The organism is Chryseobacterium sp. NFX27, assembly GCF_049887855.1.
In the GTDB taxonomy this organism is placed as follows: domain Bacteria; phylum Bacteroidota; class Bacteroidia; order Flavobacteriales; family Weeksellaceae; genus Chryseobacterium.
Window position 1 is genome coordinate 173,015 of sequence record NZ_JAGEKK010000005.1, and the last position, 90,592, is coordinate 263,606.

General features: G+C 36.1%; 99 protein-coding genes and 5 tRNA genes (1 of these 104 only partly in view). 20 read left to right on the top strand and 84 right to left on the bottom strand.

Going from position 1 to position 90,592, the window contains the following annotated elements; all coding sequences use genetic code 11:
* The 10 genes from J4Q03_RS07685 to J4Q03_RS07730 all read right to left on the bottom strand — a co-directional run.
* On the bottom strand, nucleotides 1-1,700 hold the 5' portion of the coding sequence (locus tag J4Q03_RS07685) for a hypothetical protein (protein WP_426047602.1). Its footprint begins 154 nt before the window's first position; only the first 1,700 of its 1,854 coding nucleotides appear in the window; its start codon is at nucleotides 1,698-1,700; its stop codon lies off the left edge, out of view.
* Nucleotides 1,690-3,747 carry a hypothetical protein gene (locus J4Q03_RS07690; RefSeq protein WP_426047603.1) on the bottom strand — a complete coding sequence of 686 codons (2,058 nt, stop codon included), beginning with the start codon at nucleotides 3,745-3,747 and terminating at the stop codon, nucleotides 1,690-1,692. Before J4Q03_RS07690 ends, J4Q03_RS07685 begins: the two co-directional genes overlap by 11 nt.
* A complete protein-coding gene (locus tag J4Q03_RS07695; protein WP_426047604.1) occupies nucleotides 3,737-4,123 on the bottom strand; it encodes a hypothetical protein in 387 nt (128 codons plus the stop codon). The genes J4Q03_RS07690 and J4Q03_RS07695 overlap by 11 nt, the downstream gene beginning before the upstream one ends.
* Entirely contained in the window at nucleotides 4,110-8,243 is a 4,134-nt protein-coding gene (locus J4Q03_RS07700; RefSeq protein ID WP_426047605.1) for a phage tail tape measure protein, read from the bottom strand. Before J4Q03_RS07700 ends, J4Q03_RS07695 begins: the two co-directional genes overlap by 14 nt.
* Before the next feature lie 64 nt (nucleotides 8,244-8,307).
* Nucleotides 8,308-8,775 (bottom strand): hypothetical protein, encoded by a 468-nt coding sequence (locus tag J4Q03_RS07705; RefSeq protein ID WP_426047606.1) that lies wholly within the window; start codon nucleotides 8,773-8,775, stop codon nucleotides 8,308-8,310.
* Nucleotides 8,776-8,836: 61 nt separating this feature from the next.
* On the bottom strand, nucleotides 8,837-9,151 hold the full coding sequence (locus J4Q03_RS07710) for a hypothetical protein (protein ID WP_426047607.1): 315 nt from the start codon (nucleotides 9,149-9,151) through the stop codon (nucleotides 8,837-8,839).
* Between the two features lie 6 nt (nucleotides 9,152-9,157).
* A complete protein-coding gene (locus J4Q03_RS07715; protein ID WP_426047608.1) occupies nucleotides 9,158-9,412 on the bottom strand; it encodes a hypothetical protein in 255 nt (84 codons plus the stop codon).
* A 198-nt stretch (nucleotides 9,413-9,610) separates the two neighbouring features.
* Entirely contained in the window at nucleotides 9,611-9,922 is a 312-nt protein-coding gene (locus J4Q03_RS07720; protein ID WP_426047609.1) for a hypothetical protein, read from the bottom strand.
* Between the two features lie 9 nt (nucleotides 9,923-9,931).
* Nucleotides 9,932-10,435 (bottom strand): hypothetical protein, encoded by a 504-nt coding sequence (locus J4Q03_RS07725; protein WP_426047610.1) that lies wholly within the window; start codon nucleotides 10,433-10,435, stop codon nucleotides 9,932-9,934.
* Nucleotides 10,422-11,201: a hypothetical protein gene (locus J4Q03_RS07730; protein ID WP_426047611.1), complete on the bottom strand. Its 780-nt coding sequence runs from the start codon at nucleotides 11,199-11,201 to the stop codon at nucleotides 10,422-10,424. The genes J4Q03_RS07725 and J4Q03_RS07730 overlap by 14 nt, the downstream gene beginning before the upstream one ends.
* Before the next feature lie 39 nt (nucleotides 11,202-11,240).
* On the opposite strand from J4Q03_RS07730, the gene J4Q03_RS07735 reads away from it, so the two are divergent.
* Entirely contained in the window at nucleotides 11,241-11,456 is a 216-nt protein-coding gene (locus J4Q03_RS07735; protein ID WP_426047612.1) for a hypothetical protein, read from the top strand.
* A gap of 60 nt (nucleotides 11,457-11,516) precedes the next feature.
* Nucleotides 11,517-12,284, top strand: a complete 768-nt coding sequence (locus J4Q03_RS07740; protein ID WP_426047613.1) for a hypothetical protein — start codon at nucleotides 11,517-11,519, stop codon at nucleotides 12,282-12,284.
* A 142-nt stretch (nucleotides 12,285-12,426) separates the two neighbouring features.
* On the opposite strand, the gene J4Q03_RS07745 is transcribed toward J4Q03_RS07740, so the two are convergent.
* The 13 genes from J4Q03_RS07745 to J4Q03_RS07805 all read right to left on the bottom strand — a co-directional run bounded on the left by J4Q03_RS07745 (nucleotide 12,427) and on the right by J4Q03_RS07805 (nucleotide 25,063).
* Nucleotides 12,427-13,023, bottom strand: a complete 597-nt coding sequence (locus tag J4Q03_RS07745; RefSeq protein ID WP_426047614.1) for a glycoside hydrolase family 19 protein — start codon at nucleotides 13,021-13,023, stop codon at nucleotides 12,427-12,429.
* Nucleotides 13,020-13,568, bottom strand: coding sequence for a hypothetical protein (locus tag J4Q03_RS07750; protein ID WP_426047615.1), 549 nt, complete (start codon nucleotides 13,566-13,568; stop codon nucleotides 13,020-13,022). The genes J4Q03_RS07745 and J4Q03_RS07750 overlap by 4 nt, the downstream gene beginning before the upstream one ends.
* Nucleotides 13,540-14,100, bottom strand: coding sequence for a phage holin family protein (locus J4Q03_RS07755; protein ID WP_426047616.1), 561 nt, complete (start codon nucleotides 14,098-14,100; stop codon nucleotides 13,540-13,542). The genes J4Q03_RS07750 and J4Q03_RS07755 overlap by 29 nt, the downstream gene beginning before the upstream one ends.
* A 1-nt stretch (nucleotide 14,101) precedes the next feature.
* Complete coding sequence (locus tag J4Q03_RS07760) at nucleotides 14,102-16,204, bottom strand: SGNH/GDSL hydrolase family protein (RefSeq protein WP_426047617.1); 2,103 nt, start codon at nucleotides 16,202-16,204, stop codon at nucleotides 14,102-14,104.
* On the bottom strand, nucleotides 16,197-16,790 hold the full coding sequence (locus J4Q03_RS07765) for a hypothetical protein (protein WP_426047618.1): 594 nt from the start codon (nucleotides 16,788-16,790) through the stop codon (nucleotides 16,197-16,199). The genes J4Q03_RS07760 and J4Q03_RS07765 overlap by 8 nt, the downstream gene beginning before the upstream one ends.
* A 44-nt stretch (nucleotides 16,791-16,834) precedes the next feature.
* Nucleotides 16,835-17,725, bottom strand: a complete 891-nt coding sequence (locus J4Q03_RS07770; protein WP_426047619.1) for a hypothetical protein — start codon at nucleotides 17,723-17,725, stop codon at nucleotides 16,835-16,837.
* A gap of 25 nt (nucleotides 17,726-17,750) precedes the next feature.
* A complete protein-coding gene (locus J4Q03_RS07775; protein ID WP_426047620.1) occupies nucleotides 17,751-19,082 on the bottom strand; it encodes a hypothetical protein in 1,332 nt (443 codons plus the stop codon).
* On the bottom strand, nucleotides 19,082-19,297 hold the full coding sequence (locus tag J4Q03_RS07780) for a hypothetical protein (protein WP_426047621.1): 216 nt from the start codon (nucleotides 19,295-19,297) through the stop codon (nucleotides 19,082-19,084). Before J4Q03_RS07780 ends, J4Q03_RS07775 begins: the two co-directional genes overlap by 1 nt.
* Nucleotides 19,298-19,301: 4 nt before the next feature.
* On the bottom strand, nucleotides 19,302-19,601 hold the full coding sequence (locus J4Q03_RS07785) for a hypothetical protein (protein WP_426047622.1): 300 nt from the start codon (nucleotides 19,599-19,601) through the stop codon (nucleotides 19,302-19,304).
* A 318-nt stretch (nucleotides 19,602-19,919) separates the two neighbouring features.
* The gene (locus tag J4Q03_RS07790; RefSeq protein ID WP_426047623.1) at nucleotides 19,920-21,455 is read right to left on the bottom strand and encodes a hypothetical protein; all 1,536 of its coding nucleotides are present in this window, start codon (nucleotides 21,453-21,455) and stop codon (nucleotides 19,920-19,922) included.
* The gene (locus J4Q03_RS07795) at nucleotides 21,448-22,035 is read right to left on the bottom strand and encodes a hypothetical protein (protein ID WP_426047624.1); all 588 of its coding nucleotides are present in this window, start codon (nucleotides 22,033-22,035) and stop codon (nucleotides 21,448-21,450) included. Before J4Q03_RS07795 ends, J4Q03_RS07790 begins: the two co-directional genes overlap by 8 nt.
* 624 nt (nucleotides 22,036-22,659) lie before the next feature.
* Nucleotides 22,660-23,586: an amidoligase family protein gene (locus J4Q03_RS07800; RefSeq protein ID WP_426047625.1), complete on the bottom strand. Its 927-nt coding sequence runs from the start codon at nucleotides 23,584-23,586 to the stop codon at nucleotides 22,660-22,662.
* Between the two features lie 175 nt (nucleotides 23,587-23,761).
* Nucleotides 23,762-25,063 carry a DNA methyltransferase gene (locus J4Q03_RS07805; RefSeq protein WP_426047626.1) on the bottom strand — a complete coding sequence of 434 codons (1,302 nt, stop codon included), beginning with the start codon at nucleotides 25,061-25,063 and terminating at the stop codon, nucleotides 23,762-23,764.
* Between the two features lie 344 nt (nucleotides 25,064-25,407).
* On the opposite strand from J4Q03_RS07805, the gene J4Q03_RS07810 reads away from it, so the two are divergent.
* Together J4Q03_RS07810 and J4Q03_RS07815 are read left to right on the top strand one after the other, a co-directional pair.
* Nucleotides 25,408-25,584, top strand: coding sequence for a type II toxin-antitoxin system HicA family toxin (locus tag J4Q03_RS07810; RefSeq protein ID WP_426047627.1), 177 nt, complete (start codon nucleotides 25,408-25,410; stop codon nucleotides 25,582-25,584).
* A 58-nt stretch (nucleotides 25,585-25,642) separates the two neighbouring features.
* On the top strand, nucleotides 25,643-26,041 hold the full coding sequence (locus tag J4Q03_RS07815; protein WP_426047628.1) for a type II toxin-antitoxin system HicB family antitoxin: 399 nt from the start codon (nucleotides 25,643-25,645) through the stop codon (nucleotides 26,039-26,041).
* Nucleotides 26,042-26,086: 45 nt separating this feature from the next.
* Here the strand turns inward: J4Q03_RS07815 and J4Q03_RS07820 are convergent, their stop codons facing one another.
* The 29 genes from J4Q03_RS07820 to J4Q03_RS07960 form a co-directional block, all read right to left on the bottom strand.
* The gene (locus tag J4Q03_RS07820) at nucleotides 26,087-26,500 is read right to left on the bottom strand and encodes a hypothetical protein (protein WP_426047629.1); all 414 of its coding nucleotides are present in this window, start codon (nucleotides 26,498-26,500) and stop codon (nucleotides 26,087-26,089) included.
* Nucleotides 26,490-27,137: a hypothetical protein gene (locus J4Q03_RS07825; protein ID WP_426047630.1), complete on the bottom strand. Its 648-nt coding sequence runs from the start codon at nucleotides 27,135-27,137 to the stop codon at nucleotides 26,490-26,492. Before J4Q03_RS07825 ends, J4Q03_RS07820 begins: the two co-directional genes overlap by 11 nt.
* A gap of 310 nt (nucleotides 27,138-27,447) precedes the next feature.
* The gene (locus tag J4Q03_RS07830; protein ID WP_426047631.1) at nucleotides 27,448-27,651 is read right to left on the bottom strand and encodes a hypothetical protein; all 204 of its coding nucleotides are present in this window, start codon (nucleotides 27,649-27,651) and stop codon (nucleotides 27,448-27,450) included.
* Nucleotides 27,652-27,683: 32 nt separating this feature from the next.
* Nucleotides 27,684-28,373 (bottom strand): hypothetical protein, encoded by a 690-nt coding sequence (locus J4Q03_RS07835; RefSeq protein WP_426047632.1) that lies wholly within the window; start codon nucleotides 28,371-28,373, stop codon nucleotides 27,684-27,686.
* Nucleotides 28,374-28,448: 75 nt separating this feature from the next.
* Nucleotides 28,449-28,760, bottom strand: coding sequence for a hypothetical protein (locus J4Q03_RS07840; protein WP_426047633.1), 312 nt, complete (start codon nucleotides 28,758-28,760; stop codon nucleotides 28,449-28,451).
* Nucleotides 28,761-28,762: 2 nt separating this feature from the next.
* Complete coding sequence (locus tag J4Q03_RS07845) at nucleotides 28,763-29,326, bottom strand: hypothetical protein (RefSeq protein WP_426047634.1); 564 nt, start codon at nucleotides 29,324-29,326, stop codon at nucleotides 28,763-28,765.
* A gap of 1 nt (nucleotide 29,327) precedes the next feature.
* Nucleotides 29,328-29,699 carry a hypothetical protein gene (locus tag J4Q03_RS07850; protein WP_426047635.1) on the bottom strand — a complete coding sequence of 124 codons (372 nt, stop codon included), beginning with the start codon at nucleotides 29,697-29,699 and terminating at the stop codon, nucleotides 29,328-29,330.
* 14 nt (nucleotides 29,700-29,713) lie between these two features.
* Entirely contained in the window at nucleotides 29,714-30,727 is a 1,014-nt protein-coding gene (locus J4Q03_RS07855; protein WP_426047636.1) for a hypothetical protein, read from the bottom strand.
* 2 nt (nucleotides 30,728-30,729) lie between these two features.
* Entirely contained in the window at nucleotides 30,730-31,170 is a 441-nt protein-coding gene (locus tag J4Q03_RS07860) for a hypothetical protein (protein WP_426047637.1), read from the bottom strand.
* Nucleotides 31,171-31,181: 11 nt separating this feature from the next.
* Nucleotides 31,182-31,997 carry a S49 family peptidase gene (locus J4Q03_RS07865; protein WP_426047638.1) on the bottom strand — a complete coding sequence of 272 codons (816 nt, stop codon included), beginning with the start codon at nucleotides 31,995-31,997 and terminating at the stop codon, nucleotides 31,182-31,184.
* Nucleotides 31,998-32,025: 28 nt separating this feature from the next.
* Nucleotides 32,026-32,277 carry a hypothetical protein gene (locus J4Q03_RS07870; protein ID WP_426047639.1) on the bottom strand — a complete coding sequence of 84 codons (252 nt, stop codon included), beginning with the start codon at nucleotides 32,275-32,277 and terminating at the stop codon, nucleotides 32,026-32,028.
* Complete coding sequence (locus tag J4Q03_RS07875) at nucleotides 32,274-32,729, bottom strand: hypothetical protein (protein WP_426047640.1); 456 nt, start codon at nucleotides 32,727-32,729, stop codon at nucleotides 32,274-32,276. Before J4Q03_RS07875 ends, J4Q03_RS07870 begins: the two co-directional genes overlap by 4 nt.
* 28 nt (nucleotides 32,730-32,757) lie before the next feature.
* Entirely contained in the window at nucleotides 32,758-33,216 is a 459-nt protein-coding gene (locus J4Q03_RS07880; RefSeq protein ID WP_426047641.1) for a hypothetical protein, read from the bottom strand.
* Between the two features lie 426 nt (nucleotides 33,217-33,642).
* Nucleotides 33,643-33,909, bottom strand: a complete 267-nt coding sequence (locus J4Q03_RS07885; protein WP_426047642.1) for a hypothetical protein — start codon at nucleotides 33,907-33,909, stop codon at nucleotides 33,643-33,645.
* Nucleotides 33,910-33,927: 18 nt separating this feature from the next.
* Nucleotides 33,928-34,425, bottom strand: a complete 498-nt coding sequence (locus tag J4Q03_RS07890) for a hypothetical protein (protein ID WP_426047643.1) — start codon at nucleotides 34,423-34,425, stop codon at nucleotides 33,928-33,930.
* Nucleotides 34,426-34,428: 3 nt separating this feature from the next.
* Nucleotides 34,429-34,827, bottom strand: coding sequence for a hypothetical protein (locus J4Q03_RS07895; RefSeq protein WP_426047644.1), 399 nt, complete (start codon nucleotides 34,825-34,827; stop codon nucleotides 34,429-34,431).
* A gap of 15 nt (nucleotides 34,828-34,842) precedes the next feature.
* A complete protein-coding gene (locus tag J4Q03_RS07900; protein WP_426047645.1) occupies nucleotides 34,843-35,046 on the bottom strand; it encodes a hypothetical protein in 204 nt (67 codons plus the stop codon).
* A gap of 3 nt (nucleotides 35,047-35,049) precedes the next feature.
* Nucleotides 35,050-35,445: a hypothetical protein gene (locus J4Q03_RS07905; RefSeq protein ID WP_426047646.1), complete on the bottom strand. Its 396-nt coding sequence runs from the start codon at nucleotides 35,443-35,445 to the stop codon at nucleotides 35,050-35,052.
* Nucleotides 35,363-38,332 carry a primase-helicase family protein gene (locus tag J4Q03_RS07910; RefSeq protein WP_426047647.1) on the bottom strand — a complete coding sequence of 990 codons (2,970 nt, stop codon included), beginning with the start codon at nucleotides 38,330-38,332 and terminating at the stop codon, nucleotides 35,363-35,365. The genes J4Q03_RS07905 and J4Q03_RS07910 overlap by 83 nt, the downstream gene beginning before the upstream one ends.
* 12 nt (nucleotides 38,333-38,344) lie before the next feature.
* Nucleotides 38,345-38,707 carry a hypothetical protein gene (locus J4Q03_RS07915; protein WP_426047648.1) on the bottom strand — a complete coding sequence of 121 codons (363 nt, stop codon included), beginning with the start codon at nucleotides 38,705-38,707 and terminating at the stop codon, nucleotides 38,345-38,347.
* 5 nt (nucleotides 38,708-38,712) lie between these two features.
* A complete protein-coding gene (locus J4Q03_RS07920) occupies nucleotides 38,713-38,976 on the bottom strand; it encodes a hypothetical protein (RefSeq protein ID WP_426047649.1) in 264 nt (87 codons plus the stop codon).
* A 57-nt stretch (nucleotides 38,977-39,033) separates the two neighbouring features.
* Nucleotides 39,034-39,279: a hypothetical protein gene (locus tag J4Q03_RS07925; RefSeq protein ID WP_426047650.1), complete on the bottom strand. Its 246-nt coding sequence runs from the start codon at nucleotides 39,277-39,279 to the stop codon at nucleotides 39,034-39,036.
* Nucleotides 39,280-39,573: 294 nt separating this feature from the next.
* On the bottom strand, nucleotides 39,574-39,849 hold the full coding sequence (locus J4Q03_RS07930) for a hypothetical protein (RefSeq protein ID WP_426047651.1): 276 nt from the start codon (nucleotides 39,847-39,849) through the stop codon (nucleotides 39,574-39,576).
* A gap of 86 nt (nucleotides 39,850-39,935) precedes the next feature.
* Nucleotides 39,936-40,008, bottom strand: a tRNA-Cys gene (locus J4Q03_RS07935).
* Nucleotides 40,009-40,116: 108 nt separating this feature from the next.
* A tRNA-Phe gene (locus tag J4Q03_RS07940) sits at nucleotides 40,117-40,190 on the bottom strand.
* A gap of 113 nt (nucleotides 40,191-40,303) precedes the next feature.
* Nucleotides 40,304-40,675 carry a hypothetical protein gene (locus J4Q03_RS07945; protein WP_426047652.1) on the bottom strand — a complete coding sequence of 124 codons (372 nt, stop codon included), beginning with the start codon at nucleotides 40,673-40,675 and terminating at the stop codon, nucleotides 40,304-40,306.
* A gap of 11 nt (nucleotides 40,676-40,686) precedes the next feature.
* On the bottom strand, nucleotides 40,687-40,992 hold the full coding sequence (locus J4Q03_RS07950) for a hypothetical protein (protein WP_426047653.1): 306 nt from the start codon (nucleotides 40,990-40,992) through the stop codon (nucleotides 40,687-40,689).
* Between the two features lie 6 nt (nucleotides 40,993-40,998).
* Nucleotides 40,999-41,277 (bottom strand): hypothetical protein, encoded by a 279-nt coding sequence (locus J4Q03_RS07955; protein WP_426047654.1) that lies wholly within the window; start codon nucleotides 41,275-41,277, stop codon nucleotides 40,999-41,001.
* Nucleotides 41,278-41,502, bottom strand: a complete 225-nt coding sequence (locus J4Q03_RS07960) for a hypothetical protein (RefSeq protein WP_426047655.1) — start codon at nucleotides 41,500-41,502, stop codon at nucleotides 41,278-41,280. It lies immediately after the preceding gene.
* Between the two features lie 150 nt (nucleotides 41,503-41,652).
* Between J4Q03_RS07960 and J4Q03_RS07965 the strand changes: the two genes are divergently transcribed.
* Entirely contained in the window at nucleotides 41,653-42,087 is a 435-nt protein-coding gene (locus tag J4Q03_RS07965) for a helix-turn-helix transcriptional regulator (RefSeq protein WP_426047656.1), read from the top strand.
* Nucleotides 42,088-42,295: 208 nt separating this feature from the next.
* Here the strand turns inward: J4Q03_RS07965 and J4Q03_RS07970 are convergent, their stop codons facing one another.
* Both J4Q03_RS07970 and J4Q03_RS07975 read right to left on the bottom strand, forming a co-directional pair.
* A complete protein-coding gene (locus J4Q03_RS07970; RefSeq protein WP_426047657.1) occupies nucleotides 42,296-42,814 on the bottom strand; it encodes a hypothetical protein in 519 nt (172 codons plus the stop codon).
* Nucleotides 42,792-43,055, bottom strand: a complete 264-nt coding sequence (locus tag J4Q03_RS07975; protein WP_426047658.1) for a hypothetical protein — start codon at nucleotides 43,053-43,055, stop codon at nucleotides 42,792-42,794. Before J4Q03_RS07975 ends, J4Q03_RS07970 begins: the two co-directional genes overlap by 23 nt.
* Nucleotides 43,056-43,364: 309 nt before the next feature.
* Here J4Q03_RS07975 and J4Q03_RS07980 point away from each other — a divergent pair.
* Nucleotides 43,365-43,432 (top strand) — tRNA-Arg (locus J4Q03_RS07980).
* Between the two features lie 368 nt (nucleotides 43,433-43,800).
* Here J4Q03_RS07980 and J4Q03_RS07985 read toward each other — a convergent pair.
* From J4Q03_RS07985 to J4Q03_RS08025, 9 genes are all read right to left on the bottom strand, one after another.
* Nucleotides 43,801-44,787, bottom strand: coding sequence for an alpha/beta hydrolase (locus tag J4Q03_RS07985; RefSeq protein WP_426047659.1), 987 nt, complete (start codon nucleotides 44,785-44,787; stop codon nucleotides 43,801-43,803).
* 61 nt (nucleotides 44,788-44,848) lie between these two features.
* Nucleotides 44,849-45,544 (bottom strand): type 1 glutamine amidotransferase domain-containing protein, encoded by a 696-nt coding sequence (locus J4Q03_RS07990; RefSeq protein WP_426047660.1) that lies wholly within the window; start codon nucleotides 45,542-45,544, stop codon nucleotides 44,849-44,851.
* A 109-nt stretch (nucleotides 45,545-45,653) separates the two neighbouring features.
* Complete coding sequence (locus J4Q03_RS07995; protein WP_426047661.1) at nucleotides 45,654-46,565, bottom strand: helix-turn-helix domain-containing protein; 912 nt, start codon at nucleotides 46,563-46,565, stop codon at nucleotides 45,654-45,656.
* 31 nt (nucleotides 46,566-46,596) lie between these two features.
* Entirely contained in the window at nucleotides 46,597-47,544 is a 948-nt protein-coding gene (locus J4Q03_RS08000) for an NAD-dependent epimerase/dehydratase family protein (RefSeq protein ID WP_426047662.1), read from the bottom strand.
* A 231-nt stretch (nucleotides 47,545-47,775) separates the two neighbouring features.
* Nucleotides 47,776-47,991, bottom strand: a complete 216-nt coding sequence (locus J4Q03_RS08005) for an aldehyde dehydrogenase family protein (RefSeq protein ID WP_426047663.1) — start codon at nucleotides 47,989-47,991, stop codon at nucleotides 47,776-47,778.
* Between the two features lie 440 nt (nucleotides 47,992-48,431).
* Complete coding sequence (locus tag J4Q03_RS08010; RefSeq protein ID WP_426047664.1) at nucleotides 48,432-48,920, bottom strand: hypothetical protein; 489 nt, start codon at nucleotides 48,918-48,920, stop codon at nucleotides 48,432-48,434.
* Nucleotides 48,921-48,984: 64 nt separating this feature from the next.
* On the bottom strand, nucleotides 48,985-49,806 hold the full coding sequence (locus J4Q03_RS08015) for a helix-turn-helix domain-containing protein (protein WP_426047665.1): 822 nt from the start codon (nucleotides 49,804-49,806) through the stop codon (nucleotides 48,985-48,987).
* 11 nt (nucleotides 49,807-49,817) lie between these two features.
* Nucleotides 49,818-50,225 (bottom strand): GlcG/HbpS family heme-binding protein, encoded by a 408-nt coding sequence (locus J4Q03_RS08020; protein WP_426047666.1) that lies wholly within the window; start codon nucleotides 50,223-50,225, stop codon nucleotides 49,818-49,820.
* A gap of 76 nt (nucleotides 50,226-50,301) precedes the next feature.
* On the bottom strand, nucleotides 50,302-51,093 hold the full coding sequence (locus J4Q03_RS08025; RefSeq protein WP_426047667.1) for an SDR family oxidoreductase: 792 nt from the start codon (nucleotides 51,091-51,093) through the stop codon (nucleotides 50,302-50,304).
* A 506-nt stretch (nucleotides 51,094-51,599) separates the two neighbouring features.
* Between J4Q03_RS08025 and J4Q03_RS08030 the strand changes: the two genes are divergently transcribed.
* The 6 genes from J4Q03_RS08030 to J4Q03_RS08055 all read left to right on the top strand — a co-directional run bounded on the left by J4Q03_RS08030 (nucleotide 51,600) and on the right by J4Q03_RS08055 (nucleotide 55,754).
* Entirely contained in the window at nucleotides 51,600-52,454 is an 855-nt protein-coding gene (locus J4Q03_RS08030; protein ID WP_426047668.1) for a helix-turn-helix domain-containing protein, read from the top strand.
* Nucleotides 52,455-52,638: 184 nt separating this feature from the next.
* Nucleotides 52,639-53,214, top strand: coding sequence for a hypothetical protein (locus J4Q03_RS08035; protein WP_426047669.1), 576 nt, complete (start codon nucleotides 52,639-52,641; stop codon nucleotides 53,212-53,214).
* 357 nt (nucleotides 53,215-53,571) lie between these two features.
* Nucleotides 53,572-53,889 carry a hypothetical protein gene (locus J4Q03_RS08040; protein WP_426047670.1) on the top strand — a complete coding sequence of 106 codons (318 nt, stop codon included), beginning with the start codon at nucleotides 53,572-53,574 and terminating at the stop codon, nucleotides 53,887-53,889.
* 36 nt (nucleotides 53,890-53,925) lie between these two features.
* Nucleotides 53,926-54,657 (top strand): hypothetical protein, encoded by a 732-nt coding sequence (locus J4Q03_RS08045; protein WP_426047671.1) that lies wholly within the window; start codon nucleotides 53,926-53,928, stop codon nucleotides 54,655-54,657.
* Nucleotides 54,658-54,690: 33 nt separating this feature from the next.
* Nucleotides 54,691-55,119 (top strand): hypothetical protein, encoded by a 429-nt coding sequence (locus tag J4Q03_RS08050; protein ID WP_426047672.1) that lies wholly within the window; start codon nucleotides 54,691-54,693, stop codon nucleotides 55,117-55,119.
* 23 nt (nucleotides 55,120-55,142) lie between these two features.
* Entirely contained in the window at nucleotides 55,143-55,754 is a 612-nt protein-coding gene (locus J4Q03_RS08055; RefSeq protein ID WP_426047673.1) for a hypothetical protein, read from the top strand.
* 94 nt (nucleotides 55,755-55,848) lie between these two features.
* Here J4Q03_RS08055 and J4Q03_RS08060 read toward each other — a convergent pair whose 3' ends face one another.
* Both J4Q03_RS08060 and J4Q03_RS08065 read right to left on the bottom strand, forming a co-directional pair.
* Nucleotides 55,849-57,426, bottom strand: a complete 1,578-nt coding sequence (locus J4Q03_RS08060) for a tetratricopeptide repeat protein (RefSeq protein WP_426047674.1) — start codon at nucleotides 57,424-57,426, stop codon at nucleotides 55,849-55,851.
* 460 nt (nucleotides 57,427-57,886) lie between these two features.
* Nucleotides 57,887-58,882 (bottom strand): hypothetical protein, encoded by a 996-nt coding sequence (locus J4Q03_RS08065; RefSeq protein WP_426047675.1) that lies wholly within the window; start codon nucleotides 58,880-58,882, stop codon nucleotides 57,887-57,889.
* Nucleotides 58,883-59,848: 966 nt separating this feature from the next.
* On the opposite strand from J4Q03_RS08065, the gene J4Q03_RS08070 reads away from it, so the two are divergent.
* The 4 genes from J4Q03_RS08070 (at nucleotide 59,849) to J4Q03_RS08085 (ending at nucleotide 61,760) form a co-directional block, all read left to right on the top strand.
* A tRNA-Pro gene (locus J4Q03_RS08070) sits at nucleotides 59,849-59,923 on the top strand.
* A gap of 32 nt (nucleotides 59,924-59,955) precedes the next feature.
* Nucleotides 59,956-60,029, top strand: a tRNA-Arg gene (locus tag J4Q03_RS08075).
* A 519-nt stretch (nucleotides 60,030-60,548) separates the two neighbouring features.
* Nucleotides 60,549-60,803: a hypothetical protein gene (locus tag J4Q03_RS08080; RefSeq protein ID WP_426047676.1), complete on the top strand. Its 255-nt coding sequence runs from the start codon at nucleotides 60,549-60,551 to the stop codon at nucleotides 60,801-60,803.
* Between the two features lie 132 nt (nucleotides 60,804-60,935).
* Nucleotides 60,936-61,760: a GLPGLI family protein gene (locus tag J4Q03_RS08085; RefSeq protein ID WP_426047677.1), complete on the top strand. Its 825-nt coding sequence runs from the start codon at nucleotides 60,936-60,938 to the stop codon at nucleotides 61,758-61,760.
* Nucleotides 61,761-62,535: 775 nt separating this feature from the next.
* Here the strand turns inward: J4Q03_RS08085 and J4Q03_RS08090 are convergent.
* The 4 genes from J4Q03_RS08090 to J4Q03_RS08105 form a co-directional block, all read right to left on the bottom strand.
* On the bottom strand, nucleotides 62,536-62,952 hold the full coding sequence (locus tag J4Q03_RS08090) for a transposase (RefSeq protein ID WP_426047678.1): 417 nt from the start codon (nucleotides 62,950-62,952) through the stop codon (nucleotides 62,536-62,538).
* 281 nt (nucleotides 62,953-63,233) lie between these two features.
* Nucleotides 63,234-63,920: a hypothetical protein gene (locus J4Q03_RS08095; RefSeq protein ID WP_426047679.1), complete on the bottom strand. Its 687-nt coding sequence runs from the start codon at nucleotides 63,918-63,920 to the stop codon at nucleotides 63,234-63,236.
* Nucleotides 63,921-63,935: 15 nt separating this feature from the next.
* Nucleotides 63,936-64,628, bottom strand: coding sequence for a hypothetical protein (locus J4Q03_RS08100; protein ID WP_426047680.1), 693 nt, complete (start codon nucleotides 64,626-64,628; stop codon nucleotides 63,936-63,938).
* Between the two features lie 14 nt (nucleotides 64,629-64,642).
* The gene (locus tag J4Q03_RS08105; RefSeq protein WP_426047681.1) at nucleotides 64,643-65,290 is read right to left on the bottom strand and encodes a hypothetical protein; all 648 of its coding nucleotides are present in this window, start codon (nucleotides 65,288-65,290) and stop codon (nucleotides 64,643-64,645) included.
* A 745-nt stretch (nucleotides 65,291-66,035) separates the two neighbouring features.
* Between J4Q03_RS08105 and J4Q03_RS08110 the strand changes: the two genes are divergently transcribed.
* A complete protein-coding gene (locus J4Q03_RS08110; RefSeq protein WP_426047682.1) occupies nucleotides 66,036-67,283 on the top strand; it encodes a tetratricopeptide repeat protein in 1,248 nt (415 codons plus the stop codon).
* The gene (locus J4Q03_RS08115) at nucleotides 67,244-67,633 is read left to right on the top strand and encodes a helix-turn-helix domain-containing protein (protein ID WP_426047683.1); all 390 of its coding nucleotides are present in this window, start codon (nucleotides 67,244-67,246) and stop codon (nucleotides 67,631-67,633) included. Before J4Q03_RS08110 ends, J4Q03_RS08115 begins: the two co-directional genes overlap by 40 nt.
* Nucleotides 67,634-67,753: 120 nt before the next feature.
* Here J4Q03_RS08115 and J4Q03_RS08120 read toward each other — a convergent pair whose 3' ends face one another.
* From J4Q03_RS08120 to J4Q03_RS08130, 3 genes are all read right to left on the bottom strand, one after another.
* Nucleotides 67,754-68,437 carry an MBL fold metallo-hydrolase gene (locus J4Q03_RS08120; protein WP_426047684.1) on the bottom strand — a complete coding sequence of 228 codons (684 nt, stop codon included), beginning with the start codon at nucleotides 68,435-68,437 and terminating at the stop codon, nucleotides 67,754-67,756.
* Nucleotides 68,438-68,490: 53 nt separating this feature from the next.
* Entirely contained in the window at nucleotides 68,491-69,078 is a 588-nt protein-coding gene (locus J4Q03_RS08125) for a Crp/Fnr family transcriptional regulator (protein WP_426047685.1), read from the bottom strand.
* Nucleotides 69,079-69,219: 141 nt separating this feature from the next.
* On the bottom strand, nucleotides 69,220-69,816 hold the full coding sequence (locus J4Q03_RS08130) for a hypothetical protein (RefSeq protein ID WP_426047686.1): 597 nt from the start codon (nucleotides 69,814-69,816) through the stop codon (nucleotides 69,220-69,222).
* 682 nt (nucleotides 69,817-70,498) lie between these two features.
* On the opposite strand from J4Q03_RS08130, the gene J4Q03_RS08135 reads away from it, so the two are divergent.
* Nucleotides 70,499-70,879: a helix-turn-helix domain-containing protein gene (locus J4Q03_RS08135; protein WP_426047687.1), complete on the top strand. Its 381-nt coding sequence runs from the start codon at nucleotides 70,499-70,501 to the stop codon at nucleotides 70,877-70,879.
* Between the two features lie 13 nt (nucleotides 70,880-70,892).
* On the opposite strand, the gene J4Q03_RS08140 is transcribed toward J4Q03_RS08135, so the two are convergent.
* The 12 genes from J4Q03_RS08140 to J4Q03_RS08195 all read right to left on the bottom strand — a co-directional run bounded on the left by J4Q03_RS08140 (nucleotide 70,893) and on the right by J4Q03_RS08195 (nucleotide 88,198).
* The gene (locus tag J4Q03_RS08140) at nucleotides 70,893-71,225 is read right to left on the bottom strand and encodes a helix-turn-helix domain-containing protein (protein ID WP_426047688.1); all 333 of its coding nucleotides are present in this window, start codon (nucleotides 71,223-71,225) and stop codon (nucleotides 70,893-70,895) included.
* Between the two features lie 19 nt (nucleotides 71,226-71,244).
* Nucleotides 71,245-71,685, bottom strand: coding sequence for a transposase (locus J4Q03_RS08145; protein ID WP_426047689.1), 441 nt, complete (start codon nucleotides 71,683-71,685; stop codon nucleotides 71,245-71,247).
* A 49-nt stretch (nucleotides 71,686-71,734) separates the two neighbouring features.
* A complete protein-coding gene (locus J4Q03_RS08150; protein ID WP_426047690.1) occupies nucleotides 71,735-72,547 on the bottom strand; it encodes a hypothetical protein in 813 nt (270 codons plus the stop codon).
* Nucleotides 72,548-73,161: 614 nt separating this feature from the next.
* Nucleotides 73,162-74,037 carry a helix-turn-helix transcriptional regulator gene (locus tag J4Q03_RS08155; protein WP_426047691.1) on the bottom strand — a complete coding sequence of 292 codons (876 nt, stop codon included), beginning with the start codon at nucleotides 74,035-74,037 and terminating at the stop codon, nucleotides 73,162-73,164.
* 454 nt (nucleotides 74,038-74,491) lie between these two features.
* Nucleotides 74,492-75,334 carry an SH3 domain-containing protein gene (locus tag J4Q03_RS08160; protein WP_426047692.1) on the bottom strand — a complete coding sequence of 281 codons (843 nt, stop codon included), beginning with the start codon at nucleotides 75,332-75,334 and terminating at the stop codon, nucleotides 74,492-74,494.
* Between the two features lie 17 nt (nucleotides 75,335-75,351).
* On the bottom strand, nucleotides 75,352-76,179 hold the full coding sequence (prmA, locus tag J4Q03_RS08165) for a 50S ribosomal protein L11 methyltransferase (RefSeq protein ID WP_426047693.1): 828 nt from the start codon (nucleotides 76,177-76,179) through the stop codon (nucleotides 75,352-75,354).
* A 256-nt stretch (nucleotides 76,180-76,435) separates the two neighbouring features.
* Nucleotides 76,436-77,149, bottom strand: coding sequence for a 3-ketoacyl-ACP reductase (locus J4Q03_RS08170; protein WP_426047694.1), 714 nt, complete (start codon nucleotides 77,147-77,149; stop codon nucleotides 76,436-76,438).
* Nucleotides 77,150-77,736: 587 nt separating this feature from the next.
* Nucleotides 77,737-79,302 carry a calcineurin-like phosphoesterase C-terminal domain-containing protein gene (locus tag J4Q03_RS08175; protein ID WP_426047704.1) on the bottom strand — a complete coding sequence of 522 codons (1,566 nt, stop codon included), beginning with the start codon at nucleotides 79,300-79,302 and terminating at the stop codon, nucleotides 77,737-77,739.
* A 109-nt stretch (nucleotides 79,303-79,411) separates the two neighbouring features.
* Nucleotides 79,412-80,857, bottom strand: a complete 1,446-nt coding sequence (locus tag J4Q03_RS08180; protein ID WP_426047695.1) for a SusD/RagB family nutrient-binding outer membrane lipoprotein — start codon at nucleotides 80,855-80,857, stop codon at nucleotides 79,412-79,414.
* A 12-nt stretch (nucleotides 80,858-80,869) separates the two neighbouring features.
* On the bottom strand, nucleotides 80,870-83,842 hold the full coding sequence (locus tag J4Q03_RS08185; RefSeq protein WP_426047696.1) for a SusC/RagA family TonB-linked outer membrane protein: 2,973 nt from the start codon (nucleotides 83,840-83,842) through the stop codon (nucleotides 80,870-80,872).
* Nucleotides 83,843-84,294: 452 nt separating this feature from the next.
* Nucleotides 84,295-85,041, bottom strand: coding sequence for a glycerophosphodiester phosphodiesterase family protein (locus tag J4Q03_RS08190; protein WP_426047697.1), 747 nt, complete (start codon nucleotides 85,039-85,041; stop codon nucleotides 84,295-84,297).
* 61 nt (nucleotides 85,042-85,102) lie between these two features.
* Complete coding sequence (locus tag J4Q03_RS08195) at nucleotides 85,103-88,198, bottom strand: carboxypeptidase regulatory-like domain-containing protein (protein ID WP_426047698.1); 3,096 nt, start codon at nucleotides 88,196-88,198, stop codon at nucleotides 85,103-85,105.
* A gap of 238 nt (nucleotides 88,199-88,436) precedes the next feature.
* On the opposite strand from J4Q03_RS08195, the gene ligA reads away from it, so the two are divergent.
* Nucleotides 88,437-90,443: an NAD-dependent DNA ligase LigA gene (ligA, locus tag J4Q03_RS08200; RefSeq protein WP_426047699.1), complete on the top strand. Its 2,007-nt coding sequence runs from the start codon at nucleotides 88,437-88,439 to the stop codon at nucleotides 90,441-90,443.
* The last annotated feature ends 149 nt before the right edge of the window (nucleotides 90,444-90,592 follow it).

Sequence of the window (90,592 nt, forward strand, 5' to 3'; positions counted from 1 at the left end):
TTATAAGTGAAATTCGTCAACCTATTTAAAAACCAATCCTTAACAGAATCCGCAAAGTAAGCTCCATGCAACCCAGTTGGATTTTTAGCATGATTATCTCCATTCTGATCAAGTCCCTCATAATGTACAAGCATGAGAGCTCCACTTTCATCATAAGTTCTTGCTGTTGTTACGGCTCTAAAAACTTCCAATGGTAGGCAGAAACCATTGATCACAATTTCAGTTGTATCTTTCGGTAAAACAGATTTGTTAAGCTGATATCCATTCTCATCAAAAAATACAGAGTCCAGGTTCAATCCTTCTACATCTGGAAATTTGATATTGAAATACCTCTTATCATTCCGGCTTCTAATTGGATCATCAACTTCAAATTCTCTGAAGTCTTCCGGTTCTTTCAGCTTATCAACTACAATCCGATTCATAGTTGCAACATTACCATCAAATGACAGATCATAATTCCTCCAGTTTTTAATAGTGTTCACAAGGTCTCCAAAAGTCATATCCGGAAGGGCTCTTCTAAGATCAACCCGGTCAAAATTGAATACAAACGGAATAGGATCTCCAGACGTCGTATTCTGCCTCATTGGGTTGATCTTAATTTCAGCAACTCCAATATTTACGCCTTCAGCATTAAAACGGTCACTATAAACCCTGCCAAAATATTCGAAACTATATTCAGGAGCAGCTTCTGCTTCATCAACATCAATTTCCACAACCTGATCAAAATTTATGAATTGAGAAACAGTTCCACTACCGTAAGATGTTAATAAAACACCATTTTTTTTAATTGCAAGATTACAATTTGGATCTCCATTTGTAAAACAGCTCCCAATAAATCTGTATTTTCCGGGTGCATCAATCTTAAATTTCTTTACCCAATGTCCAAAAATATTTCCTGTAACAATTTCATTATCGAAAAATTCAGCTGAAAACACAAAGGTTTTCTGATATTTCTGCTCACCTGTTGTATAATACTGCTCCGGAGAAAATATTCCTTTTTGCTTTAGCTGTGGATCCTCCAAAATATCTCCCTGCAGAACAAAGCCGGCATCCAGAAACCCAGCTTTTAAAACGTGCAGAAGATAAGGGATTGGCTGAATAATATTTCTGTTGACAACATCCCAACCGTTGGCATTTTCCTGAATTTCATTCCTAGGAAACTCTTTAATATTCGTTCCAGTGGTTAAAATTCTATCATTAATAAAACAGTTAAAATTTTTCCACCCGTCCTGATCTGTGTCATATTCTGTTGTATATAATTTCGGGAAATTATAATTTGTCTCTGGATATTTTTTGGAAACGATCTCATTCGCATGATTGTAGATATCATTTACCAATTTAAATTCGACCGGTAGCTCTTTTAATTTTTTTTCAAAATTCGGAAGTTCTTCAAACCCTGAATCAATCTGAATACTAGCCCACTTCTTCCTAATTTCTAAAAACTCAAGAACACCCTTTCTTACCTTTCCTTCAAATATGTGATATCCTTCATGTTTCTGTTTCAGATTCATATTATTAAATGACGAATACTGACCATTTTCACTTAAAAAATTCCTCTTATAATAATACTTGAATGGTAAAGTATATTTCGTCCAGATTGAATCCTTAAACCGAGGGTTTTCTTCTGTAAAATTTGTTTCTACTCCAGTCAGTGGAATTACAGAATTTTCTGTTATAAATTGATCAGCTCTAGTTCTCATTATCCAGAATTTTAAAGTCAATATCCATTGAAAAAGTATTCTTTCCGGAATCCTTCAGCTCATTTTTATTCGTAATCGGAAACACTTTATATCTTACACCTTCTGCGTAAATAAAGCATAAACGAGACTTTAGCAGATCAGTTATCAGATCAATCTCTTCCTTCAAAATCCAGCCGGTATTCACTGTCAAAGTTCTCCTATCAACACTATCAAACTTTTCTTCCAGATATTCATTAGATTCACCAATAACATTATCGATATCTACCGGAATTTTGATATCTCCGGACGCCGAAAACCAGTCAAAAACAAGATTATCATTTTCCCATTCTATATGGATGATCTTCTCCGGCTCCGGAAGCGGAACAAACTGCATAATATTTGAAGAAATAATCTTTCTTTTAAGAGCAGGACTGAAGCTTGACCTTAAAAAAGTAAACTGATCAACGTTAAATTTAGAAACATGAGCAGGCTTTGGAAGAGTGTACTGAGTGAATAATTTATTTAATTCGTCTTTCTCAGAAAGTCTATCTACACTTAATTTAATAACACTTTCATTGTAAGTGCTTCTTATTGGATAGTTTGTAAAAACCGGAAAACATTTAGGCTTTTTTCCAGGAGCGAAATAGATGTTGTCCAGGACAAACGTAGATTGAACTTCATCTAATTCGTTCATTTCTTCGAAAGTCATTTCTACTAAAGCCAGGCTATATTGATAAACAGGATCCAAAGCTGTTGTGATATCTTTTGCCATAATAAAGAAGTCCTGAACTTCATCACCAGGATAAATTTCAACGGATCCTTTAAAATATGGGAAAGTGTATTCCTCCTCTTCCTGGTACTGTTGGCCAAATCCATTAAAGAACATTTTCAAAGTCATTTTCACATAAGTTGAAGACGATGAAGTCTTGTTTAAAACTACTTTATTGGCATCTTTTGCAAAATAATAGTTTGATCCGGAAAAGTCATGAGTTATTGCCTGGACCACGCTAATATTGATTGTTACCTTTTTTGTAACAGTTCCCGCTCTCAGAATAATTTCTCCGGAATAATTTCCCACGGAAAGCGTAGAAGAGTTTACAGTCGTAAAACTTAAAACTCCATTATTGAGAACAGCTGTATCTATAAATGAGGGCTTACTATCAACAATAATCGTTAAATTGTTCGGGTTAGAGATATTTGACGAAAACTGCTTTGTTTCAGAAAGATTTTTCTGAAGAGAAGTATTAAATGCAGATGGACTCACATAAAAAACGGTTGTATCGTTGATTACTTCTAAATTTACAGTTACGTTTTTTACTGCAGTGCCTATTTGGATTGTTACAGTTCCAGAGTAAGTTCCAACAGCTTTATTTTGAATTACCGTATTATTCTGAAACTTCAAATGTCTTTGAGAATTTACAGACTCCTGGGTCAGATTAATGAATGGTTCGGTTGCTGTAACGGTAACCGGATCCGTGACAAAGACGATAATTTTATCATCCCCGGACAAAAGTCCATCGGCCTTGTTATAGGTTAAATTATAAACGTTTTTATCAGTTGAAATTCCGGTACCGGCTTGAACGGTAACTGAGATTTCAGTATAGTAAGATTCGACAAAATGTTCCTGGTTATTTGAGTCAATTCCGTAAGCTTCGATAGTAATTGGCTGCACATGATTTCCCACTGAAAGGTTGTCCAGATTTTGAAAATCACAGTAGACCCTCTCAGTATTAAGATTTGTTTGATTAAATGTATCTCCTACAAGCTTTACAGAGGTTAGATTTACAAAATCAACGGCCCCTGAAGCAATGTTTTTTTTAACTTTAAATCTAAAGTTTGTATAATTATAATAAACAAATTCTAATTCCGGAAAAGTGAAATCCTGGAATAATTGTCCAGGAGCAGCTGTTCCCATTTGCCAGACTTTATTTAATTGCGGCGGATTAATTTTCCAGTCTCTAATAGGAACATCCACAATTGTAGAAATTGTAGAACACATTGAACCACCACCATGCCCCGGAGGGCAAACTAACACATACTGAACTTCTTGTTTGGTTCTAATTGGCATATAAATAAGGTATTTTGTTTTTAAAATATTTTTTCTTCTTATCCGTATTTCGCTCTAAATAATTCCAGATCTCAATAGCAAAATTGTTCAGGTAAATTATCAGACGCTCCGGTCTTTGCTCGATTGTCCTGGCTTCAGGAAATAGCGTTTCTTTGTTCCGGATTAATTTTTGAAATCCTGCCATTGAAACGATGAAGTCAATATCTTTTACCTTGTATTCCTCTGTCAGATCACCGTTCAATATTTTTGAAACAGATCCTACCAGATAGATATCTTCTCCAGTAATATTTTTCACTCTTTTGCTTAGTAAATCGCAGCATTCGTTTAGGATAGGAGCTTCAAAAATCTGAAGCTCCTGAAAGTTATTTTCTTGCATTTCTGTTTTCAATGATTTCAAATTCTTTTGTTGCTTTCTTGAATAATTTTCCATTTTTGGCATCAGCGACCATGTAAGATTCTATACCTTCATCATCTATTTTCTGAAGGATATCCTTTAGCTCAGACATCACTTCCAGATTTTGACTGACAACATCTATCAAATTTGCCTGAGGTGGTGTTGGGTTAATATTGGAGGAATCTGCAGAGGGTTCTGTAAATCCGCCGTTAGCGAATGGTTTTGTTTTCCCTTGACGAACACTTTCCAGGTAATCAATAACCTGAGCTGTTTTAGGATCCTCAAGCATCCAGGCTGGAGCTACCCACTCGTTTGCGTGTACAATACCTGCAGGAACGTGTCCGGTTTCATCCGGAGAACCAAATCCTCTACCAGTATGTCCACCTTGGTAGAATGTTGGTTTATCCGGAAGTGGTGTAGACAGAACAGTTCCCAACTGAACAGCTCCAAGCGTTCCAATCAGAACAGCAGCTATGGTTCCTCCAATCGGACCTAATTGGCTATAGGCCTGCATAATTGCCAAAGAAGTATTAGTGATGATTTCCGCTATTTTTAAAGCTCTTTCTGTCTTGGCTTGCTTATAAGCGATTTCGGCCTTTTTATTAGCAGTTTCTGCATCTAATCCCTGAAGTTTTTTATTGTATTCTTCCTGAGTGATCACTCCGGCATTCAATTGTCCCAGGAGCTCCTTTTTCTTTTTATCATTATTCTTTTCGAACCTTGCCATTTCTCGTTCAGCAAGAGCATTCTGCAATTGATAATAAGCCTGAAAAGCATTACCTAAAGCTTGAATAACCATTTTTACGGCTCCGAGCTTACCTTTTGTTGTATCGAGATTTTTCCAGGCAGTTTCCCAATCCTTTGCAGAAAATCCAAGGATATCAACCTTTTCCTTTTCAGTATCACTTTCCTCAGTTACTTTTTTATCATCAGATTCTTTGCCGCCGGTCATGGCAGTTTGAACCTCTGTTATTTTACCTTTTAATTCTTCAAGATCCTTCTTAAGCTTTTCCGTAGCTTCAGACGAAAGAGAAGGATCCTGAAGTAATTTCTCAAGTAATTTTTGTTGTTCCATCAGGAAGTTTTCCTGGGACTTCAGATAAGCTCTGTCAGCATTTTCCCGAAGGGCTTTTTTTGCATCTTCTAAAGTTTGAATAGCCTTTAATTCAGTCTCAGTAAGCTTCAGGTAACTCATTTTTGATAAAGCTTCGCGAGCTTCATCCATCGTAGTGATATTATTGATAGAATCTTCAGCTGACTTTCTCTCAAGATCTATTTTCGATTGAAGTGATTCTACCTGATTTTCATAAGATTTTGTCTGATATTTTTCCTCAATTCTCAAGAGATTAAAGCCATGAGTCTGGAAGATCTGATCTTCCATTTTTACATTAGCATCGATTAATCCCAGTCTTTTTTTATTGGCTTCCTCAAGACCAGCAATAGCGTTTCCATATTCAGCTGCAGCTGCAGGATTTTTTGTTTCCTTTTTGTCACGCTCCAACTTCTTTATTTCATCATCAGTTTTTTTGATCTGATTTTTAAATTCTGCAGTTTGCTGTTGAAGCTCATTTTTACGATTTTCATAATCTTGAAGCTCGACGTCCCATTCCTTCTGCTTATTTTCTTCCCAGATCTTAAACTGCTCATCTATCCTGGCTCTCTCAAGTTCACCGGCTTTTTTATCGGCTTCAGTTTTTGCTTCATTGGCTTTATTGTAAGCTTCGCGAGCTTTCTCAAGATCATCCCTATTTTTTTTATTAGGATCTTTATCTTTGGGCTTATCAGGTAGCGGAATGTTCTTTGGAACAGTATTTTCTTCGATACCGGGAACCGTAGACAGGTTCGCAATCTGCTCTGAAAGAGTATTTGCATCATTGTTTAATTTCTGAATAGCCTGATTTCTTTTTTCATAGATGTATCCATAGGTATCCATCATCTGTCTTGCATAGCCGTCTCCAGCCTGTTTTTTCCAGATTTCAAATTGTTTCCGCTGGTCCTTATCCATTAATTTGATCTCGGAAGGAGTTAAAAACGATAAATTACGATCAACCCAATTTCCGTTCTCTTTAGCAACATCCTTTAACGGCTTATCCTGTTCATCAATGATTTTTTCATTAATTTCATCAAGCTTTTTATTCAGTACTTTAATTTTGGAATTTCTAAGAAGTGCATCAGTGTAAGCTTTGATCGCATTAGTGGCCTCCTGAGTCTTGATATTTTCTAAAGTAAGGTTTCCTAAATACTCCGGAGAAAGCTTGTTTAATTTCTGAATGGCATCAGATCGAAGTTCCTTACTGTAATTGTCATCCTTTGCAATTTTGACGAGCTGCTCAAGCTCTCTTTTTTGAGAAATGATTCCTTTTTCCGCATCCTTATTGATTTCGTTCAGCATTTTCTGTTTTGCTGCAGCTTCATCAACTTCTTTAGAAAATAGTGCTATAGCCACAACTACAGCAGTAATCACTCCTACCAAAATACCAATAAAATTGGCTTTGGTTGCAATGTTAAATGCTCTCATAGCTACTGTTGCCCTCACAATATTACCGGTGAGTAAATTGTAAGCTACAGCGACCAAAAGTGTAGTAGCCCTAGCAATAGCATCCCAGGCAGCTTTTGCTTTTTGAACAAGATTGTAAATAAGAGTTTCCCTTGCTGCATTTTTAGTTGTTAATACTAAAATCAGCATGGCAGCATTGTAACCAATAACTCCGGAGATAAGCACAATGATTATTTTATAGAGCGCCGTGAGTCTTTCTTTGAAAATGAGCATACCATTTCCAGACTCATCAGTCACTCCGGTTAACCATCCAACTGCCTGAATTAGACTCTCAAACTTATTTATGATCTGAGTGGACGTAAAAGTATCATTAAAGGCATTTTTGATCTTTTCCAGAATCGCAGGAGCATTATTATTTTTTTTGTTGAACTCGTCAGTAAGGGATGTCATTTTATCCATTTCAATCCCTGCAGTTTTCATTGCCTTTTTAAACTCTTCAGTTTTATTTGCTGCAGCACCTACAGCTTTCTGAATTTCCAGAGAGTTAAGTTTTAAGCTGGAGAAGACTTTTGATGTTTCGGTAGCGCTTAAGCCTTTCATCCCCTGAGCAAAACGGAGGAAAAATTCTTCAGGTTTTGTATTAAGGAGATTTTGAGCTTCAGCTGTGCTCATGTGCATTGATATTGCAAAAGCTTCGATTCCTTCACCGGCTGCTGAAATGAAATTGGAGAATCCTGAAGCTGCAATCTGAGCATCGATTCCCGACTCTTCGAAAGCAGCACCCAATCCGAGAACTTTATCAATAGACGGTCTTAACGCTTCAGGAAGGTTACCGACACGGAGGGCAAACTGTGCAATATTCCCTTCAGAAGCCGTTCCCTGAGCTGCCAATGTATTAAGTGCAGAACCTATCCTATTAATCGCTTCCGCGTATGATAATTCTTTTGTTCCGTTAAATAGACCTTTAATTTTTCCGAGCTGGTCAACAACACCCTCTAAACCTCCTTCGAAGCTATCACCTAGAGCGACATAAGCTTTATCAACTTCCTGGACAAAGTCTTTCATTTCCTCGATTGGAACTCCCAATCGGCCACCTACTTCAGCAATTTTCAATCGTTCAAGTTTGTTTGTTCTGGTGTCCATCTCATCGAATTGACTCCAAAGCTCTTTAACCTGATCTGTTGACATACCTGTTGTTTTTTCAACGTCTGTCATCGCATCAGAAATCTTTAGAAGCTGATCAACAGTTTCCTTTCCTTTATCTATAATTACATCAAAGAATCTTTCAGCCATATTTGCTGAAAAAACTTCACGGAAAGTATCTCCGAATCGTAACAAGCCGTTACGAAAAAGACCCAAGAATCCTGAAGCATTGTTAAGAGTCCCAGAAAGAGAATCGATTTCATTTCTAACTTCCTGGAATCTTTGCCGGGCGCGCCTTAGCTCTTCAGCTCTTTCGTTGAATTCTCTGGTTCCTACAGGAAGCCTACGAAGCTCCCTTTCGAGATTCCGGGTGATCCTATTTAAATTTTGGAATGTATTTTCAACCTGAGCTCCGTTGATGTACAGAACTCCGGTTGTAGATATGGTGGTTCTTCCTGCCATCTTTCTTTAAGAATTTGTGGCAAGATGCTTGTGAGGGAATTTTTGTGAAAGGACATAAAAGTATCTAGCGTCTGATACTTTCTACAATATTTCTGATATTAAGTACAATTTCTTCATTTCGCAGCCTGGTAACTTCGCTCATTACAAATTCTTTTACATTTGAAGATTCGATTGCCTCTTCAATAAAAGGTTGAGCATTCATTTTCATGATATGAGATTTGAAACCGTATGTTGTTTCTTGTGGGTTGTGCCTGGTTCTGGTTCCGCCAGATCTCGTAGTATTTACTCCGGCATTTTGTATGAATCCGTGTTTTGCCATTTTGATGGATAAGCTTCTCAAATAGAACTTTTTTGTTCCGTTTCTGACTTTGCCATACGGTTTTACAGTAGATTTTACAATAGCATCTTTAATAGAAGGTTCTCCTTCTCTTCTGTTAATGTGATCCGCGAAAGATGATGTTTTACTTCGTAAAGCAGTTCCCAACATTTGTTCGGCCCGGATCGCAACTTCTTTTTCGTCGTTATAAGCCATTTCTGATATTTCCCGAAAAATAAAAATCCCAATATCCATTTTAAAGGACATTGGGACTATATTAATCTTCTAGCTTTTCGTAAAGATTCCAAACTAAGACCCGTGCGACTTCCTGGTCTTCATACTCTGCCTGGATTCCTAAGCTTTTATTGGCTTTGACAGTTTGAACTCGTTTGGTAATAATTTTCTGGGATTTTTTGTAATCGAGTTCTGTCAATGCGTCAAAAACATCATGCTGACTAACTGGTTCATCTGGAATTATACCTTTCAACCATTTAAAGACATCACTGGTCTGCATTTCAATTTTGCTGCCTTCAGGCGTTGTTGAATAGTATTCCTGGAGGAGATCTTTCATTACTTGTACATAATCATCCATGTGTTTTTAATTTGCATATTTGTGATGAAAATTTCTTAACATATTTCTGTATGCTTTCGGAGAGTTTGCGCCCCAGGCTTGAGCTGTTTTCCCAGGAGAAATAAACTTACAAAAGGCAATACCATTTTTAATATTCATTTCAAATGTTCCGTTGAAAAGTTTTGCGAAAGCTCTTGGAGTAATTAGCTTTCTGGATCTTCTTTTTTTTGCAATTACAATACTATTTCTTCCTGTAACTGCTAATTTTACTGTGTTTGACATTTTTATATTTTTAAAATTAGCTACAAAAGAAACCCCGTCGATGTGGGGTTGTCAAACACATACTAATCACAAGGATTAAGTAAACCACATCTCCGGGGCAATTTATATAGATTCCGTAAAAGATAATCTGCATTGCTGATTAGTATATGTTTGACATGGCAAATATAGGAAAAAAAGTAAAAAACCAAAATTTTAAATTTATTTTTTGAACTTGGATAAATAAACAGCTGCTATAACTGCCTGCATTTTTAAACTCACACCATCAGTTTTATTTTCATACATGTGCTTTAAAATATCCATTTCCGGAACTCCATGCTTTTTCTTAAGTGCTATTATGTAGCTCCCTAAAATATCCAAATTTGTCTCAGTTTCTTGGAGGCCGTACAGGGTTAAAATTATTCTTACTCTGGAAATGATTTCATTCCTGGCAGGCATTCCTTCGAATTCAGTCTCCATAATGGAATATGAATCTAAATTCAAGTTTACTTTAACTTTTATCTTATTTTTCATAAAAACTATTTAGCTACAAATATGGTCCAAATCTTTCCAATCTGAAGTATCAACTTTTAAGATCTGTTTATTTTTCAGATTAAAAATAACGTCTACTCCGAAATCACTTGAAGAGAGTTCAACAGGTTTTATTTCTACAGAATCCTTCAAAAATGAATTGTATAAGAAGTGATCCTGGTTATGAGAGTCAATCCATATCCTGGATAAAACTTTAAACGCTAATTTTTCAGCCTCATAAATAGCATTATATTGAGCCTGAAAATCTCCGGCAGGTATTTTATTGAACATGATCGCAAAGCCTATTTTTCTAACAGCAATAGAGTTCTGATCAGGACCATCAAAGCCGACATCATATTTGAACAGTGCCAGAACCGGAGCCTTAAGACCTCCGAGCTTTGCTTGTTTGGATTTCCATTCTCTCTCAAAAAAACCAACAAAATCATTTAGAAAATTAGACTGCTGAACTAAATTTTCAAAATAATCCTTTACCTGAATGTAACTATTTTCCTTCATTTGCCTTTGCTTTTGCTTTGTGATAAAGAATACTTTCTGAAAGAACACTTAAGAATTCGTAAATACGAACTTCATTAACATCCTGTTTTTTTCCTAAAGGCTGGAGTTCGTCCATCGACATCCCGATAATGATCTTATCGAAAGGAACAAATTGTTTATCTTTTTTTGTAAAAACAGGCTTCAATTTTTTTTCCTCTTCAGATTCCTCTTTTGGCTTTGTAAAAACGATCGGAAATTCTTCAGCAATTAAATGCCTGGTAAACAAATAAGCCAATGCTATTGCTTCCATTTGCTTGACAGGGATATTTCTCGTTATCGCATCGACTGAAGCTAGATCCAAGTCATCAAATTTTTCTTTAACCCTGTAAAGTGAAGCCACAAGTCTTTTAAGATTGATGAGCGATCTATCTTTGTTCCAGTGGTAAAAAAATGTATCAATCGTAGAAAACTGACGAACGGTGATATTTCCGATTCTGTCAGTTGGTTTTATTAACCCTGGTATTTCAGGAAATTTGTAGAAATCCGTTTTTTCCTTCAGATATCTAGTGTGTTTCTCCAGCTCTGAAATAGGTACATTTTGAGTTAATTTATGCAAGTTAAAAAAAGCTTTTCCTGTATTTTCCTTTTGAAAAACAATCAAGATCATATCCTTATAGGCTATATGAAATTTTTCTACAGGTGTATTTAAATATAGATGTGATATTTCCTGAAGTTGCCAATCATTGAGTTCATTCCAGGAACTCGCTACTGTAATATATTCTGCCATTGCATTATTTTTGCAGCAATCTCAGAAAGCAAAAAAATTATGGAAAGGACAATGAAACTTGTTTACGAACCAAAAGAAGAGCGATATCTAATTATCTATGTAACTGATAATCTCTGTTATTGTTACAAGGTTGACAACTTTAATCCACCAATGTTATCCAGAGTTTTCGAGGTCGGTTACAATCCCTATAAAAGAGAAAAGATCATTGATGAAATGAGTGAATTTGCCAAAGAGGAGATTAAAAATTTTGAATAATTATTACAGAATTCAGTTTTTGTAATAATTGTATATTTGTGAAAAATTAAAACCATTCACATGAAAAGAAGTTTTGTATTATCCTCATTAACAATTTCTTTATTCTTTCTCCAAAGCTGTAAAAAAGATATTTTACTCGACATGAATAATGTTGAAATGCCTAATTATGAAGAATTAGTAACGACGGTAAATACAAAAGATACGCTGAAGGTTCTGATAATTGGGAACAGTATTACATCTCATGGCGTGGCCAAAGAAATCGGATGGAATCACAAAAGTGGAATGGCAGCCACCAACTATAATAAAGATTTTGTTCACTTATTATTTGAAGATTTTAAAAAGAAAAACACTGATAAGAATATCATTTTAAGATATGCTAATTATTCCAATCTTGAACGATCTCCGGAAAAAGTAAATTTGAAGGATTCAAAGATTCAGAATCTGTACAAATTCAATCCTGAATATATTGTTTATCAATTGGGAGATAATTCAACAAAAGCGAATGCTGATGAATTTGAGAAGGTGTCTGTAAAATTCTTGGAAGGATTTAAAAGCTCAAAAAAATATGTTGTTTCTCCCTACTTTATGAATGTGAATAATTATAAAGTAACAAAGAATATATCGACATCTTCAAAGTCTAATTTTGTGGATATTTCCTACATTTCTAACAATAAAAAATACAGTGCAAATCAGTATCCCGGATCAATAAAAAAAGTTTGGAAAGCAGAAGGCATTGCAGCTCATCCTGGTGATCTTGGAATGCTCTTAATATCACAACAAATATTTAAAAAAATTAACCCGGAAAATCAGCAGCTCTCACTACAATAAAAAAACCACCTGTTGGGTAGGTGGCCGCTTCAAAATATAAATTTTTAGAAAATGTTTCCAATTAATATTGGATCGGTTTTTAATACTGTAAAGATAAAACGAGTTTTTATAACCGCCTTACGGATTTCCGTAATTACACTAATTACTTAAAAATTTCTTTGTACAGTTTCAATTTATTGGCTCTATCTTGGAAACCGTTTGCATCTCCAAATGCAGCAGTAATTCGCCCTTTATTAATTATATCTGAAATCGAATCAATCTTGTCTTGATCTGCATAAGAATTCAATTTATTATCTTTCCAGTATACCAGAGCTGCAATTAAAGAATCAGCTTCATTATTTAACAAATCTGGTTCCTCTACATAATCTACTCCGGTAACTGCAGATAATCTTTCAAAATTTGCTTTGCCTGTAGTTCCGATCATTCCTCCAGCTCTGTATTTCCAGCCGTCACCGGTTGATTCATTTCCATTTCCGTTCCGATTAGCATATACATAATTTGCCATCTTTTGCGGGTTACGAAGATATTGAGAAATAAAAGCATCAGACTTTCCTCTAAAAGGAGTATAAAATGCTTTTTTGGCAGCAGCTATTGTAGAGTAAAATAAATTCTCTCTAATTGCTTTCATACTGCTTTCGTGATCTATTTGCGCAAAGAAATGCGCTTTTCTCAAGGGAGAATTAATTTCAAACTTCTCCAGTTGAGTTTTATATTTCTTTGATAACTCTAAAGCTTTCATTTTTTTTTGCTTATTTTTTGTATTAAATTCAGATACCAATTACTTTTTTTAAGCCAGTTCCAGAGCAGTCTTAACAGTTCCCGGAGCATGAATCCGGCAAACAAAATATAATACCAAGGATAAGCTTCTTTATATTTATCTAAATACCTGGTAACGGTTTTATTGGTAATATGTGATTTATAAGTAACATGAGACCAATACGTAGTTTCAGTAATTGTTTTCTTCGTGAACTGCTCTTCTTTTTTTTCAGCTTTCTTTTCAAAGTTTATTTCTGCATTTGTTGTTCCTTGGAACAATTGACCGTCTGGAGATGTAAAATTGAAAAATGAATCCTGTCCATTAAAAGGCTTGACGGAAATATTAAATCCATTGTTTTCAATTCGTATTGAAGCGTTTTCAAAAGTTTGATTTTTTGTACTACTCCCTGCAGATGCTTTAATATCTAAATTTTCCTTTACTTCAGAAGTAGAGGAAAATTTATTTTTTTTAATGGATCCACACGAAAGCATAAGAAAGCTAAGCAGCGTTATCAATGTCGTTTTCATCGTTAAATTTTTCTAATTTTTTAATTTTCATGTTCAAAATCTTGGTAAGAGTTACTGCAGCTCTGATATCCATTTTTGCCATATTTTCGGCAATGCTCAGTAAAATAAAAACACCTATTGTTATCACAAATGAATAATGTATTGTAGCTGTCATATAAACTGCCAGGTCTTCTAAAAGTTCTGGCTTGATATGTGAGTTTTCTAATCCTCTTTTAAAAGTATTCGTGAGAAAAATGACAACGAACATGACAAAGGGTTTAAAAATACCCCTGAAGAACCTGTCACTTTCAAACTTTAGTTTTAAGTATATAAGATTAGTGTAAAGACCCACCAACAGATCAAAGAGAGTTCCTGCAGCAAAGAAAATCCATAGCAGAATTGATATTCCGCTATGAGTTTCTATAAACCCGGTAATGATTCCAAATGTCAAAGAGCTTGCAAAAACACCTCCGAATAGAGGATGGTATTTGCCTAAAAAATCTGAGACATTTAAAAATCCCATAAGTTTTAATATGTAATTAATTGTTTTCATTTTATGATTGTGATGCTGTAAATAATCTCGTTGCTATTGCTTCCATTCCAGCATTATTAGGATGGTTTGCTACTCCTGCGTTGTCAACAGTATGTGTTTGCCCATCGTCTCCCTGTACAGTATCGCCAATAAAGGACTTATTAGCGGCGATATCCAGTCCTGACATATCAACATAAGTGAGATTCTTTTCGATAGCAATTTGCTGCATTGCGCCCTCCAGTCCGGCGTTACTCCAAAACATACCTCCAATAATAATCCGCGCTGTTGGTACTTTACTTTGAATATAGGTAATCAGATTCCTAAACTCAGTTTTATAAGTTGCTACCGGAATACTTGTAGCATTTTCCCCCAATCTTACTACAATAAGATCATAAGCTTGAGCTGTTAAAAGAGTATCTAATTGAGCTTTATTATATCCCGATGGGTTTTGTTCCCAAGCAGCTATATTTTGCTCCCAGCTTTGCGCTGTTGGGTTTGCAACTTTTATTTTCGCTAAAAACCTGTGTGCATAATCATCGTTTCGGGTTTTTGCTGCCATACCCCAATCACCCCACCAGTAGGACATGATCGCATGACGTAAAATAGAATTTCCAAAATGAAGAATCTTAGTGTAGCGTCCCACCGCCTGAGCAATGAATTGACCTGTATTTGATACTCCTACTTTCCAATTCGTCCCGTCTGCAGATTGCCAAACTTTCGAAGGCTGGAAATTATTAATTTGAGCCTGTAAGTCATTAATCGCAGTTTGACGTACTAAGGCATTTGTGTTTAATACTCTTGTTTTTGCTTTGAAAGCAAGCCCCAAACTCCAGGCCGTAAGTGGGATCAATGGATTAGTGTGATTTCCTTCTATTCCCCAGGTGTAGTTATTCTGCAAAGTCGTATGAATATTTGGCATATTCCCTGGTGTTTTTACTCCTAAATATTGACCTGCTTTTAAAAGCTGATCTACTGCTATTGTATTAACTCCAGTAACAGTGCTAACTACGAAAGAACGTTCTTCTATAAATTTATTTGCTTGATCTAACGATCCTATTACAAAAGTCATATTCCCACCATTGCCGCTAAAATTTAGTTCTTTAATAACTTTATCAACCGTGAATGGAATCTTTAGAATATAATATGCTGTTGTCGTTTGGTTTCCTACAACATTAGTATAGGCCGCGGAACCGAAAGCTTCCAATGGGTCAACATCCGTAAATCCTTCAGCTTCCGATCTTGGAATATAGCCTTTCAGAATGCCGGTGTTTTCAGTGAATTCAGTATTAAAGAAAATTGAATAATATGATGAAACCGGGCCTTGTACAATTGCTCCAGTAGTTGCTGGACGTTGCAAAAATCTATTTGTCGTTACAGCAGATCCGCCATTCCATCGTATTTTTGCAGTTGAAGCATCTAATGCCATCAACCATATTGTTTCATCCTTTTGTAATACTATATCAGGTAAAACAGTAGTTTGTGAACCTATACCCGCTGTATATATTGGAGATGTATAAATAATCACATTATTCTTGTCTGTAATAGCAACTTTAAATGTTCCTGCAACTGAAAGATTAGTGACTACATTTTTTACTTTTAAAGTTTTTGTTGCCTTACAATTTGAATTTGTTATTAAATTACCTTCAGCTCCGGTTCCGCCCATTGCAGCATCACTCCCGCCGACACCTGTCATACCTATAACCAAAGGTGTTACTGTATCAACAGCTCCAATCCATTCAGCGATTTGCCGACCTCCCTGAGCTACAGTTTTAGTTGTAGGATCAAACGTTGGAGATATTTGAAAATTAGGAAGTTCAATTTCAACTTTATCCCAATTGGCTCCATCAAAAGAGAGAATGTTAAAATTTTTATCCAATAAAGTAAAACCTCCATAATTTGTATAGACACCTCCTTTAGCAATAAACCATCTGCTCACGCCTGGTGTTGTGATTATTGTGTCTGTAGCTTTTACGATACCTCCAAAGGAAGATGTCAACATGGAATCTTCTGGAATAATTTCAGCAATTGCTGTTAAAATAGTATTAAGGATTACTCCGTTAATTTGTTGAAGACCGTTGCTGGTGATTGATTCAGCAATTTGATCTAAAATTTCTTGTTTAGTCATTGTCAGTTATATAAAAATCATTGTTGAAGTCTAAGTTGAAGTCTCCTGGTTTTGCGAAATGTTCAAGTGATTTTTGATAGAGAAATACAGATGAATTACAGTTTACCGTAACAGCTGCACCGGAGTTGTCTTCATATTTTTTACCGGACCACGATTCCGCTGCTTCCATGAAAGCGCGAGTTAAAGAGTGTCCGATCTGCCAATTATTCCCATTCGCGTCCTGGATAAAAAAAATCATGGGTACATTTTTACAGCGCTTGACAAAGCCTAATACAGAAGGACGGAATCCAAGAATGAAAAAGGCAAAATTGGTTACTGATCGTTTTTTTTCTTTATTACCGGTAAGATTTACACGTAACTCATTTTCTTCAACTAATACATCAATGCTGAAAAGCTTCTTTTCGGATCTCATGATGATTTCATCAACAATAATGATTTCACTTTCAAACGATATCCCAGGTTTTGGCAGTGGTGTATAGAAAAAATGAGACGCTGGAGCAAAAAATAATTTAGTCTTAAGTCCGGAACTAAAATCTAATCCCGGACAATTATTTATGCTTTCAATATTTAGGTTTTCAAAGCTCATTGTAAGCACAAAAAAACCGATATCGCTACCGGTTCAAAAGGACATTAAATGAGGTAAATTCCTGAAGTTCTGGCTTGCATTGTACTTTCAGGAACCGGTGGACTGTAGCACGGGAATTGAGCAATATTTTTTTTAATATAGTCTGTGATCACCTTCATACTCGCATCTCCAAGCTTTATAAAATTCTTTCCTGACAACGCTTTCATATCCGGAGTTAAAACCTGTGATTTTTGCCACGGAAGTTCTTCATACTGTATTGCTATTGCATTTTGCAAAAACACGAAATTTGGCATCAATGAAGCATAATACAAGGCATAACAGACATTAGCCTGTTTCAAAAATTTATACAGTTCAGGTTTTGCTTTGATCTGATCGATACATTCAGGTTTTATCTTATCCAAGATATCCAGAGAGTAAGATTGCTCTAAATAAGTCTGCAGCATCTTAAAAACTTTTGGAGAATTTTTGATAGAATATATGGTTTCAAATTCAGCCGGAGTCTTTATATGTTCAGATACGTTCTCAAAAAAGGGAATATCATGTCTCAGTTCATCAACTGCAGCAATTTTTGTAATTGCTTCTGAGAATAATTTATCAGCAAACTTCAAGAGAGACAATCCAAGATCTCGGACGTCCCACCAGGGAGCGGCTTTAGATTTGTCCTGGATGAATTCCTGCACACCATAATTCGTGATGTGTACTTTAATTTTAGGAATAGACAGAATGAATGAGTAAAGAACAGAAGCTTTAGTGATCAGTCTGAAAATTTCCTTTTTATTTTCTTCAGTTTCATTTTTTAACTGCAGATAAATTTCTTCAGGAATAATATCAAATATTTCTGAAAACCCCAGTTCCTGGTCTATAAGTTTCCAGTCAAATTCTCCGGGCAAAATAAAATATTCCGGAAGCGTAGTTTCATCAATATAGTATTCCATTTTTTTGTCGCATTTTTACACATAATTAATTGACAACTTTTTCTTGTCCGTTCTTGTTTTTATCTAAAGTCGTTAGATTTATGTTTGGGAATTTTCCGAAAACTGTGAGATCCCAACCGTTCCAAATTTTTATGTTTTCAAAAATCTGCAGGGTTCTAATTTGCTTGATTGGAAGTTTCGCACAAAGAATTGCCCAGGCTTCTCGCTTATCGGATCCGGAACCACTTAATGTTTTTCCTCCGAAAGCTCCACCGGTGATCAGGCAAGGGTCAACCCCCATCGCTGTTAGAATTTCATAATTAGCGGCAGAACTATCGAGTAAGAAATCTCCGTTTGATTGCGTTTGAGGAACTTCTTCGATTTGAATTCCTTTAATCTCTTTACCGGAAACCCTATCAATAAAGAATGGTGAGATAATAGATTTTCCTCCAGCCTGATTTCCCTGTAAATTTTCGTGGATAAGATCAACAAGCTGTGTTCGTTTTTCCTGTCTTTCTTCTGGAGAAAACAGATTCCAGTCTTGACCATAGATATGAGAGAAATATTCATCAGAAACGTGAATCAGGTATTTGATGTTAAGCTGCTGCTCAAACATTGCTTTTTTGAAAGCAGGGATGGATAAAACTACATCAACCCATCCATTTTTAAATGAAGCATGCCAACCAACTGAAGGATATGACTTTTCAACTAAAAGCGTATCAATACACGGTATAGTAAAATTTCGGATGCCTTTCTCTTTACAGAAAGCCTTAATTTCTTCTATGGGAATATTTGCTCCAAAACACCGGATTACAGTTGTGTTTTTTTCTTCATAGTTCTCCCAGTCAGTATTAACACCAATATTGTTAATGATTCCGAAATTATCCGGAGCTTCAAAACGACAATCAGCGGCTTTTATTCTTCTTACAGAAATAATTTCATTACCATTCGGTGACAATAAATACTCTGTAAAAGCCACACGGAAAGTTTCATAATCCGTTATGATTTCTGAGAGAAAAATATCAAATTTTGTTCTGTAGTAAAATACAGCGATATCCGGGAAAGAATCGACCAATCTTTCTTTGAATATAATTGCCTCTTCTGTTTCCGTTCCCTGGTACAATCTGAAGCCTGTTCCAAAGTGTGCTGCAGTTAAGACTTCCAGACCACCAACAGCAACTCCGGTTTTCTTTAATTTGTCAGCGAATTCCTGGGGGTAAAGATTATTTTCACCCCACGGAAGCCATTTCCCGCTAATTAATGAATCAGTAATTTTGGCCTTAAATGTGGAGTGAACCGGGTCCGTAGTTTTATTAAAAAAAACTGCAGTTTTATTATTCAGTCCTCCAACTGCATAAATTCCTTTTGCTATTTCCATCAGTAATTTTCTAAACTTCTGTTTCGAGTTTTTATAGTTAATGCCCAATCCGGAAGAGCTTCAAGTCCTTCAGCAGTAAAACTTCTCTTTGTTTCTCTTCTTGTGCAACTTACAGGACTATACCAGAAAGTAACTTCAATGTATGTCCTGCTGAACTTTCCGGACCGATACCAGCAGGTCTCAATTCTGTCTATTTTCCAATCAAATGCATTCATAATTTTACACGACATCCAAGCCGTTAAATTTTGTAATGAATAGAATATTAATCTTCTTGATTCCTTGTTCAGTTTTTACATTCCGGGTTCTGTTTGCATAGTGATTAGGATTTTTAAAAGCTCTTTTTTGGGACAGTCGAATTTTCCCAGGAGTTTTAGGAGCTTGCATTAACAATGCATTCTCGTAGGTTATCAATTTGCCTCCTGATTTATTCTGATTATTGAAAGTTCTTACAGTAATGGTAAAAGGAATTGGATTTTTTTTATCATCCAGCTTTTTCATTTCCTTGAGAACTTGACTCAAAAAAATTGCTTTTTGCATGAGCCAAATATGAAGCTGAATAGTCACGAGGGAAAGGACACCGAATTTTTTCGCGTTTTTGCATAGCCTTTTCTCATGCTAAAAAATTACAAGTAATAGATTTTTAATAATTTAAACTACGTTTAAGGGGCCGAAAAGTCTTTTTTTTATCATTTTGTGAGAGTGCCCCACACAGCCGCCTTATATCTTTCTACGATTGCAGTTTTGATTTTTCACGAAATATGCCAGGGCGCTACCGAAAAACGCCCTGTTTTAGGGCGCTTTAGGAGTGTCGTTGAAATAGGGGCTCTGGTAGGCCCTTTAGGTCAATATCAGGTTGGTTACAGGGAAGGAGGACAGGTATCTGGAGTCTACCATGTGCCAGAACTGCCAGTATAGATTGTAGTCAAGCGTATCACTGAAGTGGGTTGCATGCTCCTGCAGTATAGTCTTACTTCTTTCAGAAGACTTATCTTTCTCAAAGGCATCATCACCTTTGAGTGGAGCATTCTCCATTGATATGATAAGATTCGGACAATTATCAGCATTGATTCTTACCGATGGAAGCCTATGATCTGTTTCAGCAAGTATGGTATTGATCAGCTGATACTTTTCAGCATGAGGAGGGTTGTTGGTATTTGGAGTCTTATTGATCACCACCCAGCCGGCTTTCGTCAGCTTATTGATTACATCTTCAGCTAATGTTGTCTTACTGTTTGCTTCTTTCTTATTCCCATATCTATCGTAGTATAGGTGTAAAACATTGCTACTCGACTTATGTGGTTCGTAGTAATCAATGAAGTCCTGAACCAGATCATCCAGGATATCCGGATTCTTCCGGAAGAATTCTTTAATGAAGTTTATTGAGTTCTGGATCGTGGAGTGTTGAGCTACAGTCATACAGTTGATTTTACCACCAAAGTCAAGATTCAACTGCAATGGAACATTCTTGATTAGATCAGTATCATACTTACAACTTGGCTTAAACTTATCTGTTACTCCACCCAATAGATCTATATCATACTTGTATTGATAATAATGTTTAGGTTTCAGCTGAGCATAGAATCCATCCTTAATACCACGAGGCCGGATGTTCATGATCTCAGCATTGAACTGAGTAATTGAAAGGGCTTCTTTCTGCATATCCTGGATCCAGCCTTCCTTTAAGTTATGTGCATTCACAAATGCATTGGCCTGGATAAAGCAGTACTTCTTAGGATTCTCTTTGGCTAACTTCTCTCTGTTGGTGAACCATTCCCCTTTCTTTGTCATTGCAACAGAGGAAACAAACACCTGAGCGTGAAGCATTGAAGCCTTACTGAAGATTGCTTTCTTTGCCCTGTTTGTTGTCAATACATTATCATACAGACGTTCGTAGGTCAATAACGCAGCTTCATCCCCGATCACCCAATACGAATTCAATCCCCTTCCGGAGTTTGGATTGTCCAGGGACACCAGAACCGCAATAGCTCCGTTTCTAAAATGAATTACGTTGCCCCAATTAGAAGGGGCCTGGAATGGCATCTCAAAGCCTAATTCCTTGCCACATTTCCCGACTACATAGTCAATCCCCTCATAAAGGCCAAACATCTCCATACCTTCTTTTGTAGATGGTAAAGTCCTAGATTTTATTTGTACGAAGGTTTCACCAACGATAATGCCTGTTGAACGAGGCATTTGCTTTACAGCTTCTTTGATAAACCAACCGAGTACGGTGGACTTTCCCGTACCTCTGGCTGCCTCGATGTTTATGTTCGGAATCCTGAGCTTTTTATTTGACAAGACGGCAGCGGCCTGCATAAGATTGAGCTCAATATTCCTGGTAGGCATATTGTGATATAAAACAGCATTACTCATGTTCCTCTTCGTTTTCGTCCTCCTCGTCTTCAGTAATTTCTTTCCAGTCTATATCTTCAGCACCAATATTGTTGAAGTTTACGACTCCACTTTCAAACATATCCTTCAGTATCTTTTCTGCACCACGTGGTAATCTTAAATTATACATTGAAGCCTCCAACTTTCTTGGATCCACTTTGTTCGCGGTATCATCAAAATTGATTAAGCTTTGACGTTTGGCCAATGCTTTTAAGGCAGTTTCAGTATCTCCTTTTTTCATTGCCAGCTGATACAGATTCAAATAGCTTTCAGCCAGAATCATTCTTTCAGCAGCAACATCAACCTGTTCCATACTGCCAAACAGCTCCATAGCTAAAGAATAGTCACGGTAAGCAGTTGCCTGAGAGACTTTGTAGTCCCTTTCAATAATTTTTATCGCCTGGCCTCGTGTATATTTATTTTCATATCTGAGTGCCCAGATATGTTTTAACCTGTTTTTTCTTTCCTCTTCAGCAGGGGAAAGTATCACAGATGTTTCATCGATATACCATGCTTTAATCTTCTGAAAGGTATTGTCCTTAGAGTATTTTATGATATCCATGAGACGAAAATATTCTCATGAAAATGCAGGAGAAAGGACATAATTTATATCTTTGGAGCGGAAAGTTTTTTGAAAATCCTACCTTTCCCAACCTCAAAAATTAGGATAAAAAAAAGGGTCAACAGATGTTGACCCTTTATCAGTAATAGTAGTTTAAGTGTAATTTTGTAAACCCTTTATTTATTAGGTTATTACAAAATTATTTAAAAGTGTAATGTATGATCTATTATAAAAACAAAAAAATGTAATCCAGTAAATAAACCCAGCAAAAGCCAGGTTTATGGGATGTAAATAATTGAGATTTATCTTGCATCAGCAAGACAATTGTGTTATCTTAGACATGGTCTCTGTTAGTTAAGACCAGGCTTTTCACTAATTATGATATGCTGGTATTTTACGAGATCCTCTACAAATTCATTCACAGAAGTTCCCCGAATATTTTCATCGTTATTTAACACAGCACGCCTCGCATATTCAAGCATAAACCGTTCGATTGTCGCTTCCTTTTGAAACGAATTTTGCCATAAAAATAGGACAATATCATAATTTGATATTGCTGTAAATTCCTGATTATTGTCTAAAATCTTTACCCTCATAAGTTGAGGGTAAAGATAATGATTTTTACTATGCAAGAGCCAGCTCCCTGTCTTCGAAAAATTCTTGTAAATTTTCATCTAAAATTTGATTTATATCGGTTATTAAAATGTTTTGTTTGGAGAATTCTACCAGTCTTGCGCAAATCAAAATCCAGTTTTTAATTTTTAGAAAGTTTGTACTCGCACCGTGCTGTCTAAATTCTACAGTTCCGTGTCTTTGGAAGCTTTGAAGATTCAGTTTAAAATATCGCGTTCTGAAAAGGTTAGCCAGCTCATTTACCGTATTACAGTTATCTATTTTTTGAAAAAAAGTATTTTGATTATTACTTCTAAATCCTTGGCAGTAAGTATTATTATTGGCTTTTCTGCTTCTTGGCATTATTCTATCAATTTGTATTTCAACCAAATATTGATTTTTTAAAAGTGTTTTGAAATTTTGTATCGTGTAATCGTTAGCGTCAAGGTGAACGTGTACTCCGCAAGTTGTATTAACCTGAGCATTCGAAAGTCTCAAGGCTTTGCAGGCTTTTCTAAAGTCTTTTAATCCCTCTGTTCCTTGTAATACAGGGCTTACCATTTCTTTAGCATTATTACCTCTTATTGAGCCATCAGAAACAAATTTCCAGTGTGGTCTGGTAGTGTGGTTATAGCTTTCATTTCTTACTTCGAGTCCGGAAGCTCTGAAGTGTTGGTTTAAAGCGGTGTCCTGTGCTCCAAAAAACTCTATTTCTACTCCAAATTTTCTGGTAAAGGCAAACTCAAAATTTACAGGTCCAGTAGCCTGAGGGTTGGCGGTTCTTCGTTCGTTCCATTTTTTCCAAATATTGTAGGAAAAGCCTCGGTTTCCGTTACAAATTAATTCAGCAACCTGAAGTCTGGTTAATCCTAAATCAAATAAAGCTTCAGCTTTTTTGGTTTTCGTCCAGTTGCTGTTTATTATTTCTTGCTGTGTCATTATGTTATTGTTTTTCAATTATTTACACAGCTAAGTACGCTAGAAACGTGTTAACACGCAAGTTATAAGTGCTTTATTTTCAACAAAAAAGCCTGACAAATGTCAGGCGTACAATGATTAAAAAGACCATGTCTAAAGTAACACAATTTACGTGCAGATGCAAGTAAAACAGGCTTTATTTGGGATTAATTTTATTTATTTCATCAGCATTTAGTTTTTGTCCGTTTCTCTTAATTTCAAATTCAAGATTATTATCTTCCATATATTTTATCCAACGTTTTACAATGACATCAGCAAAGCGCGGATCCAGTTCCAAGCCTCGGCACTGTCTCCAGGTCATCTCACACGCAATTAATGTTGATCCGGAACCCAGGAAACCATCTCCCACGATATCCTTTTGTTTTGATGAATTTTTTATTAGATAAGAAACGATATCCAAAGGCTTCATTGTAGGATGTTCTGCGTTTCTCAATGGCTTATTGAATTCTAAAACTGTAGATTGTTTACGGTCCGAATACCAGGAATGTGAAGCACCTTCTTTCCATCCGTAGAGTATTGGCTCATGCTTCCAATGATAGTCCTGTCTTCCCATCACAATAGAATTTTTCACCCACACCAGGCATTGCGATAATTTAAAACCAGAAGCTTTAAAAGCTGATCGGAAGTTTGCACCTTCGGAATCTGCATGAAAGACATATATCGGCGCTCCGAGCTCTGAGTTAATGAAACATTCCTGGTAGAATAAATATAGAAAACTATAGAATTCATCATTCGACATATTATCGTTCTGAATTTTAAGTTTTTCTTTGGTCCCACCTTCATAATTAACATTGTAAGGCGGATCAGTAACGATCAGATTGAATTTATGCCCGGAAAGAATCTTCTGGTAGTTTTCCGATATCGTAGAGTCACCGCAAAGAACAACATGTTTTAATCCTTTCTGAACGGAAATCAATTCATAAAGGTCGCCGGTTACAGTTTTCGGTTCTGCAGGTGGTTCCGGATCAAAGTCCTGTTCCTCTTCATCCGGAACAAATGCATTTTCCTTCAGGAACTCTTCGAAAGCTCCAAGATCCATTCCGATATCTTCAAGATCAATGTCCTGGAAGAACTCTTCAATTTTACTCCAGTCAAATTCTCCGTTGTGGATATTTGATCGAAGCATGTATTCTTTGAATTCATCTTCAGTAAGCTTACGGTTCGGTACTCTCACATCGATCAGTTCCGAGCCTCTTCCCAGGATAAACATCGCTGCTACTCTTTGATGTCCGGCAATCAAAATATTATCAATATCAGCTGCAGGAATTTCAACCAGGTTAAACTTCTCCAGGCTTTTTTTAAGACGCTCCAGCTCCTCTTCAGATATTTGTCGCGGATTGAAATCGCACGGGATTAATTCTGAAACTTTTCTCTGTACAGTGTACCATTCTAAAGGTGATAAAATAATTTTTTCACTCTGTTGCTTGTTAATTCTCATTTTATATCTACTTTTGTATTTCTCAACTTTCAAATTTTTTATGCACTAAAAAAACTCCAGACAGAAGACTTTAATAGTCCTCCGCGTGGAGTTTCGTGCTCTAATTTGAAAGTTGAGATGTTCAGATTTGCGGAGGATGTTTATTCCCTCCAGAGAATTACCTGCAATATTCAAATAGCATAGATTTTACTAAAGGACATACAAGCTCACAGCAAATTTTGCTGTGAGCTTTTTATTGTGATTAAAACTTTTTGAAAAAAATTGAAATTTTAACACTTTTTATTTGGTATAAGGTCGGAATATTCCTACCTTTACAGTGTTGAATTAATAAAGAATAGCGTTCTATGAAATCAAGCGAATTACACCGAAAGGTCAAAAAAGGTGGATGGGTTCACATTAGAACCGACGGAAGTCACTACATCTACGAAAAAGACGGCCGCACTTATCCAGTTCCTTATCACGGAGCAAAGGAGGTCGGCAAAGGTCTTGAAAAGAAAATTATTAAAGAAATGGGGCTTTAGGCCCCTATCTTTAATATTGTTTGATTAATGAGAATGTGTTCTAAAAAAATTAAATTATATGAAAACAGTCAAAATTATTATTGAAAGATCGGCTGATATGTTCTCTTCATACGCTGAAAATGTGGAGGGTGTATATGGTGGAGGAACCACACCCCAGGAAGCAAAACAATCCGCTTTAGAAGCGATAAGAATTTTAAAAGAAAATAATACTGAAGAAAATATTCCTAAAATTTTATTAGGTGAATATGATATTAAATATCAGTTCGATATTGAAAGCTTATTGCAATATTATAAAGGAATTTTTTCTGCTGCAGTGATAGAAAGATTAACCGGGATTAATCCGGATTTGACCTCTCAATATTCAAAAGGGCAAAAGAAGCCCAGAGCTGCACAAAGAAAGAAAATTGAGAATGCATTGCATTCTTTAGGAAAAGAATTATTGGAAATAGAACTCTAGTATTAATTCAACACTTTTACTACCATTTCCAAAAAGAAGCACCTGCTAAAACAGGTGCTTTGTTATATTTGGAAGTCTAATTGGAGTTTCAGGAAACATAAAAAAATTATTGCCCTTTTCAAAATCTTCAGTTCTCTCTCTTATTAATTCCGTCAGATCTTCCCTGGCTTTTCTAAGCCGATGAGCCATTCGATGAAATTCCGCTGTATAAACTGGTATATTTCTTAAATCTTTCTCGAGCTGCCTTACATAATGTCTTAATCCCGGCACATCCGGTTGAGTTGGTGGAAGATTCATATACTCTTTATGCCAATCTGGAGTTGGGAAATCTTTTATATGGTCATCCCGGAACTGCACTGCAAAATCCCATCCCATTTTAAATTGACTAAATAAGATGACTTTTCTTGAAGCTTTATATTTTCTTTTGATCAGTTTCTGGATCCGCTTTTTATTTGTCATTTGATTTAATTTCTATAGGATCTAAAAACATATCACCTGGTCTGGCAAACTTATCAAAAACACAAATTTGATTATTATAGCCTGATACAACTTCACATCCAAAATAAGTACGTAAGTTAGTCGTAAAATGAAAAAATTTATAGTCATTCCTAATTCTGTTCTCCAAAATTTCTTGATAAAACTCCGGAATGGATATCCTAATTCTTTCTCTTTGAATATTTGTTCCCGCAAGCCGATATATATCATGTCTTATCTTATAAATAAGATCGTCAATACTTGAATGTAAGAAAACGATTCTTTTGGTTATTATAACCTTATTATTAGCATCCATGTATTTTAAATTAACGTCCTCTACTTGGAGATGAACTTCTGAAGCTGCTAGAAGATCTGGAAGGGCTGCTACTCCTGAAGCTCGAAGAACTGCTTCTGAAAGAAGAGCTGCTGGAAGAAGAGCTGCTGGAAGAACTTTTATAACTTGGAGAACTGCTCCTGGAGCTTGAGAAAAAGCTACTCTTATTTGTAGTGGTTCTACTCGGTGAAGAGCTTCTATAATTCGAACTGGATGATGTATAAGAACGGCTCGGTGAAGAGTTTCTGTAACTATTACTGTAAGATGAGCTCTTAACTGGATATGCACTACTTTTCGGATTTTCTGAATACGAATACTGACGGCTATAGTTAGAATATGATCTATCGTAAGCCGGCCTGTTGTGATAATAATAATTATTTACAGCTCCATAACCTCCGTTATTATAAAGGTTATTAAACAAGGTATAAGCCATAAAATACTCCATCAGGTTTCCGTTGTTATCGTAAGACTGAACTCTCACCATTTTGTTCCCGGAGGTATCCCACGCTGTCTCATGAAATGGCTGTTTCTTTTGACATGAGAAAGAAAGCAGTAAAATTGATAGCGGTAAAAATAATTTGAAGATCTTTTTCATAATTTAAAAAATTGTTACAGGTTGATTTTTAAGTGTCGCAAGTAAATTTCCCACCAAATCTTTGATGGTTCCAAGATCACCCTCTTCAGTATTAAGAAGATCTCTTGTAATTGGTTCTTGTTTCTTTCCGGTAAGGTGTGCAGCATGCTCTTCTAACCAGGCAATCCAATCACCCTTATTTTCTTCAGTAATAGGTTCGTACGTCATATTTATTTTTTGCCAAATAAAAACGTTGTCTGCTAACTGTGCAATAGTTGAATTATTTTTTCCTGATCTAAAATCAATTCCTGCAGCTGCTCTTTTTTATAATTGAGAGAACTTAACTTTTTATTGAAAACCGGATCCGTTTCTTCCGGAAGCTGCTCTTCCATCTTTTTTATAGTTTGCTGTCTTCTACAGATTAAAGTCGCAATATTTCTTCTTTCCTGATCCAGCTGCAGCTGGGTCATTTTATCGAAATTTCGTTTACTCTCAGTCGGTAGAATATGTTTGTAAGCACTGTAGTGATCTAAGATTTTTTTGTTCTTATCAAATTTTTCGAACAACTGAAATATTTTAGTTTGGATCCCGAATGCTTTTTTCTCATGGTCCGGATCTGTTGCATTAAGCTCAAGTTTCAGCTGACAAAATTTTGACCATAAAGACTCCAGTTCATGATAAACTGGATGCAGTTCCGCCGGGTATTGAGTAATCAGCCCTGCTAATTTTGGAATTTCTGGTTTCAAAAAAACGGGATCTCTCTTGATGATTTTCTCTTCCGGATCCCTTACTGCTTCAGGAACTGCAGCTTTAATATTTTTCTCCAGCTTTGAAAGCAGATATACTATCCTGGATCTATTTTGTATCGTAGCAGTTTTATGAAGCTTTGCGAGTTTCGGATCTCCTCCGGATGAAAGATATAATTCTAAATTTTCTGCGTGTGTCCTCATAATAAAAAACCTCCCATGACAGGAGGAAAATTAACAAATAATAATAAATCTAAAAATATGAACAGTCGTATCGGTTTACTTTTTCTTTGTGTCGGCAGCGGCTTGAACTTTTGAAGAGTTCTTAAGCAAAGAATTCAACGTTTCAAGTTCAGCTTTATATCCGATTGGCATCCGGATCTCGATCAGCTTTTGAATCTGCTCTTTTGAATAATCTTTAAATAATTCAGCTGCAGTATCTTTTTTTAGACAAAAAGCATAGTTTCCAGATTGCCAATGTTCCAGAGCATTTTTCGGAACATCATTTAAAGTTGTTTTGGAACCGTCGGCCCCGATCATCACGGAGCCTTTGGTAACAGTTAATATGAAAAATTGATTTGTATCAGCCATAATTACGGTGTTGCAGGTTCGTCAGCCAGATAAGTAATAGCACCATCATAGGAGTATAATGGACCATTTGCGGTTACATTGAAAGCAGTTCCTGAAGCCTCTTCATATTTCTTTGCTGTTGTCGCATCGGCTTTCGTCATGTATGAATCAAGGGTAACCCACTTTTTACCTGTACTATCAGTAATCACATAGCACATCGGAGTGTTTTTGTGTCTTTTGATGAACCCCGCATTTCTTCCCGTGAAATTTGGAAGCATACCGTCGAATTGAGCCTGTTCTTTAAGATTTCCCTTGTTACCTACCAAATTACTTTTTAATTCGTTTTCATCGATAGTACAAGTCATTTTCTTAAAACCTTTACCTGTTACAGGTACAAGTCCTGTATTTGGAATTTTGACACTATCCTCATAAGAAGTAGTTTCTGTGATCGTTGGTTTTGTGATTGTCTGAAGCTGTGCCATTGGGATATAAGCAACTTCAGCTTTTACACCTCCAACAACTTCCTCGTTTGGGCAATAGCCCATATTTTCGGTTCTTACCGTTTCAAATGAACAATTATCCGGCATTTTACTTGATTTTAGAGATTAGACCATATTTTTCACCGAAGCCCATTAATAGGATTAAGAGCTCTTCGTCCTGGGAAATTTCTTTCTGAGTGTATGCTTCACCATTCAGGCGAATTTTTTGAGGTGCATCATCAGAGAACTTGTATTTCTTTTTTTCAAAAGTGAATTCAAGACCAGGAATTTTTTCTGCAGGCTTTCCAATGTTATTTAAAGCCTCTTCTTTTTCATCAAGAGCAGCAGCTCTTTCATCCAAAGCTTTTTCTCTTTCGTCTAAAGCCTGAGATCTCTCTAAAAGACTTTTTTCTGAAAGCTCGGTTTTGTTAGTGTCTCCAGCAGGATTATCTGCTGAAGACTTTGTATCTTTTGTTGACATGTTTGTAAAAGGGATTAAGCGATTAAACTTTGTTCGTTAGGGTAATACAGCTTGTTTTTAGCAGCGTCGTTCAACCCTCTTTCTTTGGCCGCGTCGTGAGTTTCCACGAAAACGTACTGGTTAACTGCGAAGTCGTAACCTAAATGCCACTGGATAAAGATTTTCACTTTGTAATCCTGCACTTGTACGTCATCGATCTGAGCCGGGTTATCCTTTCTGTCATAAAGTCTGAAAAGGTTTCCGTCAACCCATGCAACCAATCTTCCGGCTTTCATACCAGGAACACCTACGATTTCTCTTCCATATCTTGAAGTAGTTCTGTAGCCGTCCTTATAGTTGATCGCTTTATCAGCAAGGTTTTCTCTTTGTTTTACATAGTCCTGCCATTCGCCCAAAGGCATGAAAATCGTAGAGATTTTTACGTTTTCCGGGAAACCTTCTTCAAATGCATCCACCCTTGCAGGCTGATCATTCATTAAAGCAATGTCTACAGGAACAGAGAAAACAGGATTTACTGTATCTACAACCATTGTATCTACAATGGTATTCAGCCCGTCCATTGACTTTGTATATTCCGGAGTAGAACTTCCAATTTGAGCCGGATCAAATTTTCCGGTAACTGTTGTATTCGATAAATCTGAAGTGATATGCTCACCGATCATATTCACGATATACTTTGAAATTGGCATTTCTGCAGGCTTTTTATCTTCTTCATATAAAGCCTCCTCCCAGCTGCCATAAATTTCATAAGGCTTGATAGGAAAGTTTACTTTTTGATGGAAGTTTCTAGCGATTTTAGCCTGGAACTGTACGCTTCCGTATTCGGTCCATTCATCAGAAAACGCTTGAACGACATTCCCCATAAAAACAGAAGGAAACGTCCATTTACCCTTTACTTTAGCCAGGGGTTTAGCATATTTATTCAAAAGAATATCTTTTGAAAGAACAGCCGGTTGAAGATCGAAGGCACTTCTGGTTCCGTACCTTACAATCTCATTTTTAATTGCATTGATATCTATTGTAGCCATAATTAGTCAAGTTGATTATGAGGTGCGTTAGGGTCAAAGTAACCCTCGATCAAACCGTCTGGTTCTTTATCTACACCGTTTGTGTGAATGAATGAGTGAGTGTTTTTGTTTGAGCCGTATTCATTGCATTTAGCTCCTAGAGCAGTGATTGCTTCAGCTACAGTTTGCCCTTCAGTAGCTTCAATACCGTTAAGACCAAGAGCCGCAGTAAGCGCTTCCTGAACGGCCGTTTCGTTAGCTTCAAAACCGGAAACTTTAGCCTGGAGATCTTCTAAAGTCTTGGCATCTTCATTTGCCGGGTTTTCGGTTGCATTTTTTTCCAGAGCATCTTCAATTAGCTGAAGCTGCTTATTGTCCAGTTTTACATGAGCTTCACCACTTCCCCAGAAATTATTGTGGAAAGTGAAAGCTTGTAACCCTAAAACAGCTAATAGTTTCTTCATTTATTTTGATTTTAAAATTTTGCGAGAGCGTCTTCGAGAGTTCCGATTTCGTTGATCAGACCGACAGAAAGTGCCTGTTGTGGAGTGTAGGTCTTACCCTTCATCACATGGCCATCATCCTTCAATGTTTCCTCCAGGTTTGTCTCCATCCTGGAAATGAAGTCAGCTGTCATTGCTTTAAGCCTTTCTTCGTATGGTTTTTGATCTCCTGAAACAAGAGCTCGGAATTCGGAATTTTTTTCAGTGGATTGTGGAGCGTAGATCTCGTAAATGGTAGCGCCCCATTTTTCGAACATTTTTGAGAAGTCCTGATAAGACAACATGGTTCCTATAGAACCGATTAGATCAGCAAAAGGATTTGCCATTCTGATATTTGCTCCGGAAGCAATGTCCATAGCAGCGGAGCACATATAACCTCCTGTGTATGCAATTGTAGGCTTGCTTAAATTTTTGATTGTGTGGGTTAGTTCCGCGGTTCCTGAGACCATTCCGCCTCCGGAGTCAATATTCAGTACAATTCCTGATACAGATGAATTTGCATCAAGTCTTCTTAAAATGGAAATTATGTCCTGGGTTCCTAAATAGTACCAGGACGAATACTTGACGATCGGACCGCTTATATCTAAAACAACCGGGAAAACGTCAGCTCCGAAAGACTGTGCAGTATTCGCCTGCATCTCGATCTTACTTTGAGCTGTCTGAAGGATGTTTTCAGCTGAAGAAAAATTTTTCTGCTGATATCCAAGAATGATATTAGGTATGAGAGACAATAGAAAGTCTTTCTCTATTGCCAAAGGCTGGTTTAAAAAAAAATTTTGTCCGTGCATCGTCTTGATTTCACGGACAAATATGTTTTTACATTAATCGGATGGAAAGGACACCTTTTGTTATATTTAAGAAAGTGTCATTAGCTAATTCGCAGTATAATTCTCGCTTTAAATAGGAGTATTTAGCCTTTTTAGTTATTATAACACCATCAAAATGAAGACCTCTGATTTGATTACGATCAGAAACGTAATAAAACTCTATTTCTTTATTTCTCCAATTATCAAAATAATTATTATAATCATTTCGACTTACAGCAATTACCGCAATTAATAATTTCATAAGCCTTGTAATTTAGGTTTTAGAATAGTTTCTCCCGATATCGCAATGGTGTACTCATCGTTTCCGGAGTTGTCTTCATTTTTATTGTCAATGAAATCGATTCTCAACGGTTCCGCAGCATTACCGAGTAATGTTTTTACTGTATTGGCCGCTAAAACAGTTGCAAATCCTTTTTTATTAAAGTATTCTTCACACTTCTCAATATTCTGGATTGACATATCCAACAAAGGAAAGCTTATATCTATATCAGTAAATGGGTTACCGTTCCGGGTTTTCGAAGAAAGCTTCCTGGATAATGTCTCCGGAATTATTTCAAAAATGTAGAGTGCCTTAGATTTTATTGGGAAAATCCCATTATAAGCATTGATGTAAAGGATATCCGTTGCATCATAAATTTCTATAGTTCTTACCTCCCTGAAGAAGTCTTCAAATTTGTTAAAAAATAGTTCCATTTTTTTGTCGCAATTTTACACAGATTTTTTACTTGAATTTTTTAATATTTTGATGTTTCCAACGGTTGAAATCCTTTCGGATAGTGTCGTATGAAAGTTCATCTTCCGTGATATCGTATAGATCTAAAAAATTCTGAAGCGTTGTTCGGAATTCTACCCCAAAATTCATTTCGTTTGTCATAGCCTCAGTGTAGAGCTTTTCCCGGATATCTCTTTCAATAGCTTTTGAAATTTGTCTGGCTTTACTCTGGTTAATCTGGAATCCGGTCCTGGAAGCTTTATCAATACCTACTTTCATACTGAAGTAAACGATATCCTGATCCTGTCTTTTATAAATATAATTTCGTTCAGACTTTTTTTGTAAGGAATTAAGTACAACCATTCCCAGCAATGTCGTTTCCGTGGCTTTGTATAAATCGCCGTATTTGAATTCGAGAATTTTTTTTACATATCTGGGAACAGCCAGATGTAAGGTGATTTGTTGCATATAATAAAATTGGTTTTTGGCGCAAATAAAGAATAAATCTGCTTACGGGAAACCATAAAAAGCACTTAAAATGCACTTGTAAAAGTGTAATTCTGTAAACCTCCGAAGCGTAAAGTTTTTACACCGTTTTTTGAAAGTGTAAACAAATTTTAAGCGATTTTTTAAAAGTGTAATTATCTATTTTATTACAGATAATTCTGTAACTCTTTAATAATTTACAGTTTTAAAAAAAAAGTGTAATTAATAGAGTTTCAAAACTTTGCCAATATTGTTACAGAATTACATTTTCAATCACCTAAGTTTTTAGAGGTGGAGAGGAGAGAGGGTTGCAGCCGTGTTCCCGGATGGTATAAAAAAAGGAATCCCCGGCTTTCGCCAGGGATGGGTTTGTTTTTTGATTTTCTGTAAGGATGTAAGGGCTAGAGATCATTTAAAGGCCCTTAACTTTCTATTTCTGGCCTTTTGAACAACTTTTATTTCAATTACCATAGTTTTGTTTATTTTAATACGATCATCTCTATCAAGCCAGGAATGTTTTGGTTTCTCTACTTCTACATATTGATGCTGCAAAATGGTGCTTCCGAAAATTTCCCGGATTAAAATCTCATAATCAACAATACATCCTGCTTTTAGAGTAATAAGCTTAGTGTCTGCAGAACCATCTTGTATTCTATAATAACCATTATCTTTCATTGTGTAGTAATACCGTATTTAGTGTAATGCTGTAACTCGGATATGTTCTGTTGTCTTTCCGTTTATATTCCTCATAATCCGGTCTTGGAAATCATAGCCATTATGTGAACACCAAGTTCTTAATTGTTTTTTAAACATAAGCGACGTAAAGAAACCCAGTATTTTTGGGCTGAAATTTTTCATAGAAGTAAATGCACCTTCTTTAATGAATTCGGCTTCAGGATTGCCTAGAAAATACGAATCCGCCCATTCACGGAATACTTCAGACAGATAAACTTCCTTTTCTTCTTCCTGTAGAACATTCTGATTGATCAGTTCTCGCTTTACCTCAGAATAAGCAGCGATAAATTCGTCTTTTTGAATTTCAACAGTCTGTTCTGAAAATAGTTCCTGGAGTAATCTTGAGTGTACAGAGATTCCAATACTATGAAGCTCTTTAGTTACCTGGAGTACTTCATTTTCATTAAGTACTTTGTAGAATACCAGAGCGTTTTGATTTTTTAAATATGTTGTCATTTTTTAATTTATTATTTGATGTCTTAAAGAAGTTAGGGTGTGCATTTCATAGGACGGAACAATAAGAAGTCTATCTCTTGAAGACGGCCAATCATTTGTTTCATAGCCTAAAACATAATTTCCTATTTTAAACCAAGTATTAGCTTCTGGTAGAAGTTTCATAATTTCATCTTCAAGTCTATTCTTGATAATTACTCCTTCCTCTTTAGCATAATGTTTCAACTTCTGTACTCTAATCATTTCTTCTTTTTTCTCGATATAATCAGAATATTCCTGTAGTGTATAAATTAGCTGTTCACGAGGACTTTCTGGCACTTCCATTTCATCGATTTCACTGAGTTCTGTTTTTTGCTTTTTTAGATCTTCTATTTTTGCAAGAATTATTTCGGCTTTATTTTCCATATCTATATTAGTTATTTAGTCTTCAATAATATTTTTTTTACTAAGTAATTCATCCATCTTCCGTCTTACTGCAGCTTTGGATTTAAAATCTTTTTCCATTGTAATCCAATCAGTATTTTGGAGTGTTTTACATTTAATTCTCAGATTTACATTATCTTCTCTGATAATGGTGAAACCTGCCTTTAAAATTTTCAAAGTATCTCTTGAGTGTAATGCCATGATTTAATTTTTTGTTATTACTTTTTTATCTCCTAAAAATCCTACTACAGTATAAGCTTCTGCAGAACTGAAGTAGTATCCGACACGATCTTTATATTCCTTCTTAAAATAATTAAGCGTGTCAAGCTTTTCCGGAATCAAACGCCTGGCATATAAAGCCTGGTCTTCTTTGCTCATTTCTGAGCCTTCGTACAGAAAGCCCAGAAATTGATTGTCCCGGTAAATGCCGTAAAGCCACTCGTTACTTTTCTTGAGATGAACTCCTAAAACGTCAAGGCCTAAAAAAGCCAGGTTTAACGGAAGCTCTTCGTTATCCTCAGATATAACTATTCTCGCTTGAACTGTTGTCTCCTTCAGTAGGGAATCTGAAGACTGACTGGAGTGCTTCAAGGTCTGCATCAACTTTAACGATTTTAATATGTTCGGTTGTTTTCTTTTTAACTTTTCCATTTTCAAGAATTAGATCTCCGTTCGAATTTTTCATATCTAGATTTTCCATTATTCGATCGTGAAACTCATAACCGTTAACTTTACACCATATTTTTGTCTTCTTTTTGAAGGCATTAGATGTCAAATTACCCAGGTACTTTTGATTTTTTTCTTTAGCAGCTTCCAAGACATCATCCTTGATCAGCAATCTACCAACTACACCAGGGAAATACTCATCAGCCCATTCTTTAAACCATAGACCCATCTCAGTCAAGTAAGCCCTCATTTTGATATTTCCGTCTGGAGCTTCAATTTTTGCATCCTGCTGGAGATAAAATTGACAAGAGTGGAATACAAAATTTAAGAACTTGAACCACTGATCACTCTTCCAATCCAGGAAAAGAGAATTTCCAAAATCATCTTTTGGATCTCGTTTTTCTCTTTCATCGTTTGAAGCGTGATAATAATCTGAGAATCCCATTACAAGACGGCGGCGCGTAGAAGATCCTCTTTGATCTTTGATTGCGTAATTTGTAGAAACTCCAAATTTTGGTGAGTTTCTGTAAGCCAGGTTAACTTTTGCCTCAAACTTTTCGTTTACTGTAAGCTTTGAAGTGATCACTGAGAAGAAACTTTCCAGGTTAAAGTTTCTGCGAACGTCATCGAATAGAATAAAATCTGTATGCTGATTTACTCCTTCAAATAAGAATTTATCATTTTCAATATCCCCTTTACCGTCGATATCGTGTCGATTCATGAAGAATCTCATAGCTTCAAAGAATAAAGATTTACCAGCTCCTCCTTCAGCAACATCATCTTCAATCACCGCGTTATCTGCAGCAAAAATCACCCACGGCCTTGTCGGATCCTTGAATCGATGTGCAGCATATCCGAAAGCAAAAATTTTATTGATAAGATGCTGTTTTTGCTCCCGGTTCTCATCATCTGCCAGATATTTACCTGTAATTTTAAATAATGATTCCTGGTAAAAATCCTCTTCTTTTTTCCCATTCTCAATATATCTGTCCCTATCTTTCTCCCAGTGAATCCTGGAAACTTGAATCAGGTAATTCAAGAAATCGCAATTTTCCTCCAGGATCTCGATATCGTACAAATTATCTCCTTCTTTTGTTATTTTGAAATAGGGAGTCTCAATTTTAAAATCGCGGATATCTTTTGCGGTGATGTGGTGATCCGTCTCTTCCTTAATCAGATTGTCGATAAGTTGTGACTGGAGAACATAGTTTTTAAAACTTTTCTCTTCAGTAATTCCATCTGCAGAAACATTTATTATTCTATCTCCTAAAAAGAAATACTGATTTGTAGGGCTAAAGTCTGTAAAATCCAAAGACCGGTTGTGCATATTGGCCAAATGTCCGTCCGTTATTTTCTGAGAAGTGATCAACATATTCAAAAGGGCGTGGGGAATTTCTCGCACACCAAGTTCATCCTGCTTCTGTAGTAGAAAGTTCCGGAAGAAATCTTTGATAAATTGAGTCGTTTTTAATTCCTCTACAACGTGCCCGGTTACCCTGGCAAAATAGTAACCATCTTTACGGGAAAGATCATCAATCCTGCAAAAACCGTTAAGTCTTAGAAAGCTGAAGGCAAAAATATGGTGAAAATTATAAGTCGATCGACCTTTCTCGCTGACTGAGACCTCCCAGAACTGAGCTGGCATAGAAAGACTAAGCATTTTCTTTACTTCGTAGGTCAATTGAGATTTTGTTTTGCTCTGATTGTATCTCACAAAGTCTTTAAAATCTTTTTGTCCGGAGAATTTAAAATATTTGTCTAGCCAAAGCGTTTTCATTGAAAGGTTATTTAAAGCGAGCTCACCGCCCTCCCTTTTACCTGTTTGGTCTGTATCCGGAATATTTACGACTTCGTAAGCCATATTATGCAATTCCTTCAGGAGAAAACGATCTACTTTTTCAGTTTCTGAATTGAACCAAATCACAAATTCACCCAGGCTCATAAGATTAAGACCATCGCTGCCACCGGTAGCAATACAAATTCTTTCCAATTTGAAATGTACATCTGAAGCACTGACATTTCCAGGAAGAACTTCTTTACCTGTTTCTTCAGTCTTCTTTTTGGCTAATTTTTTTCTTTCATTATCAAATTCCTTCTGGTAAAGTTTTTTAATCCTATCTAAGCCAAATATGAAGCCTTTAGGACGTCCACCGACATGTCTGAATCGTCTGTCTTTGCCATCATCAGAATATTTTTTCCCTCCTTTTGGCATGTATATTTTTAGCCATTGGCCGATGGTTTCGTCGGTATTAATAAATGCCAGGATAGGAAATTTATCAGTTGCAATAAAACGGAAAACCTTTCCTTTTTCTTCGTTGTAATAGCTGTATTCTACTAAAGAGTAAAGATTGATTTCTTTGCAAAGTTCTGCAGTAACATGAGGGCCTAAAAGCTGAAGCTCATACTCATTGAAATCCTTTGTTTCAAAATGAAATTTCTTTTCGTTAAGTTCCACCGGACAATCATCCAGGTCATACTCCCTGAATTCGTACTTATAAAAGGTCCGGGAATCCTCAAAAATCTCGATTCCGGTTTGGTTCTGAAGCTCTCTTCCGATTTCCAAAATTGCTTCGTAATATGCTACGTTATTTTCTAAGGCATAAATTCCAAAGCAGTCCTGAGCATTTACGGTTCCACCCCAATCCGTAACCCTCCAGCGATCTTCAATAAATTTCATTGAAGCAGAAGCTGTTCTATCATCATTCCGGATCCGAAAGTTTTTACGAGTATCAGCTTCCGGATATATTTTTAAAATTTCATCAAGTCCACCGTTTGTTGCACGCAGAATTTTTTCAGCTGCAGTCTTTAATGAGTCGCTCATTTTTCTAGTTTTTTATTCACTTTCTGATTCTTCAGAAATGGTTTCATTTTTCTTTTTTCTAACTAATCTGTTGGCCACAATGATTAATCCAAGCTTTTCCATTCGATCTCTATAATATGTTGTGGAGCTATTAAAGCGGTCTTTTATCAACCGGTTAAATTCCTTAACAGCTATGAAATCTCGATGCTCAAACATTTCATTGACAAACTTTGTATAGATTTTATTCTGATCTACAGGCCGTCTGTTCTTTTTTTCTTTCAAATAATTATTACTCTTGCTTAGGCTTTGTTCATTAATAAGCCTCTGTTTTTCCTGAAGGGATTGTTTCCCATCGTTCAGGATCCTGGTGTAAGAATTAAGTTTGAAATATTTCATGGGTTTTATTCGTCTGGTTGAAATTTATCTAAGGCTAATAAAAAGATTCCCATTGCGATTACTTCACTGTTATTAGTTGTATTTAAGTTGATTTCCTCGTTTCTCTTTTTCCAATAGGCAAAATCCTTGTCCGGATTAAGAGCTTTAAATTCCCGATAATTCCGGCGGTGTTTTTCAACTCCTTTTTGTATTTGCGTTTCCAAAAATTCTATTGAATCTACATCTGTGTATGCTAGTTTTACCTTTTCTTTTATCTGTTCTATGTTCATTACCAATGTCTTTTTAAAATTTCTTTTTTGCTGAATATGAGCATTATTTGAAAAAATTTATTCTTCATCTTCCGGAACATTATTTTCAAACCATTCTAAAGCTGATGCTTCTGAAAAATCTCGTATGAATGATTGAGCCGATTGTATATTCTCAAAGACGATGATTTCCTCATTATGCATTGGATAATCTTCTTTATCTATCCAGTACGCGTAAATTTTAACAATCGGGTCGGCATTATCATTCACATCTCTAAACAATAAAATGTCTATTTTACTACTTAACTGAAAGGATTTGTGGTTCATAATTCAGATTTTTAGGTTTAAACAAAGTGGTAAGGAAAACTCTGGTTGTTTTATTGCCGTTTTCGTCGACAATGATTGAGAGTCCGCTACAACATGGAGTAGCGAATCTCCAATTCTTAAATCTTTGGCCGCATTTGCTGCACTCTGTGATTACTTCTGTACTCATAATTTATAGTATATGTTTGACTTTTTAGAGGTGTAAATAGTACCGCACCGCACTCGGAACAGTTCCAGGTCTTCCGGAGATCCTCTTCATTTCCGCAATCGCATTTCCTCCAGATTTCGTGGTTGTTTTCATGATTCATGATTAATCAATGTTGTTGTAGATGAAGCGCAAGCACTACAGAGGTTCTCTTCAAACCAATAGCAAGGCTCTCCAGTCTTTTCTATACATTGTTTGCAGTCGTAATCAGTACAACCACAAATTTTGCAGACTTGAGCATTCATTCTTTTTTGATAAAAATTTCCTTGAATTAGAATATCAATCTCCTTTAATTCTGATGGAGAACAACTATTTAGAAATTGTTCCGGAGATATTTCCAGTGTTAAAATTTTTTGAAGCTTTGGCATTTTTCTAATTTTTAAAACAAAACCCGACCGGAATATTCCAGCCGGGCTAAAAACTAATAACCATTACTCATTTAGCATGAGAATTGAGGCAAATAGAAGATTCGAACTTCTGATCATCCGGGTTGCAGCCGGCTCCCTTGACCACTCGGGCAATTTGCCTTAAAAATCCCGGCCGAAACCGGGATAAAAACTAATAACCATGAAAACTCAAATTAAACATGAGAATCATAACACCGGCGCAATTTCCCGTAGCTTAACCCGGCGTTGTGGAAAGAGGGGGAATCGAACCCCCGACGGCATGGATTTTCAGTCCATCGCTCTACCAACTGAGCTACCTTTCCGGAAAGCACTTTAAAAGAACGCTGCTCTGAATGGGATAATAATGCTTTTGAAAATTAAATCTAACTGAGTGATAACCAAATTTTATTGTCCCTTTCTGAAAGTGCTTTAATTTTTATTTTCGCAGAATGTCTGCTAAACCAGATAATCCACCTAATCCAGAAAGTAAATCAAGAGGATTTCTATCAAGCATTGTATCCATCATCTTCTGAATTTGAACAGATTGAAAGGCAACTTCTTTTATTCTTGGATCATGCCTATAAGCACTTGTTAACCCAAAAGCAATATGTTTTTGCTTACCCTGAAGCGAAAAAACGGCAGTTCCAGTTTCTTTCCCATCTTCAGGATCCTCAGTTGCAGTAACAAATAAAACGACATTTTTAGGAGCTTTTCTTAGCAACTCATTCAATTCTTTAAAAAAGTCTTCAGTTGCTAATTTTTCTTGTTGCTGTGTTTCATTTACGTTCTCGTGATTTTGATTTTCCATTTTAAAAATTTTTAATTAGTATGTTTAACAACGTTATATCCTATTGTGTCTCCAGCTTTGTTTTTTACTGGTATTTTCTGAATGAAATGTCTCCACTTGATATTATCAATTATCAGGAGCATTTTTCGCCCCTCCTTAGGTTTGTGGAGCGTTCTTTTATTTACTCCGGCATCAATCCTTCTTTGATATCTATTTGGCGAATTTCCGGCCTTAAAAAATGGATAATTCTTTTTGACTGGTGCTGATACTTCTTTATCCGTTTCGCAAGTTTGATTTATCTCTGCCGGCAGTTCTGTGCTTTCTACTTCTTTATTCATAAATAATTAATTATTGATAATCCAAATTCTATAAGCCTCCACAGTTTCTTTTATAAACCTGATCTGATTTCCTCTTCCTTTGCCGCCTTCCTTAGTTTTTCTTAAAGGACAAGAGAGTTTTTTAATGTCTTTTTTTATTTTATCAGTTCCAATTCCTAGATATTGGCTGATATCCTCAACTGTCGGTTCAATAATATCCTGCCATTCCATTTTTTTGAAAAACTTCAGATATAATTCTTCTGGAACTAGATAATAACCTGGAGGAATTTGTAAAGCCGCACTCATTTAATCGTTATTTTCAAAAATTTCTGAATCTGTAAATCCTTTCTTTCTTAAGTATTCAACTATTGTAATACTTGACTTTGCAATCTTGTATCGTTTCTTAAGCTGAGTTTCCAAAGCTGTTGGAGTAACTTCTACTTTTTCACCACTATTCACCAGTAAAAAAACATCTGCGAAGTATTCAGCTTTTGATAAAATCACGTCCAGAATTTCATCTTTTACTTTCATTTTCTTTATCTTTGTAAATAATTTGTGAATAATTTATGAGCAAATATATATCAAATATTTGATAAAAAAAACAAAAATATCAAATATTTGATGTTTTTACCTATAAAATCAATTAATTGATAAAGATCAAAATAACACTTTGTAGCAATTATGGATGGAAATATTCTTTTAAAGGCCAGGAAAATTTTAGGACTAAACCAAGAAGTGATGGCTGCCAAGCTTGGAATTTCTTACCAAACTTACAATGGTTACGAGAACGGTAAAACTATACCGAAAACGAAACATGGCAAAATAAACGAAGTACTTATTGAAGCCAAAGAAAGGCAAGATAATGCAGATTCTGTTCTCAGTATTGAATCTACGGATATCTTGAATGAGATACTCAAAGAAATGAAAGCAATAAGAAGAGAAAACAGAGATATAAAAAACCTTCTAAACGAAGTTATTTCAAATAAAGAAACAGAATCTAAAATGGACCAATTAACATCCAGCCAATTAGATATTCTTAAAATGGTACTCCAGAACATGACTGTTCAGTTAAAAGAATTAAAAAAGGCTGATTTAAAATCAGCCAGTACAAAATAAAGTTTCAGTTATCTGAAGTATATTAATACTCTTATAGTTTTTAATATGTATTTTCGGGATTTTGAATTTTACTAAATTTCGCTTATAAATTTCAACCTTATCAAATAAATTGAACAAAATATCATTGCATTCATCAATTGAAATTATACCATCATCACACTGAAGCTTTGCAACTATTTTAAGCTTTTCTATTTCGTCTAAATAATTATTATGCAACATCTTTTTTTAATTGCTTTCTATAGTTCTCGAATATAATGTCTCTGATTTTCTCGCTTTTTTCATTCGCATCAATATACTTTAACGATTTTGAAAGTATCCAACATGTTGCAGCTGCACCGATAAAAATTAAAGTACGATACCACCAGATATTAAAGATTTCATGTTCCAATGCTTGAAGTATTGTTCCAATAAGCATATTCAAATAGGCGTATAATGGAACAATAAACGCCCATCTGACAGGTTTCATTCTTAGTAATAAAATAAGCATTATAATCATTGGTGAAATAGCCATATTAAGGGCATAAACCAAATTCTTGACTTTCAGAAATATCGGAATAGCACGATCAAGATCATATTCAATAGAAAACAATGAAAAGAACTTCTTCACTGCTACTATATCTAAAATATTTTCAGTGTAGAGAATTACACCAGAAGAAATAAGCAAAATTGTAGAGGCAATTTGCTTACCTCTACTTATTTTGAAATTATTTTGGAGGAGTTGTGACAACAGGTCCAACTTCTCCTGGGTCGAGGCTTGTTCCAGGATCAAGGCCATCTGTTGGTTCGAGCGCCTCGGTTGGACCAAATACCGGTCTGATTGAGTCTGATTCTTTTTTAAGTTCATTTTTATTAAATGAATGAACTTCGCTAGTCTTAGTTTTTTCATGTTCTTTTTTGATGATTATTTCATCCTCTACGCACGAGACAAGAATTGACGTTGCAATTATGCCTACAAAAATTTTTTTCATAAAGTAATAATTTAAGAGTTATTTATCCTGAGATGCTAAAGTAAAAAGCAATGAGTTTTCACTAAAGGACACAAATAACCCTCAACATTAATTCATACTATAAAAATATAAAAATAATGTTATTATTCCCTATTAGAGGATTTTAAATTAAGTTGTGTAAACGATTGGCAGAAGAAATTATTATTCTATCATAAACAATTACTTAGCAATACTTTCATCCTTTTCAGACATTTTTCAGACATTATTTTATTGCTTTTCAGACATTTTTCAGACATTTTATTTTAAATACTTATATAGTTCTGATTTTAAGACGTTTAATGATTGCTAATTTCTGCCTTCTAAGCAGACGGTCAAAGGTTCGAATCCTTTCGCGCTCACTTAATGACACCATTAGGACAATTTAGGCCAAATGGTGTCATTTTATTTATAAATACCTCTCAATCAGTCCATTTAAAGTATTTTACATTCTTTTTCTTTGTTTTCCAAACATAATTTCTTTCTTAAAAAAACAAATATTTTATCTTTCTTAAATGATTTTTAGCCTAAAGCTCTTTATTATTGATACGAACCTGACAGGATTCGAACCTTTTCAAAAATATTAATACACCTTCTTTTTTCTGAGTATAGTCCTGATGTTCTTCCTTGTAAATTTATTTTAAAAGATTAGATATAGCAAAAAGGTGAAAATGTTTTATAACATTCACCCTTGAATAAAAAGTCTATAAAATTATGTTTTATAAGAAAACTAGTTATTTCCAAATAAAGCTTTTTTAAGAGCTAATGCTCCCTGCTCTGATGAAAACTTCACTGCTTCAATATGATCTAATGGATTCAGTAGACCATAATCATGAATAAATCCATTATAGGTTTCGATGGTTGTCGGAACGCCCGCTTCATCCAGTTTTCTTGCGTAGGCTAAACCTTCATCGAACAGGATATCATTTTCAGCCAGCTGCACTAATGCAGGAGGAAGATTTTTAAGTTTTTCTAATGGTGCATTGAGCGGAGTAGCATAATATTCTTTACGTTTTGCCACATCAGGAAGATAATTATTCCACATCCATTTCATTAACGGAGCGGTAAGAAATCGTCCTTCTGCATATTTCTGCCAGGAGTCACGAGAAAAATCGGCGTCAGTAACCGGCCATAACAGTAATTGGAATTTTATTTCCGGTCCGCCTTTATCTTTCGCCATCAAACAGAGTACAGCAGTCATGTTTCCACCAACGCTGTTCCCCGCGACAGCCATGTTTTTACCATCTACACCAATTTCTGCCCCATTTTCTGACACCCATGTTGTGGCGGCATAAATTTGGTTTATTGCTACAGGATACTGTGCTTCCGGAGAGGGTGTGTAATCTGTAAAAACGGCAGCGGCACCGCTATTGACAACTAAATCCCGTACCAGTCTTCTATGTGTTGGATAATCACCCAAAACCCATCCACCGCCATGGGTAAACATAAATACCGGAAGGTTTTCAGAAGCTGCATTGGCAGGTTTAACAATATGAATATTTACGGTAATGCCATTTTGTGTGATCTCTCTTTCTGTTTCGGTAATTCCTGAATAGTCAACCCCTACAGACTTTTGTGCATCAACCAAAACCTGTCTTGCTTCTTCAGGAGATAATGTTTCCAGTGGTTTGCCTCCACTATTATTCAAACCCTTCAAAAATTCTCTGATGCCTGACAGGATCTGCGGATCGTCTTCTGCTTTAATGTTGTTTGCCATAATTTAAAATATTTATGATTAATGAATTGACGAATAAAAACTTTATTAGAACGCTATGATTTTATTGTTTCTCAAGTTCGCTGATTACTACTTTAGCCATTTCTTTGGAACTGAAGGGGTTCTGCCCTGTAATTAAATTTCCGTCCACCACGACATTGGAGGTCATTGGGATAAAAGCTTTTTTCAGATCAGCACCTCGTTCTTTGATAGCTGCTTCAAGATTGAATGGCACTTCTTTTTTTCTTCGGGCAAGGCTTTCCTCAAACCAGTCAAAGCCTGTCATTGATTTTCCTTTGATCAGGTAGTCACCTCCGGAAAGCTTAACATTGAGCAAACCTCCTACACCATGACAGATTGCCGCTACCTTTTTCCCCGTTGTGTAGTGATTTTTAATAATAGTCTGTATAGTAACATCATCGGGAAAATCATACATTGTACCATGGCCTCCTGCCAAATAGACCAAATCATATTCTTCCTGAACAAGATCAGATAATCGATGACTATTTTTAAGCAATTGCCGGAAATTGCTGTCATTCCAATATCTCTCAGAGATTTTATCTAGTGTAAAGTGTTTGAGGCTTTCCGGATCTACGGGAACATTCCCTCCTTGAGGGCTTGCAATCGTAACCTCATAGCCTTTCTCTTTAGCCGCATGATAGAGATGTGTAAGCTCACTCAGCCATAAGCCTGTTTCAAGATTACCGCTTGCATACATTCCTGCATTGGTCACAATAATTAAAATTTTCAACACGCTCATAGTAGTTCTTTTAGTATAACAAAATTGATAAGAAACCGTTGAACTCAGGTAGCTGAATTAGGGAAATTTGTAACCGAATCTCTGAATATTACTGGGAATGGTTTTTAAATTAATTGAATGATGCTCTGAATTCTAAAGGTGAAACAGAGGTCCGGCTTTTAAAAAGACGGTGAAAGGATTGAGGGTGTTCAAACCCCAGATGGTAAGCAATTTCTGAAACTGATAATTCTGTAGTGGACAACATTTCTTTTGCCTTTTCTATTAATCGCTGCTGGATATGCTGCTGGGTTGTCTGCCCCGTTTGAATCCGCAGCATATCACTGAGGTAATTCGCACTAATATGCAACTGCTCAGCAATTGAGTGAACAGTTGGGATACCGTTAAGTATTAATTTTTCATTTTTGAAATAATCATCCAGGAGAGCTTCCAGCTTTGAAAGGAGATCACTATTGGCTTTTTTCCTGGTTAAAAACTGGCGGTTATAATAACGGTCACAATATTTCAGCAATAGATCAAGATTTGAAATCAATAGATCCTGCGTAAAAGAATCCATATTGCCAGCTACTTCCTGTTCTACATTAGCTATGATGTCCACAATTGATTTTTCTTCCTTTTCGGAAAGGTGCAGCGCCTCATTAGCACTATACGAAAAATAACCATATTCTTTGATATGGGATGCCAGTCCATATCCATGCAGGAAATCAGGATGCACCACTAAAACAAATCCTTTCACTCCGTTCAAAAGAACATCTTCAAAATGAAGAACCTGATTGGGTGCAATAAAATACATAATACCTTCATCAAAATCATAATACTGTTGTCCATACCTGCATTTTCCGCCGGCACAGTCTTTCTTTAAAGCAATAACATAAAAATCAGTTGTTACTGCACTGAGAATAGTTTCCGGCTCCAGTTTAACATCATCAAAATTAAATACGCTGATCAATGGGTTCGCAGGTCTTTTTAGTCCCAAAAACTGATGAAGCATACTTATTGATGATACTTTCTCCGGAGTTTTCATATTCTGATTTTCAGATTTGTACATGACTAATTTACTTATTTATTTTGTTCCCTGAAAGCTGTTCATCTTTTATGATACCGATGCCTTGTTTATAGGTAGTAACCTGAAATTCAGGGAATCTTTTTCTGAATTTTGAAGCATCAAATATATTGTCATGTTCATATCTTGGGAGGAGCTCCAGAAGTTCCTTTACACTTTTGTTGAAAAACGAGCCTATTTTGAACATGAACTTAGGAACAACAGCATATTTCAGATCTTTGCTGTAAATACCTGAAGCAATTCTGATAAACTCTTTATAGGTGGGATGGCTTTTGTCAACAGGAAGATGCCAGGTCTGACCATATGCATCGGGCGTATTCCCGATCAACGCGGTTGCCCGACTTGCGTCAGGAGTCCAAATCAAACTTCTTTTCTTATTCGCGCTCAATGGTATTTTAAGCTTTTTACCTGCTTTGATATTATTAAAAAGCAGTGTATTGGTAATGCTTTGCGTTTTGCCGGGTCCATAAAATTCGGGAGCACGACAGATTACCGCTTCAAGCTCACCTGATTTAATTTCTTCCAAAACCATTTCGGCCATCTTTCTTCTCACTCTTCCTTTTCTGCCCACCGGTACGAAGGCTGTTTCTTCTGTCAATACACGATCATCCTGCGGATACATATAGGTATTATCAAAAAATACGAGTTTTGTTCCATTAATTTTACAGGAATCAATCACATTGCGAAGAATAAGCGGAAACTGCTCTTCCCATAACGCTGAGCTGATTGGAAGACCTAACGTAAAATAAGCAATTTCACTGCCTTTTACGGCTTCAATTGCTTTTTCACGGACAGAAAGGTCAGCAGAAAAGATCTCATCCGTATCATTTACTTTTTTTGCTCCCCTGCTGACAATACGTATATCTGAAGTAAAATTCCTTTTCAGCTCTCTTGCCAGTTCTTCGCCGATCTGGCCATTAGCTCCTAATATTGTTTGCATATCTTTTATTTTAAAATTTCATCACTGCTCATAAGATTAGATTATCTTTTTCAGCCAGTGTATTTTTTTATCATTGTAGAGTGGATATTTCCAATCCGGTTCGCCCCAATTTGTTTTTTTTAACTAGTGATTTCTGGTGTGGGAACGTAAAAAAACCAAATTCTCCATGATAATTTCCAATACCGGAGTTTCCGACTCCACCAAATGGCAGATCATCACTCGTAATACGCACTAAAGTATCATTGATGCATCACCACCAAAAGAAACGAAGCTTAGAAATTTATCTTTCTCTTCTTCATTCTTCGTAAACAGATATGCTGCTAAAGGCTTTTCTCCATCTATGATTTTTCTCAGCATCTCATCGTAATCGGTGCAGGAAATAACAGGAAAAACCGGACCAAAAATTTCCTCCTGCATAACAGGATCTTCCCAGCTCACATGATCCATAATGATCTGATTTTTCTGTGTACAATTACAGTATTTGATTCAAAAGATTTTTGATTTGCTGTAGCAGTAAAACTGCCTGCTTCCGCTTGTGAATACCTACCTGCAAGTCCTGCTGTTGTCAATATTTTAATAAGGTTCATCCTTTTTATTTCTTTGACAAAGTTCAGAACTATGAACACAATTGGAGTAGCCAGATTAAGGGAAGTTGTAACGGAATCTCTGTTTTACTTTAACAGTTACAAACTCAACTCGAAGGTTCGGACAATGGGGGAATGAGGTATCCTACTAAGCTAGATTGGAGTTGATAATAAACCAACTCCAATTTAATAAAATGCTATCCTTACAGAACCCGAATTAATTAAAACAACTGATAGTCAATAAAATACCATTGCAATCCGGTTAGCTGAAATGTCCATTCCGTAATTTCGATTACTTCTTTTTTATGTGGATAAGGCCGCTAAACAGAGTTTTAGCCGGTTATGTAAGAAAACATCCACCAGTAAAAGGCCGAAAAACATCAGAGCCAGGCCAATAGTCAAGCCCTGGAAATATTCTTTAGAAACGTTGAAAAACCCTATTAGTGATGCCAGAAGTGAGACAGCCCATAGATATTTGGTCAGAATATAACTTCTATCAAAGCCTTTCATTTTTTCATATTCCCGGCTAAAGGTCTGCGAAGGATTCTCCTGATATAACTTTTCAATTTCGGCACGGTATTTAGGCTTTGATGATAATATAAACCCAGCATATCCCAGATTCACGAGGACTAAAAAGCCTAACGGAAGTACCATCCCTTTTTGTAAAGAACCTCCATTTTTTAGAAGGAAAAATAAAAGAGGCAGAACAACAAAAATGGAGATTCCCATCATCCATTTTCCCTGTGAAATATCTCCTTTGCCCCACATCGTTATTTGCTCAATGAAATTCATATTATGCTAATTAAAGTTTTATGCTGTTATTTTAGATCCGATGAATACCTATTTCATTATCGGTTCACAAATTCTCATTTTTTTTCAGATCGGAGGTGGTAAAACCATATTTTTTCTTAAATGAAAAATAAAAATGAGAGAGGTTTTCAAATCCAAGATCCAAATAGAAATCTGCAGGCTTCCGCTCAAGATATTGTATGAGATAGTAAGCTTCCTCAAGACGGCGATTCTGGAGCCACTGTTTAGGAGTTGTATTAAATGTCTTGCTGAAATCACGCTTAAAGCCGGAAAGACTTCTCCCAGTCAGTTTTGCAAAGGTTTCTATAGAGACATTAAACATATAGTTCTGTTCCATAAAATCCTGTAGATCTATTTTGTATGGTGACGAAAAATCAAATAAAATCTGTTTAAAATCAGGGTTGGACTGCAGAAGCAGCTCTATGGCTTCCCTGATCTTCAGATCTGCTAATTTCGGGGTAGCTTCTTTTTTCTTATTGATGTACGGTGCAAGTGAGACAAAATAGCTCAGTAGGAAATCGTCCGGTTCAAAAAACAGTCTTTTGTTGCCTGGATATCCGTTTTCTATCTGAATTTTATTTTCCAGCGCATATTTATTCAGAACCTCTCTATCCAGAGTAATGGAAACAAATTTATATTCTCCTGACTTTGATGGATATTTTGTAGTACGGATCAGCTGATTTTTCCTGATCAATACCACTGTATTTTCAGGAACGACCGTGGTTCCGCCCGGATAAACTGCGTGTGTTTCCCCTGAGAGCTGAAACCCCAATAAGTGTTCCGGGATAAATTCCTCATCCCCTCTATGCTTGTCGAACTGACAGGAGTAAACCAGTCTGTCAAATATGATCTCCCTTGTACCTTCCATATTTTAAAAGTTTAAATTTCAGAAATAGAAGCTGCTCCCGCCATTGCAATTTCTTTATCCTGCTCGGGACTTCCCCCAGAGGAAGCAATTGCCCCTATGATCTTTCCTTCCTGATTTTTGATCACTACTCCGCCGGCAATCGTCAGAAGCCCTTCATTGGAATTCAACATTCCGTATCCATGCACACCTGCCCCGGATACAATGGTTCCCATAGTGTCACTATCCACGCCGAACATGACAGCTGTCTTTGCTTTTTTAACCGCGAAATCAATAACACCGTAAACACTGTCTAGTCTGGCAAAGGCCATCAGATGGCCACCTGTATCCACGACAGCAAGGCTTACGGGAATATGCAGAGATTTTGCTTTTTCTATAGAATTATCCAAAGCTTTTGCAGCTTCATTATATGTAATATTCATATTATTTTTTGATTTTAATTTAAGAATAGAAATGCGCATATATTAAAACAATATTGCGCATTCCAATTATTCTGGATTAACTTTTTGCGGTCCAGGCCTCTACCTGTAGCTGCTTTACAAAATCTTCTGTTTCTTTAGGATGCAAATTTCTGAAATTGCTGTTATCATCCAACGCTACATCTACAATAACGTCTGCCATTGATTGCGGATCTAACTGATTGGCTAATGATTCAGCAGTACCGTCAAAAACTGAAGGTGGCGTGAAATTGGTTTCCGGATTATACCAACGGAAAATACTATCTACGCCACGATCATTGAAACCGGTACCAAATACACCAGGGTTACAAGTAGCAATCTTGATGTTGAACTGGGCAAGCTCAGTTTTTAAACCTTCGGCGATGGCTTCCATGGCGTGCTTCGAAGCGCAGTACGCGGCAACATAAGGTACGGTCCACAATCCTCCCATTGAAGTGGTAAATACAATTTTAGCCGGTTTCTTTTGGTCAATAAATTTTTTAATAAAACCTTGCGCCAGCTCCAGACCCCCGAAGACATTTACATCAAACATGGATCGGATAAGGTCAATGGGTTGCTCGGCAATGGGTCCGCCCTCCATGATTCCTGCATTACTGATTAAAATATCAATATCGTACTTTTCCACGATATAAGCGATATCGCGGGCATTGGTAACATCTAATTTATCAACAATAAGTTCTATTCCCTGTTCTTTGGCTTCTCTTATCAGGTCGCTCATTTGCGGATAAACCTGTGCAGTAGCAATTACTTTGTGTCCTTTTTTCGCCAGATCAAATGCTGCGATCTTTCCAAACCCACTTGCAGCGCCTGTAATCAAAATTGTTTTGTTCATCTTTTTTTATTTTAAATGTGATTAAATTCTATTATATACTTCATGTCAAGTATTACTACAAAAGTCCATTAAATTAAGCTTATCAATAGTGGTAGAAGGTCCAATTTTATAGTGCTGTGACGTTCATGCCAATTAATTCTAAAGCAATTTTACTGGTCAGGATTTTCACCATGTTGATACGAAAGAAATCATGGAATTTTAAACTTACTGCAATTCTACAGGTTTATATATAGCATTTAAATAGAACATATAATAATTTCAGAATATATCACAGTATAATGAAACGCCGTTTGTACGGTGCAATCTGATAATAACCGATGACACCACCCTTCTAACGCTATTTTTTCTCCAGCAATTTAATCAGGAATTCGGACAAAACAGATACATAAATATCTGAAAAACAAAAATATATAAAAATTATTCAAGTGATTAATTCCGAAAAACTAACATATTTGCTATGTGCTAAATCATACATTAGCCCTTAATTTGCTCAGAAACACACTTTAATGACAAAAAAAATTCTATTCTGTCTATACCTGTTGTTTGGTTTTACTGATGAACAATTGAATCATGAACCAAAAACTGACGCGGAGATAGGAAATGTAAAAGACTTATATGAACATGAATTCAACAAGATTATGGAACTTTCCAAAAACGTTAACCCAATTTCCAAAAAAAACATAATTCTGTATACTCAATTGAATAACAGCATCATAAATATAGAAAAAAGGGCTGGAAATACTGCGGTAAAATATATAATGGATAAACAGGAAGGAGAGCGTCCTCAGAATATTATAAAAATAGTTATTGCCCCGTCAATTGCCATTATTTTCTGGCTGAACAGTTGGATTTTATGGAAATACAATCAGAAAAAGCCCAATAAAGAAGATGAAATCGTCAATCACTTAAAAGAAGAAACGACGGTGACTGAATTTACATCTATTTCATTACAGATTGATGGTAAAAGGGAAGTTAATAATATCAGTATCTCCAAAAACACCATTACCTCTCTGCTCAATAAACTTTCAAGGTTTGAAAAATCTGAAAAGTTTTTAAAAAATGATGTAACGCTCACTACTTTGTCAAATTCGCTCAATACAAACCCAAGATATCTTTCAGAAATAATAAAACAGCATAAGGGTAAGAATTTCAATAATTACCTTAACGGCCTTAGGATACAGTATATTACCAATAAATTGTATAACACTCCCATCTTCAGAGAATATAAAATAAGTTATCTGGCAGAAGTCTGTGGTTTTTCCTCCAGGGAAGTTTTTTCTGTCATATTCAAAAAAGAAATGGGTGTTACGCCCTCTTATTTTATAAGTCAGCTTAAAAGAAATGAAAAGGATCCGGAGTAAGAAACAATATATAAGAAATAAACATTATTACTAACAGAAACCAGTTAATAATACAGAAAAAATAATTTAAATCTCATAAAATATAATTTAATTTACGAATTAAATACCTGAAACAAAAAAAATGTATATTTAAAAACAGAGAAATTTAATTTCAAGCATTATTTCTTCTTATAATATTTATGCCATGGATTTTTTTAATCATATTAAAACAGTAATCAGTATTATATTAAGCCTGGGTATAGGCAGTTTACTCAATGGTACTGTGAGATTTGTCCAGCATCCCGGAAGAACAAAACCCTATTGGGTGCATTTACTGTGGGTATTGTATATATTTCTATTGATGATCCATTTTTGGTGGTGGGAATATGGTCTTAGAGATGTGAGAATATGGACGTTTACTGAGTATATATTCATCATCATGTATATTATCCTTTACTTTACATTGTGCCAGCTTCTGTATCCGTCGGATGTTAAAGATTATGATGACAATTATAAGAATTACTTTTTTTCAAGAAAGAAATGGCTTTTTTTATTGCTCATTGTGATTTATTTCATTGATATTTTTGATACTTTAATTAAAGGACCTGTTTACCTGGAAAAGCTCATGCCATTATACGCGATAAGAATGGTGAGCCACATTTCACTATGTGCCATATTTGCCTTTGTAAAAACTCAGCGGTCAGTCTGGTATGGAGGAATGGTACTGTTTTTTATTCTGTTTGAATTGTATTTTATCTTTGACAAATTTTATAATGATTAACTCTTCTTGGCAGGCTTTATACTTCATTTAAATCGATTAAATCCTCAATCAATAATACATTCTTCCGGGTCATTATATTAAATATTTTTACAGGGTTCAGTATGCCTTTCAAATTCTAATATTCTGCTTTCTCCGTCTTTAGAAAAAAATGTAATCCACAGATTATCAGATGTGATAATTTGTAAAAATATTAAAATAGCCAATAAAAGCATCAACAAATAATAAGTAAAGAAAAATGACTTATTATATTCTATTTGATGTGATAAATTGTGAAAACATCACATGCTGCCTCCTGAAAAGCCCTGCAGTTTAAGGTAAACAATACTACATTTGGTGATATAATTAAATATAAGTTTTATGAAAAATTCATTAAAAGTCTTGTTTCTGGCGATGTTCCTCATTCTTTTACATTCATGTGGTGCCATTACCACCTATGACGCTCCTCTGGAACCCGGACAGACTGTTTATCAGAGACAGGGTTCACAGCCCCGACAAACAGAAACCAGATCACAAAATACCAACACCATCCCTGAGCCGGGGCAAATAGAAATGAAAACTAATGATAATAATGACAATATTCCGGAGCCCGGACAGACGGAAATGAAAACTAATGATGATACTAATAATGTTCCGGAGCCCGGACAAACAGAAATGAAAGATGAGGAAGAGGAATAGTGTAAGTAACTGCATTTTAACCCACAAAAGATAATTATGATAAGCAAAGTCTTTATAATAACAACAGTAATATTATCAGGTGTTTTTTCACCCAGTGCAACAGCGCAGGCAGGAAAACTATTTGCAGGGAAATTTTCCAGTGAGGGTGATGTTACTGCATCGGGGATCATGACCATGGAACTCTCGCAAACAGGCGCTAAAATAGAAGGAGTATCCAATTACCAAAGTACTGCTGATGATTCCGATAGCGGAATGCTTTCAGTGAATGGGTACGTTAAAAATAACATTGGCTATATCCGGTTCAGGGATCAGAGAGGAAATGTGGTAGCTGATGGCAATATCAGTTTAAAAGATACAACGACACTGTATTTTAAGCAGACTACGACTTCCTCAATCCTCCCTTCTGTGGCTTATCTTTATGGCAAAGGAAAATATCCCGATACAGCCAGTATATCAGAAAAAAGCTACACAGGATCCTATTCCAATGAAGGGGATACAACAGCAAAAGGAATTATTTCGTTTGATATGTCCCAGTCCGGAAGCAAAATAGAAGGCACAGCGAACTATAAGGCAAACAATGATCAGCTAGATACAGGTATTTTATCCGTAAACGGTTATGTAAAAGGCGATACCGCTTATATAAGGTTCAGGGACCAGAAAGGGCAAACCGTAGCCGATGGAATTTTATACCCTAGCGGTTCTAATACTGCTTTTAAGCAAACAACATCTTCTAACATCCTTCCTAAAGAAGCTGTATTGTACAGGTAATTAAATATATAAAAACATATAAACAAAATTGAAATGGAGAAGTACGGAAAATTTACATTTTTAAAACAGTATAAAAATACATTGCTGATAGCAGGTTTAATATTAGTTGTTAGCTGTGCTCCGACTGTAAATTACATAGGGAAAAATTATAATCCTACTGAAAATATTGATGTCTTTTTGGATACCAATGATGTAAAGAAAAACTATGAGGTTATAGGAAGAGTGGATGGTATTTCCGGAATACTGGGTTCAAGTTATCAGGATATTCAGGATAAAATTGTTCAGAAGGCGAAAGAAAAAGGAGCGGATGCCGTTATTCTTTATAATATGGAACAAAGAATCATTGGTTCAACCTCTTCATCGAATACTGAACACAGACAATGGATGAAAAATACGACAACATCATCAAGTAATGTAACAGAGGATGTTTTGCATGCTGATTTCATCAAATATATTCCATAATTCGGTTATAATTGAAAATGAAAATGAAAGCAAAACTCTTACTAATAAGTTCATTTGCAGTGGTTGCTGCGATCGGCTGTAAGGAAAATGGAACAAAAGAAATAGCCAAAACAGAAGTTGCAGCTAAGAAAAATAATCAGCCGCCGCCTGATAAAACCAGCGTTTCTTCAAAAGAGAGTGCTCTTACAATAGAAGGAGACCGCGTGATCATCCCCAACTTCAAAATAGAAGTTAACCTCTCTGATAAGGCCGTAGAATTATTGCAAAAAAATAAGGAATCCATAATAGCTTCTTTATTTTTCTATGGCGATGCTGCCGATGAAAATTCCTTACCAGCAGATATTAAAAAGGAACTGGGCCCTAATGGGCTGAAGCTTCTCGTTTATGATATGGAGAAGATAGAAGTTAATCAATCAAATGAATTGGAGATTACCAATCTAAGCTTTCCTAAAAAGTTATATGATGCTCTTTCCAGCAAAGACATTTATGTTAACATCAATGTGTTCAGTGGGAGAAGGGCCTTTAAAGATAATATTCTAAATATGGAATTTTATGATGCTAAATTCAATGAAATCATTTCTCATAGCGGCTTTATCAATTTAAACGGCCGGCTTTTAACAGAGGATAAGAATTAAAAAAAGTTATTTTCAAGCTCTTCCTTTTGGTTGTAGACCTGCAAAGGAGGGGCATCTTTATATCTGAAAACAGAATGTAATTGGAGTTTTAACATTACGAATATTGTATTGCATTATCTTTTTTCAGATTGTTAATAAAATAGGAAGGAGTAACTCCTGTCTCTTTCTTAAAAGTAACGGCAAACACCTCTCTGGAGGCAAAACCACAGACTTCTGCCAGATAACTTATTTTATATTCTCTGTATATAGGATCCAGACAGAGTTTATTGATTATATAGTTTATTCTCAATTCATTAATATAATTATTATAGCTCTTCTGTTTGTACTGCTTTATTACTTCTGAAAGATATCTGGTATTGGTATTCAGATCATTGGCCAGAGAGGTAAGGCTAAGATCTTTTTTAACGAATTTCTGAGACTTTTCAAATTTTTCTAATTTTAACAGCAGGGTTTTGACGGTCTCATCAGTAATATTAATGCTTCGGTCTACAGCCATATTTGAATTCGAAGGAGTGGTATTCGACGACTTTAGATTGGTAATGATGGATTCATACTTCTTATGCAGCTCTTTCTGTTTTCTCTTCCAGAAAAACCATCCGGTAACCGAGAGCATAATAATAAGAATAGATAATATTATTAATATCTTCTGAATGTCGCTGTTATGGATTTCACTTTGCTCCTCTATAATTTGTTTTACCGGAGTATTTATCGTTTTCTTTTCTGCATTTACCAAACTATCGTTCAGCCTTGTATAGAGATTCATATATTTTTTTGAAATTTCCTTTTCACCCAGCTCAACACAAGATTTAAAGTAAACTTCATAAATATCTCTACGGATGTACGGGCTGCTGAACTGCTTTTCTAATTTCTCTGCCTGTTCAGCATAACGTTTAGATTCCTCGTATCTTTTTTGATCATAATAAAGCCATGCAAATTCATTTAAGGTGGCAATTTCAAGGTTTTTGTTTGGTTTGTATGCTTTATTTTGACATAGCTCCAATGCTTTTGAAAAAAAGACTTCAGCATCCTTTGCTTTATGCTTTGCAATACTTGTCTTTCCTAAATTGATGTACGCCAAAATAAGAGAATGATTCTTTTTATTACTAAAGTCACTGCTGTCATTTATTTTCTTAATGGTTTCAAGACTTTTTCTCTGATAATGAATTACAGAATCTACAGGTGCATTAATATGAGCTGCATAACTGGCTAAGCCGATGTATATGAGGGATTCCTGATAATATTTATAATTGTCAGACTTTATTTTAGGAACAATATTCAGTGCTTTCCGAAATTCTTTCAGACTCTCATCATTAAAGCCTAGTTCTGTATAGGAGCAGGCTCTGAGCCTGTATGTATTCGATAATATTTCATGATCCTTCATCTCAATTGCCAGCATCTCTGCGGCTTTGCTCAGCTCTACAACTTTTTTAAAATTTCCTAAATCGAAGTATTTGGCCATCAGAATATTACTGCTTTCCAGTATTCCTTTTTTGTATCCTGTATCTTTAGAAATACGGTAGATTTCTTCCGAAAGCTGCAGGGATTTAGCCGGTTGATCTGAAGATAGCTCTTTTGCCGTTTTTATTTCATGATCAATTTGCGAATTATTCATTAACTGGCCATGTATTGTACTGAAAAACACACAAAGGATAATGAGAATAAATTTCTTCATAAAGTTCATATAGGTTAAAAAAGTAAATGCTAATTTATGACTAAATAAATTACATGTTATTAGAATTAATAAGATTTAATTTATGGTCCATAAAAAAGAAAAGTGCAGTATTGCTGTAATTGCTGATGATGTTCCGGAGAGTAGATCCTATTTTTAGAAGCAGATGAATTCCGTTGAAAAATGTAAAAGAATCATGAATGCTGTTCTCAATACTTCACTATTTAACAGTAAAGGAGACTGCAGTACTTTAAACGCAATCTCAAACCGTCTAAAATAGTTTGAATATCAAGGGTATATATTTAACTGATCAACAATTAATCCGTATCACAATAAAAAGTATTGATAGAAAAGATACTCAATGATCCCTCCGGAGAGGGCTGGGAAGAAATATTCCCAGCTCTGTACTAAAGATGTATGTTTTTGAATTTTATTCATTAATTACATTAAATCTATTAATGAATTATAAGCCCAACTTATCAAATGCATAGGCCATGATGTTATGAAGATATTTTTCCTGATCAGTATTAATAATGGTAGTTGAAATACTTGTATTTCTAAATACTCCCTCATCCCAAAAGAAAATGACCCTTCCATTAGTCCCGGTTGTCCAAATACCTGCCTGAATTGCGTTAGCTCCTCCTTCTCTAGCCAGAATTTCAGAGCCTGGCGTCAACTGAGAATTTAGAACTCTACCTGTTGTCTGGGCACCATTAATAGGAGTTCCACCGGCAACCGTCCCAAAAACACCACTGGAACCAGCTGTTCCTGCAACGGAATAAGATATCAATCCTCCTGTGGTTACGTTTCCGTTACCTCCAAATACCTGAAATGCAGGTGTATTCCTGTTATTATCGAGAAGAACGATAACAACTCCACCAAGATCTGCAAAGTCTTTTATTTTTGTGACCAATGAAGGATTCAGATCTACTCCTACCTGTACACCAATACAAAAAACATCGACAACCATTTTCAGCTGAGCGCCGGTAAAATTCCCCAGCTCTTCCGTTTGAAACTGCTGAAAATCAACACCTCCAACCTTATTATATATACCTGCGGGGCCATAGTTTTCCAGACTCTTTAATTGGGAATTAAATGCTGGAAACCCAGTTCCCCCCAACGCATAAAGATTTCCATCCCACAGACCAGCCCAATATCCTATTCTCACTATTCTTTTAACGGGAACAGGTGTAGGATTGGAGTTCCAGTCTGCATATCCAAGTACGCCATTAGCATCTGCCACCACCATTTTGGTTGCTATAAATGTTTGATCTTTATTTTCCGATTTTGTTCCGTCTGGTTTTGTAAAAATCGCATTGGCTGTATTGTGTTTTGGCAGCTCTCTTACTCTCTCAATACCATTTACGTCTAATGTTTCAGTGGGAACACTAGTATTAATTCCTACTTGAGCAGAAGCCATTGAAAATAGGAAAATCGATAATAAACTAAATTTTTTCATAAGTGTTTTTAAGTATGTGTTATTACTAAATTGGTGCAAATTTGCACGAATAATCAGTAAAACGCCAATTATTGTAGTTAGATATTCGGAAAAGAACGCAAAATATATGATTTTATATTTTTTAAAAAAATAACCCGCAATTAATTAACAGTCAGTGAATTGAAATTTATCATATTTGACAAATAGAAAATAAATTCCGAAATAAACTCTATTTAATTTTATATTTTTCAACAATTATATTGAGTTTCTATTTTGCTATAAAGCTTCGCCCTAATTGCTATAAAATGAATAAGATTATTCTCATTATGAGATTAAAATGTATTGACTTAAACGTAAAATTATATACACTGGTGGCAATCCGTCATTGCTTTCTCATGGCCATATATGAATGTTGTCAGCTCAGGAATAGCAAAAAACACTGCCAATCCGTAGAAATATGTACTGGGGAGCGGTTATCTTCTGAGAATATTTTTTCCTGACCTGGGCTATCAGAACTATGATTACAGAGAGGTTATATTTTATGTTTTCTTAAAACTCTATATCACTCTTTCCGCAATTGCGATAGTACAGCTGACATTTTTGTATACTGGAGGTTATAAATCTTTAGAAAATTTTCTGGGTGAAAATATTCCTTTTGAAAAAACTTGATTACTGCAATATCGCTGGTATTTGTTTTTGTTGTGGTGAGCTTTTATTTATTTGTGAGGAAAAAGAGGAGTTAATTTTCAAAAGATTATCACTTGGACATCCCAAAGACTTAAGCACGGACCGATTATATGTAAAACACTGATATTTAATAAACAATACCCGTCGAATCTCAAAAACAATTATTCTCAATATCTATTATTGTTTTGCAAGGCTAATTAATAATTCAATATTTTTTCAAATTTCTCTTTTTTATTTAAAAAAAGTTACTATCTTTGCACTCGCTAAAACGAAGTAAAATTCGCTTAGATGACCATCAATCGGGGCGTAGCGTAGTCCGGTCATCGCGCCTGGTTTGGGACCAGGAGGTCGCAGGTTCGAATCCTGCCGCCCCGACTGTTTTAGTAATTTTTTCAAAATTATTTAATGGGTGCGTAGCTCAGCTGGATAGAGCATCTGCCTTCTAAGCAGACGGTCAAAGGTTCGAATCCTTTCGCGCTCACTTATTAATAATCAAGTCTTTACAGTAATGTAGAGACTTTTTTATTTTCACTCAGGTCTGAGTAAGGGTCAGCTATTTTTAGTAAACAGTAGTAAAACGAATCTCAAATAATCTTAACAAAATTCAAACTCTCCCACTCTTCTAACAAATTCATCAACATTACTTTATAAAAATCTCAAAAACTCTAACAATTGTTCTCCTTTTAATATATAAAAAAGCTGATGCAGTTGTTAAATAGGCTATCACATTCCGGATATCAGCAACAATTTTTATAGTATTATCAGGAAGTATTAAAAAAATAATTCAATAATTATTCCATTAAAAGTGAAATAATTAAACATAAACCGTATACTTTATAAAATTTAAATGAATTTAAATCAATTATTTATTAAAATATTAAATCATACAAAAATGACATTATCTTTTTTTTTCCTTTTAGCATTGGATATATTGAATAAATTTATATATTTGAAGTGTTATCGATAACAAAACACAGTATTAATTTATTTTTTAATAAGTATGAAAAAACTATTATTTATTGCTGCCCTTGGTGTAGCAGGTTTTGCAAGTGCAAAAGGAAATGTGGAAAAAGTAAATTCTAAAGCAAAAGAAGTTACAGTTACCAAAAGTACTAAAAAGGCTAAGAAAAAAGCCCAAATGCAATGCGGAACTTTTCAGGCAAGTTGCACATCTGCTTATACTTGTCAGGACTGGACTGCTAATCAATGGGTAGAATGGGCAGAAAAGATTCAAGATAATTATTGTCAACTATAATTTCAGAGTAATAGCTTAATCATTGCTTCAAACTCAACAGGAAAGAAGTCTGATTATTATATCAATCAAAAAAAATCGTTCAAATAATAAATTTTGTTTGAGCGATTTGTTATTTTTTATAAAAAAACAATAATGAATTTCACAAAAAAACAAATCTTAACAATTTTATTTTTATTCTTTTTCTCTGTTTCGTTTTCACAAACAGCTACCAGTGATTCGTTAAGGGGAGAATTCACTTACTTACTTCAGTATAAACCTAACACTCTAAATCGAGATAACGTTTATAAGGAGATTTTTACAATGCAAATAAGTGATAAGCGTGCATTTTTTATCAGCGAAAATAGGTTAAAATTTGACTCTCTATTCATGGAACAGTATAATAAGAATAGGAGTAATTTCAATATTGATATGAGAGGGATGCCATCATCAAAATTTAAATTTTTAATTATCCAAACAAATGATAATTCAGAATTTTACGAGTCAGTAGGAACTGCCCTTCTATCCTATAACACCCCTGTAATTCGTGATTGGAAGCTAATTGATGAAACAAAAGTAATTAATTCTATTAACTGTAAAAAAGCAGAGGTTCATTATAAAGGAAGAGACTGGACAGCTTGGTACTCAACTGAAATTCCTTTTCCTTATGGACCCTATAAATTCAACGGTCTGCCAGGTTTAATTGTGAAAATAACTGATAAAACGGGGGATTATGATTTTGAATTGGTAAAATCGGTATCAAGTGCTAAATTGAAGGGAAAAATAATAACCATAAATAAAAGACATTATCAAAATGCTAAGTTAGTTACAAAAAAAGAATTAGTCCAAGCAACAGCAAATTACAGAGATAATATTAAATATGAATTAGAAAAAATGGGGACTGTATTTTCAGATGGTCAAAACAGACCAAAAACAATTGAAACAGAAAAAAAAGGATACAATCCTATTGAGATAGAGTGATGAGAAACTAAAATTTTAGCTCTCAAATTCAATCTGCCTTTTGTTTTTTAACAATATAATCTACTTATATTATTACGCTACGTATAGGAACAATAATTCCCTCTGAAATCTCGAGGGAATTATTGTTCTAAAACACTGTATAAGATCTATGCCTGTCTTTCGATTTATAAAGAATTTTGTTCGTAACTGACTTTATAATTTGGAATGGTCTGAATCCCTTTGTCATACCTATTGATACGAACCTGACAGGATTCGAACCTTTTTAAAAATATTAATATCCCTTTTTTATGAGTATAGCCCTGATGCTCTTCTCTATAAATTATTTTTGAGACACTATTCAATAGTTGTAGTACATCTGTAAAACATTCTTCTATCAGCTTCTACCTGGAAAATCTATAAGTTTGGAATTCCATTTTGTCTGTTACCAGGATGACAAAATTAGTTAGTTATACCTGAAATTATAAATATATCTTTTTATACTTAGCAATAGTATTCCTGCTCATATTAAGCTTGTTCGCAAGTTGAGTATTGCTTAGTTTATTTTTTTTCTGATAATCCAAAATTTGCAGAATAGTAGATTCATCATATGACCGATGTTTTTGGTTAAAGATTAAGTTCTCTTTTCCAAGATCCGAAAAAATTATATTATTTAATTGAATAATATCCAAGGCAGAAAGATATTGAGTTGCAAGTAGGTGTTGACAGTACCGTTCTTTTTCAGGATATTTTAGTTTAATAATATCTGAATAAATCCTATGATAATCGGGTCGCGAAGTTACTTTTTGTATTTGCTGATCCATTTATATAAAGTCGTTTTGGGAATTTTATATTCTTCGATAATCTGCTGTTTTGTTTTTTGTTCTGTCTTTACAAGTTCCAGAATAAAATCGATCAGCTCTTTGGTATAGATATTTTTACGAAAATTAGGCAGGGATGACAAGCTGGTTTGGCCTTCTGCAGCGATTGGAGCGTACAAAATCAGATGCTGTGAATAGATCCTGAAAAAATCATACTGCAATAGTTTGCTAAGCTTCAGTAAAACACCAGATTCAACATGCTCCTGCTGGAGGATCTGAGCCACTTCGTTGGGAGTATAATTAAGAATTTTACAGATGCGGGACATCTCTATCCCGCTTTCTGTAATTCTATGGTTAATAAGTGTTCCTATGTGAATGTTTTTAAAATTGTCCAAAATAATGTTGATGGATTAGTTAATATGCTGGTAACATTAATATATAATCTCCCAATTGTAACCAATTGAATTTATCGGGAGTATAGACCTATGCAATCATTAATAAGCAATTCTACTTCTTTGAGATGAGCAAACAGGTAGAGGGATTACCTGCGTGCTCAACTTTAATCATTATGTGCTAATAGAATCATTAAATGGTTTGATCAGTATTTTTTTAAAAGCCGTAGATTATTTAGTCTCGAATTACCTTAATATTGATAGAGATCACAGGATATAACAACTTAAAAAATCTCTAATACTAAAAGGTTATAAATATCAAGCTCTACATGCCCGCTTAGCTTATACATTTTTGTCGGGTCATTAGATGCACTTATAAACATCATAGCATCCCAGTTATTGGTATATGTATAAATATTTTTCCAGCTATTCCAATCGGTTGTAGTCCATGAAGTATTAACAGTATTGGCTGCAGAACTGTTGAAGGTCCATAGCTTTACGGAGCCTTTTACGGTAACATTGGCGGTTGGAGCACTTCGAAGCCGTGCCTGCACTGAATAAGTCGTTGCTGTCGCTTTTACCATTCTCCACTCATAATACTCTGTTATCAGGACTTTTTCAGTATTGGTAGTTAAACCTGTATAGATTAAATTGTTGACTTTTAAATCTGCTGAATCAGTGAAATAATCAAATTTACTCCACTGAGGAGCTGTTTTATCACCCATATTTACATATAATCCGACCCCATTTACCGCAGTCGAGGGATGATATACAAGCAATCCGTTGGCGGGCGCCGGTACGGTAACAGCATCAGTAGAAGAAAGCAGGGAAACTCTCGGTAACAGTACGCCTTTGCTTGTGCTTTCTAAATGTAACGCGGCAGACGGATCTGGATTTACAGTACCGATACCAATTTGACTCATCGCTATAGTATAGGATAGTATTGTAATTGTTGTTAGTATACTTTTCATCTTTAACATTATTTTTTAGAATTGTTCTACCATTAAGTAATTGTTAGCATTGGTAACAGTGTAAGCATTCACTCTAAATAATTTATCAGTCCCGACAACACCGAAATAATAGAAAGTCTCAAGACTAGATTGATAAGTATAAACAGTTTGCCATACATTCCAGTTAGCTGGAGTCCACGTAAAAGAAGGAATTGGTGACGTCACCTGATCAGCGTCTTTCCAGTTTAAGCTGAATGTACTAGTGGTAGTAACGTTGGCAGCCGGTGCAGCCTTTAATCTCATTTGTAATGAATAATTGGCAGCATTAGAGACCATCCTCCACTGGAATGTATCCGTGTTTAAGATCCGTGCTGCGTTGGTAGTAGCCCCACTATATACAAGAGTTGATACAATTCTTGATAACTCTGCAGCCTGTAATAGTTTCATTTTTTGCCAGGATGGCAACGTTTCGGTTCCTTCATTAACATACATTCCTTCTCCTATAAAACCATTGGTATTAAATACGGTTAATCCTTTAACGGGAGAAACTATTGTAGTGGCATCTGTTGCCGATGTCAGATTTACTTTTGGTAAAAGAGTCCCTTGTTTACCGGACTTCCCAACGATATCAAGAATTGCAGAACTGTGTGGTACAGAAGTATTGATACCTACTTGCCCGAATCCTAAACTGCTTAGGGAGATTGATGATAAAAATAATAACTTTTTCATAATACATGTTTTTTTTAATAAATCTCTACAATCAATGAATTGAAGCTATTTTGATTAACAAAATTGCTGATCTTATAGAATTGGTTAGAATTGGAAACTCTTAAATAAAAGAAATGGCTTGCTTGATTTGCCATAAAATCCATCTCTTTCCAGGTATTCCAGTCGGTTGAGTTCCAAGTCTGTGAAACAAGCTTAAGCCCCGTAATAGCATTGACCCATCCAACTCTATTACCGGATATTGTAATGGGCGTAGTTGGCGCTTGAATTAATCTTGCATACAAACGGGTTAAACCTCCTTCAACAGTGAACTTGAATTCAAACCCGCCTTTTTTTAATATTTTTGAAGCATTAGTAGTAGTCCCAAAATAGACCAATTTGCCAATCTCCACTCCGTTTTCCGGGGTTAAGGACTGCCAAACCGGTGCAGCAGGTGTTCCTGTATTTAATGAGATTCCTTCTCTTAGATTGACAGCATTTGGATTAGAATTATATACGATAAGCCCGGTTGCCGGACTTGTTATCGTTAATGCGTCAGTACGGGAAGTAAGATTAACCCGGGGTGGTAAAAAACCTGCCGGCTTACCTGGTTGACTTTGTATGTCCAATGCGGCTGAGGGGTCAGGAGTAATAGTATTTATTCCTACCTGAGCGTGGGTATACATTACGCTATTAAATAGCAGTACGAAAAAAAATTTTGTTTTCATTTTGTTGAAAATTATCCGATAAGTGTTTGTTGAATAAAGTCATGATATTTTGTAATTATCAATACCTGCTTTTGATTTTTTGCAGGTATGGCAGTACAAAAAAGTATAAAGCCCAAATGATATTAGCTATCTTGTTCTTTACTTTTAACCACCGCAAGGTATGTCTAAAATCAAGGAATGTAAAGCATTTAACTTATCATATTCAGGAATATGAGAGTACTTAAAAATGTATAATAACCAATGTAAAATACTGAAAATAACAACGTTAAAAATCTAAAAACAGGCTAGTCTCATTTTATGAATATCCTAGAAAACTCAACATAAATTAGTAAGATCCAGTCCGACATTTTATGCAGCTTCAGACTTTAATCAAGCTTATTATTGGAACTGTTAACAAATAAAAAAAAGATTTTTATGCTAATCTCGCTCTCTTAATTAAATTTATCCTTTAGTTAATATCTCTTTAGAGCTCACTTTAAAAAAAAACAATATTTTTGCAAAAAAAATACGCCAGAGGTTTATTGTAGGGAAAGGAACGGTTGTTATTGATGTACCTTAAAATTTGTGAATAATATAGTAATACAAACTTATCGGAAAACACGATAATTCTAATATTCAGACTATTTAATCGCATATGGCATCAATAAGCAAATAAACTATTACAATAGCTATCTGATTATTAATGCTGCAATCAGTATCGTACATGAAAAAAATCTATTTTGTTTTCTGTTTTTTAACCGCTTTTTTTGTAATGGCCCAAAACTTAACCGCTTATAATACATTATATAAAAAAACATACTTACAAACAGCACAAAAGGATTTTCAAAAAGCACTTTTTATTGCTGACTCTTTATATAAAACATCTGAAACACCCTATTTCCAGGCAAAAAGCCTGATGCTTTCTGCGTCTTTATACCGTCAGACTGGTGATGTGAAAAAATCGGTTTCATATGCTGAAAAATCGGCAGCAATAATTGAAAACACGGATAATTCAGATTGGAAAACCAGAATATACATGTTTCTAGCTACTCAATATCGTATTATACAATTATACGGTCCGTCTAAAAAATATTCTGAAAAAGCTCTTGAAATTAGTAAAACAATTAAAGATACATTAGCCATCAATAACATCCGGGGATTTATGTATCAGGAATTAGCCTATTATAGTATTGATCTAAAAAAATATAAAAAGTCTATTCAGTATATCCGGCAGTCCCAATCGTACTTTAAGCATATAAAGCAGGATAAAGATTTTCTGACCTCTACCAATGAACAGCTGCTGGGATTAAGCTACTATCATCTGAAGGATCTAGACAAAGCTTTAGCTCATTTTGAAAATGCGTTGAAGCTCACCAAGAATTTCCCCGAAAATCAACTCATAGGATATATTTACAATGGCTTTGCCAAGGTATATCTGGAAAAAGAAGACCTTCCTACTGCAAAAAAGTATATTGACTTAGCACAAAAAATATCGGATAAATCTGAACATATTCAATTAAAAAATGAAGTTTACGATACCACTAAACTGTACTATTTAAAAATAAAAAATCTTGAAAAGCTAGAAGATGTAGAAAAAGATAAGGTGATTGTTGAAGAAAAAATTGCTTCAAAAACCAATCAATTCATCAATGAATCTTACAATAACCTCGAAAAAAAAGTAATAAAGGCTGAAGAGAGGAATGTTGGAAAAAGTTATATCATTGCAGGCGTGGGAATTCTTCTTCTCCTTTCTGTTATATTTCTTATCAAGTTTTGGATCCAGAAAAGAAAGAATTACGAAAGATTCAGACAAATTATTAGAAAATCGAAACAAAGTCCCATTATACAAATTGAGGACGTTTCTGAACAGAATGAAATTAACGAAGTAATTCCTGAAACAGATGCAAATGAAGATTCTGCCGGTATTTCTTCATGTCACCGGAAACAGAAAAAAAGCTCCTTGCAAAACTGAATAAATTTGAAAAATCTACACTTTTTACAAAAAAAAATATATCACTGCCTTACCTTTCCGCTCATTTACAAACGAACACAAAATATCTTTCCTATATTATTAATACCCATAAAAAGAAGGATTTCAATAATTACATCAATGAATTACGGATCAGATATATCATTGAAAAGCTTAAATATGAACCCCAATATAGAAAATATAAAGTAGCGACCTTAGCTGATGAAACAGGGTTTTCCTCACCCAATAAATTTACAACAGTATTTAAAAAAGTAACCTCTTTGTCACCGTCATTATTTATAAGTTATTTAAAGACAGAGTCTGAAACAGAACTTGAAAAAATAGATAATTGATTCTTTAAATGATAAAGTAACCGCAAAATAGACAACCGTACTATAAAGGATCAATTAAGCTTTGCTATAACACATTTTCTTCATCTACAGTGTTCCTTTTTGAATTTTGGGTGCTTGTCTTTAAATAGCCGCGCTGCATTTAGCCACAAATCGCTCAAATTTCCGATCTGTATTTCGCATGACCGGTCCGTGACCGAAGCAGATAATGGCAGGGTTCAGTTTTGCTAACTTCTGGAGTGATTTGATGTTGAGCTGCTGATCCGAGGTGAATATGTTTGGCGGAAGCCGCAGACCGGCCGCTGTCGTGAGCAGGTTCATATTGGTCGCCACATCTCCGATTATCAGTACACCATCCTGCTCACGGAATAAAGAAATATGACCTGCCGAATGTCCGGGCGTCTCTATTACCCGAAAGTTTCCGATTCTATCGTTTTCAACAACTGTCTGTTCGACTTTATGCCCCTGACCTGCCCAGTATTTTTGTTGAAGCTTTGCTACCCAATGTTGCGGAGCTGGATAGTCGTTGGTTACCATACCCGTTTCGGTCCTAAAAACTTCGTCGGGATGACAGATTAAGGGTATCGCGAACTCAGCGCATATCTGATCGCTGCAGCCCTGGTGGTCTGCATGTGCATGCGTCAGTATATGTTGATAAACGGGGATTTTCTGGAGAGCTTTCTTTACAGTGGTATACGAACTCCGTATTCCGGAGTCTACCAATACACCTTCAACCATATAGCAGTTGATACTGTTTCGCGGCATCAGGGAAATCTGGAACACTTCGGGAGCAATTTGATGTAACATCTTTTTTTGTGCAAATCTACATCACTGATCAGGACGGCATAAGGACATTTGTCCTATAATCCATCGGGTCTGTGTATCTGTCCCTTGGCCCGTGTAAGCGATCGCTGTGTGACGCCCAGGTACGATGCCAGATCCTGTGTCGCTGTGCGCTGGACGAGCATCGGTTCACCAGACAGGACATGACGGTATTTATCTACAGCTGACCTATTATTGTAATTCAGCAGATAACGTTCCTTTTGGTTATACTCCTGCTCCATCACCGATTGTATAACTCCGTTCCAGGCGGTCACCTGACCAAGCAGATGCTGATAATCCGTGTAATTTATCCTGTAGATTACGCTGTCTTCTATAGTTCTGATACTCCTTCTGGATTTTTCCTGCGCCACAAACTCCGGAAACGAGGTCACAAATTCATTTTCAAACTTGAAACAGGTTACATTTTCCTTTCCTTCTTTGTCGACAGCATATGCTTTTACAGCACCGCTAGCGATAAATCCGATATAGCGGCAGGATTCATCCTCACGAATAAAAAAATCACCTTTTTTTAAACGGATCGGTTTGAAGAACTGTGCAGAAAAATTGATTTCTTCTGTCGATAGTCCTCCTGTTGAGGATAGATAATTTTCAAATACGTCAGTCATTCCGCAGTCTTTTCTTCCTTTTATTTTCTTTTATTTTCTTTTAAACATGTATGGATACTTACCAAATCCAACATTCAAAATTAACAATTATTGTCCATTCAAAAGAAGACCGCAGATGCAGTCTTTTTTAATTCACTTTATTTACCGTTGCCATTCTTTGTTAATTTCTTCCTGTGTCTTAGCAGGGACGAAGTACGCATCCCGGTGTTGAATGATATCGTAAGCAATCGCTTTATCAATCATCAGCCTGATATCAGGAATAGACGATTCAGGTACATTATTTCTTTCCTGTCCATTGGTATAAACCTTTACTGCTTTTCCGTTTATCATATTTACTTTCATCAGTAAAGAGGGAGCCATATACCCTGATATACTCTGACCTGTATAAATTTGATCAACGATTTTGCCGTTACTGAACTCTATTTTGAGCTCGATATAGTTTCTTGCCTTGGTAGATTTTACGCCGTACCGGGCATATCCTTCAATTGATCTCAGTGATTTCAGATAATTGATCGTATTCTGACGGCTTTCTTTACTATAGCCTCTGTGATCAATGCTTTGCGTATGTTCTTCAATTTGTCTGTCAATTTCAGTATTGAACATAGGGATCACCTTATCATTTGGTTGATCCACAACATCAAATTCCGAACGAAAAGTAAAAATGACATCATAAAAGAGAATAATCAGGATGCTCATTATCACTAATCCGATGATCAAAGGGCTAAATTTTCTTTTCATAGTTATATTTATATGACGGCTAACATTTTATAATTTATCAGCAGAAATTTTAAATGCAAAATGATAAATGTTTTATGTTAAAAATTATCATTTATTTTCGGAAATTGATAACTAACACCGTGGTTATTTACCATATTATTGCGTCATCATGATAATGTCGCTTTACAAAAAAAATATATTTCTGAGTACCACAACAAGCATTATGAGTTACATTTTTCACCTCATATTGTATGTCTTCATTTCAATGGCAGTTGAGAAGAAAAAAAAATTAAATGTCTCTTCTGAATTTTATAATTATACAAATGTAAAAGACCAAATTAAATCACGTGCATATCCCCAACTTCAGAAATTTTTAAAGGTCATTAATTTTAACCCTGATTTTTCAGTTTTAGGCAATAACTCAAATACAAAAGGAAATAATGCCGGTTGCCTGTGCAGCCAAAAGATGAAAGGCTTAAATTTAATGGCAAAGGACTGCAGCGTATGCCTCAAGTCCATGAAGAATCCGCCACAGATTAAAATTTTAATTTTATGCTTAGCTGTTTCAATAGCAGTAATTATCGGGTTACTCCTATTTATCAAAATAAAACCAAATACAAATAACAATTCAGCCGTTTATCCACCTGAAAAAATTACCAATTTAAGCACTGCGGGAATAACTGATCCCAAATTACCAAATTCAATGAACAGCAGTACTGAACTGTTAATTCTGGCCAAGTTAAATAATTTTGAAGATCATAATATGTTTACAAAAAGAGGGATTACGCTTGGCAATCTTGCTGCAGAATTCGGGACGAATGTAAAATATTTATCTGCGATTATTAAAAAATATAAATCGGATAGCTTTAAGTCCTACATTAATAATCTTAGGATCAATTATATCATCACCAAGATGGAAAGTGATATGGCATACAGAAGATATAAAATAAGCTATCTTGCAGAAATCACAGGTTTTGCTACGGCTTCTTCGTTCACCAAAACGTTTAAAGAAATTACGGGGCTTCCTCCATCGTTATATTTTGAGAATAAGAATGATATATCGTTTTGCTCTATGAAAAAATAATTGTGGCTCCCGTTTAAGTTACTGTAAAATCTTTCTTCCACTTAGCAATGGTATTCCTGCTCAATTTAAAAATCGCAGCAGTTTGTATATTACTTAAATGGTTTTCAATTTGATAATTTAAAATCTTTAAAATACTACTCTTATTATATGCTTTGTGTTTTTGATTTAAAGTAAATGCAGCCTTATCAATACTTCCGAAAATCTTTTGATTCAGTTCAATGACATCAAATTGAGACAGCTCATTTTTATTTATTATTGGCATACAAATATCTTTCCTGTCCGGAAATTTTTCTTCAATTATATCTAAAAAGATCAGCTTATAGTTCGGTGTAATATTCTTCTTCATCTATCTTATATTTTTGATTTTAAACTTCCATGCTTTCATATTTGGATATCCACTTATACAGGGTTGTCTTTGGAATTCCGTATCTATTTATTACCTGTATTTTTGTCATTTCTCCGGAAAAAATCTTTTCCATAATAAATGCTATTATTTCAACTGTATACAAATTTTTACGAAATTTCGGCCTTGCCGGCTCTTTCTTCTTTTGATCTTTATTGCAGGGATAAACCTTTGTTTGAGGGGAGTATAATATTAAGTGTTGCGTGTAAACCCTGAAAAAATCATATTTCAGAAGCTTGCACCAACTCAGAAGAACCTCTGCATCCAAAGTTTCTGTTTCATACATTTTTTTGATTTCCTCCATATCGCATTTCAAAAACGTGCAGATATAGCTTATTTCAAGTCCTGATTCCTCGACTTTTAAACCAATCAACTTCCCGATATGTATTTTTTTATAATTCATGTTCTGTTACAAATAATCAAGCAAGTCCCTGAGATTTAATAGGGTTGGATTAGTCAGAAACCTTGTACACGGCTACCGACACTTTACTGTCTGTGAGTAATGACAAATTAACGCCTCCGGTTTCAATAGCAAATGTGATGGTTTCGCCTGCATTCAGTGGAATAATAGCTCCAACAGTAGTGGAGGTAACAGGCACCGAAGCAAGAGTGACACTGAGAATGGATACACGGACAGCATCAATAATTTTCTGCTCAAATACTGTACTGCCATTTTTCAGGATCCCTAATCTTTTGCCACCTAACACACTTAAATCAACGCCTCCTGCCAGCTGAACCTCATATTTAACATCATACAATCCTGTTTTTGGGGCTGTATACACTCCATTGTTGAGCAGCGTTGGAACCCCGGTTTTAGTGTCTGTTGATGTAAGACTTATTTTGTTCCAGCTTGTCCCGGAAATACCCAGGTCTATTAGCGACCAGGCACCATTTTTAGTTGCAAAAAGTGTTGTTCCTGTTCCACCAGAATCTCTGTTCCCGTTAAAGTTTGTCCAGACATTGTTTGGGGCATCATAATAGTAATAACCTGATGTTGTCACATGTACTGTTTTGGGTGTTGAAGTCCCAACGGGTGCCGTAACATATACAATTGCACCATTTTGAACATTTCCGTAAACAGAATCTTTAGCTTTTAACTGATCGCCTGTAACACGTGGAGGCAGCAGTCCGTCAATGGAAGTTGTTATTGCTGGATTCCCTACAATATCCATCGTTGCAGAAGGATTTGCAGTATTTACCCCAACCTGTGCATACAATGCTGATGTTATGCCTATAGTGAGTAATAAAAGTAATCTTTTTTTCATGATATTATTGGATTGGTTTTTAGTTAAAAGCTATCAGTTATTTAGTCTCAAAACATGCCCATATGTTTTGGCTTTAGCAATGTAAAAGTCAATACAAATTTGCAGGCGTACAAACAAATAATTATCCATTTTCGGAAATTTAATTTATAAAATTTCCGAAAACCACTATATATTTTAAAAGCAATAAGAAAATGATTATCAGTCAGATAAAAGGAGTAAAAAGGTTACTTTCTGTATTAGTTAACTATATGTCTAAGATTTCAATTTAACGTTGAATGAAGCGAACAAGCTTTACAGTCTGGCTCTATTCCAATTCAGAATATCATTATCCAAACTATTAATTTTGATCATTTTTATTCGCTTATATATCAATAGTTTTGGTTAAAAAAGATTTTAATTTGTATCCATTAAAGATTTATATAATTCAGTTTAAGTGTTGACTGACTGATATAGCTTTTTTTCGAAAATATATTTTTTTTTCATCATTTGTGTTGTTGCCACACCTAATATAGAGGGTGTGGCTTTTTACTTTATGTAATCTGGATTCGTTTTAAGAAAATTAGGCCCTGGAATCTGGCCATGGTAAGAACTACCAATTAAAGGGTATAAGGGAATTATTTTTTTGATGAAAGGGATCTGAATTGGGAGGGAGTTAGACCTGTCTTGGATTTAAAAAACTTAATAAAATTGGTAACCTCTTTAAAACCCAGCTTGTATGCAATTTCACTTATACTTTTATCGTGATAACAGAGGTTTCTTTTAATTTCCAGAATCATTCTATTCGTCAACCATTGTTTTGGTGTCTGTTTTTCTTCTTCCAGAAAAGCAATCTGAAGCGTTCGCAAACTCACATTTAAATTTTCAACATAAAATTCTAAGGTATGTCTTTGATGAATGTTTCTATTAACCATAGACTTGAATTTTGACAGTAAAAGTTTGTTTTTAGAAACATCCAGCTTTCTGTCCTTGCAGCCAGATAAGTTATCTGCAATTAAAAGGATGTTGAATAGGTAATTATTTAAAATGGCAGACTGAGCCTCATGACAGGGTCTTTTAAGTTCATCATCAATAAAGCCGAACAGGGCGGAAATCTCATCAAACCTTTCCCCTACTTCAAAATAAGGTAAGTTTAATGGATCATTAAATAGATCTGTTTGTCCAAAAAACTGGGTCTGAAATAAATTATTTGTACAAAAAAAGTCTTCAGTAAAAATTAGTACCTTACCCTTGTAATTGACAGGCTCATGGAATTGGGTAACTTGATTTTGAGTAACAAAAAGCATACACTTGCGCTCTACATCAATGGTGTTAAAATCTATAGTATGCTTCCCCCCGCCTTCATCGAAAAGATAGATAACATTAAATTCTGTTCTATGTGGCTGGAATAGCTCCGCAGGCCGTAGTAATAACAACTCTGATATGTTTTTGGTATTGATATAAGAAATACCATTATCAGCATTAAGAAATGGCTCAATTAGGAATGCTTCCATTGTTGTATTATATAAATGAAACGGTTAAAGCAGTAATTATATTTACAATTTTTTATATTTCTTTTCTGAATTCAGTAATACAAGAGCTAATGCACTATGAGAGAGTCCTGTCATAAAGTAATAAAAGATCCTACTGAAATTTCCTCCACAACTGCAATGTTCATTCCAAAAAAAACTGCACCTATACTGATGCAGTTTATACACAAATGATAAAAAAATATCTAGGATCTCTTACGTCCTTAATCATCTTTGAATCTATACCATTCATTTTGATTAGTGCCACAAAAATAATTCCTCCAGATGAAATTATTTCGATGAAAAAACGTATAAAAAAGGTAAATATGCGAAGTAATAAATAAAATATAAAAGCCGGTCTCCTATTACCTGTCTGCAGAATATAAAAAAGCCACCGCAATTTTATACGGCAGCTTGTTTTTATCATCAGTTTTGAATTCTATTTAAGCTTATAAGAATTTCCGTTCCAGAGATATGTTTTGGAAGAACGTTTTTTCTTTTCTCTGTCCTTCTCATCTTTTTCCATTTCCTCTATTCTAAAAATAAAGGTATTAGGAATTCCGTCTTTATCATTTGGAAATACAAATTCCTCGGAATGATAGTATACATCGGCATCCCCTACATTGGTTAGCTGTGGCAGAGCGACCAGTTTTTTATCTTTTAAAAGAACATACTGGCTATAGCTTGCAATTCCGCAGGCTTCGCCGGAAACCATAGCTTTAAGGGTGAGTTCCACATTCTGCAGCTTATGTCCGCTTTCAACGGTAAATTCAGCATAGCTTAGCTCCTCCCCGCTTCCGGTGTCAAAATATACTTCATCAATCAAAGTATTTCCTTCCATTGCTTTTATTCCGGCAATGTTTTGCTTTACAGTTTCATTATATTCTTTATTTTTCCGGTCTACTGTTTTCGATAATCCAAAAAGGAAGTCGTAACCGTTTTTGTTGCGGTAGCCAACACATAAATTTCCACCCCAGATATACCCTTCGGAAACCAAATCTCCCTTCTGATAGGACACTTTATACCAGTTGGCCCCTCTTTCGCCCAGCCTGAGCACTTTTTCTTCCCTCTTAAGAATCATCACCTGCTGATTGGTCTGCAATGAATCTGTTACTTCAGCTGTTACATCCGGTTCTTTTCTTACTCTGGTCCAGTCTGTGAAAATTTTCTGGGGTTTATTCTCTTCAAAGAAAAAAACGCCGTCAGGATAAGCCATATCGTTATCCTGCGCCGAAAGAAGCTGTAACATCACCAAAAACAAAAGGCTCAGTAAAGATCTCATATTCCTGTTTTGTTTCATTATTTTTCCAGCAACAGACTTACCCATTCTTCACGCTGCAGCTTCTTTTTAAGTTCCAGTCCGCTCTCCTGACAAACTTCAAGGATATCATCAACATCAAAGAAGCACAATCCTGACAACAGCAGCTGTCCACCCTTATTCATGACAGAAATATAGGTTGGGATATCAGAGATCAGAATATTCCTGTTGATATTGGCCAGAATGATATCAAAACTCTCATTTCCCAAATTGTCTGCGGTTCCCAATTCAATATCCAGTTCAACGCCGTTTCTGGCAGCGTTTTCTTTTGAATTTTCCACAGACCATTCATCAATATCAATTGCTTTTACATCTCCCGCACCCTGCTGTTTTGCATAAATGGCCAGCACGGAAGTTCCACAGCCCATATCAAGCACTTTTTTACTGTTGAAATCAATATCCATCATCTGCTGAATCATCAGGTGAGTCGTGGGATGATGTCCTGTTCCGAAAGACATTTTGGGCTGAATGATAATTTCATGCATTCCCGGAACAGATTCATGGAATTCTGCTCTGATCAGCACTTTATCATCAATATTGATTGGCGAAAAATTCTTTTCCCATTCTTCATTCCAGTTGATATTGGGCATTTCTTCGAAGGAATACGTGATCTGTACATTTTCATTTTCAAAAAGCGGAAGTGCCTTAAGATCTTCTTCTTTAAACTGTTCCTTCTGTATATATCCTAAAATTCCGTCAATTTCTTCTGTAAAGCTGTCAAAACCTATTTCGATAAGCTCTGCCATTAATATCTCGTTCCATGGCTGCAGTGGAGAAACCTTGAAATTGAATTCTAAATAATTTTGCATGTGAGTGAATAATTTAGTGCAAAAATAAGGATGTTATTATTGTTAAAAAAATTGAAGGGTCATGAGTATTGTTATATTTTGAGAATAATGCCTTTGTCTTAATAGCAAAGGCTGGTACCGTTTTTTATGTTTTGGCTAAAGCCGGATAGGTTTGTGTAATAGAAAAAGCGGGCTAAAGCCCGCTCCTATTGAATATTTTATAAATTTTAGTTCCCGCAACATCATGTAAACCTGAATCCCGGAACTCATAACCAATCTAAGGATTTGTAGAAAAAATAGAACCGTTGGCAATCAATGCTCTTCTGTTCATTTTCAAAATATCTCTTACCCATTCTGCAAAGTCTTCCGGCTGAAGTACTTTATCCGGATTCCCGTCTGTAAGGCCTCCCTGAATACTCATATCGGAAGCAATAGTACTTGGTGTCAAAGTGATCACACGGATGTTCTGCTTTCTCCATTCTGCCATCATGGACTGCGACAGAGATACTACCGCAGCTTTGGATGCTGCATACGCTGACATATTCGGGCCGCCTTTTAAACCTGCTGTAGAAGCAACATTAACGATATCTCCTTCACCGTTAGCCTTTAAGAAAGGATAAACTGCTTTAGCCGCATAATATACTCCGAATAAGTTGGTCCTGATTACCTGTTCCCAGGTTTCGGAAGGCATATCTTCAATACTTCCAAAATCTCCGATTCCGGCATTATTAATCAGAATATCTACGCTTCCCAGCTGTTTCGCAAGGGATTCTATACCTGTTTTCACTTCGGATTCATTATCAATACTGAAAACAGCATAGGCCGAGTTTACTCCAAGCGCTTTAATTTCTTCAACCGTACTTTTAAGGTTATCTGCATTTCTACCGGTAACAGCAACATTCACTCCTTCATTGGCTAAAGCTAAGGCAACCGCTTTTCCCAAACCTCTTCCACCACCTGTTACGATGGCATTTTTTCCGTTTATATTCATAATATTATTGTTTCGTAAGACAAATTTACGAAAGAACATTTTTAAAAGGCCGGCAGAATATGGATTTAACTGAATTTTAATAGCGGAATTAAGCTTGCAGATTTTTTCTTTAAACCACAAAAGTCATAAAAGCTTTTTATGCTTAAGTTATTTTGAAGTAAAATAATTGCAATGAAAAGTTCACATAAGTCTTTAAACAAAATGAAAATTAAAATCTGCGTAATCCCTGTAATCTGCGAGAGATAAAAATATCAACCACAAAAGTCATAAAAGTTTTTGACGCTTAAGTTATTGAAGTAAAATAATTGCAATGAAAAGTTCACATAAGTCTTTAAACAAAATGAATTTTAAATTTGCGTACTCCCTGTAATCTGCGAGAGATAAAAAATCAACCACAAAAGTCACAAAAGATTTTGACACTTAAGTTATTTTGAAGTGAAATGCTTTGTAAGAAGAAGTTCACTTAAGTTTTTTTAAAATCAAAGATTTTAGAATGTCTATGATCAGAATCTGCTTAGGGAAATAAAAACAAAACCGGCTTAATAATAAACCGGTTTCTGTTTGAAAGTATAGTAAAAAATGAAAAACTAGGGAATAAGAACTGGGTTCTGTACCTCAAACTCTTCGGAAGCGGTAAACTGATTTCCGTACATATCTGCAGCTCTCACTTCAAGTTTATGTTTTCCTAACGCAAGCTTCTTAGGAAAACCTGCCGTCCAGATATGTTTTGACATTTCAGGGTTGGAAGGCCTTCTTCCCGGGAATAAATTCTGTGTAGAATCCCATTTGAATACAGAAAGGGCAAAATTAGGATCTACTGCTTCATCATAAGACATCTCTTCCCAGACTCCGTTGTCTATTCTGTATTCCACTTTATCCTTTTTGCTGCCCATAAAGAAGTTGGCAAGGATCTTTGCAGAAGTTTTCGACGGATAAGGAATCACTTTCGGAACATACAGCTTGATCTGATAGTCTTCCGGTTTTCCTGCCGTTCTGTATTTAACTTTATACTGGTTATTATTAAAGCTGATGAAAGAATATCCTTTCGCCGTGCCGTCCCTCATGGTTGAGGTAGGAAGTCCGGCATCGTCAGGGGTTCCGGAATACCAGTCTCCACAAGTAGTTCCTACATTGTATTCATGAAGATCTTTTGCTCCGTTCCAGCCTGCTTTTTTCGTGTAAAAGATCTGTTGCTGGATATGAGTATGGGCGGATAAAAGCAGAACGTTTTCAAAAGGGTTCAGAAAGTCAAATAATTTCTGACGGTCTGCATTTCTGAAGTTATCTTCGTTATTGTGTTCTAAAGGAATGTGGAAGGAAATGACGATCAACTTGTTTTTATCAACCAGTTTAAGATCATTTTCAATAAATTTCAGCTGGTCTTCGCGGAATCCTCCCCAGTAGCCTTTTCCGTCTCTCGGATCGGGATACAGAATATCATCTAAAATAATAAAGTGTACATTTCCGTAATTGAAAGAATAATTGGCCGGACCGAAATTATCTTCAAAAGTTTCATCTGAAAACTGATCTTCTTTGGCATCATAATTCATATCATGATTTCCCATCACGTTATACCATGGAAGTCCGATTTCTTTCATCACATCTGCATAAGGTTTCTGAAGGCTCAGATTATCACCTACCAGATCGCCTAAGCTGATTCCCAATACTGCATTTTTCTTGGTACTTTTCACTTCATTTACGATTCCTCTTTTAAAATAATCAAGCTCTTTTTCTGTATAAGGCTGAGGATCCCCGAAAACAAGAATATCAAAATTTTTGTTTTCTTCTTTTTTATAAAGTGGGAAATTCAACTCTTTTGGAAGATTTCCGGTTGGTGCCGTTCCTTTGTATTTAAAATCAGCCGGTGAGCCTTTTGGCTTGTGATGGTGATAAAACTGAGGCAGATTATTGCTGTTCAGGGCAGTCTGATATCCTGAAGGTTTGATCACAAAGATGGTCTGGTTCTCCTGAACCGGCAAGCTGTACCTACCGCTTTTATCGGTAAGAACAACCTGAACCCCATTGGAAACCGCAACTCCTTCAACTCCTTTTTCACGGTTTTCTTTCTTCTGGTTCCTGCTGCTGTCTTCAAATACGTATCCTGAAACAGAATCCTGGGAGAACGCCATTGCTGAAATCAATACGCAAGGCATTAAAAATTTTATATTGATACTCATTTCTTTATTCTTTATTCTTTATTCTTTATTCTTTATTCTTTATTCTTTATTCTTTATTCTTTATTCTTTATTCTTCTAATTAATTTTACTTGTTCCACCACATTTTCACATTAATATCATCTCCACCCATCTGCTGCACTGCAGTCTGATAATTGGCTGTATTCAGAACTTTTGGATTAGGCGGATACATTAATCTAAGCGGCAAGGCACCGCCATTCAGAAGGCCGCCATTGTTTGGAAGTACAGGAAATCCGGTTCTTCTTTTTTCAAACCATTGCTGCTGATCTACAAAGAAAAGCGCTATGTATTTCTGGAGCATAATTCTTTCCATTTCAGGTTTATAGGCAACATTAGGATTACTGAAATAGTTGGCAGGCACTACTGCTCCCCACTGTTCTATCGTTGCTTTTACCCCATTCTCATAATACGTCTGCGCGCTTCCCTGGATAATTCCTTTAAAGGCAAGCTCCGACAATATGAACTGCAGCTCAGCATAAGGATACATAAGGATTTTCAGAGGAGCTTTGGCAAGGTTCTGATTTAGATTTGAAGGCTGATAATCGAATGTCGTTCCAAAGGCATACCCGGAAGGTGCCCCTTTATATCCTATATTGACATTGTTCAGATCTTTGGCCTGGGAGAAAAACATGGCTAAACGCGGATCATTATTTGCTTTCAGTGTTGTGACAAAAAATTCGGATGCAGCCCTTCCCGTAGTAAAATCCTGAGGTCTGGCAATAGGCGGCATCAGAGGAGAAACTCCCGTGATGTCCAATTTGGCTCCATCGGCATTGCTTTGAAAAATTGGATATACCGTAGGATTACTGATGATCTCCTGAATTCTTGCATGAACATTCACCTCACCATTCTTGCTTAAAATTCTTGTCAGCAATCTCAAGGAAAGAGAATTGCAGAACTTCTTCCAGTTTGTGATTCCGTTCGCATCGGATTCGGCTTTATAAAACAGGTCATTTCCTGCAAGCACTTTGTTAGTGATAAAAAGAGAATTGGCCGTTTTCAGATCATCCAGCAATTTCACATAAATATCTTTCTGTCTGTCAAATTTAGGCTGTAAAATTCCTTCATCAAGTTTTGAAGCTTCAGAAAAAGGAATATCCCCATAGGTATCGGTCAGATTGGAATAGATCCATGCATTCAGTACCAACGCAATGGCTTCATAGTTTTTATCTCCTTCTTCAACAGCGGCTCTTTTCAGATCGTCCACCTGCTTCAGCCACCGGTAGGAATTATTCCAGAATCCGGCGCCTGTATTTTCAGTGATGTAGTAACGGCTTAGTGAGTTTCCTTCGTTCGGAAAGTCCAGAGATACCTGCATAAGGTCGAAAGTAAAATCATTAGCCCTGTTATAGCCTACCGCAGCCATATTATATTGGACAGGAGCCAGCAGGGAGCTGGCTACCGGTTTATTGATCCGGCTCTGGTCTTTATTGATCTCATCAAGGTTTCTGTCACACGACACGGCAGTTCCTACAAGCATGAGAAATGAAGATATATAGATAAGTCTTTTCATTATTCTGATTTTTTAAAATTTAACATTTAACTGTATCCCTACTGTTCTTGAAGCAGGCAGCTGCCCCATTTCTATTCCAGGGGTAATGGTAGAATCATCCAGCGTTGCAGCCTCAGGGTCAAACAATGGGAATTTTGTCCACATCCAAAGGTTTCTTCCAAATAAGGCAAGCGTTATATCGGTAACTTTCAAAGGGTCAACAATTGATTTTGGGAAAGAATAAGAAATCCTGGCATCTCTGAGCTTGATGAATGAGGTGTCGAATGAGTTCGTTTCCACATTGGCTCTCCTGTAATAATCTGAGTAATACGTAGGAACAGGAACTCCTTTGGTGTTCGGTGAGAAGCTGCCATCCGGGTTCTGAACCACACCCTGACCTACGATCAGTCCATTCGGATTATCTCTTCCCCAAAGCGTATGCTCCAGTTTACCCTGCTCAGACATTTTGTGGTGAGACTGGGAATAGGCTATCCCTTTGTATTGTCCGTCAAATGAGAAGCTTAAAGTAATATTTTTATATTTAAATTCATTCTGAAGACCAGCTCTCCATTTCGGATAGGCATTTCCTATTTTTTTCATTTCTGTAGGCTTAGCCGTCAGTCCGTCACTGCCGTAAATCACCTGGCCGTCCGGAGAATACATCAGACCGTAACCGTACATATCTCCCAGCGAACCACCCACTACAGCATTGTAATACACCACACCGCCTACACTTCCAATGGTATAAGGTTCGCCATGGAATTCTTCAGGAAGGGAGATAATCTTATTCCTGTTCATAGACCAGTTAGCATTGATATTCCAGGAGAAGTTTTTATTTTTTACCGGATAAGCATTTAAGGTCATTTCAATTCCTCTGTTTCTTAGTTCCCCTGCATTAATGATCCTTTTGTTGTAGCCTACTTCATACAGTACCGGAATCACAATAGTCTGATCTTTGGAATTATTTTGGTACGCTGTGATACTGTAGGTTAATCTGTTCTTGAGGATCGTGAAATCCATTCCTCCTTCAATATTGGTGATCATTTCCGGTCTCAGATCCGGGTTAGGATATAACAACGGAGATTCTACGGAACCGGCAAAAGAGCTGTTTTCATAGTATTTATCAAGCATATAGTTGTAGGTATCGTTTCCTACTTTCGACCATGACAGTCTCAGTTTCCAGAAATTGAACTGGTCCGACTTCATTTTGAATATATCAGACAGAACAAATGATGAGGACACTGAAGGATAAAAATAAGATCTGTTGTGTTTAGGCAGTGTACTGCTCCAGTCATTTCTGGCGGTCACATCTAAAAAAACGAGATCTTTATAGCTAAAGTTCGCCAGTGCATAGGTACTGTTTACCTGGTTGTCGTTTGGCCTTGGAAGCTTATTGTCTAATGCAATTGCATTGGTCAGCTGATATACGCCGGCTTTATTGAGACCTATCGCCCGGTAATCATTCATAGTCTGCTCATAATACCTGATATTTCCTCCGGCTGATGCTGTTACTCCAAAGTCTCCGAATTTATTCTTATAGGTAAATAAGATATCATTATTCAGATCTAAATATTTGATATACTGCTCTCTGTAATACCCTTTCAGATAATTGGCAGAGCTCCACGGTCTTCTCTGTGTACGGAACTCACTGCTCCATTCCAGACCGGATTTGAAGGCAACATCAAAGTTTTTCGCAAACTGATAGTTTACATTAATATTTCCGGTAATGATCTTTTTATCTGTAGAATTCAGGTTTTCATAAGCAATAACATAGGGGTTATCGATATATGAACTGAAAGGATGGATCTGGTCTACCTGCTCCTGTCCGTTCTTCCAGATAGGCCGGTACCATGCCAGATCTACGTTTGGATTCTGAAAGATCATGAAATATGAAATCGACTGGTTGTTGTACCCTGTAGCCGGAAGGTTATCACTTTTGGTCTGGCTGAAATTCAGTTTGGTTCCCACCCTTAGTTTACTGCTCATCTTATGATCAACAGATACTGCCGCATTCAGCCTGTCAAAGCCTGTATTCGGCATCATCCACTCATTTTTAAGGTAAGAAAGCGATGATCTGAAGGCAGTGGTCTCATTAGAATGTTCTAATGATAAACTGTTTGAATAGGTAGTTCCTGTCTGCCAGAAATCTTTAATATTATTTTTATAGGGTCTCCAGAGCTGTCTTTCTTTACTTTGCCCCTGTACTGAAGGATCGTACTGGAAATAATACTGCCCGTCAAATTTCGGTCCGAAAGCACTGCTGGTAGATCCGGTATTCACTCCGTCTGCAGAAGCTCCGTAAGAGTAGTAATAATTTCCGCCTTTGTCTTTCTGCATGGTTCCCTGCCCGTATTCATACTGGTAATCCGGCCATTTTAGAACGCTGTCAAAGCTGGTATAGGAGTTCAAAGTAACTTGAATTTTCCCCTTTTTTGTTTTTCCGGATTTCGTGGTGATCATAATAGCTCCTCTGGAACCTCTGGAGCCGTAGAGCGCAGAAGCACTCGGTCCTTTCAGAACGGTAACAGATTCAATATCTTCCGGATTGATGCTGTTGTAGCTGTCCCCATAATCGATCGGAAGGTCGCCTCCCGAACCTGCGCCGTAAGCTGAAGTTCCTGTTCCGTTTCTTTTGTCACTTAAAGGAACGCCATCTACAACGATCAGGGCTCCGTTATTGCCCATATTCATCGAAACGTCTCCTCTAAGGGTAATCCGGCTGGTTCCCAGTGGTCCCGCTCCTGCTGTCTGAACTTTCAGTCCGGCCACTTTCCCTTCCAATGCCTGTGCCCAGTTGTTATTCTGGGTTTTGAGGATTTCTTCTGATTTTACAGTTTGGGTAGAGTATCCTAAAGACTTGTCCTGTCTTTTGATTCCCAAAGCGGTTACCACCACCTCATCAATGCCTTTAACAGTATCTTTTTTTACTTTCTGCTGAGCTGCCAGATTGACGCTTACTAATCCAAGCAGCGACAAAACCAGCAGTTTTTGTGTCTCTTTACGCATATCCTTTTTGTTTGCGCAAAATTAAAACGACATTATGGCTATACTTTTAATACAATTTTAACATTTATTAAAATATTATTAAACAAATCATGAACCTAAGTTTAACACAATATCCAATCAGCTGAAAATCAGTAATTTAAATAGTTAAGAATTTTTAACACCATTGTACATCTTCTTTAGCCTACCTTTACTGTCTTTCGCTGAGAAAATCCCAACCATTCAAAAGGGAAACTTGTTTACTATTCATTATCTACACTTTATATTACCTTATTTTTTTGATTTTTAACGCAAAGGCTTAATTTTAATAACGCAAACTGAGTATGCAAAGAAGAATCAATCTTTGATTGATTGACTAAGCGGACGTATTATTCTATCTCCGATTACATGAAAAAGCCTGCCTCCAAGAGACAGGCTGTACATTTCAAGATTTGCACAATTTTTAGGCAAATCTATTATTTATTCTTTAGCTGATCAGGAATATTGGTCGTAATAAAACCTATTCCCTGATTTTTTAACTCCTGATAAACTGCCGGATCATTTACTGTCCAGGCGTTTGTGATAAGGCCTAAAGTTTTAGCTTCAGAAATCCATGTAGGATTTTTCTGGAAAACGCTATAGTGATAATCCATCCCGTCAAGACCTTCCTTTTTAATCTGCTCAGGAGAAAGCTCACCATTCAGATACTGTACTTTAAACGTCGGTTCCAGCTTTTTGATCTGTTTGCAGATGTTCAGGCTGAAAGAAATATATTCGCTCTGCCCTTCCAGCTTCATATCTCTGATCATTTTAAGGGTTTTCTGAGTGATCTCATTTTCTATTTCCGGAGTTTTGGCAGGCTTGATCTCAACAATAAGTTTTAAAGAAGGATCTTTTTTACCCTGCTTCAGATAATCCTTTAATGTAGGAAACTTTTCGCCATTCGACAGCTTCAATGCTTCCAGCTCCTTGAAAGTGGTTTCAGAGATCTCCATTTCACCATGATGCTCGTCATGATTGATCACAAGAACACCGTCTTTGGTCATTCTGACATCGAATTCCGATCCGTATATCTTTAATTTCTGGGCATTTTCTAAAGATTTAATAGAATTTTCCGTGGTAGGCGGCTGAGCCTGGAAATAGCCTCTGTGTGCAATAATCTGGGTTTGTGCCTTCATTACGACTGTGCTTAAAACTGCTAACCCTAAGATAAATTTTTTCATAATACAATTGGATAATTAAAATAAAAAACTTAAAATGTTTGATAAAGGTAATGTTTAAATGTTAAAAACTGTATTTGGCTCCGATCTGGATCTGATAAGGATTACCGGAAAGAGGCGCCAAACCGCTGGTATTTTTAACGTATTTAAACTGTTTGGTAGCATGGTCGAATTCTGTCACCCTGTACAAAGACATATTACCATAGGATTTATTCACACCCCATTCTTTATTAAGAAGGTTCGCCAGGTTGAAAATATCTACAGAAAGCTCGAATGCACCGATTTTTTCAAATTTAAATTTCTTCGCAACACGAACATCCCATACTCCGTAGAAACCGTTTTTACCTCCGTTACGTTCCGCAATGGCATTGTTATATTTTTCAACATAATCTTTCAAAGCCTGTCCTACTTCCGGATCGTTAAGAAGCGGCTGGGTAATAATTTCCGGGAAAATGTATGCAAGATCGTTAGAATCTACGAAATCACCGTTAATATTTCCTCCTGCAGTCACCGAGAAACGGGTTCCTCCGATTCCTGAATATCTTACTCCCAGAGTAAATCCTGCAATGGTAGGCGAGTTACCGTAAACCACGATCTTATTTCTGAACTGGTTGTCAGAATAGCCCATTCTTAAATCTCTAGGATCACCCTGAACCGGAGTGGACAGTGTTGCAGAATTCGCTACATTTCCGTTGTATGAGGTATTATCTTTGATATCAGACCATGTATAACTTGCCGTGATTTCCCCATCTTTCCAGTAACGGTAACTTGTATCTACCACAAATGAGAACTGGTTTACTTTTCCATCGCTTACAAGCTCAAGCACTCTTCCGAATTTTTTATTGATTCTTCCTTCTTTCCAGTCTACTTTTGCCCCCTGAATTGAAGAAGCCGGCACATACACTCCCCTTCCCCCTTCATTGGCTAGAGTGAATAATGGGTCAGCCTTCATGTTTCTGTCATAATAGAAGTAATTATTTCTTCCTAAAGCCATATAACCCGCAATTCCTGCTCTGAATCTTTCATTAAAAAAGTGAGTATAGGAGATATTAGCCTTATACACAATGGGGATTTTAGCATCTTCTCCAGTATAGTTGATCGTTGGGATCTGGTATTGTGAAAGTGAAGGTACGGTACTGTAATCGTTCCTGTAACTGTAGAAATCCGGAGTAAGCCCAGCCACAGCAGGATCTACATCTACTGTTGCCAGGTGTTTTCCGTCAAACACCAGGTTATTGATCACCATATAATTGTTGATATCGGAAGAGAAGATCCCTGCTCCGAATTTCAGGAAGTCTTTATTCTGCTCATTGAAGTTCCATTCAAACTGGAATCTTGGCTGGATCACAAAAGACTTGATCTTATTATCCGTTCTGATCCCCATCTCGTCGTACAATTTCTGGTTGAATTCAGCCTTTGGATATCCTCCGTAGTCTAATCTTAAACCTGCCATTAAATCCAAACCTTCTCCAATTTTGGTCTGAAGCTGTCCATAAAGACCAATATTCCAGATGCTGGATCTTACAGACGGATCATCCATCAGAGGTACCTCTCTGTAAAATCTGTAAGGGGTAAGATTATTAAAATTATAAAGGTTGCTTGGGTTTGCAGCCTCCTCCCTGAAATGAAACCTTCCGTTTACCTCACTTCCATACACCGATTTTGACGTGGTATACATCAGATCCGCACCAAAAGTATATTTTACTTTATCTGTATTGTAATAAAGGTTGTCAACAATCTGGAATACATTGTTTCTAAAGCTTTCCTGTGCAAAACGGTGTCCCCCGATTTGGATATTTGTAGCCCCGATACCCGGCGAAATGATATTTTCCACGATAGCTCTTGGAACAGGTTTTCCCAGTTCATTGTTCTGGTAGCTGTCCTGAAATGTGTATAGATACTGTGCCTTAAGCTCATTCGTAAGGTTAGGCTTTAGGTTTGATCTTAAAGTTAAGAGTAAGCTATTGTCAATATTCTTATCATTTCCGTACGATTCGAAGAAATTGATCGCCGTATTGTCTCCCAAACCGTTTTTATTAAGATCGTAGGTGAAATTATTCCTTAACGTCAATAAGTTTTTTTCATTGATTTGCCAGTCTAAACGTAAAAACCCTGCATCAGAATTTCTTACTTTATCAAATGAACCGAACTGAGGCGAATTTCCAACTCCGTATTTTTTTCTTGCTATATCAAGGAACTGGTTCAGCGTCTCAGGTGTTGTATTAAATCTCTTCTCGTCGTCTTTAGATTTGATATCCGCAATGATCAACGGTCTAGAATCCAGCTGATGATCCCATGCGACGAAGAAGTGTAATTTATTTTTAATGATCGGTCCGCCTAATGAGAACCCGAACTGGGAAGTAGAGAAATCATTCTCTCTTTTATTTCCTCTGATGTCATACGGACTGGAAAGCCAGTTGGTTCTCAGATATTCCCAGGCACTTCCTGAAAATTTATTTGTACCGGACTTGGTAACGGCACTTACCGTTCCGCCGCCGCTTCTTCCCAGTGTCACATCATACTGGTTGGTGGTGATTTTAAATTCACGCACCGCTTCTATAGAAATAGAGAAAGGTGCACCGCTTCGGCTGGTTGTAGATCCTGCAGAGGTAGGGTTTTTAGCCGTCATCCCATCAATCGTAAAGTTGGTTGAAGATCCCAGCTGTCCGGAAAGGTTTCCGCCCTTTCCACTTAATGGGGACAATTCCGTAAGATTGGTGAAGTTTCTTCCGTTTACCGGAAGCATACTGATATTTTTCGCTGAAATTGCGGTAGCCGCTCCAAGGTTTCCGATCTTATTTTTCAGGTTTCCGGTAATCACTACTTCTTCAATCTGCTTTTCTCCGCCGTCTAAGCTCATGTTCACCGTAACCTGATCTCCGAAGTTAACGTTGTAACCTTCTTTTTTCTCCTCGTTCACGATCACCGTGTAGGGTCCGCCCAAAGGAATTTCTTTGAAGATATATTCTCCTTTAGAGTTGGTCTCCGTTTCCGTCCTGAACCCTGTTGACTCGTTCACGATCGTTACTTTCACTTTTTCCTGAGCCGTACTGCCCAGTCCTGTTACTTTTCCCACAATAGAAGCCTGCGTAGTCTGCGCATAAGCCAGTGTTCCAAATCCCAAAAACAATAATCCTAGTACAATCTTTACTTTTCTCATCTTTTCAAATTAGATGTGCAAAGGTATTTTGACTTTCTGAACCATCTGTTTAAGGGAGTTTTAACAAATTTTCAACTAAATCATAACATTATGTTAAATTAATTTAAACAAACGTTTTAAAATGATGATTACTAACATTTTAAATGGTATTACAACTTTTTAATATTTCCAGAATATTTAATTATGGTATTTTTTAATGGAATTAGTTTAGCTATTTTTGCTCAAAAGATAGAAAGCAATGTCTGAAAACATACAGCAAAAAATAGAACAGCTTCGTAAAGAGCTCCACCAGCATAATGAGAACTACTACCTTCTGGACACTCCTACCGTTACTGATTATGAATTTGATATGCTCCTGGAGCAGCTTCAGGATCTGGAAGCAAAACATCCGGAATTTTATGACGAAAATTCACCTACGGTTCGAGTAGGCGGCGGTATTACCAAAGTTTTTCCAACGATTCAGCATAAATTCAGAATGTATTCCCTGGATAATTCTTATGATTTCGACGATCTTGAAGACTGGGAGAAAAGAATTATCAAAACCATCAGCGATCCTGTGGAATTTGTTGCAGAGCTGAAGTATGACGGTGCTTCTATCTCCATCCTGTACGAAAACGGAAAACTGGTACAGGCTGTAACGCGTGGTGACGGTTTCCAGGGCGATGAAATTACTTCAAACGTCCGTACTATTTCAGATATTCCTCTGACGCTGAAGGGCGATTTTCCAGCCTCTTTTTTCATGAGAGGTGAAATTTACCTGACCCGGAAGAACTTCGACAAGATCAATAAACTGCGTGAGGAGGAGGGCCTTGATCCTTTTATGAATCCAAGGAACACGGCCAGCGGAAGTTTAAAAATGCAGGACAGCGGAGAAGTGAGAAAACGCGGACTTTCATCGGTGCTTTACCAGTTTATTTCTGAAGACATTCCGGCACAGAGTCATTGGGAACTGCTTCAGAAAGCACAAAGCTGGGGCTTTAAGACCTCCCAGCAGGCCAAACTCTGTACAACCATGGATGAAGTGAAAGAATTCATCAGTTTCTGGGATACGGAAAGACATAATCTCCCTTTTGAAATTGACGGAATTGTTCTAAAAGTGAATTCTCTACAGCAGCAGAGACAGCTTGGCTATACGGCAAAGTCGCCGAGATGGGCTATGGCGTATAAATTTAAAGCTGAAAAGGTTGAAACTGAGCTTCAGAGCGTATCCTATCAGGTAGGAAGAACGGGTGCCATTACTCCGGTTGCCAATCTGAAGCCTGTTTTACTGGCAGGAACGATCGTTAAAAGGGCTTCTCTTCACAATGAGGATATCATTAAAAAACTTGATCTGCATGATCATGATTTTGTTTATGTGGAAAAAGGCGGTGAGATTATCCCAAAAATTGTGGGTGTTAATACTGAAAAAAGAACTGACGAAAGCAAAGAAATAGAATACATCAAACACTGTCCCGAATGCGGCACGGAGCTTGTAAAAATTGTTGATCAGGCGATTCACTTCTGTCCGAACGAGCTTCACTGCCCGCCACAGGTTGTGGGAAGAATGATCCATTATGTGTCCAGAAAGGCTCTGAATATTGAAAATCTTGGAAGCGAAACAATAGAACAGCTGTACAGAGAACGTCTGATTGAAAATCCTGCAGACTTTTATACTTTGACGAAGGAACAGCTTCTTCCGCTGGAAAGAATGGCTGAAAAATCGGCGCAGAATATTATTTCCGGAATAGAGAAATCAAAAGAAATTCCGTTTGAAAAGGTTCTGTACGGAATCGGGATCAAGCATGTGGGGGAAACCGTTGCCAAAAAACTGGTGAAAAATTTCGCTACCATTGATGAGCTTAAGAATGCTACCGTAGAAGAGCTTTGCCAGGTGGAAGATATCGGAGCAAAGATTGCCGTAAGCATTGTAGAATTCTTCAATAATCCGGAGAACATCCTGATGATTGAACGTTTAAAATCATACGGCGTGCAGCTTGAAAAGGGAGAAAGCACGAATGAAGTCCTGTCTAATATTCTGGATGGAAAAGCTTTCCTCTTCACGGGAAAACTGTCCCTGTTCACAAGAGAGCAGGCGGAGGAAATGGTGGAAAAGCATGGCGGAAAAAATATTTCTGCAGTTTCTAAAAACCTTAATTTCCTTGTGGTAGGCGAAAAAGCGGGAAGCAAGCTGAAAAAGGCCCAGGACATTGGTACCATCACAATTCTGGATGAACAGGAATTTTTGGATCTGATAGAGAAACAGTAATCTCTTTAACAAATAAAAACAGAAGAGGCTGTCTCAAAAGGGGCAGTCTTTTTTTGTGTCTCAAAGTTTGCGATCTACAATTTTTCAGGTTTAGATTTCCGTTATTTGTTTTTTCAGGAATTTTTTTGATATTTTAGTAAAAAGCAGGA

Excerpts from the sequence above, each read along its gene's own strand:
- J4Q03_RS07930 (WP_426047651.1), bottom strand. The coding sequence starts at position 39,849 with ATGCCAAAGCTTCAAAAAATTTTAACACTGGAAATATCTCCGGAACAA.
- J4Q03_RS07895 (WP_426047644.1), bottom strand. The coding sequence starts at position 34,827 with ATGGAAAATAAAGCCGAAATAATTCTTGCAAAAATAGAAGATCTAAAA.
- J4Q03_RS07865 (WP_426047638.1), bottom strand. The coding sequence starts at position 31,997 with ATGCACGGACAAAATTTTTTTTTAAACCAGCCTTTGGCAATAGAGAAA.
- J4Q03_RS08050 (WP_426047672.1), top strand. The coding sequence starts at position 54,691 with ATGGAGAAGTACGGAAAATTTACATTTTTAAAACAGTATAAAAATACA.
- J4Q03_RS08195 (WP_426047698.1), bottom strand. The coding sequence starts at position 88,198 with ATGAGAAAAGTAAAGATTGTACTAGGATTATTGTTTTTGGGATTTGGA.
- J4Q03_RS07760 (WP_426047617.1), bottom strand. The coding sequence starts at position 16,204 with ATGACTAAACAAGAAATTTTAGATCAAATTGCTGAATCAATCACCAGC.
- J4Q03_RS07705 (WP_426047606.1), bottom strand. The coding sequence starts at position 8,775 with ATGGCTTATAACGACGAAAAAGAAGTTGCGATCCGGGCCGAACAAATG.
- J4Q03_RS07765 (WP_426047618.1), bottom strand. The coding sequence starts at position 16,790 with ATGAGCTTTGAAAACCTAAATATTGAAAGCATAAATAATTGTCCGGGA.
- J4Q03_RS08155 (WP_426047691.1), bottom strand. The coding sequence starts at position 74,037 with ATGGAAGCATTCCTAATTGAGCCATTTCTTAATGCTGATAATGGTATT.
- J4Q03_RS07735 (WP_426047612.1), top strand. The coding sequence starts at position 11,241 with ATGGAAAGGACAATGAAACTTGTTTACGAACCAAAAGAAGAGCGATAT.
- J4Q03_RS07920 (WP_426047649.1), bottom strand. The coding sequence starts at position 38,976 with ATGAACATAGAACAGATAAAAGAAAAGGTAAAACTAGCATACACAGAT.
- J4Q03_RS07820 (WP_426047629.1), bottom strand. The coding sequence starts at position 26,500 with ATGACAAATAAAAAGCGGATCCAGAAACTGATCAAAAGAAAATATAAA.
- J4Q03_RS08095 (WP_426047679.1), bottom strand. The coding sequence starts at position 63,920 with ATGAAAAGTATACTAACAACAATTACAATACTATCCTATACTATAGCG.
- J4Q03_RS08025 (WP_426047667.1), bottom strand. The coding sequence starts at position 51,093 with ATGAACAAAACAATTTTGATTACAGGCGCTGCAAGTGGGTTTGGAAAG.
- J4Q03_RS07965 (WP_426047656.1), top strand. The coding sequence starts at position 41,653 with ATGGATGGAAATATTCTTTTAAAGGCCAGGAAAATTTTAGGACTAAAC.
- J4Q03_RS08085 (WP_426047677.1), top strand. The coding sequence starts at position 60,936 with ATGAATTTCACAAAAAAACAAATCTTAACAATTTTATTTTTATTCTTT.
- J4Q03_RS07890 (WP_426047643.1), bottom strand. The coding sequence starts at position 34,425 with ATGACAACATATTTAAAAAATCAAAACGCTCTGGTATTCTACAAAGTA.
- J4Q03_RS08130 (WP_426047686.1), bottom strand. The coding sequence starts at position 69,816 with ATGAAAAGAAAATTTAGCCCTTTGATCATCGGATTAGTGATAATGAGC.
- J4Q03_RS07710 (WP_426047607.1), bottom strand. The coding sequence starts at position 9,151 with ATGGATGATTATGTACAAGTAATGAAAGATCTCCTCCAGGAATACTAT.
- J4Q03_RS08115 (WP_426047683.1), top strand. The coding sequence starts at position 67,244 with ATGTCACCGGAAACAGAAAAAAAGCTCCTTGCAAAACTGAATAAATTT.
- J4Q03_RS07755 (WP_426047616.1), bottom strand. The coding sequence starts at position 14,100 with ATGAAAACAATTAATTACATATTAAAACTTATGGGATTTTTAAATGTC.
- J4Q03_RS08045 (WP_426047671.1), top strand. The coding sequence starts at position 53,926 with ATGATAAGCAAAGTCTTTATAATAACAACAGTAATATTATCAGGTGTT.
- J4Q03_RS07795 (WP_426047624.1), bottom strand. The coding sequence starts at position 22,035 with ATGGATATCATAAAATACTCTAAGGACAATACCTTTCAGAAGATTAAA.
- J4Q03_RS07985 (WP_426047659.1), bottom strand. The coding sequence starts at position 44,787 with ATGGCAAACAACATTAAAGCAGAAGACGATCCGCAGATCCTGTCAGGC.
- J4Q03_RS08185 (WP_426047696.1), bottom strand. The coding sequence starts at position 83,842 with ATGCGTAAAGAGACACAAAAACTGCTGGTTTTGTCGCTGCTTGGATTA.
- J4Q03_RS08080 (WP_426047676.1), top strand. The coding sequence starts at position 60,549 with ATGAAAAAACTATTATTTATTGCTGCCCTTGGTGTAGCAGGTTTTGCA.
- J4Q03_RS07915 (WP_426047648.1), bottom strand. The coding sequence starts at position 38,707 with ATGAAATATTTCAAACTTAATTCTTACACCAGGATCCTGAACGATGGG.
- ligA (WP_426047699.1), top strand. The coding sequence starts at position 88,437 with ATGTCTGAAAACATACAGCAAAAAATAGAACAGCTTCGTAAAGAGCTC.
- J4Q03_RS07695 (WP_426047604.1), bottom strand. The coding sequence starts at position 4,123 with ATGCAAGAAAATAACTTTCAGGAGCTTCAGATTTTTGAAGCTCCTATC.
- J4Q03_RS07990 (WP_426047660.1), bottom strand. The coding sequence starts at position 45,544 with ATGAGCGTGTTGAAAATTTTAATTATTGTGACCAATGCAGGAATGTAT.
- J4Q03_RS07840 (WP_426047633.1), bottom strand. The coding sequence starts at position 28,760 with ATGGCTGATACAAATCAATTTTTCATATTAACTGTTACCAAAGGCTCC.
- J4Q03_RS07775 (WP_426047620.1), bottom strand. The coding sequence starts at position 19,082 with ATGGAAATAGCAAAAGGAATTTATGCAGTTGGAGGACTGAATAATAAA.
- J4Q03_RS08015 (WP_426047665.1), bottom strand. The coding sequence starts at position 49,806 with ATGGAAGGTACAAGGGAGATCATATTTGACAGACTGGTTTACTCCTGT.
- J4Q03_RS07810 (WP_426047627.1), top strand. The coding sequence starts at position 25,408 with ATGAAATCAAGCGAATTACACCGAAAGGTCAAAAAAGGTGGATGGGTT.
- J4Q03_RS08170 (WP_426047694.1), bottom strand. The coding sequence starts at position 77,149 with ATGAATATAAACGGAAAAAATGCCATCGTAACAGGTGGTGGAAGAGGT.
- J4Q03_RS07875 (WP_426047640.1), bottom strand. The coding sequence starts at position 32,729 with ATGGAACTATTTTTTAACAAATTTGAAGACTTCTTCAGGGAGGTAAGA.
- J4Q03_RS07870 (WP_426047639.1), bottom strand. The coding sequence starts at position 32,277 with ATGAAATTATTAATTGCGGTAATTGCTGTAAGTCGAAATGATTATAAT.
- J4Q03_RS07855 (WP_426047636.1), bottom strand. The coding sequence starts at position 30,727 with ATGGCTACAATAGATATCAATGCAATTAAAAATGAGATTGTAAGGTAC.
- J4Q03_RS08030 (WP_426047668.1), top strand. The coding sequence starts at position 51,600 with ATGACAAAAAAAATTCTATTCTGTCTATACCTGTTGTTTGGTTTTACT.
- J4Q03_RS08020 (WP_426047666.1), bottom strand. The coding sequence starts at position 50,225 with ATGAATATTACATATAATGAAGCTGCAAAAGCTTTGGATAATTCTATA.
- prmA (WP_426047693.1), bottom strand. The coding sequence starts at position 76,179 with ATGCAAAATTATTTAGAATTCAATTTCAAGGTTTCTCCACTGCAGCCA.
- J4Q03_RS08180 (WP_426047695.1), bottom strand. The coding sequence starts at position 80,857 with ATGAAAAGACTTATCTATATATCTTCATTTCTCATGCTTGTAGGAACT.
- J4Q03_RS07955 (WP_426047654.1), bottom strand. The coding sequence starts at position 41,277 with ATGAGTGCGGCTTTACAAATTCCTCCAGGTTATTATCTAGTTCCAGAA.
- J4Q03_RS08035 (WP_426047669.1), top strand. The coding sequence starts at position 52,639 with ATGGATTTTTTTAATCATATTAAAACAGTAATCAGTATTATATTAAGC.
- J4Q03_RS07900 (WP_426047645.1), bottom strand. The coding sequence starts at position 35,046 with ATGGCATTACACTCAAGAGATACTTTGAAAATTTTAAAGGCAGGTTTC.
- J4Q03_RS07995 (WP_426047661.1), bottom strand. The coding sequence starts at position 46,565 with ATGAAAACTCCGGAGAAAGTATCATCAATAAGTATGCTTCATCAGTTT.
- J4Q03_RS07910 (WP_426047647.1), bottom strand. The coding sequence starts at position 38,332 with ATGAGCGACTCATTAAAGACTGCAGCTGAAAAAATTCTGCGTGCAACA.
- J4Q03_RS07720 (WP_426047609.1), bottom strand. The coding sequence starts at position 9,922 with ATGAAAAATAAGATAAAAGTTAAAGTAAACTTGAATTTAGATTCATAT.
- J4Q03_RS08190 (WP_426047697.1), bottom strand. The coding sequence starts at position 85,041 with ATGAAAAAATTTATCTTAGGGTTAGCAGTTTTAAGCACAGTCGTAATG.
- J4Q03_RS08105 (WP_426047681.1), bottom strand. The coding sequence starts at position 65,290 with ATGTATACCCACGCTCAGGTAGGAATAAATACTATTACTCCTGACCCC.
- J4Q03_RS08145 (WP_426047689.1), bottom strand. The coding sequence starts at position 71,685 with ATGAATTATAAAAAAATACATATCGGGAAGTTGATTGGTTTAAAAGTC.
- J4Q03_RS08160 (WP_426047692.1), bottom strand. The coding sequence starts at position 75,334 with ATGAGATCTTTACTGAGCCTTTTGTTTTTGGTGATGTTACAGCTTCTT.
- J4Q03_RS07725 (WP_426047610.1), bottom strand. The coding sequence starts at position 10,435 with ATGAAGGAAAATAGTTACATTCAGGTAAAGGATTATTTTGAAAATTTA.
- J4Q03_RS08005 (WP_426047663.1), bottom strand. The coding sequence starts at position 47,991 with ATGGATCATGTGAGCTGGGAAGATCCTGTTATGCAGGAGGAAATTTTT.
- J4Q03_RS07700 (WP_426047605.1), bottom strand. The coding sequence starts at position 8,243 with ATGGCAGGAAGAACCACCATATCTACAACCGGAGTTCTGTACATCAAC.
- J4Q03_RS07960 (WP_426047655.1), bottom strand. The coding sequence starts at position 41,502 with ATGAAAGTAAAAGATGAAATTCTGGACGTGATTTTATCAAAAGCTGAA.
- J4Q03_RS07715 (WP_426047608.1), bottom strand. The coding sequence starts at position 9,412 with ATGTCAAACACAGTAAAATTAGCAGTTACAGGAAGAAATAGTATTGTA.
- J4Q03_RS07905 (WP_426047646.1), bottom strand. The coding sequence starts at position 35,445 with ATGCAGACCTTGAAGCACTCCAGTCAGTCTTCAGATTCCCTACTGAAG.
- J4Q03_RS07845 (WP_426047634.1), bottom strand. The coding sequence starts at position 29,326 with ATGCCGGATAATTGTTCATTTGAAACGGTAAGAACCGAAAATATGGGC.
- J4Q03_RS07780 (WP_426047621.1), bottom strand. The coding sequence starts at position 19,297 with ATGAATGCATTTGATTGGAAAATAGACAGAATTGAGACCTGCTGGTAT.
- J4Q03_RS08175 (WP_426047704.1), bottom strand. The coding sequence starts at position 79,302 with ATGCCTTGCGTATTGATTTCAGCAATGGCGTTCTCCCAGGATTCTGTT.
- J4Q03_RS08060 (WP_426047674.1), bottom strand. The coding sequence starts at position 57,426 with ATGAAGAAATTTATTCTCATTATCCTTTGTGTGTTTTTCAGTACAATA.
- J4Q03_RS08000 (WP_426047662.1), bottom strand. The coding sequence starts at position 47,544 with ATGCAAACAATATTAGGAGCTAATGGCCAGATCGGCGAAGAACTGGCA.
- J4Q03_RS08150 (WP_426047690.1), bottom strand. The coding sequence starts at position 72,547 with ATGAAAAAAAGATTACTTTTATTACTCACTATAGGCATAACATCAGCA.
- J4Q03_RS07690 (WP_426047603.1), bottom strand. The coding sequence starts at position 3,747 with ATGCCAATTAGAACCAAACAAGAAGTTCAGTATGTGTTAGTTTGCCCT.
- J4Q03_RS07975 (WP_426047658.1), bottom strand. The coding sequence starts at position 43,055 with ATGAAAAAAATTTTTGTAGGCATAATTGCAACGTCAATTCTTGTCTCG.
- J4Q03_RS07815 (WP_426047628.1), top strand. The coding sequence starts at position 25,643 with ATGAAAACAGTCAAAATTATTATTGAAAGATCGGCTGATATGTTCTCT.
- J4Q03_RS07800 (WP_426047625.1), bottom strand. The coding sequence starts at position 23,586 with ATGACACAGCAAGAAATAATAAACAGCAACTGGACGAAAACCAAAAAA.
- J4Q03_RS08065 (WP_426047675.1), bottom strand. The coding sequence starts at position 58,882 with ATGAAAAAATTTAGTTTATTATCGATTTTCCTATTTTCAATGGCTTCT.
- J4Q03_RS07850 (WP_426047635.1), bottom strand. The coding sequence starts at position 29,699 with ATGTCAACAAAAGATACAAAGTCTTCAGCAGATAATCCTGCTGGAGAC.
- J4Q03_RS08100 (WP_426047680.1), bottom strand. The coding sequence starts at position 64,628 with ATGAAAAAGTTATTATTTTTATCATCAATCTCCCTAAGCAGTTTAGGA.
- J4Q03_RS08010 (WP_426047664.1), bottom strand. The coding sequence starts at position 48,920 with ATGAATTTCATTGAGCAAATAACGATGTGGGGCAAAGGAGATATTTCA.
- J4Q03_RS07770 (WP_426047619.1), bottom strand. The coding sequence starts at position 17,725 with ATGGAATACTATATTGATGAAACTACGCTTCCGGAATATTTTATTTTG.
- J4Q03_RS08140 (WP_426047688.1), bottom strand. The coding sequence starts at position 71,225 with ATGAAGAAGAATATTACACCGAACTATAAGCTGATCTTTTTAGATATA.
- J4Q03_RS07790 (WP_426047623.1), bottom strand. The coding sequence starts at position 21,455 with ATGAGTAATGCTGTTTTATATCACAATATGCCTACCAGGAATATTGAG.
- J4Q03_RS07925 (WP_426047650.1), bottom strand. The coding sequence starts at position 39,279 with ATGAACCACAAATCCTTTCAGTTAAGTAGTAAAATAGACATTTTATTG.
- J4Q03_RS07880 (WP_426047641.1), bottom strand. The coding sequence starts at position 33,216 with ATGCAACAAATCACCTTACATCTGGCTGTTCCCAGATATGTAAAAAAA.
- J4Q03_RS07860 (WP_426047637.1), bottom strand. The coding sequence starts at position 31,170 with ATGAAGAAACTATTAGCTGTTTTAGGGTTACAAGCTTTCACTTTCCAC.
- J4Q03_RS07750 (WP_426047615.1), bottom strand. The coding sequence starts at position 13,568 with ATGAAAACGACATTGATAACGCTGCTTAGCTTTCTTATGCTTTCGTGT.
- J4Q03_RS07745 (WP_426047614.1), bottom strand. The coding sequence starts at position 13,023 with ATGAAAGCTTTAGAGTTATCAAAGAAATATAAAACTCAACTGGAGAAG.
- J4Q03_RS07885 (WP_426047642.1), bottom strand. The coding sequence starts at position 33,909 with ATGAAAGATAATGGTTATTATAGAATACAAGATGGTTCTGCAGACACT.
- J4Q03_RS08040 (WP_426047670.1), top strand. The coding sequence starts at position 53,572 with ATGAAAAATTCATTAAAAGTCTTGTTTCTGGCGATGTTCCTCATTCTT.
- J4Q03_RS08125 (WP_426047685.1), bottom strand. The coding sequence starts at position 69,078 with ATGACTGACGTATTTGAAAATTATCTATCCTCAACAGGAGGACTATCG.
- J4Q03_RS08055 (WP_426047673.1), top strand. The coding sequence starts at position 55,143 with ATGAAAGCAAAACTCTTACTAATAAGTTCATTTGCAGTGGTTGCTGCG.
- J4Q03_RS08110 (WP_426047682.1), top strand. The coding sequence starts at position 66,036 with ATGAAAAAAATCTATTTTGTTTTCTGTTTTTTAACCGCTTTTTTTGTA.
- J4Q03_RS07830 (WP_426047631.1), bottom strand. The coding sequence starts at position 27,651 with ATGACGTACGAACCTATTACTGAAGAAAATAAGGGTGATTGGATTGCC.
- J4Q03_RS07950 (WP_426047653.1), bottom strand. The coding sequence starts at position 40,992 with ATGAATAAAGAAGTAGAAAGCACAGAACTGCCGGCAGAGATAAATCAA.
- J4Q03_RS08120 (WP_426047684.1), bottom strand. The coding sequence starts at position 68,437 with ATGTTACATCAAATTGCTCCCGAAGTGTTCCAGATTTCCCTGATGCCG.
- J4Q03_RS07730 (WP_426047611.1), bottom strand. The coding sequence starts at position 11,201 with ATGGCAGAATATATTACAGTAGCGAGTTCCTGGAATGAACTCAATGAT.
- J4Q03_RS07945 (WP_426047652.1), bottom strand. The coding sequence starts at position 40,675 with ATGGAAAATCAAAATCACGAGAACGTAAATGAAACACAGCAACAAGAA.
- J4Q03_RS07740 (WP_426047613.1), top strand. The coding sequence starts at position 11,517 with ATGAAAAGAAGTTTTGTATTATCCTCATTAACAATTTCTTTATTCTTT.
- J4Q03_RS07805 (WP_426047626.1), bottom strand. The coding sequence starts at position 25,063 with ATGAGAATTAACAAGCAACAGAGTGAAAAAATTATTTTATCACCTTTA.
- J4Q03_RS07835 (WP_426047632.1), bottom strand. The coding sequence starts at position 28,373 with ATGAGGACACACGCAGAAAATTTAGAATTATATCTTTCATCCGGAGGA.
- J4Q03_RS08135 (WP_426047687.1), top strand. The coding sequence starts at position 70,499 with ATGAACAGCAGTACTGAACTGTTAATTCTGGCCAAGTTAAATAATTTT.